This window comes from Actinosynnema sp. NPDC037264 (genome assembly GCF_055603705.1).
The window spans coordinates 243,867-357,560 of the sequence record NZ_JBVJVK010000001.1 but is presented as its reverse complement, the minus strand read 5'-3'; the positions used below and the strand labels follow the sequence as shown (position 1 = coordinate 357,560).

The following is a 113,694-nucleotide window of genomic DNA, read 5'->3' as shown; positions in this document are numbered from 1 at the left end:
CCCGCTGCTACGTTCCCCGCGAGCCCGGGCGGGGCGGACGAAGGGGGAGCACACCGTGGCAGAGGTGGCACTGCGGCCGATCGAGGACGCCGACCTCGACGCGCTGTTCGACCAGATGCGCGACCCCGAGTCGGTCCGGATGGCCGCCTTCACCGCGAAGGACCCCGACGACCGCGCGGCGTTCGACGCCCACATGGCGAAGCTGAGGGCCGCCCACGACATCACGCTGCGCGCGGTGACGCTCGACGGGCGCTTCGTCGGCACCATCTCCAGCTTCGTCATGGACGGCGACACCGAGATCACCTACTGGATCGACCGCTCGGCCTGGGGTCGGGGAGTCGCGAGCCGCGCCCTGGCCCTGTTGCTCGACCTGGTCCCGGTCCGGCCCTTGCACGCCCGCGCCGCCAGTGACAACCACGGCTCGCTCCGGGTCCTGCAGAAGGCGGGCTTCACGATCACCGGCACCGAGACCGGCTACGCACCGGCCCGGAACGCCGACATCGAGGAAACCGTCCTGCGCCTCGACTAGTCACCCGACCTGATGAGCGACATGGTGTACGTGCGGTTCCAGGGGACGGTCCGGCACGAACGCGGGTTCTTCCCCGGGGTGTTCTGGCTGATCAACCGGCTCGCCCGGGACGGGGTGCTGACGGCCGCGCAGGAACGGTTCCGGCGGGAGAACAACGACTGGTTCGACGCGGCCTACGTGACGCCGTCCGACGTCGACCCGACCGTGTACGACCGGGAGGTCAACCCCGCCGCGGTGGCGTGGTTCAAGGCTTCGGCCCGGCACCTGATCGAACGGGTCGACGGGTACCTGGAGATCCTCGCCGCGCACGGGGTGGTGTGCGAGCGGGTCGAGTCGGGGGACCCCGGTCGGATCGTCTACGAGGACGAGCACCAGGTGGTCGTGGTGCCGCACGCCTAGCGCAGGCGGGTGGTCCAGTCGTCCAGGCGGGTCAGGGAGGTGCGCAGGTCGGTGAGCAGTTCCAGGGCGTGGGTGTGCGCCGCCGCACGTTCGGCCGGTGTCACCGGGCGGTGGCCCAGCGCCCGCCACACCATCCACGCCGCGCCGCCCAGGTAGACGCGCAGCAGGCCCGCGAACGACGTCGGCGACGCCGGGGGACGCCGCCCGCCCGCCTCCTCGTACGACGTGATCACCCGGTCGAACGCGGCCCGGTCCTCACCCAGTCGGCTGAAGTAGACCGCCGCACGGGTCAGCTCCCACTCCGCGTGCTCCGGGCCCGCGCCGTCCCAGTCCAGCAGCAACGGGCCGGCGGCGGTCTCCAGGACGTTGTCCGGCTTCACGTCGCGGTGCGTGCCGACCGGCGTGAAGTCGGCCGGGGCCGTGGCGATCGACCGGGCCTCGGCGATGTCGGGCAGGTAGGCGCGGACGGCGGCGGTGAAGTCGTTCGGCGCCTCGTCCAGCCACTCCCGCCACTCCTCGACCGGGTGCGGCGACCGGTCCGGGGGCGGGTCGGAGGCGGCTCGACGGTGCAGCGACGCCAAGGTGGCGCCGACCCACGCCGACACGTCCTCGGTCAACGGCCCGCCGTCGTGCCACTCGTGCACCAGGTAGCTGAAGACCTCCTCGCCCACCCGCACGTCCGCCAACAGCGGCGCGACCGGTTCCAGCGGGTGCACCGGGCGCGGCATGGGGAAACCGCGGGAGTAGGCGTCGAGCTGGACCTCGGCGGCCACGAGGTAGTCGCGCATCCACCAGTCCTCACGCGACCGGTTCAGGCGCTTGACCGCCCACGTGCCCCGCGTCGTGCGCAGCCGCCACACCAGGTGCGACCGCCCACCCTTCACCGGCGTCCACGGTTCGAGCACGTCACCCAGTCCGAACGCCGCCGCCACCAGTCGTTCCACGCCACCGGACGTCAGGGCACCGGGCGGCGGGGTCAGGACCCGTTTTCCGACGAACGCCACACCCGCTCGTAACGCTCCTGGTCCCGCGCCGTCCGCTCCTTGCGCACCGCCGCCGCCGCGCCCGCCGGGTAGCCGTACTTCGTCATCCGGTGGTCCGTGCTCTCGATCGCGTACGACACGCCGAAGTACACGCCGACCACCAGCCCCAGCGACCCGCACGCGATCGCGAGCGGCAACGGCGAGCCCAGGCCCAGCACCAACGCCAGCGCGATCACCACCGTCAACGGCAGGACCTGCAGGAACATCCGGGCGGTGAACCACACCAGCCACGTCGGCTTGGTCGCCTGCCGGAACACCCACTCCCGGTGCCGCAGGGGCAGCCGGCCGCCGAGCAGGTACCAGACCCGCAGCGGCCACGCCGGCTTCACGTCCGCTCCGTCGCGGCGATCACCCTGGTCAGCACGGCGTGCAGGTCGCGCAGCTCGTCCGGCGACATGCCGAGCCGCTCCACCACCGCGGGCGGGATCGCCAACGCGCGCTCGCGCAGCGCCGCGCCCTCCTCGGTCAGCGCCACGGCGAGCTGCCGCTCGTCCGCCGCCGCCCGCGACCGCGTCACGTACCCGATCGCCTCCAGCCGCTTGAGCAGCGGCGACAGCGTCGCGGGCTCCAGCGCCAGCAACCGGCTCAGCTCCTTCACCGACAACGGCGCGCGACCCCACAGCGCCAGCATCACGAGGTACTGCGGGTGGGTCAGCCCCATGGGCTCCAGCAGCGGCCGGTAGACGGCGACCACGTTCCTGGACGCGATGGACAGCGCGAAGCAGACCTGCCGTTCCAGGTCCAGCGGGTCCTCGACGCTTTGTGGACTAATCATTAGCGCCCACACTATGTCCGCGCGGCCGGTTCCCGCACCGCGACGAGGGCCACAGTCAGCGCCGTGCCTCGGTGATCAGGTGCGACGACGCGCCCGGCACGGGCACCCCGTTCACCGGGCTTCCAGCTCCGCCCAACCGCCGCCGCGCGCCAGCACCGCGCGCACCTCCGCGACGTGCTCGACCACGCCCGCGAGGTCGCCGTGCAGCAACGCGGCCCGGTCCACGTCCACCGGCAGCACGTCCTCGCGCCACAGCTCCAGCGGCAGGCTCACCACGAACACCACGGAGTCGACCAGCCGCAGCACCGCCGCCGACGGATCACCGGCGTACGCGGCGCGGATCCCGTCGCACTCCGCCAGCACCGCGCGCAGCCCGGCCACCGCCGAGGCCGGTGTGCCGTCCCACTCGCCCGACGGCCACAGCCGTCCGCTCAGCGCGAGCCACAGCCGCCACCCGGCGGCCGACTCGGCCTCGTCCCGCGGTCGCCAACCCTCCATCACCCCACTGTGCGGGCGCACCGGAGCGCCCGCACAGCGGAGATGACCCATCACACACGGCGACGCGGCGCACTCAGGCGCGCGTGGGCACCTTCTCGTCGTCGGCGTCGGACTGCAGCGAGTCGACCAGCGCCGACCGCTCCTCCGACGGCTCCGGCTTGATGAGCAGGCCGACCACCAGGTACAGCACGAGCGACACCAGCAGCGGCCAGGACACGATCACCGCCTGGGTGACGAACTCGACCTTGTTCTGCTGCATCACGTACAGCACGGCCCACGTGCCGAGACCGCCGATCACCGACGAGGTCGCCGCGGTCGGTCCGACCTTCTTGAACCACGGCAGCATGCCCAGCATCAACGGGATCGCGATCGGGCCCATCGTGGCCGCCACCAAGGCGATCACGACCTTGAGCACGAACCCCTTGGTGTCCGCGGTGAGCGCGATCGTCATGCTCAGCCCGATGAACGCGAACGTGGTGATCCGCGCCAGCTGCAGCTGCGCCGGCTCGCTGAGCCGCTTCGCGCCCTTCCACAGCCTGGGCAGCATGTCCCGGGTGATGACCGCCGAGATCACGTTGGCGTCCGAGGACACCATCGCCATGGTGTGCGAGAAGAAGCCGGCCAGCACCAGGCCGACCATGCCCGCGGGCAGCATGAGCTTGCCCATCTCGACGTACGCCTGCTCGGCGTTGGCCTCCATGCCCGGCACGATCAGCGGCGCGGCCCACATCGGGAAGAACAGCACCAGCGGCCACACCAGCCACAGCACGCTGGACAGCAGCGCGGACCGCTTGGCCGCGGCGCCGGACGGCGCGGCCATGTAGCGCTGCGCCAGGTTCCACATGCCGCCGTTGTACTCCAGCGTCTTGATCAGGAACAGCGCCATGAAGAAGATCAGCGTGTAGTTGCCCGACAGCGGCTCGGAGTGCGACTCGGGCAGCTCGTCCCAGATCGTCCACATGAAGTCGATGCCGCCGAAGTGCGCGGCCACCGCGACGAACATCGCGATGCCCGCCGCGCCCTGGATGATGAACTGGCCGAAGTCGGTCAGCGCGTCGGCCCACAGGCCGCCCAGCACCGAGTAGACCATCGTGACGAGGCCGACGATCGTGATGCCGAGCCAGATCGGCACGCCCGCGAAGCCCTGGAGCAGCAGCGAGACCGCGACCCACTTGGCCGCGATGTCCACGACCTTCAGCGCCGCGCCCGCCCACGCCATGATCTGCTGGGTCGGCACGTTGTAGCGGCGGGCCAGGTACTCCAGCGGCGACTTGACGCCGTGCTTGGAGCGCAGCCGGTTCCACGTGCCCGCCCACAGGAACGCGCCGATGCCGACACCGACGCCGATCGTCAGCGCCCACCAGATGTAGACGGTCAGGCCGAGGCGGTAGGCCTCGGCCGCGAAGGCCACGAACATGACCGCGCTGTAACCGGACATGTGGTGCGAGATGCCGGACAGCCACCAGGGCATCTTGCCGCCCGCGGTGAAGAAGTCGGCGATGTTCTTGATGCGCCCGCGTGACCAGTAGCCGATCGCCACCATCACGAAGAAGTACCCACCGACGACGACCCAGTCGAGGGTGTCCATGAGGCCTCCACGAGTGTTCGGCCCATGGGTGGCAGCGCGTGGTCCAGCGGCGGCGGTGCGCGGCGTCCCACATGGGTGTGTGACGTACGTCTTACGAGCCCGTTGCGCGCGGCGGAAGGCCACGGAGGGTCATTGAGTCACATTCGTGACTGTTGTTCACATATCTGACCGGCGAAGGACCGCGGAGGTACGGAAAGTAGTTGCCGAAAACCGCGTCATGGCTGGTCGCCGACGTGGTCGCACCCGTATGCGAACCGGTGTCAACGTGCGTCCGCTCGTACCAGGCGGGGACCGGCGCGCCCCCGCACCAGCCCCCGGGCCGGGGGTCGCCCTCGTGGACCCCGTGCCCCTCTTCCGCGAAGGGCTCGCGGCCGTGGTCCGGCGCACGCCCTCCATGCACTGGTTGGGCGCCACGGGCCACCTGCACACGGCCGTGCGGCTGCACGAGCGGCTGCGGCCCGACGTGCTCGTGGTGGACTCCGCCCTCGACCCGCAGGGCCACCTGGCCACGCTGCTGACCGGCAACGACTCGTCGCTGGTGGTGGTCTCCCTGGTGCGCGAGCCGCACCGGACGGCGAAGTTCGTGCGCTCGGCGTTGACCGCGGGCGTGCGCGGGATGGTGCCGCGCGAGGGCGGCATCAACGACGTGTTGCAGGCCATCGGCCGCACGCACGCCGAGCGCACGTACCTCGACCCGACGCTGGCGCCCCTGGCGGCCGGTTTCACGCCGACCGCCGAGGCCGGCACGCGCCGGTCCCTGTCCCGCCGCGAGTACGAGGTGCTCCAGCTCATCGCGAACGGCATGGAGAACCAGGCGGTCGCGAACGAGCTGTACGTCTCGGTGGAGACCGTGCGCACGCACGTGAAGAACATCCTGCGCAAGCTCCGCGCCCGCGACCGAACACACGCCGTGTCCCTCGCCTACCAGGCCGGCCTGCTCTCCAGCAGCGCCGTCCGACTGGTTTGACCGGACCGCCGCGGAACACCGCAGCTCAGGCGCGTCTGATTCGCCACAACCCGATGGTCGGCCTTGCCGGGGTTACTGACAGGTAATACCCTGTTGTTACCGGTCAGTAGGGGACCGCCCCGACCACGCATGGAGTGAGCGACGAGATGGGTCACTACAAGAGCAACGTCCGGGACCTCGAGTTCAACCTGTTCGAGGTCTTCAACGTGCAGGACCACCTCGGCACGGGGCCGTTCGAGCAGTCCGACGAGGACACCGCGCGCGGCGTGCTTGCCGAGCTCAACAACCTGGCGGTCGGCCCGCTGGCGGAGTCCTTCGCCGACGCCGACCGCAACCCCCCGGTCTTCGACCCGAAGACCCACTCGGCCACGCTGCCGGAATCGTTCAAGAAGTCCTACCAGGCCGTGTGGGACGGCGAGTGGTACCGCCTGTCGCTGCCGAACGAGCTGGGCGGCTTCGGCATCCCGCCGTCGGTCCAGTGGGCGGCCTCCGAGCTGATCCTCGGCGCCAACCCGGCCGTCTACATGTACCTGGCCGGCCCGAACTTCGCCTCGGTCGTCCACAAGAACGGCACCGAGCAGCAGAAGCGCTGGGCCGAGATCATGATCGAGCGCGGCTGGGGCGCCACGATGGTGCTGACCGAGCCGGACGCCGGCTCCGACGTCGGCGCGGGCCGCACGAAGGCCACGCTCCAGGACGACGGCACCTGGCACATCGACGGCGTGAAGCGGTTCATCACCTCCGCCGACCAGGACATGACCGAGAACATCATGCACCTGGTGCTGGCCCGTCCCGAGGGCCCCGGCATCGAGGCGAAGCCCGGCACCAAGGGCCTGTCGCTGTTCCTCGTGCCGAAGTGGCACTTCGACCCGGAGACCGGTGAGTCGACCGGCGAGCGCAACGGCGCCTTCGTCACCAACGTCGAGCACAAGATGGGCCTCAAGGTCTCGACCACGTGCGAGCTGACGTTCGGCCAGCACGGCGTGCCCGCCAAGGGCTGGCTGCTCGGCGAGGTGCACGACGGCATCGCGCAGATGTTCCAGGTCATCGAGTACGCCCGGATGATGGTCGGCACGAAGGCCATCGGCACCCTGTCGACCGGCTACCTCAACGCCCTGGCCTACGCCAAGGAGCGGGTGCAGAGCGCCGACCTGACCCGGATGACGGACAAGACCGCGCCGCGCGTCACCATCACCAACCACCCGGACGTGCGGCGCAGCCTGATGCTGCAGAAGGCGTACGCGGAGGGCCTGCGCGCGGTCTACCTGTACACCGCGACGCAGCAGGACAAGATCGCCCTGGGCGGCCCGGACAAGGAGCTGGCGGAGAAGGTCAACGACCTGCTGCTGCCGATCGTCAAGGGCGTCGGCTCGGAGCGCGCGTACGAGCAGCTGGCGCAGTCGCTGCAGACGCTCGGCGGGTCCGGCTTCCTGCAGGAGTACCCGATCGAGCAGTACATCCGCGACTCGAAGATCGACTCGCTGTACGAGGGCACCACCGCCATCCAGTCGCTGGACTTCTTCTTCCGCAAGATCATCCGCGACAAGGGCCAGGCGCTGGGCTTCCTCAACGGCGAGATCCAGCAGTTCCTGGACAACGAGGGCGGCAACGGGCGGCTGAAGGAGGAGCGGGCGCTGCTCAAGCGGGCGCTCGAAGACCTCCAGGGCATGCTCGGCGCGATGGTCGGCTTCCTGACCAGCTCGCAGGAGGACGTCCGCAACCTGTACAAGGTCGGCCAGAACACCGTGCGGCTGCTCATGACCGCGGGTGACGTGCTTGTCGGCTGGCTGCTGCTGCGCCAGGCCGACGTGGCGCTGGCCAAGCTGGACGGTCAGGTGTCGGCCAAGGACAAGGCGTTCTACGAGGGCAAGGTCGCCGTGGCGTCGTTCTTCGCCAAGTCCGTGCTGCCGGAGCTCACCGCCCGCCGCAAGATCGCCGAGGCCACCGACAACGCCCTGATGGACGTGGACGAGGCGTCGTTCTGAGCTGAGCGAGCCAACGGAGGGCGGCACCCGCGCGGGTGCCGCCCTCCGGCGTTCGCAGCCGTCCGGATCAGCCCTTGTGCGCCTTGGCGGCGGCGAAGCAGTACGCGCCGAAGCCCAGGAAGCCGACCGCGATCACGGCCAGGGCGAACACCCCGTAAGGCTGCGCGGCCAGGGTGTGCAGCGCCTTGTCCATCCCGCCCGACTCGGACGGGTCGGCGTTGACCGCGGCGAACGCGACCAGCACGCCGATCAGGAAGTACGCCGCGCCCTTGCCGATCCAGCCGATCCGGCCCAGCCGCTCCACCCACACCCGCGTGCCCGCGGGCAGGTCGGACATGTTCAGGTCGTCCTCGAACGACTTCTTCACGCCCTTGCGCGCCACCATCACGCCCAGCCCCAGCACGAACAACGCCACCGCGCCCACCAGGACCTGCCCGAACGGCAGGGCCAGCACGCGCGCCGTCCACGTCTGGGACTGCTCGGTGCCGCTCTTCTGCGACGTGCCGGTCGCGTAGTTGATCGCGGCGATGCCGATGACCGTGCCGGTGATGGCGCGGCCGACCGAGCCGCACTTGCGGTACACGCGCTTGCGCTTCTTCGACACCCAGCCGTAGCCGGACACGGCCATGGCGAGCTGCCACACCGCGAACGCGAACAGGCCGAGCGCCAGGACCCACAACAGGACCGGGCCGAAGGACGTCTGCGCCAGGGTGGCGACCGCGCCCTTCTGGTCGGTCTTCTCCCCGGTGTCACCGAGGACCACTTGCGCCGTCAACGCCGCCAGGAGCACGTGGACGAGCCCGTAACAGACCATCCCGGCACGCCCGAACGCCTGCACGGCCGGATGTCTTCGCACTTCTTGCCCGGTGGTAGCCACGATCGGGTGATTACCCCGCCGTGGCCACCACGAACCCCGGGCGCGGTCAGCCGCCGGGCTTCGGCGGTTCGCAGACGATCTTGAACTGCGGGTCGTACCGGACCGTCCGGCTCTCCTGGCGCGACTGGCCGGTGCGGCGGTCGGTGATGGTGCGCGTGTCTGTCACCGAGAAGCCCGGCGAGCCGGGGCTCGCCTGGCAGTCCGGCTTGTCGACCTTGCGCTCCTGCGGCTGGGTGTGGTTGAACTCGGCGCTGGTCGAGCCCGTGACGTCGTAGTTCTTGGTGCCCCAGAGCACGATCTTGATCGACGACGGGGTCCAGATCGTCTGGATCGCCACCCCGGTCTCGTCCGGGTTGGTGAACTTGATGTCGATCAGGCTGTTGCCCGCGCCGTCCATGAACACCGTGGCCTCGCGCCCCTTCGGGTACCGCGAGATCCAGTAGCTGTGCTCCTTGTGGCCCGCGTCCTTCATGCCCGCGTGGTAGGCCGCGTTGTAGAGCGTGGTGGCGAACTGCGAGATGCCGCCGCCGACCGCCTTGCCGGGCACGCCGTTCTCGATGATGCCCGCCTCGACGTAGCCCTGGGCGGTGCCGCGCGGACCGGTGTAGCCGTTGAGGCTGAACGTCTCGCCCGGCTTCACGATCGCGCCGTTGACCTTCTCGGCCACGACGCGGATGTTGGTGCCGGACGCGGCCACGAAGCCACCGGTCTGGAACTCGCCGATGACCTCCTTGATGCCCATCTTGTTCGCCTGCTCGGTGGTCACCTTCGCGGGCGTGTGCTTGTACTCGGCCTTGATCGCGCGCTCGTTGTCGCGCTTGAGCACGTCGAGCGCCGTGGCCAGGGACTTGTCCCAGTCGATGCCGCGGCCGTCGACCGACTCCTTCACCACGGGCCGGCCGCCCTCGAACACGATCTGGGCGTCCTTGCCCTCCTTCTCCGTGTCCTTCAGCTGCGGACCGGCGTGCTCGACGACCTTGCCGTTGTCGACCTTCGCGGTCAGGCCGCCGTCGTCGGCGGGCTCGAACACCAGCACGGTGGCCAGCTGCTCGGGCGTGAGCGTCGCGTCCTTGCCCTCGCCCTGGATGATCAGCGGCAGGGCGGTGGCGGGCTTGGCGACCTCGGCCAACGCCTTCGCCACGCCTTCCTTGGTGGTCTTGACCGGGGTGGTGGCCACCGGCAGCTCGACCGTGCCGCCGTCGGCCCAGCCGGCGAGCAGCCGCTCCGACGCGCCGGCCACGTCCAGCTTCTGGCCCTGCTTCGGGTCGACCGCGATCGGGGTGGCGCCCTCGAAGCGGATGCCGCCCTCGGCCGGCTCGTGGTCGGTCTCGGCGCGCAGCGCCTCCAGCGCGGCGGACAGCTTGCCCGCGTCGCTGCGCGTGTCGAAGCCGACCTCGCGGGAGGTGAAGAACGAGGTGACGCGGGTGATCGGGGACAGCGGCTGGCTGCCCGCGCGCTCCAGCGTGGCGGTCCAGTCGAGCTCCAGGCCGGCGGCCTTGGGGTCGACCGTGGTCTCGACGTCGCCCGCGCGCGCCTTCACCGGCGCGGCCAGGCGGGGGCCGATCTCGTCGCGCAGCTTCTGCTCGGCCTCGGGGTGGCTCATGCCGCCGACGTCCACGCCCGCCACGGTCACGCCGCGCGGCACGTTGCCGCCCGAGACGACCAGGTCCAGGCCGTAGAGCACGACCAGCACGCCGAGCACGGCGGCGGCGATCAGGCCGCCCTTGCGCAGGCGCTTGCGGCGGGCCTCGGCCTCGTCCGCCGCGGGGTCGCCGTCGACCATCACGGGGCCGTAGACGGTGGCCTCCGGCTCCGGGTCGGGCGGCGGCACGGGCGCGGAGAACACCGTGGTGGCCTCCGAGGGCGACGGCTGCGACGGCCGGCCGAAGCCACCGGGCGGGGTGTTGATCATCTGGGTCCGCTCGGCGGAGGCCGGCGGGTTCAGGGCGCGCGTCGGGTCACCGGACGGCGTGATGGCCTGGGTGGCGTCCGCGCCCCGGGGCGGGGTGGGCTGCGCGTTGCGCGTCGGGTGCTGCTGCGTCACGTTGTGAGAGACGCTCGACGGGCCCGTCGCGTTGTCGTGGCCGTTCGACGGAGGCGTCACGTTGCGGACGGTGGCCGAGGCGTCCGGTTCCGTGTCCGGCTCCTCCTGCGGCCACACCGCCTCCGGGGGCGCGCCCCCGGTGATCTTGGCGGTCCGCTCCGAGGCGGTGCCCGACGGGCGGACCGGCTCCATGGCCCTGGTCCGCTCAGCGTCGTACTCCGGTCGCTGGTTCTCCGGCACCGCTCCCCCTCTTGCCTCTCGCAAGGTCCTGGGACTGCTTACCCGAACGCCGTCACGCGTCGATCACGTTTCAGGTGGCTCACAGGTTTCACCGCACTGGTCACAGGTAAAGCCCGGTCCCGTGGTCCGTCCGCTCGGTCGCGGTCGCGTGCACGTCCCGTTCCCTCATGACGAGGTAGGTGCTGCCCTGCACCTCGACCTCGAACTGGTCCTCCGGGTTGAACAGCACCCGGTCGCCGACCTTGACGTGCCGCACGTTCGTGCCGACCCCGAGCACGTCTCCCCAGGCCAGGCGCTTGGCCATCTGGGCGGTCGCCGGGATCACGATGCCGCCGCTGCTGCGGCGTTCGCCGTCCTCCGGCGAGATCCGCACCATCACGCGGTCGTGCAGCATCTGGATCTCGAGCTTGACATCGGGCACCGGCAGAGTCTAGATGCCTTCGTCGAGGCCACCCATCATCAGGGGTAGCCGCCGGGGCCCGTCCTTTACCACGCGGATCGGGACGCCCCAGTCCTGGCGGGCCAGTTTGCACACGGGGTGCTCGACGGCCGGGTCGTCCGTGCAGCTCGCGGCCTGGGCGACGACGTGCAGGACGCCTTCGGCGAACCCCTCCGCCACGCGCAGCGAGCGGACCAGGTCCGTGCCGACGCCCGCGCCCTCCACCAGCAGCCCGGGGGGCGAGCTGGTGATCTCCAGGCGGGTGGACGGGCCGAACCGGTCGTCCAGCTTCTGGCCGGTCGGCGGGGTGAACACGACGGCGACCTCGACCTCGCCCGACGCGATCACCGACGGCGGCCTGCGCACCTGGTGCGCCTCGCCGCTGACCAGCTTCGCGCCGGGCGCGACCGGGCGCTCCAGGCGGTGGGCGGCGGAGGCGACGACGACCAGCTCACCGTCGACCAGGACCGCGTCGGACGGCTCGGCGACGTCCGTGGCCAGGGTGGACACCTCGCCGGTCGACGGGTCGTAGCGGCGGATGGCGCCGTTGTAGGTGTCGGCGATGGCGACCTGGCCGCCGGGCAGCAGGGTGACGCCGAGCGGGTGCTGGAGCAGCGCCTGGTCGGCCGGGCCGTCGCGGTGGCCGAAGTCGAACAGGCCCTTGCCGATGACCGTGTGCACGGTGCGGTCGGCGTCCAGCCGGCGCAGCGCGGAGGTCTCCGAGTCGACCAGCCAGAGCCGGTCGCCGTCGGCGGCCAGGCCCGAGGTCTGGGCGAAGAACGCCTCCGCCGCCGGGCCGTCGTGCAGGCCTTCCACGGTGGTGCCGGCGAGGCGTTCGACGCGGCGCTCCCGCGGCTCGAACAGGCCGAGCGTGTGGTTGCCCGCCATGGCTACGACCACCCCGCCCGCGGGCTCCCACCAGGCGACGTCCCACGGGCTGGTGAGGTCGATCGCGTCGGCCGGGCCGTCGGTGTCGCCGTCGCGCCACTGCTCGCCGGTGCCCGCGACGGTGGTGACCTCGCCGGTGACGAGGTCGACGCCGCGCAGCAGGTGGTTGACCGTGTCGGCGACGACCGCGTGGTAGCCGACCTCGGCGGCGACGTCGTCGGGCAGCAGCGCGATGCCCGCCGGTTCGGAGAAGGTGGGTTCGAGGCCGTCGCGGCGACCGCGCTCACCGGTGCCGATGCGCCTGATCACGGTCTCGCCGTCGAGTTCGAGCTCGACCAGGCCGTGGTGCGCGGAGTCGCTGACCAGGAGGGTGTCGTTCGGGGTCAGGACGGCTTTCGCGGGGAAGCGGAGCTCGGTCCCGCGGGGCGGCGGCGCGACGTACGGGCCGTCGCCGCGGTGCAGGGTGCCCTTGGCGTCGTGCTCGGCGACGAGCTCGGACACGATCTGGCGCAGCGCGTCGAGGTGGCCCTCGCCGGAGGCGACGTGCACGACGTAGCCCTCGGGGTCCACCAGCACGAGCGTGGGCCACGCCTTCACGGCGTAGTTCTGCCAGGTCGTGAGCTCGGGGTCGTCCAGCACGGGGTGCTCCACCCCGTACCGCTCGACGGCCGCCTCGAGCGCGGCGGGCTCCGCCTCGTGGACGAACTTGGGCGAGTGCACGCCGACGGTGACCAGGACGTCGGCGAACTCGGCTTCGAGCGGGCGCAGCTCGTCGAGGACGTGCAGGCAGTTGATGCAGCAGAACGACCAGAAGTCGAGCAGCACCACCTTGCCGCGCAGGTCGGCCAGCCGGATGTCCCGCCCACCCGTGTTGAGCCAACCGCGGCCCACCAGTTCGGGGGCGCGGACACGGGCGCGGCGTCGTTGTGCGGTCGTCACGCCCGAAGTGAACACGAGTACCACGCGCCTGTATTTCGCCGCCCACGATGTGAGAGCCCGCACGTGAGGGGGCAAGCCCGCAACAGACCCGGCCCGCACATCGCCCAGCAGATCCCCGTTTTGTACAAACCTTACCGTCTGTACAATTCGGGGTATGCGCGAGGTGCCGATCAGTGAAGCGCGGGATCACCTGGGTGACCTCGTCTCCCGGGTTGAGCACGCCGCCGAACGAGCCGTGCTGACGCGGCACGGCAAGCCCGTGGCCGCAGTGATCTCGATGGATGATCTCCACCGGCTCGAAGCCGCCGAGGACGAGGCCGACCTCGCCGCCGCACGAGCGGCGCTGGCCTCCGCCGGACCACGCGTCCCGCACCACGAGGTGCTCGCCGAGTTCGATCTCGCCTGAACCGTGGCGTACGAAATCGAGTGGACCACCGCTGCCCTCAGGGAACTCCGCAAGCTCGACCGGCAGACGGGCCGCAAGGTGGTTCTGTCGGTGACCGCGCTGGCCGATGACCCACGCCCGCCCGGGTCTCGCGCGCTGGTCGGCCAACCCGCCGGTGTCATGCGGATCAGGATCGGCGCCTACCGGGTCGTCTACCAGGTCGAAGACGTGAAGGTACTGGTGACGGTCGTGCGGGTGGCACATCGCCGCGAGGTCTACCGCAAGCCCTGACCGCGGCTTGGAAAGTCGACCTCACTGGCAGCAGAAACGACCGGAAGTCGAGCCGTACCACCAGTGGGACGGCCCTGGTGGGATCAGGGCTGCGCTAGCCGGGTCGGCGGACCGTGCGGGGGCCGAGGACGGTGGCACCCAGGGCCGTTACGCGGTGGCGGAGGGCGCGGTCGGCGGTGATCACCGTGCACGGGCGGTCGGGTGGGTTGGCGCGGACCAGGTCCACGATCGCGTCGTCACCGGAGCCGGGGGCGGAGACGACGCGGACCCCGGGCACCGGCTCGACGTGCCGCGCCTTGCCCTCGACCACGAGGACGACGTCCAGCGGACCGGGCAGCTCCGGCAGGCCCTGCCCGGCCACGTCGACGAGGTCGTCGCGCAGGCGGGCGGCGGCGCCGGCGCGGTCGCGCCACCAGCCGTCCGGGACGGAGCCGACGACGTTGGCCGCGTCCACGACCAGGAGCGGGTGCGTCATCGACCCATGCTCTCAGCAAACCCTCATGAAACTGTCGTACCCCGATGGCACCATGGAGTGGTCCATTGGGGGACAGACATGAACACGCAGGGGGACATTGTGATGATCAGGCGCGCCCGCAGGACGACGGACGACACCTGGAACGGCTCGGCCACGGCCAAGTAGCCGGGCATGGGAAACCCCGCGGTGCTGCCAGGTCGGGGGTCCGACAGCACCGCGGGGTCATCTGGAACATCGATACACGATCGTGGTCCGTTACATCCCCTATCGGGTGTGACAGGGATCACATTGTTACAGGACGAAGCCCTGCCGCGCGGGAGGTGCGGCAGGGCTTCGTCATTCCCCCTTCACCAGCACGCGGACGACGGGGCGGCACACCCGGTGTCGATCGGGTGGTCGTCACGCGCGCCGGAGGAAGGTCCCTCCTAGCGGAGGGTCGTCACCTGAGCCTGAGCGATCGCCATCAGCTCGTGACGCATGGCCGGAGTGGGCGCCATGTCGATCGCACGGGCGACGGCCTTGCGGTTGCGAGCCTCGACACGACGAGCGCGGAGCTTCGCAGTGAAGTTCATCGGGGGTTCATCCCTCTCAAAGGTTCTCTCTCGGTGTGTGCCTCAAGTATGCACCCTCGGGCGCGCGAAAGCACCCGATTATCCGGTGAGGTGCCGCACATACCGACGAATCATCGGCCGTAACGCCGTGACCCCCGACGATTCGCCTGGAGTACACCTGCTGGACCGGATATGGGTCGACCCACTCTCTAGCGTGCGCGCCAGATCACCCAATGCGACCGAAGCCAACGAATAACCCCAGGTCAGGGGCGAGTCAGTCCTCGCGGCCGAGCAGGAACCGGCCGAAGTGGGGCACGGTGAACGCGATCTGCCCGCGTTCGGCCGAGTACACGAGCCCCTTCTTGATCAGGCTGTCCCGGGCGGGCGACAGCGACGACGGCTTGCGGCCCAGGTGGTCGGCCACCTGCGCGGTGTTCACGCCCGCGTCCTTGCCGTCGGTCAGCTCCGCCATCGCCCGCAGGTACTCCCGCTCGGCCGGCGTCGCCCGCTCGTAGCGCGACCCGAAGAACCCGACCGCCAGCTCGGCGTCCGCCTCCGGCGCGGCCACCGAGACGTCCACCGCGGTGATCGGGTCGGCCGGCGCCGCGTCCCACGCCGCCTTGCCGTAGGCCTGGATGAAGTACGGGTAGCCGCCCGAGGCGTCGAACAGCGCGTCCAGCGCCTCCGGCTCGATGCCCGCCTCCTCGCGGTCCACCGGCGCGAGCACGGCGCGGTCGGCGTCCTCGCGGCTGAGCCGGTCGATCCGCACGTACCGGAACAGGCGCTCCGAGTACGACTTCGACGCCGACAGCACGGCGGGCAGGTGCGGCAGCCCGGCGCCGACCACGACCAGCGGCGCGCCCGACTGCGACAGCTCGTGGCACGCCGCGCACAGCGCCGAGATGTCGTCCGCCGGCACGTCCTGCATCTCGTCGATCAGCAGGGCGACGCCCGTGCCCACGTCCTGCGCCAGCTCCGCGACCTCGGTGAACAGCTCGACCAGGTCGATCTCGATGTCACCGGAGTCCGCCCGGCCGACCGCCGCGGGCACGTCGATGCCCGGCTGCCACCGGTCGCGCAGCTTCGCGTCCTCGGGGTTGGACCGCAGCGCGAACGCCTTGAGCACCCCGAGCACCGACTCCACCCGGTCCGGCGCGCGGTGCCGCACGGCCAGGTCGCGGATCGCCCGGTGCAACGCGGCCGACAGGGGGCGGCGCAGCCCGGCCTCGGGCCGTGCCTCGATCTTCCCGGCGCCCCAGCCGCGCTTGAGCGCCATCGACCGCAGCTCGCCCAGCAGCACGGTCTTGCCGACGCCGCGCAGACCGGTGAGCACGAGGCTGCGTTCCGGCCGGCCGCGCGCGACCCGTTCGAGCACGACCTCGAACGCGCCCAGCTCCTTGTCGCGCCCCGCCAGCTCGGGCGGCCGCTGGCCCGCGCCGGGGGCGAACGGGTTGCGCACCGGGTCCATCCTCGGAAGGTATCGAGGTGTCTAGAGCCGATCCAATACTCAAGCCGTGTCGTCTGGTATTCGTGAATCTAGTGTTTGAGCTATATAGCGCTATCGAACGGGATGGACGGTAGCGTCGTGCCATGGCTGAGGTGGTGACGAAGGGCGTCGGCAAGGTCGAGCGGACCGCCGACCGCGCCGAGGTGCACGCGAGCTTCGAGACGCAGGGGTCGACGCGCAACGAGGCGGTGGAGCTGCTGACCGCGCGGATCGCCGGGGTGGAGCCCGCGCTCGGACGGCCGGGCGTCGAGGTGCGGTCGCGGCAGCTCAACGTGCACGACAACTGGGACGGCAAGCGCCGTTCGGGCAGCCGTGCCACGCAGAACTACGTGGTGCGGATCGACGACGTGGCCGGGCTCGACGGTCTGCTCGGCGCGCTCGTGACCGCCGAGCCGACGTGGTTGCACGGGCCGACGTGGCAGCTCAAGGACGACGTGGACGCCGTCCGCGAGGCGCAGCGCGAGGCCGTGCGCGACGCGCGCCGGCGTGCCGAGGGCTATGCCGAGGCCCTCGGCGCGCGGCTGGGGCCGCTGCACCGGCTGACCGACGGCGACGCCGAGACGTGGGCCGCCGAGTCGCACCGGATGATGGCGGCCGGTTACGGCGGCGCGCCGGGCGTGCCGCCGCAGATGGACCAGCTCAACCTCGAGGCGCAGCAGATCGTGGTCACGGTCCGCTGCACGGCCGCGTGGACGCTCCTCGACTGACGCCCGACGTGCCCCGAGCGTTCGACCCGGGGGCCCGAACGTGGGACACGCGGGTCAGCTGCTCGATTTCGGTTGGGACAGCTCGACCACGACCGAGCGGTTGCGGGCGGCGGCGTCGGGGATCAGGTCGCCCGCGTTGTCGAGGTCGACGGCCAGCGGCGAGGTGAAGCCCGCGCCGAGCACCTCCGTGAACGCCGCCCGGCTCACGCCGAGCTCCACCAGCGCCGACACCACCCGCTGGGCACGTCGCCGGGTCAGGTCGGCCGCCGCCTCGGCCGACGCCGAGCTGGCCGTGCGGGCGATGACCCGCGCGGTGGTGCGGCCGTCGAACTTCTTCGCCACCTCGGCCAACGCCTCGCGCGCGCCCGGCGCGAGCTCGTCGCTCCCGGCCTTGAACAGCACGGAGCTCGGCAGGTGCACCAACGCGTCCTGGTGCACGACCTGGCCGAGGTCCACGACCGGCACCTCGGCCCGGCCGATCGACGCGCCGCCGGGCACCGGCTCGGTGTCGTGCGTGCAGCTGTTCGCGCCGAACTTCGCGCAGACCCCGAGCCACAGCTGGACCAGCGCCTCCTTCGCGCCCGGCGGCAGCTGCGGCTGGTCGCCGACCACCTGGCCGAGCCCGGAGAAGATCACGTCCTTGCCGGTCAGCTCGGGCAGGGCGTCGTCCGGCACCGACGCCACCACGGCCGCGACGTCGAAGTCCAGCCCGAGCCGCGTCAGGTCGAGCGGGTCGGTGGTCTGCAACCCGCTGCTGTGCAGCACGAGCACCGCCGGCCCGTCCGCCGACGCCATGTCCGCCAGCACGGACAGCGGGTCGAGGTCGGTGCTGGTGCCGCCGAGGCCGCTGAGCTGACCGGCCAGCCGGGTCATGTTCTGCTCGAAGCCGAGCTCGCGCAGCGACGCGTCGCTCTCGATGTCGTTGCCGTCTCGGATGGTGAAGTCCTCGTCCGAGTACGCGCTGCCCGAACTGTCGCCCTGCCGGTACACGACGACCCTGGTCGCGCCCTGGTCGACGGCCTCCGACAGCCGGTCGACGACCGTCCTGGTGAGCTGGACGCGGGGCTCGTTGGCCGACGCGGTCACCCCGATGCGCAAGGTGGTGGCTTCGCGGGAGCTCTCCCCGCAGGCAGCACAAGACGCCGCCACCAGCACGACTGCGGCGAAGAGCCGTGAGTGGTTCATGCATTGGAAACGGAACGAGAACGCGTTGTGTTACCAATAACACCCGTTCGGCCTAATATCGGGCCTACCGCTCCACGATCGCCGTAACGCCCTGACCACCCGCCGCGCAGATCGAGATCAGCCCGCGACCCGAGCCTCGCTCCGCCAAGAGCTTCGCCAGCGTGGCCACGATCCGCGCGCCGGTGGCGGCGAACGGGTGCCCGGCGGCCAGCGACGAGCCGTTGACGTTCAGCTTCGACCGGTCGATCGGGCCGAGCGGCGCGTCCAGCCCGAGCCTGCCCTTGGCGAAGTCCGCGTCCTCCCACGCCTTCAACGTCGCCAGCACCTGCGACGCGAACGCCTCGTGGATCTCGTAGAAGTCGAAGTCCTGCAACGACAGCCCGGCCCGCGCCAGCATCCGCGGCACCGCGTACGCGGGCGCCATCAGCAGGCCCTCCCCGCCGTGCACGTAGTCGACCGCCGCCGTCTCGGTGAACGTCAGGTAGGCGAGCACCGGCAGGTTCCGCGCCGCCGCCCACTCCTCCGACGCCAGCAGCACGGCCGACGCGCCGTCGCTGAGCGGCGTGGAGTTGCCCGCCGTCATGGTCGCGCCCTCGCCGCGGCCGAACACCGGCTTGAGCTTCGCCAGCTTCTCCACCGACGAGTCCGGCCGCAGGTTCTGGTCCCTGGTCAGGCCGAGGTGCGGCGTGACCAGGTCGTCGAAGAACCCGCGGTCGTAGGCGGCGGCGAGGTTGCGGTGGCTGGCGGCGGCCAGTTCGTCCTGCTCCTCGCGCGCGATGCCCCACTCGCGGGCGGTGATCGCCGCGTGCTCGCCCATGGACAGACCGGTGCGCGGCTCGCCGTTGCGCGGCACGTCCGGCACCACGTGCCTGGGCCGCAGCTTCAGCGCCGCCTTGAGCTTCGCGCCGGCGCTCCGCGCCCGGTTGAACTCCAGCAGTACGCCCCGAAGGTCCTCGTTCACGCCGATCGGCGCGTCGCTGGTGGTGTCCACGCCGCCGGCCACGCCGACCTCGATCTGCCCGAGCGCGATCTTGTTCGCCACCGCGATCACGGCCTGCAACCCGGTCCCGCACGCCTGCTGCACGTCGTAGGCGGGCGTCTCGGCGGACAGCCTGCTGCCCAGCACGGCCTCGCGGACCAGGTTGAAGTCGCGGCTGTGCTTGAGCACCGCGCCCGCGACCACCTCGCCGAGCCGTTCGCCCTGCAGCCCGAACCTGCTGACCAGGCCGTCCAGGGTGGCGGTGAGCATGTCCTGGTTCGACGCCGTGGCGTAGGGGCCGTTGGACCGGGCGAACGGGATGCGGTTGCCGCCGAGGATGGCTACGCGGGCCATGGCGTCCTCCAGAGTGGTGGGCGTGGGCACTTCGTGGGCAATGTTACCTACTCATCAGTAGACTTACTAGCGAGTAGGGAGTGTGATGTCCCCATGGATCGTTACCAGTCGTTCGCCAGGTCCGGCCTCGGGCGGTTCGTCGTGGGCAAGCTCGGCCTGCCCGATCCCCACCCGCTGCGCCGCCACTCGCCCGACGAGCCACCGCTGGCCGGGCCCGTGCTGATCGGCGGTGGCGGTCGGCTGGCCGACGCCGTGCGCGCGGCGGTGAAGTCCGCGGGCCTCGACCTCGACGACCCGGGGCACGACGGGCGGTACGGCGCGCTGGTGTTCGACGCGTCCGGCATCGACTCGGTCGAGCGGCTGCGCGAGCTGCACGAGTTCTTCCACCCGGTGATCCGGTCCCTCGGCCCGTGCGGCCGGGTGGTCGTCTTCGGCACGCCGCCGGAGCGGGCCGAGTCCCCGATCGCGCAGCGCGCGCTGGAAGGCTTCACGCGCAGCGTCGGCAAGGAGCTCAAGCGCGGCGGCACGGCCCAGCTGGTGTACGTCGAGCCCGGCGGCGAGGGCGCGATCGAGTCGACCGTGCGGTTCCTGCTGTCGGGCCGGTCGGCGTACGTGTCCGGGCAGGTGGTGCGGATCGGGCCGGCCGACGTCGAGGTCCCCGCCGACTGGGACCGGCCGCTGGCCGGGAAGGTCGCGCTGGTCACGGGCGCGGCACGCGGTATCGGCGCGGCGATCGCCGAGGTGCTGGGCCGGGACGGCGCGACCGTGGTGTGCCTGGACGTGCCCGCGCAGGGCGACGAGCTGTCCGCGGTGGCCAACCGGGTCGGCGGCACCACGCTCCAGCTCGACATCACCGCGCCGGACGCGCCCGCGCGGATCGTCGAGCACCTCGTGCGGCGGCACGGCGGCGTGGACGTCGTCGTGCACAACGCGGGCATCACGCGTGACCGCACGCTCGGGCGGATGGACGCGGGCCGGTGGGACTCGGTGGTCGCGGTGAACCTGGCGTCGCAGGTGCGGGTCAACGAGGCGCTGCTCGCCGCCGACGCGGTGCGACCCAACGGGCGGATCGTCGGCGTGTCGTCCATCGCGGGCATCGCCGGCAACGTCGGCCAGACCAACTACGCCACCACCAAGGCGGGGGTGATCGGCATGGTCGACTCCCTGTCGCGGCAGGTCGCGGGCCGGGCCACGGTGAACGCGGTCGCGCCCGGCTTCATCGAGACCAGGATGACGGCCGCGGTGCCGCTGGTCATCCGCGAGGCGGGCCGGCGGATGAACAGCCTGTCGCAGGGCGGCCTGCCGGTGGACGTCGCCGAGGCCATCGCGTGGTTCGCGCACCCGGCGTCGGCCGGGGTGAACGGCAACGTCGTGCGCGTGTGCGGGCAGAGCCTGCTGGGGGCGTGATGGCGAACCTGACCCTGCTCTACGCCAAGGCCGCGCTGACCGGGTTCACCCGGCGGGGCGACGAGCTGCCGCGGTCGTCCCTGGACGTCGAGGTGACCGTCGACCCCGAGCACCTGGCCCGGTACGCCAAGGTGTGCGGGTTCGGCGTGCGCGACGAGCTGCCGATCACCTACCCGCACGTGCTCGGCTTCGAGTCTCAGATCAGGCTGATGACCGGGCCCGGCTTCCCGTTCCCGCTGCCCGGCCTGGTGCACGTGGCCAACCGGATCCGGCAGCACCGGCCGTTGCGGGTGTCCGAGCCGCTGTCGCTGCACGTGGCGTTGGCGGACCTGCGGCCGCACGAGCGCGGGCGGCAGTTCGACGTGGTGACCACGGTGTCGGTGGACGGCGAAGAGGTGTGGGTCGACGTGTCGACCTACCTGCGGCGGGAGGGCGGCGCGGCGAAGGAGCAGGCGTCGCGCGCCGAACCGCCCGCGCCGACGGCCCGGTGGCGGCTGCCGGGCGACCTCGGCCGGCGGTACGCGGACGCGTCCGGCGACCGCAACCCGATCCACCTGCACCCGGTGACCGCCAAGGCGTTCGGCTTCCCCCGGGCCATCGCGCACGGGATGTGGTCGAAGGCGCGGTGCGTGGCCGCGTTCGAAGGACGGCTGCCCGACGCGTACGAGGTCGACGTGCGGTTCAAGGCGCCGGTCCTGCTGCCGGGCGAGGTCGACTTCTCCTCCGCGCCCACCGGTGACGGGTGGCGGTTCGCGCTGTGGTCGAGTCGGCCGCACCTGGAAGGCGCGATCAGCGGCTGACGTTGTCGGCCAGCGTGCGCAGGAGGACGCGCAGCCGGGCGGTGTCCTCCTCGCCCAGGTTCATCGCCTCGCCCATCGCGGGCGGCACGTCCTTGGCGCGTTCACGCAGCTCGTCGCCCTCCTCGGTGAGCACGAGCCGGACCGAGCGCTCGTCGTCCGGGCGGCGTTCGCGGCGGATCAGGCCCGCCGCCTCCAAGCGCTTGAGCAGCGGGGACAGCGTGCCGTAGTCGAGCTGGAGCGCGGCGGCGACGTCCTTGACCGGCACCGGACCGCGTTCCCACAGCACCAGCAGCACCAGGTACTGCGGGTAGGTCAGGCCGAGGTCGTCCAGCAGCGGCCGGTACCGCGCGGTGACGGCCCGCGAAGCCGCGTAGAGCGCGAAGCAGAGCTGGTCGTCCAGCTCCAGGCTGAAGTCCCGCATGTCCGTCGTCCCTCCACTTGTGATCGAGACCACGATACACCTGCACCCATTTAGATTGTGCACGATGTAATCGCGGGCTATGTTTCGTGTTGTCAGGTTCGACCGCACGACATCGAGGAGCCCGAGATGACCGTCCTGGAGCCGGCCGCCGCCGAGTTCGCCGCCGCGACCGCCAACCCGCCGTACCTGTTCGACCTCGGCCCGGTGGAGGGCCGGCAGGCCGTGGACGGCGTGCAGGCCGGCGAGGTGTTCAAGCCCGAGGTGGACGAGGAGTGGGTGACCGTCGGCGAGGTGCCCGTCCGGATCGTCCGGCCGGCGGGCGCCACCGGCACGCTGCCCGTCGTCCTCTACGTCCACGGCGCCGGCTGGGTGTTCGGCAACGCGAAGACGCACGACCGGCTGGTGCGCGAGCTGGCCGTCGGCGCGGGCGCGGCCGTGGTGTTCCCCGACTACAGCCTCTCGCCCGAGGCGCACTACCCCGTGGCGCTGGAGGAGAGCTACGCGGTCGCGCGGTGGATCGTCGCCGAAGGCGCGGCGCGCGGGCTCGACGCGTCGCGCCTGGCCGTGGCAGGCGACTCGGTCGGCGGGAACATGTCGGCGGCGCTGACGCTGCTGGCCAAGGAGCGCGGTGACGTGGCGTTCAAGCAGCAGGTGCTGTTCTACCCGGTGACGGACGCGTCGTTCGACACGCCGTCGTACCGCGAGTTCGCCGAGGGCTACTTCCTGCGCCGGGACGCGATGCAGTGGTTCTGGGACCAGTACACGACGTCCGAGGCGCAGCGCGCGGAGATCACCGCGTCACCGCTGCGGGCCACGGTCGAGCAGCTCACCGGCCTGCCGCCGGCGCTGGTGATCACCGCCGAGGCCGACGTGCTGCGCGACGAGGGCGAGGCGTACGCGAACAAGCTGCGCGAAGCGGGCGTGCCGGTGACCGCGGTGCGCTACCAGGGCGTGATCCACGACTTCGTGATGCTCAACGCGCTGCGCGAGACCCACGCCGCCGAAGCCGCGATCAGCCAGGCGGTGGCCGTGCTCAAGGGCGCGCTGGCCTAGGCGTCGCCCTCCGGTCCCGGGCCGGACCGCCGTGACGGCGGGTGCCACACGTCGCCCGCCACCAGGTCCCCGAAACCCATCCACACCAGGTTCATGAGCCGGGCGGCGACGACGCCGGCCGGCTCCTCGGGGTTGTCGAGCCACCAGTCGGCCAGCGACTCGCCCGCGCCGACCAGTGCCGCGGCCAGCGACTCGGCCTCCTTGTCGCCCGCCCGCGGCACGTTGGTGAAGTCCGACGAGTGCACCAGCAGCGCCGCCACCAGGCTGATCGCCCGGCCGCGCATGTCGGCCAGCTCCTCGGCGAACGGACCGCCCTGCGAGGACGCCTGCCGGTGCAGGACCTGCCAGCTCGCGCGGTTCTCGCCGACGAACCCGAAGAACGCCCGCAACCCGCTCCACAGCTGGACGTCCGGCGGCTCCTCGGCCTCGACGCCGTTCGCGATCGCCTCCATCATCCGGGTCGCCTCACGGCGGATGCACGTGGCGAACAGCTCCTCCTTGGACCCCAAGTAGGCGTACAGCATCGGTTTGGAGATGCCCGCGACCTCGGAGATCTCGTCCATGGACGCGGCGTGGAACCCCAAGCGCGAGAAGACGTCCACCGCCGCGTCCATGATCTGCCGCTCGCGCACCGCGCGTGGCAGTCTCTTGGCCCGGCCCGGGCGAACCGGTTGCTCTGCGTGCATCGCACCCCCTGGATGGCTGGGACAAGATTACTCCGCGCCCCTTGCCGCCTTACCTACTCGCCAGTAGGCTTACCTGCCAGTAGGTAGCGGAGGTGTCACACATGACCATCGACCTCACCACCGAGGCGATCGCGAAGCTCAGCCCGCAGGAGCTGATCTCAACGCTCAAGCAGGTCGACCCGGGCGACCCGGCGCTCAAGGACGTCGACATCGACGTCATCGCGCGCGGCATCGACCCGAAGAAGCTCGGCCGGGACGAGTTCGCGGACCTGCTCGACGCGCTGGGCGCGCTGGCCGACGGCGGGGCCGACCTCGACCTGGCCAAGATGGACCCGCAGAACTTCGCGCGGATCATCTCGCGCGCGTCCAAGGACCAGATCGAGGCCGTGACGTCGCGGCCGGGCCTGCGCGAACGCGTGCTGGACGAGGTGTTCCGCCGCATGGAGGCGCACTTCCGCAGCGAACGCGCGGGCGCCACGCGCGCCGTCGTGCACTTCCGGCTGACCGGCGGGTCCGACGGCGACGACGTGTACGAGGTGATCATCGAGAACGCCGAGTGCACGATCAACAAGGAGCAGACCCGTGACCCCAGGGCCGTTGTCACGTTGGGACCGGTGGAGTTCCTGAAGCTCGCGACCGGCAACGCGTCGGCCCCGGTGCTGTTCATGACCGGCAAGCTGAAGGTCAAGGGCGACCTGGGCTTCGCGGCCGGGTTCATGAGCTTGTTCAACATTCCGAAGGCGTGAGGGGACCATGGGCGGTTTTTCGCTGGAGCTCAACGAAGACCAGGTTGACCTGCGCGAGTGGGTCCACGGCTTCGCGAAGGACGTGATCCGGCCCGCGGCGTCGGAGTGGGACGAGCGCGAGGAGACGCCGTGGCCGGTGATCCAGGAGGCGGCGAAGATCGGCCTGTACGGGTTCGAGTCGCTGGCCACCTGGTTCGCCGACCCCATCGGCTTGTCGCTGCCGATCGCGACCGAGGAGCTGTTCTGGGGTGACGCCGGCATCGCGTTGGCGTTGATGGGCACCGGGTTGGCGGCGGCGGGGATCTTCGCGTCCGGCGAGCCCGAGCAGCTGGCCGAGTGGGTGCCCGAGTGCTTCGGCACGGAGGACGACCCGAAGCTGGCGGCGTTCTGCGCGTCCGAGCCGCAGGCGGGCTCCGACGTGGCCGGGTACCGGACGCGGGCCGTGTACGACGAGGCCACCGACGAGTGGGTGCTCAACGGGCAGAAGGCGTGGGCGACCAACGGCGGGATCGCCAACGTGCACGTCGTGACCGCGGTCGTGGACCCGGCTCTGGGAGCGCGCGGCCAAGCGGGCTTCGTCGTGCCGCCGGGCACGCGCGGGCTGTCGTCGCCGGGGAAGATCCGCAAGCACGGGATGCGGGCGTCGCACACGGCGGACGTGTTCCTGGACGACGTCCGCGTGCCCGGCCGGTGCCTGCTGGGCGGCAAGGAGAAGCTGGACGCTCGGCTGGCGCGTGCCCGTGAGGGGCAGAAGGCCGGTGGTCAGGCGGCGATGGCGACGTTCGAGACGACCCGGCCGACCGTGGGCGCGATGGCGGTGGGCGTCGCGCGTGCGGCTTACGAGTACTCGCTGGAGTACGCGAAGGACCGGTCGGCGTTCGGCCGGAAGATCATCGAGAACCAGTCCATCGCGTTCGACCTGGCGAACATGAAGATGGAGATCGACGCCGCGCGGCTGCTGGTGTGGCGGGCGGCCTGGATGGGTCGCAACAACGTCCCGTTCACGGCGGGCGAGGGGTCGATGTCGAAGCTCAAGGCGGGCGAGGTGTCCGTGTGGGCGACGGAACGTGCGATCCACATCCTGGGCGGGGCCGGTTACACGCGCGAGCACCCGGTCGAGCGGATGCACCGTGACGCCAAGATCTTCACCATCTTCGAGGGGACGTCGGAGATCCAGCGACTGGTGGTGGCCAGGGCCATTTCCGGCATGCACATCAAGTGAGTTGATCTCCCCAGGCCGTCATCAGGCCGTCTGGGAGGTGGACGGGGTCTTCGGGACGCGGAAGACCCCGTCCACTGCTTTCCGGGCGCGCTCGTGGCTGGACGGCATCAGGTGCGTGTAAGTGCGGAGCGTGAAGCCGGGGTCCGCGTGGCCCAGGTACTCGGCCAACTCCTTGATGGAGACGCCCTGTGCCAGGAGGACGGACGCGTACAGGTGCCGCATGGCGTGCATCCCGTCCTGTCGCTTGGCGTAGGTCAGTCCGGCCTGCTTGAACGCGGGCACCCACACGACCTTGTTGAACAGGTCGCCGTTCCACGGCTTGCCGTCGTCACGGACCATGAGCAGGTCGACCGTCACCGGGTCACCGTTGGGCCGGTCCCAGGGCAGCGTCACCGACGTTGGCGGGAACATCTCCAGGTAGGCGTCAACGGCCGCCAGGACGCCTCTCGACAAGGGCACCTGGCGCGTCTTGTTCCGCTTGGGAAGCGAGAACACCAACGCGCGATTGATCATCCTGACCTGTCGCTGGACGTTGATCACCATGGCGTCCCGGTCGATGTCGTCCGGCGAGAACGCCAGGATCTCGCCCTGCCGCAGACCACAGCCAGCGCCGAGCGGAGCCGTGATCTTGAAGCGCGGGTCCAGGACCATCTGAAGCTTGTGGACCCGCGATTCCGCCCAGGGCACGACCTTGCGTGACGACCGCTGAGGCCGCTTGATGCTGTTGACCTTGCACGGGTTGCGGTGGATGCGCCTGTCGTCCACGGCCGAGTTCATGATCGAGGACAGCGTCTCGAACAGCACGGCCTGATAGGTCGACCCAAGGCCCTTCTCCTGCATGTCGCCCAGCCAGTCCCGGACGAGCTGGGGAGTGATCGCGCCGACCTGGCGGTGCCCGAAGAACGGGTACACCTGACTGCGGAGCCGACTCTCGATCGTCTGCCTGGTGGCCGCGTCCGCCGAATAACCCTTCAGCCAGCTCTCCGCCTGCGCTTTGAACGGCACCTTTCCCGCGTTGGGGTCGATGTACTTCCCCTCGCGCTTGTCCGACTCCATTTCGATCAGGAAGTCTTCGGCTTTCTTCTTCTGGCGGTCCGGAAAGCTCTTGGACCGCTCGACGCCGTCCGGGTCGACGTACCGCACCTTGTACCGCAGGCCGACGCCGTACAGCGAGGTCTTGATCCTGGTGACCTGCTCCGTCACCGGGTCCTTGACCTCCTTCCACCAGCGATCTTGGACATGCCCCATGGCACACCTCTCCCGTGTGTCGAATTGCCGAAACTTCTAGGCCGCGTCGAGGTCCAGGCCCTCGAACCACTCGCGGACCTTGGCCGGGTCCCACCGCAGGTGTTTGCCGACCTTCCGAGCCGGAGGCCCGTAGTTCTTGCTGCGCCAGCCACGAATGGTGTGCACCGGCACGCCGAGGAAGGCTGAGAGATCGTCAACGCCCCACAGCCGGTCGAATTCGTTCCCGCTCATTGCCGTCCCCCTCCCCACGTCTCAGGCCGCTTGTGGAACTGCCGAAAGATCGGGCGGTGCACCGCTGGCAGCCAGCAAGGCCCGGTCGTACTCGGCCTTCCAGGTCACGCGCTGGGCGATGGCGTGCATGAGCAGGTGCGCCCGTGGTGGCACGTTGGGGTCACCGGGCCGGACCTTGTGCCAGACGAGCTGGGACGTGTCGGGTTCCGGCTTCTCGATGCCCACGGCCTTCAGGGCCTCGATGACGAACCGCTTCCGGTCGGCCCGGTGGTCGGTCAGCGTCTTGCCCGACCACTTCCGCGACACCAGCACCCGCCGACCCGGCAGGCCGAGCGTGGTCCGCCGATGTGCCCGCCCCTTGCAGTGCCCTGGAGTGGTCCGGGAGCCGACGCCGCGCGGCTGGACGCCGTAGAGCAGCCACACCGGGCAGCGGTCAGAGCAAGGCGTCACGGCCAGCTCGTCCGCCAGACGGTCGGCGTGCCTGCGCTGCCGGTCGGTGGACTGCTCGACCACCTCACCGATGGACTTCGTGAGGTACTTGGTCAGGTAGCCGATGTGGCGTCCGGCCTCTTCCGAGCCGCCGAGGATGCCCTTGGAGTGCACCTGCCGGCCGAAGGTCACCACGTGCGCCGGTTCCTCCACGGCCTCGACCGCATCGGCCCAAGCCGTCAGCGGCTCACGCGTGTCCGGGTCGACGAACGCTTCCGCCCGTGCATCCCAGACCGGCAGGTGGTCACCGCCGTAGAGCCGTTCGTCGTGGTTGGGCCACCACACCTGGTGGTAGGTGGCCGCCGTGACGAGCCGGATGGTCTCGTGCGGGATCGAACCGCGGACTGCCGCATGAAGGTGCGGCGCCGCTCGCTTCTGCGGTTCGACAGTGGCGAAGTACTGCACATCCCAGCCGACGACCCGGCGCAGGTTCTGCCACCACCGGTCGACCAGCGAGGCGAAGTGCACCGCGTCCCTCGCCGCCCGCCGGTAGTCGTAGGCGTCCGGGTCGACCGGTGTGCCGTCGTCGCGCACCCGCCCGTAGGTGTCGAGGGTGAGCGTGACGAACATCGAGGGCCGGAATCCTCCCGCGTACTCCCGGCCCACCGTGCGCTTCTCGACCCGCCGCCGAGGCAGGTTCGGCGCGTCCTGCCGCCGCTTGGTCGACCGCTTCACGGGTCGCTTGGCGGGTGCGTCGGGTGAGGGGAAGCGGCCCCGGACGCCGAGTTGCCGAAGTTCCGCGTCGACCGAGTGGATCTCCTCCCGCAACTCGTCAGCGTCACCGGCCGCCCCAACCTCAACCGCCTCCCGGTACGCCTTGACCAGGTCGGCCCGGAACGTCAACAGCTCCTTCTGGTCCTCAGTCGGCGCGGTCGGCGTGAAGTCGGGTTCCTCGCCCATGTGCCAGCCCTCACGGCACTGAGCCATCCGCAACGCCTTGGCCTTCTTCGCACAGGGCGCACAGACGCTCTCGACCGTCGCCCCACATGGCACCGCGACGTAGCGGACTTCGTAAGTGGTCCGGTCCTCGACTTCCATCGTGAACGGACGCACGCACACGCCGTGCTGCTCCGCTGCCGCCTTGACCACGTCCAGCGCCATCGGCTGGCGCATCCGTTCAGCCCGCGTCCCGCTCGTCACGCCGCCACCCCCTCGGCACCGTCCGGCTTGGTCGGGAACGGCCGCACCTCGGCAGGCCGGAAGTAGTCGCGCAGCGTCGCCAGGTCCGCATCGGTGACGTGGAAGGCCCGTGCCCGGTCCGGCTCCCGCTGCCCGTCCTGCTTGACCCAGGCGACACCGGGTGTGTTCTCGCTGATCTCGTGAGCCGCCGCCCCACGCTGGCGAACACCGTCACCAAGCACCATGTCCACCTGCTGTGGCTCATCGAGTCGCAGGGCAACCCGGGTGCTGAACAGGTGCCGGAAGGAGACGACCTCCTTACGCGGGTCCTGGACCAAGCCGACGAGCACGTACCCCGGAGCCCGCCCCTGAGAGGCGATCGTCTGCACAGCTCGCGCCGCACGCTCCCGGAGCTGCTTGTCCGTCTGATAGGCGATCACGTCCGCCAGCTCGTCCACGATGAGCACGGTCAACGGCTCACCGGTGTCGCGAGCCCACAGCCGCCGAATGCCCCGGTACCGCGCCGCCCGCTCCTTCACCTCAGCGGCAATCTCCTCCAGCAGCTCGACCGCATCAGTGCCGTTGCCGAAAACCAGGCGGTCGAAGGCGTCGGGTACCTGGCCCAGCTCCATCCCGCCCTTCGGGTCGATCCCGACCAGGCGAACCAGGCCCGCCCGAACCGCCGGCGCGAGCTGCCACACGATCGACCACAACACCGAGCCCTTACCGGCACCGGGCACGCCGACGACGAGGAGCTGAGACCCGAGCAGTCGCAGCCGCCATGGCTTGCCGGTCTCCGTCCGCCCGACGACCACCCGCTTGAAGTCGACGTCGGCCGAGCCCTCCAACACGGGGACGGACACCGGTCGCACCAGCGGGTCAGCGTGCACGAAGTCCAGTTCGAGCAGCCGAGGCCGCAGCACCCGAACCCGGCACGAGCGAGCGCCGAACGAGTGCGCCAGGTTGTCCCGCCGCAGCTCCCACGCCTCTGGCGACTGGGCCGGGATCATCCGCACCCGAACGCGGTCCCGCCACCCCTCCGACCGGACCCGCCGCAGCTTGGGCCGGTACTCACGGCCACGGTCGCGCTTGGCCAGGTCCGACAGCCGCATCACCGACCGCCACTTCGGGACGTACACCGTCGCCCGCCGCCATTCGGTCACCAGCCGGTACCAGCCGTGCCGCAGGAACGACCCACGATCCAGACCGGCCCAGAGCACCAGAGCCGCGACCAGCGACAACAGCGCCAGCACCAACGGTGACAGCCCGAACCGCCACCAGCACCAGGCCGCCGACGCGGGCACCAGCGTGACGACCGGATAGCGCACGACAACGAGCACCAGGCGCACGACGCCGACCAACATCAGCCACACCAGCGCCACCAAGGCCGCGACCCACTTGGCCTTGCCCGGCACCAACACCCACCACGGCACCCGAGGCCGCACACCCTCGAACGGAGCCGGGTCGACCCACTTGCCGCCGTTCACAGCGCACCGCCCACAGCAACGGCGAAGATCAGCGGCAGCCACCCCAGGCAGGCACAGCAGTCGAGTTGGTTCGGGGCGTAGACACCGAACCGCTTGCACGACTGGCAGCGCCGACCGTTGGGCAACTTCCACAGACCGGCGGGGCGTCGACTTGACGTACGTCCCCCACGTACCGATACCCTCGACATGACTGGAATCCCTTGTGTGTCAACAAAAACGCATGGCAAAGCCAGTCAGGTGAGTCGCAGGGAGACAGCCGAGCCCGCCAAGACCTGGACCGTCTCCCCGCGACCGCACCCACCAGCCGCAGACTGTTCAGTTGTCATCAAGGCGTGCGCCATCACCACGCGACCGCATCGGTCACGCGTTCCAGAGCAGCGCTACAGCGTCCTACCGACGAGGCGTGAGCGACTCGGCCTTATCCGGCCGCCGCCTCAGACGAGCGTCCGAGCGGAAGTCGCCCCATGCCTGCGCGCCCACCGGCGTCAGCCGGTACAGGTAGGGCCCAGGGGACGATGAGACAGCGCCCGGTATCCGTGCCGCGTGGCCGGCCGCGACTACATCCCGCACGACCATGCGGACGGTGTGCACGTTCAGACCCGACGCGGCGGACAGATCCCTGACCGACCAGATCCGTAGCCGCTGCTCGACCCATGCGGCCATCACCTCGGCCAGCGCACCCGCCGAGTAGCCGACGTTCCCGGCCGTACGCGCGACGCCCTCCGGGAGGTGCGCTCCCATCACCACCCGGTCAGGCCGCACCCCACTCATGACGTCGGCCAGTTCGACTCGACCTCGAACAGGTCCTCGAACCGCACCTCGATCGGCGCGAACGCCGCCAGCGCACCGGCGATGAACGCCGCACCAGGCCGCAGCTCACCCGTCAGCACCCGAGAGATGGTCGAGCGATTGACACCCATCGCAGGTGCCAACGCGTAGTCAGACGTCAGCGCCGACCGCCGCGCCGCCCGCTGGAACTCCGCCACCCGCAGCCGCACCGTGTACTGACTGCCCCGACCGGACGGCCCAGGAGCACCCATCACCTTGGGCTTGGGACCCGCCGTCATTCGCCGCTCCCGTCAGACCCCAGGGCACCAGGAGCCAGCGCCTTCGCGATCTCCTCGCCCTTCTCCCGCTCCCGCTTGGCCCAGTACAACGCCTCGTGGTGGTGCCCACGGTCGATCTCCGCGACCCGCCCGTACACCTCGGCCGACCCCAGGTAGAAGTCACGCCACCGCTTCCGATCCGCCGCCGGCGCAGGCATCACCTTCACCAGTGCCTCATGCGCACCCTGCAACGTCATGGCAGCTCGCGCCCTGCGCCACAGCTCGTCTTCCGAAACGCGCTGGTCCTTGCTCATGTCCCGTCCTCGTCCGGGTTGACACGGGCACGCTCGATCCGCGCCCGACGATCGAACTCCTCAGCAGCGACCGCGCAGGCGTGACGAGCCCACAAGGGCACGCCCAGATCAGCGGCCAAGACCCGCCACGCCCACGCCACCGCCGCGTAGCTGTCAGCCAGCCGAAGCACCGGTAACCGACCGTCCGAACCGGACGCCGCGAACAGGGCTTCGGTCTGCTCCGCGTACGCGAGGTTCCACCGGGCGACCGCCTCAGGAGACGGCCGCGCCACCTCAAGCCGCCTTCTGCTCGCCCTGGGGCTTCTCCGCACGCTTCGGGGCAGCGCCCACCTGCGGCGACACGATGCCCGTAGCCCGGATCGTGAACCCCTGGTACTTGTACCGATCCCCCATCACCCGCGGCTCGACCGTCAGCCCCTCGAACGCCACCGGCCGCACCTCGACACCGGGCATCACCTGCACAGCCTGCGGCGGCACCGGCTGCACGTCGGCCAGGATCGTCACCGTCACCGACGCGTCCCGCTCCTTCTCGGCGGACGGGTCCGTGACCACGACCTTCCACTGCCGCTTGCCCGTGCGCTCGTCCACACGCTGCTTGGCCTGCCGACCGCGCCCTTTGTCCTCCGCGCTCATGTACTCCATGTCCGGCGCGACCTCACCGACCATCAACGCCCCTTGGGGGAAGACCTGGTCGAACGTCGCCTCGAACCGAGTCCCATACGGAACTGCCACCAGCCACCTCCGTCACCTTGCCAGCCTGCCTATGCGGGCTAGCCATGTCACGAGGGTAAGACAGCTTGGCTAGCCAAGTCAAGCAAGTGGGTTGGCGTCAGCCGATCGAGCTAGCTCTCTAGGCGGTCTAGCCAAGTGCGAACCGAGGCTGCGAATATGTGCGGACTGACAACTTGCGACCAGCTTTGCGGCGCTTCACGTCCCGCTTTGCACTGGACGACACCAGACGAGGAGTCATGGCACTCGACCCGGATGACCCGCGACCGCCGTACGTGCAGGTCGCGAACGCTCTGCGCGCCGCCATCCTGACCAAGGTCTTCAAGGCAGGTGACAAGCTGCCGTCACGCGCGGAGCTGGCGAAGAAGTACGACGTCGCACCAATGACCGTGCAGAGCGCGCTACGCGAGCTGCGCGACGAGGGCTTGATCGTCTCCCGACAGGGCAGCGGCGTGTTCGTGCGAGAGCGCACCGAGCGCCCGGTCGGCCTGCGCCCGCACATCGAGCAAGCGTTCACGTCCGACCGCGTGACGATCGACTTCGCCGGCTTCTCCGGCGAGACGCTTCACGGCATCCTCCAGGAGCCACTGGACAAGATCCGCATCGGCCGACTGACGCCCGAGACGATCCACGTCCGCATCCTCGTCCCGGACCCCACCGTCCCGTGGTCAGTCCCCTGCACCGTCGAGGACCGATCCGACAGCCCGGCCTTCCGCGATCGCGCCGCCGAGATCATGCGCCGCCACACCCTCGCCATCGTGGACAACGTGACCGAGCTGGGCGAACTCGGCCTGGTCAAGGACGCCACCGCAGAAGTCCGCGTCCACCCAGCCGCACCACTCTTCAAGCTCTACCTGATCAACAACAATGAAGCCTTCTTCGGCTTCTACCCCGTCCGCGAACACGTCCTATCCCTAGACGGCCAACCCCAAGCCATCTACGACCTCATGGGCAAAGACGCCATCCTCTTCCACCACAGCACCACCGACGATGACACCAGCACCGGCAGCCAATACGTCGATCAAGCCCACACCTGGTTCAACAGTCTTTGGGAAACCATCGCAACGGATTATAAGCGTTGAACTCAAATCAAGTCGCGATTGACGAGCCAGAGAGTCTTGATCGTCTCTTGTCGATGACGGACACGTTGCTCCTGGACTTTGATGGACCAGTCTGCTCCGTCTTTGCAGGCATTTCAGCCGTTGACATCGCGAACAAACTTCGCAGAGACCTGGAAGTAAACCATGAAATCGGACTTCCAATGGAGATCGAGGCGAGCGCGGACCCGTTCGATGTACTTCGTTATGCAGCTAGAATGAATAGTTCAAGTGCACGATGCATAGAGAATCTCCTAGCAAGGTGCGAAATTGAAGCTGTTAAGCTGGCGAAACCCACCGATGGCGCACATGATCTGATTCGTGCGTGGCATCGGGCCGGGCGTCGGATAGCAATTGTCAGCAACAACTCGCGTACAGCAATCCAAAGCTACTGCGAAGCATACGCTCTCACCCCATACATTAGCTTCATCGCAGCTCGATCCTCACCGGACCCTGGACTTCTCAAGCCGAGTCCCTATCTCATCGACCGAGCGATCAGGCAACTAAGGGCAGCCAATGACAAAGCGTGCATGGTCGGCGACTCTCCCACGGATGCCGTAGCAGCACGGAACGCAGGAGTGCCTTGCATCGGATATGCCAATCGGACGAGCAAGGTCGAGACACTAGCCGAGGCTGGGGCAGCTATCATTGTTACTAACCTTGCGGACATCCTGGAAATCGTCACAGGGTGGTAGACAGATGCCAGCTTAAGTCATGCCGTTGACAATACGAACGTAGCTGCGCATACGTGGGTCTTCAAACCGATACATCCCTCTACCCGTGCGACGTAGGATTCTCGACCCATCTTCAGCCATAAGCCTCTGGAAGTAGTTGTTCAACGAGCCTTGCGATATCGGCTCGCCGATCCTTTCTTCAATAGCCGTACGCAACTCCGCTGACGTAAACTCGTCATCCTCCAGTGACGCTGCTGCTGCAAGAATGGTGCGGTACATGTCACTTTCGGAGCGTGTACTGTCATCGTAGATTCGCGTAAGGGTCCCCTCAGCGTCCGCTACCGCACGCTTCATCGCCACCACAAGATGCTCTTTGTGAATGAAGGTTCGACCATCGCTTATTGCATCTTCAGCGCATTTCAGAGCCAACAAGTGCGTGAAGTGAGGGTATCCGGCGCTCAACCGAACGATAGCTGCAACGGCCTGCTTACTGAAGGTCAGGCCGACCGCTTCAGCACCAGCAACGACAATTTCTTCTAGTTCATCATCTTTCATCCTTCGCAGCTTCGTTTCACGTAGGCATCGCTGCACAGACGGGTGCGCCGCGGTAAGCTGATCGCCGGTCTCAGCGATACCTACAACCATAATCTTGAAGGTTGAACCTGAATCGCTAAGCTGTTTGATCAACTCGGCGATTTTCTTTCTCTCTTCCGGCTCAACTACAGCATCAAATTCATCAATTACCAGCAAGCCTTCAAGATGCTCGAGCGCTTCGGCCGCACTCGAGGGTGATATGGCTTTATATGCCTGATAAGTTCTTGCAATATCACGCTTCCTCTCTCCGCCTGCATTCAGTATCCCGAGATCCAATTCACCTTTGCCGCCAGTGGAGCTAAGGTCGGTTATCTGGGTCAACGCGAGGTGGGCTCCAACCTCATTGAGCGGGCCTTGCAGGATAGTTTCGAAGACGTCCGACCTGTCGCACCTTTTGAGGAAAATCTTGGGTTGGACAACCTGAAATAAAACCTCCTTGACAACATTCGCGAGGGAACTTTTCCCGACACCCCGCTCGCCATACAGCAACACGTGCTGACCAGGAGTGTTGAGCGTCTCAACCAGCATCTGAACTTCTGTTTGCCGACCGAATAGAAGGTTGAAAGTGCTAATAGGTTTATGGGGAGTGAAAACGTGTCGAACCTTCGACTCTTCGATGCGCTCCTCTCGCCTCAAGCCGAACAAGTCTCCACTTTTCAGTGTTGGACGAGATCGTCCAACACGCCGGGACATCTGATCTGCCTGCTTCTTGCGACGCCTCGCCCTACTCATGTGGAGAGCATACGTACAGCCAAGGTCGATGGAGAAGCGCGACCTGCCGTGTCGATGTACTTATCTAGGCAGATTGCATACCGATGTACCGACTGCTGCCGAACTTGGCTCTATGGGATCAAGGCGCGCCGCCTGCGGCGGCGCGCGGTGCGAGCGACGCACGTTGGCACCGACTCCCCGCATCCCGGCACGCCGGGCTCCCGCTTCGCTTCGCCCGTCGGCCGTGCGCGGAGTCGGTGCACGTGGTCGGGTGGCGGCGCGCGCCAGCGACGAAGGCCGCCAGGACGAGAGCTGCCAGCGGCGCCGGTAGGGACGATCGCGCGGTCACGCGGCTTGGTCGGGCTGGGCACGGCGATCGACGCCCGCCGACGCTCCGCGCCTGCGGCCAACGGGGAGTGGCCGGGCATGGCTACGGGCACCACCTCGGCACGGGAGACGTCGCGGTTGGCGACGGTGTGCCGGGGTGGTGCCCGTAGTGAGTGATCGACTCTCAGGCCGTCTCCAGGCCGTGAGAGGTCGAGAAAGGTTGGTCAACGACGATGAACGTTGACCAGGTATGCGCAGGTTAGACGACCATTCCAGGTGATGTGGGCAGGTCAGGGCCACCCCGGCGCAAAATCTTCACCATCTTCGAGGGGACGTCGGAGATCCAGCGGTTGGTGGTGGCCAGGGCCATTTCCGGGATGTACATCAAGTGACGTGACGTCGCAGGTTCGCCTGGGTCCGGGCGGGGTCTTCGGGACGCGGAAGACCCCGTCCACTGCTTTCCGGGCGCGCTCGTGCTCCGCGCGAGTCGTGGCACTCATTCGGCCGCCTTCACCCAGTCGGAGATGTGACCATGTGCGGCATGTCCCCAGAGCCGTTCTTCAACGTCGTCCGTGACGGCGAGTCCGGCCCGCACGCCTGCCCTTGCTGCGGCTTCCTCACCCTCGGCGAACGGGGTGGCTACGAGATCTGCGACGTCTGCTTCTGGGAGGACGACGGCCAGGACGAGCACGATGCCGACCACGTACGAGGAGGCCCGAACCGAGGTCTCAGCCTGACCCGGGCCCGCGAGAACTACGGCCGGGTCGGCGCCGCCGGCCCGACGGACCTCAAGCACGTCCGACCGCCGACACCCGACGAGTACCCGCCTTCCTGGCTGCCAAGCCAGTCGGGGTGACGGGCCCTCAGCGCGTCACGTTCGTCGGTGGTCGGCAGCAGCACGTCCGCGCCGCCGTCGTAGGGGTGGTGGATGCGGCGCAGGTCCAGGTCGGTGATCATCACGTTGGCCTCGGCGTCGTCCGCCACCTCGCGCAGCAGGGTGTCGATGGCGCCGTTCGTCCACGGGATCCGCTTGGCGTACAAGTGCCAGTACGACGGGTAGTCCAGGTCCGGGTCCACGCAGATCGTCGTCCAGTGACCGGTCCCCGGCTCCGGATCCTCGCGCCACCGCATGGTGATCACGTAGACCTCCCCGCCGGCGAACAGCTCGTCCAGCACCGCGTTGTAGCGGTGCGGGGCGATGGCGTACTCGTCCTCGGTCCCGGGGTACCGCTTCGACTCCGGCAGGCTGTGGAAACGCACCCAGCGCTCGGGGTACGCGTGCTTGAGCCGGTGCGCCTCCGGGCCGCACCGATCCCACTGCCGGTCCCACCGGCGCGACAGGTCGGACACCGGTGGCACGGATTCCCGCAGCCAGTCGTCCAGGTGCCCGCGCACGTCCTCGGCGGCGAGGTCGGGGCGCAGTTCGGTCCTGGCACGCCAAGCGGGGCCCGTCAGCTCGACGACCAGCGCCGTCCCGGTCGTGGCGGAGTGCAGGGCGGGCACGATCGCCTGCCTCAGCCACCGGTCCTGGTGCTCCTGCACCCACTGGCACGCGGCGTCGGCCCACGGGCGCTCGTTCATCGGTCCACTCCGTGATCCTCGACGGCCGGGTCGGCTTGGGCGCCTCGTCGGGTGCGTCGGGCTCGATCGTCCTGAGGCCGAGGTGCCGGCCGAGTTCTACCAGGGCGTCTTCGGCCGCCGGTGGACGCGGGGTGAAGGACCTCGGCGTGGCCAAGGCCGAGGTCCTTCGCAGATGAGCGTCAGCGACCGGCTTCCGCCAGCCACGCCCGTTCGGCCGTGGTGTCGGGGACCTGGGTCTCCCAGCCGTTGACCGTGGCGATCAGCTGCCAGTAGCGCTCGGCCCTGGGGTCGCCGAACTCCTCCAACCGGCGGGACAGTTCCGGGCCGACCGGGAGGTCCAAGGCGGACGCCCACCTCTCGTTGATCTCGGCGACGATCGCCGCCGCCTCCGGCGAACGCGGGTCGATGCCCGCGTCCACCGCCTCGCGCGCCCGGGCGAACGCGTGCTGGAACGCCTCCATCTGCGCCGGCGAGTACGGCGCCAGGTCGGCGCCCTCCGCCCGCATCTCCTGGTGCCGCTGCGACATCCGCCGGATCGACGCCCGGAAGTCCGGGTCGCGCACCAGGTTCACCAGCTCGATCCACGCCTCCAACTGCTCCGGCGACGGGTCGTCCGGCAGGTCGACCCGGACCGACCGCATGCGCTCCAGGAACGCCTGGTCCATGTCGAACCCGCCGAACACCTCGTCGAAGAAGTCGTCCAGGATCGCCTGCCGCTCCTCCGCCGACAGCCGCGCGAACTCGTGCACCATCTCCACCTCCCCGTTCCGAGCCACGACCCGCAGCACGGCCCGGCGCAGCCGGAGCGTGCGCATCTGCGCGTCGATGGCTTCCGCGTGCGTCCGGGCCACCTCGGCCACGGACACCTCCCGTGCCAGGACCCGTTGCGCGGTGGGCAGGTCGACGCCCAGTTCACGCAGGGTCCGCACGAGCTTCAGCCGCGCCAGCCCGTCGACGTCGTAGGTGCGGAACCCGCCCACCGTGCGCCCCGCGACGGGGATCACACCGGAGTCGGAGTAGAACCGGATCGTCCGCGTGGACAACCCGGTCAACCGCGCCAGTTCGCCGATCGAGTAGTGCGTCACGGGGACCACCTTGAATTCTCCAGTCACTGGAACTTCAACCGATTAACGCGCTCGTCCGGCACGATTGCACCTCGTGCTCGACCACTTCGCCCCCTACTTGCCCGCCGGTGTCGCGTTCGCCGTGCTCATCGTCCTGTGGCTGGTGCTGCGGCTCGCCCGGCCCTCGCGCGGGACGACGCCGACGCCCCCGGTGGTGCTCCGCGAGAAACAGGTGGTCGCCGACGTCAAGGGGTCGATGGGTCGGTCGCTGGTCAAGTGGCTGGTGCTGGCCCTGCTGCTGGCCGCGGCCACCGGGTACGGGCTCTACCGGCTGCTCGGCCGACCGGCGCTGCCGTCGTCCACCAGCTTCACCACCGCCGAGCTGCTCGACCTGCTCAAGATCGGCCTCGCCGTGGTCGGCGGGCTGGGCGCGGTCGTCGCGCTGGCCGTCGGGTACCGCAAGCAGCAGGTGTCGGAAGCCGCGCACGTCATCGCCACCCGGCAGGAGCAGCGGGAGCGCACGAAGTTCTTCAACGAGCGCTACGGCAAGGCCGCCGAGCAGCTCGGCCACGAGAGCTTCGCGGTGCGCCTCGCGGGCGTGTACGCGATGGTCGGCCTGGCCGACGACTGGCCGGAGCAGCGCCAGACCTGCGTGGACGTGCTGTGCGGCTACCTGCGCACGCCCTACCCCGAGGAGGACCGCACGGAGCGCGAGGTGCGCCAGGAGATCATCAACACCCTGCTCGACCACACCTGGAAGGACTCGTGGACCGTCGGCGGCGTCGAGATGGACTTCCACGGCGTCGAGTTCGAGGACCTGGACCTGTCGGAACGCCGGTTCGTCGGCACCTTCAAGTTCGACGACGCCGTCTTCCGCGGCGCGCGCACCGACTTCGCCCGTTGCCGGGTCACGGGCACGCTCAGCTTCCGCCGGGCGCGGTTCACCGCCGCGGTCACGTCGTTCGAGGACCTCTCCGCCCGGTCCGCCACCCTCGACTTCGGCGAGGCCGAGTTCACCGGCGAGGTCGCCGACTTCTCCGCGACGGACCTCACCGCCGGCACCGTCGACCTGACCGGCGCGGCCCTGCGCGGCACGACCCTCACGTTCGCCGGGCTCGTCGGCACGAGCGCGACCATCGCCCTCGACGGCGCGGAGCTCAGCCGCTCGACCGTGGACCTGTCGATGGTGAACCTGCTCTCGGGCAGGGCCGACTCGGTGATCGGGCTGCGTGGAGTGGAGGCGCGGGAGTGCGCGTTCCGGTTCGACGGCAGCCACTTCCGGCAGACCCGGGTCAAGCTGCTCGACGCCGGGTTCACCCGCTGCGCGGTCACCGCGGAGGGCACCGAACCGGAGCACGTGGCGGAGGTGCTGAGAGGGATCGGTGACGCGGAAGGGCCGACGCCCGCGGTGGACGCCGGCCCTTCCGGTTCAGCCGATCGGTAGGTCGGTACTTCAGTAGGTCATCGCCACGCCGGGGTCGGCGAGCAGCGCGCCCACGTCGGCCAGGAACTGCGAGCCCTGCTGGCCGTCGACCACGCGGTGGTCGAAGCTGAGCGCCAGCTGGCACACCTTGCGCGGGACGACCTGGCCGTCCACCACCCACGGCATGTCCCGGATCGCGCCGAAGGCGAGGATCGCCGACTCGCCCGGGTTGATGATCGGGGTGCCCGTGTCGACGCCGAAGACGCCGACGTTGGTGATGGTGATCGTGCCGCCCATCATGTCCGCGGGCGTCGTCTTGCCGTCACGGGCGGTCGTGGCCAGGGCGTCCAGGGACACGGCCAGCTCGCGCAGCGACATGCGGTCGGCGTCGCGGACCTTCGGCACCACGAGACCGCGCGGCGTCGCGGCGGCGATGCCCAGGTGCACGTAGTCCTTGTAGACGATCTCCTGCGCCGCCTCGTCCCACGTCGCGTTGACGTCGGGCGTGCGGCGGACGGCCAGCACGACCGCCTTGGCGGCGAACGCCAGCGGCGTGAGCTTGACGTCGCGGAACTGCGGGGCGCTCTTCAGCCGCGCCCGCAGCTCCATCATCGGCGTCACGTCGACGGTCAGGAACTCGGTGACGTGCGGCGCGGTGAACGCGCTGTCCACCATCGCCTGCGCGGTCGCCTTGCGGACGCCCTTGATCGGCACGCGCCGCTCGCGCGACCCGGTCTCGACCGGCGCCGCGGCGGCGGCCGGGGTCGGGCCCGCGACGGCCTGCTCGACGTCTTCCCGCGTGATCACGCCACCCGGGCCGGAGCCCGCCAGCGCGCGCAGGTCGACGCCCAGGTCCTTGGCCAGCTTGCGCACCGGCGGCTTGGCCAGCGGCACGTAACCGCCCGGGGTCGCCGGTTCCGCGACCACCGGGGCGGGCGCGGGAGCGGAAACCGGAGCCGGAGCAGGCGCGGGAGCAGGCGCAGGCGCGGGAGCCGCGGCGACGGGAGCCGGCGCGTCCTTGCGCGGACGACGCTTCGCCGCACCGGCCCGCGGGCCGTAGCCGACCAGCGTGGCGATCCGGCCGCCCGGCATCTCCTCGCCGATCTTGCCGTTCGACGCGGGCGTGGACGCCGACGCGGGCGTCGGCGCGGAGGCCGGCGCCGAGCCGGACGGGTCCACGTCGATCGTGATGATCGGGACGCCGACCTCGACCGTCTGGCCGACCTCGACCAGCAACTCGGTCACCACGCCGTCCCACGGGCACGGCAGCTCGACGGCCGCCTTGGCGGTCTCGATCTCGACGATGACCTGGTTGACCTTCACCGCGTCACCCGGCTTGACGTGCCAGGTGAGGATCTCGGCCTCGGTCAGCCCCTCCGCCGTGTCGGGCAGGGGGAACTGCTTGAACTGCGGCACAGCTATCCCCCTACCAGGCCAGCGAGCGGTCGACGGCGTGCAGCACCCGGTCGAGGTCGGGGAGGAACTCCTCCTCCAACTTCGACGGCGGGTACGGGGTGTCGAACCCGGTCACCCGCAGCACGGGGGCCTGCAGGGAGTAGAAGCACTCCTGCTGCACCTTGGCCGCGATCTCGCTGGAGATGGAGGACTCGCTGGGCGCCTCGGTCACCACGACCAGCCGGCCGGTGCGCCGCACCGACTCGTACACGGGCGCGAGGTCCAGCGGCGAGAGCGAGCGCAGGTCGACGACCTCCAGCGAGCGCCCCTCCTCCTCGGCCGCCGCGGCGGCTTCCAGCGACGTGCGCACCATCGGCCCGTACGTCACCAGCGTGACGTCCGAGCCGGTGCGCAGCGTGCGCGAGGCGAACAGCGGTCCGGGCGCGGCGGTCGTGTCGACCTCGCCCTTCTCGTAGTAGCGCCGCTTGGGCTCGAAGAACAGCACCGGGTCGTCGCAGTCGATCGCCTGCTGGATCATCCAGTAGGCGTCGGCCGGGTTCGAGCACGCGACGACCTTGAGGCCGGCGGTGTGCGCGAAGTACGACTCGGGCGACTCGGAGTGGTGCTCGACCGCGCCGATGCCGCCGCCGAACGGCACCCGGATCACCATGGGCACCTTGAGCCGGCCCTGGGTGCGGAAGTGCAGCTTGGCGACCTGCGACACGATCTGGTCGAAGCCGGGGAAGATGAAGCCGTCGAACTGGATCTCGCACACCGGCCGGTAGCCGCGGATCGCGAGGCCGACGGCGGTGCCGATGATGCCCGACTCGGCCAGCGGGGTGTCCAGCACGCGCTGCTCGCCGAAGTCCTTCTGCAGGCCGTCGGTGATCCGGAAGACGCCGCCGAGCTTGCCGACGTCCTCGCCCATCACGATGACCTTGGGGTCGGCCTCCATCGACGCGCGCAGGCCGTTGTTCAACGCCTTCGCGATGGTCAGCGTCTGCACCGCGGGCGCGCCCGTGGCGTCAGCGGTGGGGCGGTCCATGGTCGGAGCGGCCATCAGTGCTCACCTCCCGCGAACCCGGCGTGGTAGGCCAGGAACTCGTCGCGTTGCGCCTCCAGGACGTGGTTGCCCTCGGCGTAGACCTCGCTGAAGATCCGCCCGGCGGGCGGGTCGGGCAGGTTGACGCAGTAGTCGCGCAGCTCGATCGCGATCCGCTCGGCCTCGGCCTCGACCGACTCGAAGTACGCCTGGTCGGCCCACTGCTGCTTGACCAGGTGCACCTTGACGCGCTCGATCGGGTCCTTCAGCTTCCACAGCTCCAGCTCGTCGGACAGCCGGTAGCGCGAGGGGTCGTCGGAGGTGGTGTGCGCGTCCATCCGGTAGGTGAACGCCTCGATCAGGATCGGGCCGTTGCCCTGGCGGCACTCCTCCAGCGCCCAGCGGGTGACCGCGAGGGTGGCCAGCACGTCGTTGCCGTCGACCCGGATGCCGGGGAAGCCGTAGCCGCGCGCCCGCTGGTAGAGCGGGAGGCGGGACTGGCGCTCGGTCGGCTCGGAGATGGCCCACTGGTTGTTCTGGCAGAAGAACACCAGCGGCGCGTCGTAGACCGCGGCCCACACGAAGCCCTCGTGCACGTCGCCCTGGCTGGTCGCGCCGTCGCCGAAGAAGCAGATGGTGGCCTCGCCGTCGGCGTCGCCCACCTTGCCGTCGAACTTCTGGCCCATGGCGTAGCCGGTGGCGTTGAGCACCTGGTTGCCGATGACGATCGTGTACGGGTGGAACCGGGTCGCCACCGGGTCCCACGTGCCGTTGTCGGTGCCCCGGAAGATGCCGAGCAGGTCGGTCGGCTTGACGCCGCGCGTCCACGCGATGCCGTGCTCGCGGTAGCTGGGGAACGCCATGTCCTCCGGGCGCATGGCCCGGCCGGCGCCGATCTGCGCGGCCTCCTGGCCGAGCAGCGGCACCCAGATGCCCAGCTCGCCCTTGCGCTGCAGCGCGTTGGCCTCGCGGTCGACCCGGCGGACCAGGACCATGTCGCGGTAGAGCCCGCGCAGCTCCTCGGCCGTGATGTCGATGTCGAAATCCGGGTGCTGGACGCGCTCGCCCTCGGGGGTGAGCAGCTGCACCAGGTCGGCGCCGCCCTCGTCTGTCGCTCGCAAGCCTGCGATCACCTGTTCCGCTGTCGGTTTGGCAGCAGTGGCCGGCGCGGCATCCGGCCCTGGGTGCGTCCATTTCTCGGGGGACGACATGCGCCTTGTCTCCTCGTCTACGAGGCCGCCCGGTCGCTTGTGGCGAGCCTGCGCGGCTGCACCGCCAGTCGCCGTCGTCCCCGGGGTGTGGGGGTCGGGCAACCGTCGGCGCTGACGGTGTTCTCATCCACATCCTGACATGGCGTCACACGACATGGTGAGCCCCGTCCCAGTTCGTGACCTCCGACGCAGCGGTCTGACGTGCGGTAACGGTTGGACGGCCAATCTTCGGCAGTCCGAGTAGAGCGTCCGACTACCGAACAGCCGCGTCCCGGTTACCGATCGTTAACCACCTTCCGTAGGGTTTCGGACACGCCGGGTCGACGGCAACGGCCCACGTCGGCACGGTCGCGTTGGATGGACTACCGACCATCGGCCGGACAGACCATTTCCACCACGCGAAACCCGCTCGGGTCCCGTTTCCGGGGGTCGCCGACCGACCGGGCCGTGACAGGATCGGGGCGTGGACCGTTCAGCGCTGACCCGTACCGTTCGCGGGCTCTGGGACGACGACATCCTCCCGAGCCTGTCCGCCTTGGTCGCGGTACCCGCGATCTCCCCAGCCTTCGACCCCGAGTGGGCCTCGCACGGCCACCTGGCCGCCGCGGTGGAGCACGTGCGCGCCTGGCTCGCCGACCGCGACCTGCCCGGCGCGACCGTCGAGGTCGTCGAGCTGCCCGACCGCACGCCCGTGCTGCTGGTCGACGTGCCCGGCACCGCGCCGACGTCCGACACCGTGCTGCTGTACGGCCACCTCGACAAGCAGCCGCCGGTCGGCGGCTGGGGCGAGGGCCTCGGCCCGTGGACGCCGGTCGTGCGCGACGGGCGGCTCTACGGCCGCGGCGCGGCGGACGACGGCTACTCCGGTTACGCCGCGATCGCCGCGATCGAGGGCGTCCGGCGCTCCGGCGGCACGCACTCGCGGTGCGTCGTGCTGCTGGAGACCGGCGAGGAGTCCGGCAGCCCGGACCTGCCCGCGTACCTCGAGCACCTCAAGCCGCGGCTCGGCGACGTGTCGCTGGTGGTGTGCCTCGACTCGGGCGGCAACGACTACGACCGGATGTGGCTGACCACGTCGTTGCGCGGGTTGGCGCAGGTCACGATGACGGTGCGGGTGCTGGAGAGCGGGCTGCACTCGGGCATGGCGAGCGGGATCGTGCCGTCGTCGTTCCGGATCGCCCGGCAGCTCCTCGACCGGCTGGAGGACTCCGCGACCGGCGAGGTGCTGGTGCGCGAGATGCACGTCGACATCCCGGAGAACCGGGTGGACGAGGTGCGCGACGCGGTGGCCAGCACGCCGGGCGTGCTGGTCGGGAGCGTGCCGTGGGCGGCGGGGACGCAGCCGATGGGCGCCGACGAGGTCGAGCTGGCGCTCAACTCCGGGTGGCGGCCGACGCTGTCGGTCACCGGCGCGTCCGGGCTGCCCGAGCCGGACGACGCGGGCAACGTGCTGCGGCCGTTCACCACCTTGGTGCTGAGCTTCCGGCTGCCGCCGACGGCCGACGCCGGTGCGTCGGTCGAGGCGGTGCGGCGGGCGTTGACGACCGACGTGCCGTACGGGGCGGTGGTGGAGCTGACCCGGGTGGAGTCCGCGGACGGGTGGAACGCGCCCGAGCTCGCGCCGTGGCTGCGGGAGACGTTGGACCGGATCGGCAAGGAGGTGTTCGACGCGCCCTGGCGGACGGTGGCGCTCGGCGGCTCGATCCCGTTCATGGGGCTGCTGCACGAGGCGTACCCGCAAGCGCAGTTCCTGGTCACGGGCGCGGTCGGGCCGGACTCCAACTGCCACGTGCCGGACGAGTGGCTGCACCTCGGGCACGCGGCCCGGATCACCGAGGCCGTGGCCGTGGTGCTGGACGCGCACGCGAAGCGCTGACGCGCGGGTGGACCGGGTGGCTCGCTGCCCGGTCCGCCGTCCAGCCCCGGCGCGGGCCGGCTCGTGAGCCCGGTCAGGCGGCCCACTTGCGGTTGAGGTCGCGGAGCAGGGCGAGGCCGGCGTCGGGGTTGGTGCCCGCGTACCGGCGGGCGCGGGCCAGTTCGTCGAAGCCCAGGGCGGCCATGCGGGCCTCGGTGAGGTCCGCGGTGAAGGTCCGGGTGACCGTGGCGAGGAACTGGACGCGGGCGGCCACCGCGTCCTTGAGTTGGCGGACCCGTTCGGACCGGCCCGTGTAGGCGGCGCGGACGGCGTCGCCGTAGGTCTTGAGGTCGGTGGCCGGGCGTTCGTCGAGCAGGCGCAGCAGCCCGGTGACGCCCTCGCGGTCGTCCACGGCGGTCAGGGCGTCGGCGGTGGCCTGGCAGGCACGGGTGAGCTCGGCCTCGACGAGGGCGCGCACGACGTCGACGATGTCGCGTCCCGGCCGCTCGCGGCCGAGGTCCACGATCGACCGCGCGGTGCGCACGAGGTGGCGGGCCAGGCCGCCGGAGAACACGTACGCCAGGGCGTGGAACTGCTCCGACAGGTCGAGCACGTAGCGGCGGAGCAGCTTGCGCGCGTACGCGAAGTCCAGGTAGTCGACCCGCACCACCTCGTCGAACGAGCTGTCGAAGACGCTGCGCAGCCCGATGCCGGACAGCTCGAAGTCGTGCTGCGCCTCGGTGGAGACCGACACCAGGTAGTAGCAGCCCTGGACGTCGAAGATCGCCTTGATCTCGTTGAGCAGCCGCCGCGCGGGCTCCCCCGTGCCGATGCGGTCGAGCTCGTCGACGCCGATGATCACCCGGCCGGGTTCGCGCTCACGCTCGGTGGCCTGCTCGGCGGCGATCCGGCCGAGGAACACCCGGAAGCGCTTGACCACCTCGGGGTACGTCGGCGCGCGGCCGGTCAGCGTCACCGTGCGCTTGCCGGCCAGCTCGAAGCCCTTGAACCCGCCCTTGCCGCTGATCTCGTCGGCGTTCATCCGCACGTAGTTCAGCGAGGTCAGGTGCTCCCGCGCGGCCGACGCCAGCGGGTCGCGCGGCCCGAACCGGGCGAGCACCGCCTCGCAGACCTCGGCGAACAGGTGCACGACGAACTCCTGCGGCACGTAGTCCACCGGCGCGGACACCAGGACGGCCAGGTCGGGCGCACGGCCCGCCGCCGCGTACCGGCCGCCGCAGAACGCCCGGAGCAGGTTCGTCTTGCCCGCGCCGCGCGGTCCGGCGACGGCGAAGCTGCCGCCGTCGAGCCGGTCGACCAGCCCGGCCAGCACCGCGCCCGCCGGTGTCGGGACGTGCATCCGCAGCGGGTCGGCCCGGACGACCGCGAACGCCTCGCGCGCCGTGAGGGTGGTGGAGTGCACGGGCGGCGACGCCTCGTTCAGCCGGCTGTAGAGCACCGGCAGCACGCCGTCGACCACGACGCTGTCCTCCCAGGCCTTGAGCGCGGCACGCGCCACCTCGCTCCGGCCCGCGTGCGTGAAGCCGTCGAACAGCGTGCGGACGGTCCAGACAGCCGACAGCAGGACCGCGAACAGGCCGAGCAGCCCCGCCAACCGCCAACCACCGGGCAGCGATCCGAACAGCGGCTCCCAACCGAGCACGGGCAGCAACGCCCCGCACCACAGCCAGGCGATCACGAACCGGCGACTGAAGCCGTCGTCCGCGACGGACCACTTCAGCATCATGACCAGGTCGGCCAGGACCGCGAACGCCGCACCGCCCGCGGCGGCCGTGAGCACCCAGAGCCAGTGCAGGTGGAGCAGGGAGGTGACGAACGCGCCGAGGGCCGCGAAGCCGAGCACCGGCGTGACGAGCAGCACCCACCGCCCGATCGGGGCGGTCACCTCGAACCACGCCCACCAGCCCGGGCGCTCGGTCCGGTACCGCTGCTCGGCCTGGCCGGCCGCCGCCAGGACGGCGGTTCCCGTGCCGTCCAACGCGGTGAGCAGGTCTGCCCGCGTCACGTGCCCCGCGTCGACCGCCCGCCTCACCTCCGGCCGCTCCAGCGCCGCGGCCACCGCGCGTTCCAGCACCCGCTCCGGCACGTCCGCGCCGCTGTGCCAGGGAGGTAAGTCGTAGTCCACGGAGCGTGACGATGACACCGCCTGACGGGGTTGGCAAACACCGCTCAGGACTGTGACCTAACCCGTCGGTAACCGGTTTACTGAACCGATGCCGCACACTGGCCGAGTGAACGAGCACAGCCGGCAAGCCGAGCGGACGCGGTTGGCGGAGTCCGACTCCCCGACCGCACCCTGGCGTCTCTGGGGCCCCTACCTGGCCGGACGGCAGTGGGGGACGGTCCGCGAGGACTACTCGGCGAGCGGCGACGCGTGGACGTCCTTCCCGTTCGACCACGCCCGCTCACGCGCCTACCGCTGGGGCGAGGACGGCATCGCCGGCATCTGCGACGTGCACGGCTTCCTCAACCTGGCCGTCGCGCTCTGGAACGGCCGCGACCCGATCCTCAAGGAGCGCTACTTCGGGCTCACCAACAACGAGGGCAACCACGGCGAGGACGTCAAGGAGCACTGGTGGGTGACCGACGGCACGCCGACGCACTCCTGGATGCAGGTCGTCTACCGGTACCCGCAGCGTGAGTTCCCCTACGCCGAGCTGCGCGAGATGGCCAAGCGCGCCGGCCGCAACGAGCGCGAGCCGGAGCTGTCCGACACCGGCGTGCTGGACGAGAACCGGTTCTTCGACGTCCGGGTGACCTACGCCAAGGCGGGCCCGAAGGACATCTGCGTCGAGCTGACCGCCACCAACCACGGCCCGGACCCGGCGCCGGTGCACCTGCTGCCGCAACTCTGGTTCCGCAACACGTGGGCGTGGGGCCGCGACGACCGCAAGCCGAGCCTGCGCGCCTGCACGCGGGACGGCTGGCGCCGGATCACCGCCGAGCACGCCGCGCTCGGCCGGTACACGCTGCACGTCGAGGGCACGCCGACGCTGCTGGTCACCGACAACGAGACCAACGAGGTCGAGCTGTTCGGCACCGGGCACAACGCGACCGGCCGCACCAAGGACGGCATCGACCGGTACGTCGTCGGCCGGGACGCCGGGGCGTGCCAGGTCGTCGGGCCGGACGACACCGGCGACCCCGGCACGAAGGTCGCCGCCTGGTACTCGTTCGACCCGGTCGAGCCGGGCGAGTCGGTCACCGTGCGGCTGCGCCTGGTGGACGGCGACGGGCACCTCGACGCGTTCGGGCCGAGCTTCCAGGACACGCTGGACCAGCGCCGGGCCGAGGCCGACGAGTTCCACCACACCGACCTCGACCTGGACCCCAAGCGCGCCGCCGTGGTCAGGCGGGCGCTGGCGGGCCTGATGTGGACCAAGCAGCACTACCGCTTCCGCACCCGCGAGTGGCTCGACGGCGACCCGGCGCAGCCCGCCGCGCCGACCTCGCGCAAGAACATGCACGCCCGCAACGCGCACTGGCGGCACTTCGACGTGGCCGACGTGATCTCCATGCCGGACGAGTGGGAGTACCCCTGGTTCGCCGCGTGGGACCTCGCGTTCCACACCGTGCCGTTCGCGAAGGTCGACCCGGCGTTCGCCAAGGAGCAGCTGCTCCTGCTGTGCCGCGAGTGGCTGATGCACCCCAACGGCCAGCTGCCCGCCTACGAGTGGGAGTTCGGCGACGTCAACCCGCCCGTGCACGCGTGGGCGGCGTTGCAGGTCTACCGGTCCGAGGAGGTCAAGGACCGCAAGTTCCTGGCCAAGGTCTTCCACAAGCTGCTGCTGAACTTCTCCTGGTGGGTCAACCGCAAGGACGCCGACGGCAGCTACCTGTTCGAGGGCGGCTTCCTCGGCATGGACAACATCGGACCGGTGAACCGGTCGGAGCCGATGCTGGGCCAGTGGCGGCTGGAGCAGTCGGACGCCACGTCGTGGATGGCGGCCTACAGCCTGCACCTGATGCAGATCGCGCTGGAGCTGGCGCGGCACGACGAGTCGTACGAGGACGTGGCCACGAAGTTCGTGGAGCACTTCCTGAGCATCGCCGAGGCGTCCACGCAGTTCGGTTCCGGCGGGCGCGGCATCTGGGACGAGACCGACGGCTTCTGCTACGACGTGGTGTCGCGGCGGCTGCCGGACGGGCACGTCGAGTCGCAGCCGGTGCGGGTGCGGTCGATGGTCGGCCTGATCCCCGTGCTGGCGTGCGCGGTGCTGGAGCCGTGGGTGTTCGAGGAGCTGCCCGACTTCGCGCGGCGGCTGGAGCACCTGCTGGCGAAGCGGCCCGAGCTGCAGCAGTTCCTCAGCCGCAGCGGCGGCGGCGCGCTGCTCAGCCTGCTGGACGAGCGCAAGCTGCGGCGCGTGCTGAGCCGGATGCTGGACGAGGGCGAGTTCCTCTCGCCGCACGGCATCCGCAGCCTGTCCGCGGCGCACCGCGAGGGCCTGGAGGTGCAGGTCGCCGACCAGGAGCACCGGATGGGCTACGAGCCCGGCGAGTCGCGCACGCCGATGTTCGGCGGCAACTCCAACTGGCGCGGCCCGGTCTGGTTCCCGACCAACGCCCTGCTCGTGGAGGCCCTGCGCACGATCGAGGAGTTCCACGGCGGAAGGTTCCACGTGGAACTTCCCACTCGCAGCACGCGGCACGTGACGGCCGGGCAGGCGGCGGACGAGCTGGTCAGACGCCTGGTGTCGCTGTTCCTGCCCGACCACGACGGCCGGCGGCCCGCGGACGGCAAGCGGATCGAGTCGACCGACTCACCCTTGTGGCGGGAGCACGTCACCTTCAGCGAGTACTTCGACGGCGACACGGGCGAAGGGCTGGGCGCCACCCACCAGACGGGGTGGACCGCACTGGTCGCGAGCCTGTTGACGGATCGTCGTCAAACCGGCGCTCTGGGTGAATCAATTGTGTGATTAATGCCAACCGGCTGAATGATTTGCGGCCATCTGCGCCCTGTGACGCAAGATTCATGCACACCGAAGTTCTGTAACACGCACGTGCTGTGCACCCAGTCACCCAAGTGGCAGTATGCCGAACACTCGACCGACACAGTTACGAGGAGTGACGCCGTGGCCCGTCGTACCAGGCACGCTGCGCTCGCCCTGTTCCCCGTGCTCGCCTTGGCGGCCACGATGACGGCGTGCGCGACCAAGGTCAACACCGGCTCGCAGGACAGCGGGTCGGGCATCTCCCTGGTCCAGAGCGGCAAGCTGGTCACCTGCACCCACCTTTCCTACAAGCCCTTCCAGTTCTCCGAGGGCGACAAGACCGTCGGCTTCGACGTCGACCTGGTCGATCTGGTGGCCAAGGAACTGGGCGTCACCCAGGAAATCTTCGACACCCCGTTCGAGACCATCACCTCCGGCGAGGTCTTCAACACCGGCAAGTGCGACCTGGCCGCGGCCGGCATGACCATCAAGCCGGACCGCGCCGAGGTCATCGACTTCTCCGAGCCGTACTTCGACGCCTCGCAGGCGCTGCTGGTCAAGAAGGACTCGCCGGTCAAGACCCTCGACGACCTCAAGGGCAAGAAGATCGGCGTCCAGCTGGAGACCACCGGCGAGATCTACGCCAACGAGAACGCGGCGAAGCACGGCTACACGGTCGTGCAGTTCGAGGACCTGCCGCTGATGGAGACCGCCGTGCGCACCGGCGCGGTGGACGCGGCCATCAACGACAACGGCGTGCTGCTGGACTACGTCAAGGAGTTCCCGGACACCGCCGTGGTCGCGGAGTTCGACACGCAGGAGAAGTACGGCGTCGGCTTCAAGAAGGGCAACACCGCCCTGAAGGCGAAGTTCGACGAGGTCCTGAAGAAGGCCAAGGACAGCGGCAAGTACGACGAGATCTACGAGAAGTGGTTCGGCAAGAAGCCGGAGTCGAAGTAACCGGCTGACGACGGGGCCGGTGCGACCGCACCGGCCCCGCGCCTTGTCCACCCCAGCCCACGAGGTAAACCCACATGGCACTCTCCAAGCGCCAACGCGCGAAGGCGTTCCGCGCCGGCCAGTACGCGTTGCTGGTCGTGGTGGCCGCCGTCCTGGCGGTCGTCGCCGACTGGGGCGAGATCCAGCGCAGCTTCTTCAACCTCGAGATCGCCGCGGAGATGTTCCCGAACGCCATCACCGTGGCGTTGAAGAACACGCTCGTCTACACGGCCCTCGGCTTCGCGTTCGGCCTGGCGCTCGGCCTGGTGCTGGCGCTGATGAAGCTCTCGCCGGTCGCGCCGTACCGGTGGCTGGCCACGATCTACATCGAGTTCTTCCGCGGTGTGCCGGCGCTGCTGGTGTTCATCGCGCTGAGCTTCGGCGTGCCGCTGGCGTTCGGGCTCCAGTTCGACATCTACTCGACCGTGATGCTGGCGCTGGGCATCGTCGGCGCCGCGTACATGGCCGAGACGATCCGCGCGGGCATCCAGGCGGTGCCGAAGGGCCAGATCGAGGCCGCCCGCTCGCTCGGCATGTCGCAGGGCCGCACGCTGCTGACCGTGGTGATCCCGCAGGCGTTCCGGATCATCCTGCCGCCGCTGACCAACGAGCTGATCCTGCTCACCAAGGACTCGTCGCTGATCTACATCATCGGCCTGGCCCGCGACCAGTACGAGCTGACCAAGTTCGGCCGCGAGACGCTGAGCCGGTCGCCGTCGCTGACCCCGATCCTGGTGGTCGGCCTGTGCTACCTGCTGATCACGCTGCCGCTGGGCCACCTGTCGCGGTACCTGGAGCGGCGCACGGGCGGCAAGAAGATCAGCACGCCGGAATCGACGGGGTTGGGGGTGTCCGCGTGAGCGAGGCGGCGGTCGAGATCACCGGCCTGAAGAAGTCGTTCGGCTCGCTGGACGTGCTCAAGGGCATCGACGTCCGGGTCGAGCGCGGTGACGTCGTGTGCATCATCGGGCCGTCCGGCTCGGGCAAGTCCACGCTGCTGCGCTGCGTGAACCTGCTGGAGGAGCCGACCGGCGGCAAGATCGTGGTCAACGGCACCGAGCTGACCGACCCGGACGTGGACATCGACGCGGCGCGCACCCGCATCGGCATGGTGTTCCAGTCGTTCAACCTGTTCTCGCACCTGAGCGTGCTGAACAACCTCATGGTGGCGCAGCGCAAGGTGCTCAAGCGGGACGCGAAGCAGGCGCAGGAAGTCGCGTTGCGCAACCTGGAGCGGGTCGGGCTGTCGGACAAGGTCAACGCCATGCCCAACCAGCTCTCCGGCGGCCAGCAGCAGCGCGTGGCGATCGCGCGGGCGCTGTCGATGGACCCCGACGTGATGCTGTTCGACGAGCCGACCTCGGCGCTGGACCCGGAGCTCGTCGGCGACGTGCTCGGGGTGATGCGGCAGCTCGCCGACGAGGGCATGACGATGCTCGTGGTGACGCACGAGATGCAGTTCGCCCGCGAGGTGGCCGACCGGGTGCTGTTCATGGACGGCGGGTACGTCGTCGAGGAAGGCCCGGCCGAGCAGGTCATCGGCGCGCCGCAGCACGAGCGCACGCAGTCGTTCCTGGCCCGCGTGCTCGACCCGACGCACCAGGGGCCGACCGGCGCCTGACCCCCGGGTGCGCCGATCCCGCCACGGGTGTCGGTCGGTGCCCCTATTGTGCTTTCCCATGGCTGAGTCGGGGGCGCGCGGGCTGGACGTGTTCGACCCCAGCCCGCCCCGCTCCGCCCGGCTGGCCGCCGCCGAGGTGCTGCGCGGCGTCGGCGAGCCGGACGGCACGTGGCGGTTACCCCGGCGGCGGGCCGGGATGCCGCCGGTGGTGCGGGTGGCGGACAAGTTCCTGACCGGCGCGCTGGACCTGCGCGCGGTGGAGTTCCCGTACCTGCTGGAGTTCGTGCGGTGCCGGTTCGAGGAACCGCCGGACCTGCGGCAGGGCAAGCTGGCCGGCATCGAGTTCGCCGACTGCTGGCTGCCCGGCCTCTCGGCGCGGAACCTGAGCAGCGCCAACGAGGTCTCGCTGGCCGGCAGCACGGTCGAGGGCCTGGTCGACCTGGTCGACGCGGACGTGGCCGGTTCGCTGTCGTTGCGGGACAGCGCCCTGGTCCTGCCCGACGGGATCGCCCTGCACGCCGACCGGTTGAAGGTCGCCGGCGGCCTGCTGGCGCAGCGGGTGCGGGTGACCGGCGAGCTGCGGATGGCGGGCGCGCACGTCGGCGGGTACTGCAACTTCAGCGGCGGGCGGCTGACCAACCCGCTCGGCCACTCGGTCAACGGCACGGGGCTGCACGTGGGCGGCAACCTGCTGATGAACGGCTGCACGTTGCGCGGCACCGTGCTGCTCGCGGGCGCGCGGGTCGACTCGGCGCTGACGCTGCGCGGCTCGACCGCCGCCGAGGGCCGGGCCGACGACGACGCGCTGGACCCGCACTCCGACCCGAACGCCACGCTCGTGTTCGACCGCATCGCGGTGGACGGCGACGTGCAGCTGGACCGGGGCTTCCGCAGCGCCGGCACCGTGCGCATGGTCAACGCCTCGCTCGGCGGCACGCTGTCGCTGTCCGGCGGCGAGTTCGACGCGATGGGCGAGGCGGACAGCGAGCCGACCGGCTACGGTCGCGCGTTGGCCACGGACACCGCGGAGCCCACGGGGTTCGGGCGCGCGCTGCACCTGGACGGCACGACGGTCGGCGGTGACATCATCGGCCGCCAGGCGACCGTGCGCGGCCAGCTGCGCATGGTCGACCTCCAGGCCAAGGGCAGCCTCATCCTCGACGGGTCCACCTTGGACAACCCGAGGGCGGACGCCGTGCTGGGCAACCGGTCGCGCATCGGCAGCAACTTCGCCGCGCGCGAGGTCGAGGTGGCCGGCGGGTTGGAGCTGCGCGCGGTGCACGTCGGCGCGAACCTCGACCTGCGCGGCAGCCGGATCACCCAGCCGGGCCGGTACCGGCACCAGCCGGCGGGCAAGCCGTCGCTCGACGTCGGCGGCGCGATCATCGGGCGCGACCTCATCTGCGCGCGTGGTGCGAAGGAGTTCGTCGCGCACGGCGGCGTGCGGGCCAGGCGGGCGCAGGTGGGCCGGATGGCCACGTTCGCGGGCGCCGTGCTGGGCGACAAGCTCGACGCGCACGCGTTGAACCTGCTCGGGATGGCGGTGCAGGAGCTGGAGCTGACGCCGATCAGCCCGCCGCGCGGCGACGTGACGCTGCGGCAGGTGCGCTGCACGGTGTTGGACGACAACGAGGTCTTCTGGGGCGCGACCGGGCGGATCGACCTGGAGGAGTTCCGCTACGACTCGCTGCGGCACCCGATCGACCTGCGTGACGACGGCGAGGTCGACCGGCGGCTGCGCTGGCTGCGGCAGGCGATGCGGCGCACGTACCGGCCGGGTCCGTACGACCAGTTCGCCGAGATGCTGCGCGCGGGCGGCAACGACGAGCACGCGGCCACCGTGCTGGTGGAGAAGCAGCGGCTGCGGTACCGGGCGGTCGCCGAGGGCCGCCGCCGGCTGCGACCGCTCGTGCTGCTGTGGAGCTGGCTGCAGCGCGCGATGGTCGGCTACGGCTACCGCCCGGCCCGCGCGCTGGCCTGGCTGGTGGTGGCGTGGCTGCTGGGCAGCATCTGGTTCGCCACCGGGCCGGAGCTGGAGGAGATCAACGCCGACGACGAGCTGTCGTGGAACGCGTGGCTGTACACCATCGACCTGGTGGTGCCGATCGTCGACTTCGGCAACAAGAACCGGTGGAACCCGCCGGGCCTGTCGCAGTGGATCGCGTCCGGGCTGATCGTGACGGGGTGGGTGCTGGCCACGACGGTGGCGGCGGGCGTGACCCGGCTGCTGAAGCGCTGACCCCGCTCATTCGCGTACGTGGCCTGGCCGGTCGACGGCGTGACCTAGGGTGGCGGCCGTGACGGATCTGGTGCTGGCACTGGACGTCGGCGGCACGAAGATCGCCGGTGCGCTGGTGGACCGGGATGGCGCGGTGCGGCGGGCGGTCCGGGTGGCGACGCCCCTCGGCGCGGCGGAGGAGACCTGGGGCGCGGTGGCGTCCGTGGTCGAGGAGGTCCTGCGGGGCGAGGGCGTGGCGGGGGTCGGCATCGCGTCGGCCGGGCCCGTGGACGCCGACGAGGGGACGGTCAGCCCCATCAACGTGCGAGGGTGGCGTGGTTTCCCGTTGCGCGACCGCGTGTCCGCGTTGCTGCCCGGTGTGCCGGTGGAGCTCGCGGGCGACGGGCCGTGCATGGCGCTCGGCGAGCACTGGCTCGGCGCGGGCCGGGACAGCCGGTTCATGCTCGGGCTCGTGGTGAGCACGGGTGTCGGCGGTGGGCTGGTGCTCGGTGGCCGGGCGTTCGGCGGGCGCACGGGGAACGCCGGGCACATCGGGCACGTGGTGGTCGAGCCGGACGGCGAGCCGTGCACGTGCGGTGGGCGCGGGTGCGCGGAGACGGTGGCCGGTGGGCCGCGGATGGTGGCCTGGGCGCGCCGGCAGGGCTGGGCGGCGCCGGACGAGGCGGACGCGGCGCACCTGGCGGCGGCCGCCGGCGCGGGCGAGGAGATCCCGAAGGCCGCGTTCGAGCGGGCCGGGCGGGCGGTCGGGCTGGCGATCGCGGCCACGGCCGCGGTGGTCGACCTGGACCTCGCCGTGGTCGGCGGCGGCGTGGCGCAGGCCGGTGACCTGCTGTTCGACCCGATCCGCCGGGCCGTCGCCGACCACTGTGGACTGTCCTACCTGGACTCCCTGCGCGTCGAGCCCGCCCGGCTCGGTGGCCAGGCGGGACTCGTCGGCGCGGCGAGGTTGGTGCTCGGCTAGTGCGGTGACCGGCGTCCTTCGCCGGTCACCGAGCCGGCTAGTGGACGGCGATGGGCTTGACCCGGTCGCTGTCCTCGTCCACGTGGTAGTCGTCGCCCTGCGTCTCGTCGGTCCCGTTGAACCACCGGGCCTTCTTGGCGATCAGCGTGACGATGACGGCGACCAGCAGGTTCGCCACGACGGCGAGCGCGCCGACGTAGATCTGCACGACCGACCCGGCGAACGGGTGCCAGCCGAACAGCGACAGCTGGCCCAGCGGCAGCGCGGAACCGGCGAAGTGCGACTTGCCGACGGCCGGGTTGCCGATGTTGTACAGCAGCCACATGCCCCAGCCCATGCCGACGACCCAGCCCGCGATGAGGCCCCACACGTGGAACCACCGCGTGTAGAGCGCGATCGCCACGGCCGGCAGCGTCTGCAGGATCATCACACCGCCGATGAGCTGCAGGTCGATGGAGAACTGCGGGTCGATGAACACGATGAACGCGACCGCGCCGAACTTCACCACCAGCGACGCCAGCTTGGCCTGCTTGGCCTCCTGCGCCGGCGAGGCGTCCTTCTTCAGGTACTCCTTGTAGATGTTGCGCGTCCACAGGTTCGCCGCCGCGATCGACATGATCGCCGCGGGCACCAGTGCGCCGATCGCGATGGCCGCGAACGCCACGCCCGCGAACCAGCTCGGGAACTCCTGGCCGAACAGCACCGGGATGATCGTGTTGGTGTCCGGGCGGCCGGTGGCCTGGTTGGTGATCGGCTTGGCGCCCGCGGAGATGGCGACGAAGCCGAGCATCGCCAGCAGGCCCAGCAGCAGCGAGTACGCGGGCAGCGCGACCATGTTGCGCTTGATCACGTTGCGGCCGCGCGAGGCCAGGATGCCGGTCAGCGAGTGCGGGTACAGGAACAGCGCCAGCGCCGACCCCAGCGCCAGCGTGGCGTACTGGAGCTGGTTGGTGCCGGTCAGGACGATCCCGTCGGCCTTGCTCTCGGTCGCGGCGTACTTCGCCTGCGCGGTGTCGAAGATCGCGCCCCAGCCGCCGAACTTCGACGGCAGGTAGATCACCGCGACCAGGATCACGATGTAGATCAACGTGTCCTTGACGAACGCGATCAGCGCGGGCGCGCGCAGGCCCGACTGGTAGGTGTAGAGCGCGAGGATCACGAACGCGATGAACAGCGGCAGGTGGCCGAGGATGCCGGAGCCGTTGAGGCCCATCGTGCGCAGCACGGCCTCCAGGCCGACGAGCTGCAGCGCGATGTACGGCATGGTGGCCACGATGCCGGTGATGGCGACCAGCAGCGCGAGCCAGTGCGAGCCGTACCGGCCGCGGACGAAGTCGGCCGGCGTCACGTAGCCGTGCACGCGGGACACCGACCACATGCGGACCAGCGGCAGGAACACGATCGGGTACAGGATCACCGTGTACGGCAGCGCGAAGAAGCCCATGGCGCCGGCGCCGAAGACCAGCGCGGGCACGGCCACGAACGTGTAAGCCGTGTACAGGTCACCGCCGACCAGGAACCAGGTGATCCACGAGCCGAACTTGCGACCGCCCAGGCCCCACTCGTCCAGGTGATCGAGGGTGTCGCCCGCCTTCCACCTGGCCGCGACGAAGCCCAGGACGGTGACCAGCAGGAACAGCGCGCTGAACACCACCAACTCGGTCCACTGCATTACTTGGCCCCCTCGTCCAGGTCGTCCACGCCCAGCCGGTCCGGCTTGCCCTTGACGACGGGTTCGTCCTTGGTCTTGACGTAGACCAAGCCCACGCAGAGCACGCCGACCGGGACCCAGGCGAACTGGTACCAGTAGAAGAACGGCAGCCCGAGCACCCTCGGCTCATCGAAGTTGAACCAGGGCGTGACGAGCATGAGCAGCGGGACCACCAACAACAGGTTCCAGTTGCTCCAGCGGAGGCTGGATTTTCGAGCAGACGGCATGTGCCCCTCCGTACGGCGGCCCGGTGACGCGGTGTCGCGCATGGTAGGTCGGAGGAGGGACAGTAGTCACCATGTCGGGTGCATTACCGACTCATGAAGTAGCTGGATCGTGACCAACTACCGCTCCGCGCGCAGCCCGGTGACCAAGTGCTTCTCGGCGCGGTCGAAGTAGGTGAGCAGCGCTTCTTCGGCCTGCCGAACCTCGCCCGCGTCGAGGCGGTCCACGATGGACTGGTTCAACGGCAGGTAGTCGCGGTGGAACTCCTCGGGGTCGCCCATCACGTGGAACGCGAGCCGCACCTCGGCCAGCAGCCGCTCCATCTCCTCGTCCAGCCGGGCGCTGCCGGCCAGCGCGGTGATGGCCTGGTGGAACTTGACGTTCGCGGTGCCGACGCCGGTCCAGTCGCCCTGGTCGCGGAAGGTCGAGCCGAGGGCGACGGCGTCGCGGACGGCCCGCCTCGCGTCCTCCGCCACGTGCGGCCAGCGGCGGACCGCGCCGCACTCGATGACCCGGCGCGCGGCGTAGAGGTCCACGATGTCGGGCACGTCGGGGCGGCGGACGAACACGCCCTTGCTGTACTCGTGCACGAGCAGGCGTTCGTGGGTGAGCAGGCGGAACGCCTCGCGCAGCGTGTTGCGGGAGACGCGGAGGGCTTCGCCGAGGGCCTTCTCGTTGAGCTGCTGCCCGGGCTTGATGTCGCCGTCGAGCACCCTGGTGCGCAGCTTGTCCGCCACGCGCTCGGCGGTGCTGGAGCGGTCGAGGTCGCCGCGGTCCTTCGCGAGGGCGGTCAGCCACCCGTCCGCCTGAGCTGTGGTCATGGTGACCGAGTCTAGTGCCCCACAAGTCAAATGGAGTATTGAAGGATCGTTGAACAATCCCTACATTGAACGACAGGTGAGGGGAGGGTTCATGGACCTCAACGCGGACCTGGGCGAGGGCTTCGGCCGCTGGGCCCTGGGTGACGACCGGGCCCTGCTCGACGTCGTGACCAGCGCGAACGTCGCCTGCGGCTTCCACGCCGGTGATCCGGAGACGATGCGGCGGACGTGCGAGCTGGCGGCGGCGCGGGGCGTGGCGGTGGGCGCGCACGTCGGGTACCGGGACCTGAACGGCTTCGGCAGGCGGTTCGTCGACGTGGCGCCGGAGACCCTGACCGCCGAGGTGCTCTACCAGTTGGGCGGGCTGGACGCGTGTGCCCGTTCGGCGGGGACGCGGGTGGGGTACGTCAAGCCGCACGGCGCGCTCTACAACGCGCTGGTCGCGCACGAGGCGCAGGCCGACGCGGTGGTGGACGCGGTGCGCGCGTTCGACCCGGCGCTGCCGGTGCTCGGGCTGCCGGGCGCGGTGTGGTTGAAGCGGGCGGAGGTGGCCGGGCTGCCGGTCCGCTACGAGGCGTTCGCGGACCGGGCCTACACGGCGCTCGGCACACTGGTGGACCGGCGGCGGCCCGGCGCCGTGCTGCACGACGTGGGCGCGATCGCGGCGCGGTGCGTCGTGCTGGCGACCGAGGGGCGGGTGCGTGCGGTGGACGGGCAGGTGCTGCGGATGCCGGTGGACTCGATCTGCGTGCACGGCGACAGCCCCGGCGCGGTGGCGGTCGCGCGGGCGGTGCGGTCGGCGTTGACCGACGCGGGTGTGGTGCTGGGCCCGTTCTCCGGCGGGTTGGACCGGTTGAGCGCGTGATCCTCAGGCCGTGACGGGCGGGTGGGCCGGGGCGATGCCCATCCGGTCGAGCAGGCCCAGGATCGCGTCGACCTTGGCCAGGACCTGGTCCGGGTCGATCCGCTGGGGCGAGGTGGTGAAGACGAGACCCGCTTCGAAGGTCAGCAGGAGGGGCATCGCGCTCACGAACGGGTTGGCGCCCGCCTGGCCGAGCATCCACTCGACGACCTGGGGGGTGAACGCGCGGGTGGCGGCGGACGGGTCCGAGGTGAACACGGTGAACTCCCGGCCCAGCGGTTCCGGCAGGCCGGCGGGCAGCCACTGGCGCTGCTCCCGCACCACGGTCACCGGCGCCTCGGCGGCCGGTCCGGCGGCCTGGGCGCGGTCCGGGGCCAGCGGCCGGCCCAGGAAGTCCACGAGGACCCGGCGGCCGATCTTCATCGGCGGCACGATCGCGGTGGCCACCTCGATCCGGTGCTCGTGAGCCGTGGCGGAGCTGGTCGAGTTGGCCTTCTCCATCGACGCCTCGCCGACGCGCACGGCCCAGTTGCCGCGCCGGAAGTCCAGCGCGGTCTCGAAGCGGGGTGCGCGGACCGTGCCCAGCCGGCCGGCGACGCCGTCGGTGGAGCTCTTCATCGGTGGCAGGAGGTCGGCCGACCACGCGCGGACGTCCGCGGGGTCGGCCACCCGGCCGCCGAGGCCGTTCGCGAGCACGGCCAGGGCGTCGGCCTGGGCCTGGTCCTCCTTCCGGGCGCCGCGCGACTGGAACCAGCGCAGCAGGGCGAAGAGCACCACCAGGGCGGCGACGACGTAGAGCAGTTCCATGATCAGATGTCCAGGTATCCCGTGGTCTGCTGCTTGGACTGGTCCTCGCCGATGCCCGCGTACTGGTCCGCCTTCTCCTGGGCGGACTGGTTGCGCAGGGGCTTGTCGATGCCGGCGTTCGCGCCCGTGCCGATGCCCAGCTGGGAAGCCGCCGCGTCGGTCACCGCGCCCACCATCGACTTGCCGAAGCCCTCCTGCAACCGCTCGCCGAGCATGCCGTCCTTGCTCCACAGCTTGACCAGCGCCGACTTGTCGCCGCCCGCCTTGAGGGCGTCCGCGGCCAGGCTGCCGGCGTGCTTGTTGGCCATGGAGCGCTGGAAGGCGGTCTTCACGTTGCCGACCCGCTTGGCCAGGTTGCGCAGGAAGTCGAGGATCTTGGTCAGGAACTGCTTCAGCTTGGCCACGATCCGGGCCACCTTGCTGCCGGTCGTCGCCACCCGCACGCCCGTCGCGGCGCCCGCCGCCGCGGTCGACGCGCCGAAGCTCGGCACCGCCGCCGCCAGCGCGGGGATCCAGATCATGACCAGCCAGGTGATCAGCTCGGTGAGGATCGCCTTGATGAAGTCCTCGACGATCGTCATGATCATGCTGGAGGTCTGGAGCATCTGCGCCAGCTCACCGGCCTGGCCCGCGACGCCGTCGATGCCGTTGGCGAACTCGCCCAGCTTGGTGCTGGCCACCTCCGACGCGGGGCCGCCCCAGCTCGTCACCGAGCTCTGCAGGTCCTGGTCGAACTGCTCGCGCAGCTTGGCCACGCCCTCGCCGATGGCGCTGAAGTTCTCCGCCGCCTGCGCCAGCGCGGGACCGTCGCCGCTGACGAAGTGGATCGCGTCCTCCAGCGGCTGCACCACGCTGATCAGGAAGTTCAGCCCCTGCCCGACCAACCAGCCGATCGGGTCGGTCGCGATGCCCAGGGCGGAGGTGCCGAGCGAGCCGATGAGCGCGGAGCCCTCGGACATCAGGCCGGTGACCTCGGCGCCGCCCTTCTCCTCCGCCTTGCCCGCCGCTTCCTTGATCTTGAGGTAGTTGCCGTAGAAGGGGGCGGCCTCCGCCATCTTCTGGCTGGTGTCCTTCTCGCCGACGGTGATCTCGACGCCGCCGGCCTCGGTCTTTACTTCAGCCATCCCGGATTCCCCCGCCCCTACTGGTTGTCGAGCTCGACTTGCAGGCCGTTCAGCAGCTGCTTGACGGCTTCTTCCTGCGCGTCGTAGTCCTGAGCCGCGCCGTTGAACTTGTCCGCGCCGGACTGCAAGCCGTCCTGCAGGGCCTGGAACAGGTCGTTGAGGTCGCCGAGCATCCGGGTGTAGTCGTCCTTGACGAACAGGCCGACCACGCCCCACGACTTGTCGCCCACGTCCGCCTTGGCGACGAGGCCCGCGATCTCGGACGCCGTGCCGCGGTGGCCGTCGAGCTTGCCGGCGAACGCCCGCAGCTCCTGGGGGTTGACGTCGAAGCCACTCATCGCGTGCTCACCGGTCCTCGTCGTCGAAGAGGTTCAAGAAACGGCCGTCCTGGTTCTGCGCGGGCCCCGAGCGGGGCGGGGGCGGCGGCTGGTCGTCGTCGCGCAGGAACCGACGCTGCGAGAAGTCGTCCGGTTCCTCGGGTGGCGTCGGCCGGCGCGGCGGGGCCGGGCGGGCGGCCGGCCCGGGCGGCGGCATCCGGTTCGGTCCCGGGCCCGCCATGGGCGGCGGCGGTGCGGCGTAGGGCGGTGCGGCGGGCAGCGGCGCCTGCGGCGGCGGGGCCTGTTCGGTCATGGTGCGCAGCTCCTGCGGCGTGACGCCGAACAGCTGGGCCTGCGTCTCCAGCACCTGGTCGGTGAGGTGCAGGTCGTCGCCGAGCGCGTTCTCCACGATGCCCGCCTGGCGACGTGCGGCCTCGGCGACGGCTTGGCGCAGCGTCGCCATGATCGCGCCGGCCAGCGCGTGCGGCGGTCGGCGCATGGCGGTGTCCGACAGCCGGATGTCCTTGATCGCGCCGGACGGGCCGGCCACGACGGTCACCGCGCGGTCGGGCGAGGTGGCCACCACCTCCATCGCGGCGAGTTCCTGCTGCATCTGGTCGATGCCGGCGACCTGCTGGTCGACCCGGTGCAGCTTGGACTGGAACTGTTCGAACTGGGCGACGAGCTGGTCGAACTCGGCCGACACGACAGGACCTCCGGGGAGCTTTCGACTGCGGCGGCACGCACGGCGCCGGTGAGCGGGACTCATAGTGGCAAGCGGATGACCAGCTTTGTGCCCGAACGGGTGAAAAGACTCTCCGTTCAACCCAGCGGGCCGTTCGGCGGGTTCCTTGACCCGGTCGTGGTTGGGCAGCATCGCGCGGGTGATCAGACGACTCCAGGCAGTGATGACACTCACACTCGGTCTGTCCCTCCTCTCCGTCCCCGGCGTCGCGCACGCCCAACCCGCGCCGTGCTTCGACCCGAACGCGCCCATCACCGTCGAAGAGCAGCGGTTGGACGACCGCCTCACGCCGACGGGGCCCGAGGTCGGCCCCGAGCTGGTGCGTCTCGCCGGCTTCGAGGACGACGTCAGCCGCTTCACCGCCCGGCTGTGCGAGCCGATCTCCTACTCGCAGGTCATGTACCACGCGCTCGCCGGCGGGACGCAGCTGTGGCAGGCCGCGGTGGGGCGGGCGCAGTCGGCCCAGGCCTTGGACTCCTACGACGACCGGCCGCTGTACTGGGCGCGGCTGCTCGCGACCAAGGCGCTGCGGCAGTGGCAGCCGCGGGACTGGCGGCTCGACGCGGCCGGGCGGGCGAGGCTGGTCGAGGCGTTCGACCGCACCTCCCGGGGCGTGGAGCACGTGCGGTTCGGCGCCGGCGTCCGGCGGATCGCGGTGACCGGGTTCGACCCGTTCCAGCTCTTCGGGACGTCCGTGCGCCGCAGCAACCCGTCGGGCGCGTCGGCGTTGCAGCTGGACGGGAAGGTGATCAGCACGCCGTCCGGGCCGGTGGTGGTCGAGGCCGCCGTGCTGCCGGTGCTGTGGGGCGCGTTCGACCAGGGGGTCGTGGAGCGGTTCTACGGCGCCGCGCTCGGTTCCCGGGCCGACGCCCTGGTCACGATCAGCCAGGGCCGCGACGGGCAGTTCGACGTCGAGCGGTGGGCCGGGCGGTTCCGGGGCATCTACCCGGACAACGACAACGTGTCGGCACCCGGTGTGGTGCCGGACGCGGCGGGGTGGCCGCAGCCGGCGCACGAGTTCATCGAGACCACGCTGCCGCACCAGCGCATGATCGACGCCGGGACCACGCCGTTCCCCGTGTACTACAACCGGTCCTTCTGCGAGTGGCCGCTGGGGACGGTCCCCGCACCCGGCACGGGCACGGCGGACTGCCGCTCCGACGAGCCGACGCCCGGCGCGGCGGCGGCCGAGGGCAGCGGCGGCGACTACCTGTCCAACGAGTCGATGTACCGGGCCAACCGGCTGCGGCTGGGCTTGAACGCCACCGCGGTCGCGGGCGGTCACCTGCACACCCCCGTGCTCGGCCAGCCCGCCGACCCGGCCGCGCTGACCGACGCGGCGTTCGAGCGCGACCGCCGGGCGATCGCCGACCAGGTGGTGGCGCTGGTGTCAGTAATCTGACCCCTGTGAAGGGCTGGCGGGCGGCGGTCGCGGCACTGGCCGCGCTGTCGCTCGCCGCCTGCACGGCGCCGGTGGAGGGCCTGCCGGACGGCGAGGTCGTCCGCCCCTCCCTCACGCCGACCGCCGACCAGCTGCCGAAAGCCGGTCAGTGCACGGACACCGGCCTCGAAGTGCTCGACTGCAAGGCCCAGCACGAGGCCGAGGTGACCGAGGTCGGCCTCCTGGACGGCCTCGGTGCCGAGTACCCGAACGACCGCGACCTGCGCCGGGCCGCCCTGCCCGCGTGCCGCGCCGCGCTCACCGCGTACCTCGGCAGCCCCGACCACGATGCCACCCGCTTGCAGGCCCACGCCCTGTGGCCGAGCCGCGACGGCTGGGCGAAGGGCGACCGCTGGCGCGTGTGCACGGTGGTCGAGCTCAAGCCCGACGGCACGCGCGTGCGGCGCAAGACCAGCGCCAAGGACCTCCTCAAGGCGGCCGGGTTCGGCACGGTGCAGCTGTGCGCGACCGCGTCACCGGGCGAGGCGAAGGACGCCGGGATCACCGCCTGCGACCAGCCGCACAAGGCGGAAGCCGTGCCGGGCGTGCTCGCGCTGGGTAATCCCCAAGACCCGACGCCGTCCCTCGACCAGGTGAACGCCAAGGCGGCCGAGCACTGCGCGAGGGCCGTGACGAACTACGTCGGCGCGGCGCGGGAGGACGTCTTCGCGTCCTGGCGGTCGTTCGGCAGCCAGGCGTGGTCCGAGGGCTACACGTCGGTGGTCTGCTACGCCGAGGCGACGCGCCCGTTCACCGGCCGGCTGTGGGGCCTGGGGAAGAACGCCCTGCCCGGCTGACCCCGGTCGTCCCCACCTGTCCCCACTGACCCACAGGCTGTGCACAGTTCCATCCACAACCTGTGGACAACTAGCGCCGGCACCAGGACAGCACCACCAGCAGCACGCCCACCAGAACCGGCGCGCCGCTCTCGAACACCGGCCTGAGCACGGGCAAGAAGGGGTACGCGCCCAGTTCGAACAGCACCGAGGCGGTCAACGCGGCCAGTCCGGCGGCCAGCGGCGCGGCTGGGGACAGCTTCCCCAACGACACCAGACCCACCAGCAGTCCCGCGAGTCCCAACGCCACCAGCCCGCGCAGCCGCACCTCGTCGAACTGGTCCAGCGCGTGGCCCCACGCGAAGGCGCCGACCGCGGCGGCGAGGGCGCCGAGCACGAAGCCGGCCACGTGCCACCACGCCGACACCCGCGTGCGCTCGCGCTTCGCGGCCACCCCGGCCGGGTGATACCGCACGACGCCCGGAGCCGGCCCGACCTCCGCCTCCGGCAGGCGGTCGTAGTGCAGTCCGCCCAGGAAATCGTCCTGCTGGGTCACTCCTCCTTGGTACCTCCGGACGAGCCGAAAATCACCCGGAGCAACCAAAAAGAGACCCGGTGGACGCCGTTGGCCACCGGGTCTCACGCCGAGGGGTCTCGGGTGGGAGAGGCTCAGCCGAGCCGGAGCTTCAGCGCCTCCAGCTCGTCGCGCAGCGAGGTCGGCACCTTCTCGCCGATCTTGGCGAACCACTCCTCGATCATCGGGATCTCGGCGCGCCACTCGTCGGCGTCGAAGTCCAGCGCGGCCTCGACGTCCTCGCGCGGCGCGCCCAGCCCGTCCAGGTCCAGCGCGTCGGCGGTCGGCACGTGCCCGATCGGCGTCTCGACCGCGGCGGCCCTGCCCTCGATGCGCTCGACGGCCCACTTCAGCACCCGCGAGTTCTCGCCGAACCCGGGCCACAGGAACCGCTTGTCCTCGCCGCGGCGGAACCAGTTCACGTAGAAGATCTTCGGCAGCTTGTCCGCGTCGGCCGACTTGCCGGTGTCGATCCAGTGCTGGAAGTAGTCACCCGCGTGGTAGCCGATGAACGGCAGCATCGCCATCGGGTCGCGCCGCACGACGCCGGTCTTGCCGACGGCCGCCGCGGTCGTCTCGCTGGACAGGGTGGCGCCCATGAACACGCCGTGCTGCCAGTCGCGCGACTCGGTGATCAGCGGGACCGTGGTGGCGCGGCGACCGCCGAAGAAGATCGCCGAGATGGGCACGCCCTTCGGGTCCTCCCACTCGGGCGCCTTGATGTCGCACTGGGCGATCGGCGTGCAGTAACGGGAGTTCGGGTGCGACGACAGCTCCTCGCCGCCGGGCGTCCAGTCCTGCTTCTTCCACGAGGTCAGGTGCGCGGGCGGCTCGCCCATGCCCTCCCACCACACGTCGCCGTCGTCGGTCAGCGCGACGTTCGTGAACAGCGAGTTCCCCTTCTCGATGGTGCGCATCGCGTTGGGGTTGGTGTGGTAGTCGGTGCCGGGCGCGACGCCGAAGAAGCCGTTCTCCGGGTTCACCGCGTACAGCCGGCCGTCCTCGCCGAAGCGCATCCACGCGATGTCGTCGCCGAGGGTCTCGACCTTCCAGCCCGGGATGGTCGGCTCCAGCATGGCGAGGTTGGTCTTGCCGCAGGCGCTGGGGAAGGCCGCCGCGATGTAGTAGGACTTCCGCTCCGGCGACGTGAGCTTGAGGATCAGCATGTGCTCGGCCAGCCAGCCCTCGTCGCGCGCCATCACCGAGGCGATGCGCAGCGAGTAGCACTTCTTGCCCAGCAGCGCGTTGCCGCCGTAACCCGAGCCGAACGACCAGATCATCCGCTCTTCGGGGAACTGCGTGATGTACTTCGTGTCGTTGCACGGCCACGGGACGTCGGCCTGGCCCGGCTCCAACGGCGCGCCGATCGAGTGCAGCGCCTGGACGAAGTCGGCGTCCTCGCCGAATCGCGCGAGCGCCTTCGCACCCATGCGGGTCATGATGTGCATCGAGACGACGACGTACTCCGAGTCGGTGATCTCCACGCCCAGCATCGGCTTCTCGGCGTCGAGCGGGCCCATGCAGAACGGGATCACGTACATCGTCCGACCGCGCATGCTGCCGCGGTACAGCTCGGTCATCGTCGCCTTCATCTCGGCGGGGTCCATCCAGTTGTTCGTGGGGCCCGCGTCCTGCGGGTCCACCGAACAGATGAAGGTGCGCTCCTCGACCCGCGCCACATCGGTGGGATCCGACGCCGCCCAGAACGAGTTGGGTTTCTTCTTCAGCGGAACGAAGGTGCCCGCGGCCACGAGCTTGGCGGTGAGCCGGTTCCACTCGTCCTGGGAGCCGTCGGCCCACACCACTTCATCGGGGCAGGTCAGCTCTGCGACCTCGCGCACCCAGGACACCAGGCGCGCGTGGTTGGTCGGTGCGTGGTCGAGACCGGGAATGGTCACTGCCGTCATCTCGTCTCGTCTCCTAGCTGAGCGCCAGCCCACGGTGGACGCCGTTGTCCGGGTGGGACGTCCTCGCGAATGGCTCCGCCCGCCCGGTGGAGGGCGTGCCGTTTAAGGGGATAGACGGAGGTTAGCCGGGTTAATCGCGGGTAACGCACATCTGACCTGTCGGCTGGCTCACAAAACCGATTCTGGAATCGATTCAGCACCCGATCACCACAAATCCGGCTGTGACCTGGGCTTTAGTCGGCGGAATGCAAGACCGGCCCGGTGCGTCGATCGCCACACGTTCAGGTGTCTGAACAGTAACGCTATGAGAGCGCTCTCACAGTTGGGCGCAAAAATTGCTGCTCCGAAATGCCCGGATTTCTCGACCGTTTCAGGAACGGCGGACGGGCGGCCCGAGCAACGCGATCAACGGCTCTTCCACTTGCGCCACAAGGGATTCACCGAACACGCACAGCGTGTGTTCCCAGGGGTGCCCGAACGTGCCGAGGCGGAGATCGCGGGTGACGTACAGGAAGTAGTCGCCGTCCGGGTACGCGTGGCCGGGCCACGGCGGTTGCCCCGGTCGGCCGACGCGGTCCGGCTCGAACCGGTAGCCGACGTGCTGCCAGTCGAGCCAGTACAACTCCTCGTCCCCGGCCTCCCGCAGCCCGGCGACGATCACGCTCTGCAGTTCGTCCAGGCCGTCCTCGTCGACGTTCAGGTGCCACGTCACCGAACCGGGTGGTTCCGTGATGCCGGGAAAGGCCCTCGTGCTCGGCCGGAAGTCGAGCAGGCGGTCGACCAGGCGCCAGACCTCGTCGTGCACCGCCTGGTCGAACAGCACGGCGACCGGACGTGTCGCGGCGGGCGGGCGCGGCGGGGTCCAGTGGTAGGAGCGGGCGGTGGCGACCTCGCGGAAGCCCGCCTCCAGCAGCACGGCGCGCAGCTCGCCGTCCGCTTCGGCGAAGAACGTCGACCCCGGCCCGGCCCACCGCGACCACTCGGCCACCACCTGCGGCCACGGGCCGGTGAGCCCACCGATCACCACGGCGCCACCTCCCGCGGGCTCCGCCCACCCCGCGCCCACGACCCGGCCGCGTTCGAGCACGACCTGGACGTTCGCGTCGAAGTGCCGGGCCGGGCCGTCGACCTCGAGGTCGGCGAACGGCGTGCGGTGGCGGCCCCGGGCCAGCCGTCGCACCTGCGGCAGGTCTTCGGCCCGCGGTTCGCGCACGTCACGGCTCGGCGAGGCGGTGATCTCGTGCGCGACCAGGACGGCACGCTCCCAGCCCGGCGTGAAGCCGGCCGCGAGCAGGTGCGAGGGGAGGTCGGGCGCCTCGTGCGCGTAGGTCTTCCACTCGACCGGCTCGCCGCGCTCGGCGAAGTGGCGCAGTTGCCGATCGACGAGGGCGGCGAGGTCGACCCCGGGCAGGTCGGGGTGCTCGACCGTGCCGTGCGTGCCGTAGTGGACGCGGGTGACCGGACCGTCCTGCTCGACCACCGCGCCGATCGGCGTGCTCCACGGTCGGCGCGGCCACGCGTCGTCGGCGGGTCGGGTCGTGCGCCGCGGCGGGCGTGGGCGGACCGGGGTGGCGTCGAGGAAACCGCTGATCGCGGCGACGACCTGGGGTGAGGCGAAGTCCGGCACGGTGAGGTTCAGGCCGCCCGCCACCGGGCCGTCCGGGCCGGGCGTCGTGAGGACGAGCGTCGACGCGCGGACCCGGCCGAGCTCTTCCCGGGACGCGGCGTCGGCGCCCAGGCCGGCCACGATCACGCGGTCCGGCGTCGCGCCGGCGAGGACCATCCGCACCACCAGCAGCGCGCCGACGCCGTGACCGCCGAGGTCGTAGCCGGCGAGGTCGTCGGTGGCCAGGTGGTCGAGCAGGGCGAGCCCGGCGGCGGTCGGCGCCCCGTCCGGCACGTCGACCAGGACCACCCGGTGGCCTCGGGCGACGAGGGGGTCGACGTGCGGCAGCCACAGGTCGGCGGTGTCGTCCGAGCCGCCGGCGAACAGGACCAGCGGACGGCCGGCGCCGAAGTCGCGGTAGGCGAGCGGGGTGCCGTCCGGAGCCCGGAGGTGCTCGGTCATCCGTCGAGCCGCTTGTAGTACTGGACCTGGGGGAACGCGGTGAAGCCCGCGCGTTCGTAGGTGCGGCGCGCCGGGGCGTGGCCGGGGTCGCCGCCCGTGCCGACGACGGCCGGCGTGACGCCCGCTTCGCGGAGGCGTTCGACGGCGAAGTCGGTCAAGGCGGACCCGATGCCCTGCCGCTGGTGGTCCGGGTCGACGGCCAGCATGTGGATCTCGCCGTCCGCCACCCGGATCGCGACGAACCCGACGGCGCGGTCCTGCCGGTCGGCCACCCACACGGTCGTCGCGCCGTCCCGGCAGACGTCCTCGACGGCCCGGGCCTGCGTCGACTCCCAGTCCGGGAACAGCGCGGCGTAGATCGGACCGCCCAGCGCGGCGCGGAACGACGCGAACACCGGGGCCCACGAGCGCAGCGAGAACTCCACGACGGCGCCGATGTCGTCGGTCGTCAGCGGGCGGATGACCATGCGGCCATCATCGCGACAGGCCCACGACCCCCGCACTCGAATTCGCCGGTCGGGCCCGCCCCGATCCGGGAGCGGTCAGTTCGGGCTGATCCACTGGCCGGTGACGGAGTCGATGCGGACCACGCCCGACACGGTGACCTTGTCCTCCGAGCCGTCCGACCAGGCCTCGTCGCTGTCCGGCGTGTACTTGCCGTCCTCGCCGATGCGGCCGTGCTCGACCTCGGTCCACTCCTCGTCGCCGGTGTGCCGGGACACCGTGACCTCGCCGTCCTGGGTGATCTCGGTGGCCAGGTCGGCGCTGCCGTCGCCGTCGGCGTCGGTGAAGAGCCAGGTGTCGCCGTCCTCGTCCTTCACCACCGCGGTGTCGGCGCGGCCGTCGCCGTCGGTGTCCTCGGTGGCCGGCCCGACGTTCTGGTCGGCGCCGCCCTCCATGTCGACCACGATGGCCTTGCCGGCGTTCGTGTTGGTCTGCTCGGTCCGGTCGTCCGACGGGTCGACGGCGACCCACTCGCCGGAGTCCTCGTCGAACTCGGCCTGGGCGGTGAGCTCGCCGTCCGCGTCGAAGGAGCTCATCAGGTCGGCGTCGCCGTCGCCGTCGGTGTCGCTGAACGCGAGGTGCCCACCGTCGTCGGTCTCCACGACCGCGCTCTCCTCGACACCGTCCTGGTCGAGGTCGTAGGTCGCCTCGGCGGTGTACTCCTCGTCACCGACGGTGACCTTCAGCTCGCCGTCAGCCGCGCCTGTCTCGTCGATGTACACCGTGTCCCACCCTCCTGCGTTCCTGTACGGGTTGGACTCACGCTATGCCTGTTCGGTTCCGCTGGGGAAGGTCCGACAGAGGTCACACCCGGTCGCGGACGGCTCGGATGCGGGCCAGCAGCTCGTCGGCCTTGGTCCGGCCGGCGGTCAGCTCGGCCAGCCGGCGCGTCACGGTCTGCAAGGCCTTGGCGCGCTCGCCGGCCTCCATGCGCAGCGCCTTGTCGACCTCGCGCAGCTCCGCCTCGATCGCGTCGACCCGCTTGCCCAGCGCGTCGTCCAACGCCAGCGACAGCTGCTGCTCGGCCTCGATCAGCTGCTCGGCCACCAGCTGGTCCACAGTGGACCGGGCGTCCGCGATGGCGTCCGACAGCCACTGCTTGAGGTGCTGCTTGTCGGCCGAGTGCTTCCTGGTCCGGGCCATCCACCAGCCCGCGCCGAGCCCCAGCGCGATGGTCACCGGCAGCACGATCGGGTTCAGCGCCGCCACCCCGAGCCCGGCCAGCGGCAACGCGGCCAGCCGGCCCGCGCCCAACCCGCCGGACACGCCCATGAACACCAGCAGCTTGTCCTCGGCGGTCGGCGCGCGCTTCTCCGGTGGCCGCAGCACGACCGGCGGCGTCGCGCCGCGCGCGAACTGACCCCGGATCACGGCCAGCTCCTCGGCCGAGAACAGGTCGGCCAACGCCGCGTCGGCGACCCGGGACAGCCGCACGCCCAACCCGGCGCTGATCCGACCCGACACCACCTGCAACGCCGTGTCGACCTCCTGCGGCAACGCCGCCAGCCGCTCGCGGTCGGCCGAGTCGATGGCCGTGCGGAACCACGTCTGCACGTCCCGCATCTGGCGGCTGACCTCGTGCGCACCCTCGACCCGCGCCCGCTGCACCTCGCCGCGCAGCCGCACCTGCCAGCTGCGCGTCGACGAACGGCGTTGCGCGTTCAGCTCGTCGCGCCGCCCGCGCAGCGTCTCCGCTTCCTCCTCGCCGGACGACAGCGCGCGCTTGTCCGCCTCGTTGCGCGCGATCAGCTCGTCCAGCACGGTGGCCAGCGCGCGCAGCCCGTTGGCCTCGCCGAGCATCGCCGCCCGGCCGACCACCAGCTCCTGCAACGCCTCCTGCAACGCGCCGATCCCGGACCGCTCGCGCAGCATCGCACCCGCGTCCGGGTTCGGGGCCTTGGCCGCCAGCTCGAACATCCGCGACGACACCGGGTGGAACACCGCGCCGCGGAACCTCGGCGCGTGCTCGGCCAGCAGCGCCTGGTCGGCCTCCAGCACCTGCCGCCAGCCCCGGTACTGGTCGACCTTGGTCAACGCGAACACCACGGTCTCGACGCGTTCGCCGACCGTGCGCAGGAAGTCCAGCTCACCGCGCGTGAACGGGGCCGAGGCGTCGACCACGAACAGCAGCGCGGTCGCGGTCGCGGCGGCTTCGGCGGCCAGCTCGCCGTGCACGGAGTCGAGCCCGCCGACACCCGGCGTGTCCACCACGGAGAGGCGTTCCAGCAGCGGGATGGGCGCCTCGACCTCGACGTACCGCGGCGGCAGCATGCCCTCCGGCAGCTCGTGCGCCGCCGACACCCAGTTCACGATCTCCGACCGCTCGAACGGCACCGGCGACATCGACCCGGCGTAGCAGGCGCGGGCCGACCACTCCTCGCCGTGCCGGAACACCAGGTAGGTCGCGGTGGCCACCTCGGCGTCCACCGGTGACAGGTTCGGCGTCGCCAGCAGGGCGTTCACCAGCGAGCTCTTGCCCCGGTTCGTCTCGCCGACGACCACGACCGACGCCGGGCCCGCCCGCCGCGCCTCCACGAACGACGCGGCCGACGGGTCGAGCGCGCGGACCAGGTTGGTCAGCTTCTCCCTGGTCTGCCGGACGACCTGCGGCAGGCTGCTCATCGCGCGGTGTAGACGGTGACGACGGGCGCACGCAGCGTCCGGCCCCGATCGGCGAAGCCGACCACCTCGGTCTCGGCCACCACGCCGTCCAACGACGCGTCGTTCGTCGGCACGGTGCCGCCCGCCTCGTGCCGCGACGGGTCGAACCGCTCGCCGTCGGGCCGCAACGGGGTCACGCCGATCGCCGCCAGGCCCTCTTCGAGCCGTTCCACCACCCCGGCGCTGCGGGCGCGGTCCAGCGCGTACAGGCACAGCTGCACGAGGGCGCGCCGTTCGGCCAACGCCTGGTCCAGCAGCTCGTCGGCGATGGTCGTCTCCAGCGTCGCCGCTCCCGGGTGCGTCTCCACAGCGTGGTCGGACGCCGTGCCGCCCTGTTCCGTTCCGCTCATCGCCGTCCCCGCAGTTGTTGCCAGATCAGGAAATACGCCCGGTGCACCACGTGCGCCACCCGGCTCTGCGCCGGCGTGGCCCCGAACGACGCGAAGGAGCGCCACCAGCCCGCCCGTTCCAGGGCGTAGGCGATGAGCTCCTGCGGCGGTCGGCCGCGCAGGCCGAGCTGCTCGGCGAGGTCCGGCGAGCTGCCGAACCGCAGCACCTCTTCCACCAGGTCGTTCGGCATCGCCACGGCGCCGGACGCGACCAGCGTCAACGCCTCCAGCAGCCGCAGCTGGTGCGCCTCGGGCTTGGCCAGCAGCACCTCGATCGCGTCGTGCACGCGCTGCCGCTCGTTCGGGTCGCCGGAGGCGGCGGCCAGCGAGGTCACCGACGCCAGCGCGGCGGCGGCCTTGATGCCGTCGGCGCGGGACCGGAACACCGCGTTGAGCTTGGCCCGCACGCCGTCCAGCCCGGAGGCGTCGAGGAGCTTGCGGCGCAGCGCGCCCGCGGTGATGCCCGGCTCCGCGTCGATGGCCTCGAGCGCCTTGCCGACGCCGTAGAGGTCGAGCTTCTCCAGCAGCCGGGTGCGGGTGCCGACCGGCACGTCGCACTCCCAGCTCACGAACAGGTCGGCCGAGATCAGCATGGTCTCGCGGGTCGCGTCGTCCAGCTCGGCCAGCCGGCGCAGCGCGTCCGCGTCGGCCGAGGTGAAGCCGCCGGTCTCGGTGGACTCGGCGACCAGGCCGATCACCGGCAGCACGTCGGCGACGCGCGGCTTGAGGGTGAGCGCCTGCCGCTCGGCGAGCAGCACGGCCGCCTGCCACGTGTCGCCGTTCGCGCCCTCCACGGTCTCGGCGGCGATCGTGTCGGCCTTGTTCAGCACCGCGATCGCGTTGACCGGTCCCGCCTCGCGGCTCGCGGTCGCGGCGGTGAACGCGGCGAGCGCCTGCTGGTCGTCCGCCCGCACGCCCTGCGTGACCACGTACAACACCGCCTCCGCGCCGGCCACCGCGTTGCGCGACACCGGGTCGAGCTCGCCGCCGAGCAACGCCTCGGTGCGCGCCACGGACGCCGCGTCGAGCGAGCCGAGGCCGGGTGTGTCGATCACGGTCAGGTCCCGCAGCACCGCGTTGGTGAGGTAGGCCTCGATGTGCGACACCCGCTCGACGTCGACGCCCAGGTCGGGCGGGATCGAGCCGTTCGCCTCGAACGGCAGCACCTGCTTGCGGCCGTCGGCGAAGACCACCTCGATCCGGTCCACCGTGCCGTACTGGAAGCGGGTCACCAGCCGGGTGCACTCGCCGACGTCCGTCGGCGCGACCCGGCGCCCGATCAGCGCGTTGACCAAGGTCGACTTGCCGGACTTGATCCGGCCCGCGACGGCCACCTGCAACGGCGCGGACAACCGCCGCAGCACCTCGCCCAACCCCGCCGCGGTCGCGGGCGAGACCTGGGGGCGCAGGCCGACGCAGAGGTTCGCGACCGCCGCCGAGAGCGGACCGGCGAGCTGCTTGGCCTGCGTCGTCACGCCGGAGATCGTGCCACGTGCGGGTGGCGCGCGGTTTGCGAACGGGGCGACCGGGGTATTTCCGCGACCGACGAGGGAGGTCACCCATGGAACAGGGATATGCGGTGTTCCTGCTGCTCGGGGTGGTGCTGGTGATGATCGACGGCCAACTCATCTACCGCAGCGGCAAGGGCTACATGAGCCGGGCGTACGGCGACCCGGAAGCGGCCAGGTCCATGACCCGGCTGGCGACCGTGCTGTTCCACCTCGTGGTGCTCGGGCTGCTCGCCATCGTGTCGATCATCTCGGTCGACACCGGCGACCCGGTCAAGGACGTCGTGGTGAAGCTCGGCGTCATGCTCCTGGTCCTGGCGCTGGTGCACGCGGTGACGATGATGATCCTCGGCCGCATCCGCGACCGGCAGCTCCAGCAGCAGCTGGCCGACGAGATGTCCGAGGAGCACCGCCAGTACGAGCAGCAGCGGTCCGTGCCGCCGCAGACGCGCGTCGAGCCCGTGCACGGCGCGCCCGCGCCGCGGGTCGAGGCCCGGCTCGATCCCACGCAGATCGACCCCACGCAGATCAAGACCACCAGGTAGGACCCCGGGGTTTCATCCGCCTGGAGGACTAGGCGCGGTCAACCCGTGGCGCGACGCGCGGCGTCGCGACCCCTACCTAACCTGGTCACGTGCGGCGGCTGAGCCTGTGGATGCGAGCGCACCCGGTCTTCGGGGACTCCCTGATGGCCGGGTTGCTGCTCGTGTTCGAGCTCGGCGTGCTGGCCGCGAACCAAGCGGCCGTGGCGGGCTCCACGCTGCTGTTCGTCGGCGCGATGATGATCGTGCCGGTGGTGTTCCGCCGGCAGTACCCGCTCGGCTCGTCCTACGTGATCCTGTTCGGCGGGGCGATCCAGCTGCTCACCCACGGCGACCTCGACACGGGGCTGCCGGTCCGGTTCGCCGACTTCTCGCTGGCGATCGCGCTGTACACGATCGTCGCGTACGTCGGCAGGCGGCAGGGCCTGCTGTACGCGATCTGGCTGGCCGTCGGCACGTTCGTGTGGGCGTTGTGGCCCATGGGTGCGGGCGTCGAGGCCGCGTTCATGGTGTTCGTGATCGCGGTGGTGTTCGGCTTCAGCTGGGCGATGGGGGAGTTCGTCGGCGCCCGCCGGGCCTACAACCGGGAGCTGGAGCAGCGGCTCAAGCTGCTGGAGACCGAGCGCGACCAGCAGGCGCGGATCGCGGTCGGCGAGGAGCGGTCCCGGATCGCGCGCGAGCTGCACGACGTGGTCGCGCACGCGGTGAGCGTGATGGTGGTGCAGGCCGACGGCGCGAGCTACGCGATCAGGTCGAACCCGGACCTGGCCGAGGCCGCCGTGCGGACCATCGCCGACACCGGGCGGCAGGCGTTGACCGAGCTGCGGCGGCTGCTGGGCGTGCTGCGGTCGGAGGACCAGTCCGGCACGCAGTGGGTGCCGCAGCCCGACGCGGGCGACCTGCACGAGCTGGCCGAGAACTGCCGGGCCGCCGGGCTGCCCGTCCGGCTGGAGACGCTCGGCGACCTCTCCGCGCTGCCCGCGGGCCTGGGGCTCGGCGTCTACCGGATCGTGCAGGAGGCGTTGACGAACACGTTGAAGCACGCGGGCGCGGGCGCCTCGGCGGTCGTCCGCGTCACCCAGGCGGGAGATCGGGTGGAGGTGGAGGTGGCCGACGACGGGTTCGGCACGCCGCACGACCTGGTGGCGGTGTCCGGGGGCAACGGGCTGATCGGGATGCGCGAGCGCGCCGGCGTGCTCGGCGGCACGCTGGAGGCGGGTCCCAACCCGGGCGGCGGGTGGCGGGTCCGCGCCGTGCTGCCGCTGGTCCCGTCGTAGGGTGCCGTGCCGGCTGGGAAAGGTGACTTCGTGATCCGGGTACTGCTCGTGGACGACCAGGAGCTCATGCGCATGGGCTTCCGGATGGTGCTCGGCGCGCAAGAGGACGTCGACGTGGTCGGCGAGGCGGCCAACGGGCTCGACGCCGTGCAGCTGGCCGAACGGCTGCGGCCGGACGTGGTGCTGATGGACGTGCGCATGCCCGTGCTCGACGGGGTCGAGGCGACCAAGCGGATCGCCGAGGCGGGCACCGCGAAGGTGCTCGTGATGACCACGTTCGACCTGGACGAGTACGCGTTGTCGGCGCTGCGCAACGGCGCGTCCGGGTTCCTGCTCAAGGACACGCCGCCGGGTGACCTGGTGTCGGCGCTGCGCGCGGTGGCCAGCGGCGACGCGGTGGTGTCGCCCTCGGTGACCAAGCGGCTGCTGAGCCGGTTCCTCGGCGAGGGCGGCGGCGAGCTGCGCGACGCGGCGGTGCTGGAGGCGCTGACCGAGCGGGAGCGCGAGGTGCTCGTGCTGATCGCCAAGGGGCTGTCGAACACCGAGATCGCGCGGAAGCTGTTCCTGTCCGAGGCCACGGTGAAGACGCACGTGGGGCGCATCCTGGCGAAGCTCGAACTGCGCGACCGCGTGCAGGCCGTGGTGCTGGCCTACGAGACGGGACTCGTCCGACCCGGCGACGTCTGACCGGGCCGGACGCGTCCCGCGAGGCTCACCGGTACTTCGACGCGTCCGCCGTCGTCGGGTCGACGCCCGCCTTGAAGACCTCCTCGTACCAGCGGCCCCAGTCCGGCTGCGAGCCGTCCAGGTCGGTGAAGCCGTACTCCCGCATGAGCGTCCACGAGGCGAGCGCCTTGCCGGTGAAGCGGTGGCGGTCCGGGTCGGCGGCCAGCGCCGCCACGCCTCGGCCCACGTAGTGCGGCGTCTCCGACATCGCGTAGTGCGGCTCCTTCGCGATCGCGTCACGCCAGTTCGCCTCGGTCACGCCGAAGTGCTCCAGCATCTGCTCCGACCGCAGGAAACCGGGCGTGACGGCGACCGACGTGCCGCCGAACGCCGCCAGCTCCTTCGCCATCACCGTGCCGATCCGCCGGATCGCGACCTTCACCGAGTCGTACGCGAGCGACTCGCTGTAGAAGTCGTCGCTGTCGCCGTCGGTCACCTCGACCAGCAACCCGCCCGGCCGGCGGACCAGCAGCGGCAGCAGGCGGTGCAGCGTGACGAAGTGCGCCTCCATGCTGTTGCGCCACATCCGCAGCTGGCGGTCGAGGTCCTGCTCCCAGAACACCTTGAACTCGGTGTCCGCCTCGCCGCCCCACACGTCGTCGACCAGGACGTCCAGCTGCCCGTCCACTTCGGACTCGATGCGGGCCCGGAACGCGTCCACGTCCGCGGGCGCGGTGAAGTCGCACCGCACCGGGACGCCGCGCCCGCCCGCCGCCGTGACGAGCTCCGCCGTCTCCTCGATCGTCTCGTCCCGGCCGATCGGCGACTTGTGCCCGCGCGTCGACCGCCCGCCGACGAACACCGTCGCACCGGCCGCACCCAGCTCCACCGCGATGGCACGTCCGGCGCCCCGCGTCGCCCCGGTGACCGCCGCGACCTTGCCCTCCAACGCCGACATCATCTCCCCTTCCACGCGTCCAGCACCGCGTCCACGTCCTGCGCCAGCCGGTCGGCCAGCTCGCCGCGCGGTCGGACGGACCAGTCCATCGACACGCCGTAGAGCAACCCGGTGAGCACCCGCGCCGCGCGTTCCGGCGACGGGCCGTGCGGAAGATCCACCGGTCGGGTGAGTTCCACCACGGTCCGCTCGGTCGCCGCGTACAGCTCGGCGAGCAGCGCCCGCAGCTGCGGGTCGATCAGGTCGACACCGAGCTGGGCCAGGTGGTGCTGCGCCTCGGCCGGGTCCACCACGTCCTCGAACCAGGTCAGCAGCGCCGCCCGCAGCCCGTCCGCCGGGTCCTGCGCCGCGGCCGCCGCCGCGTGCATCCGCCGCACGTTCTCGTCCATGGTCTGCCTGGTCAGGGCCTGGAGCAGGCCGCTCTTCGAGCCGAACCGGCCGGCCACCGTGCCCACCGAGACGCCCGCCCGCTCGGCCACGTCGGCGATGGTGAACCCCGGCCCCTTGCGGCCGATCACCTCCGCCGCGGCGGCCAGCAGCCGTTCGTCCGTGATCGTCTTCGGTCGTGCCACGGCATTATTGAACCACGGTTCATTAATGGTCGCCCAGTAGGGTGACACCAGTGACCTGGAGACCACGCCTCATCGCCCTGGACATCGACGGCACGATCACCCCCGTGGGCCGCGAGGACGTCGCACCGGCCGTGCGCGCGGCCATCGGCCGGGCCGTGGACCACGGCGCGCACGTCGTCCTCTCCACCGGCCGCAGCCTCGTCGGCACCCGGCCGATCATCGACGACCTAGGCCTGCGCGACACCACCGCGATCTGCTCCAACGGCGCCGTCTGGTGGGACACGAGCACCCGCGAGGTGATCCGGAAGGTCGAGCTCGACCCCGGGCCGTCGGTCGAGCGCCTGCGGGCCCTGCTGCCCGACTCGGTGTTCGCGGTCGAGCTGACCGGGGTGGGGAACCTCGCGTTCGGCCGGTTCCCGGACGGCGACCTGTGGGGCGAGGTGCGCGAGGTGTCCTACGGGGAGCTGGCGGCGACGGCGACGTCCCGGCTGGTCATGCGCTGGGTCGGCCGCACGCCGGAGGAGCTGGCGCTGCGGATGCTCGACGTCGAGCTGCCCGGCGTGACGGCGTCGTGCGACCACAACGAGCCGTGGCTGACGCTGTCGCCTCCCGGCGTGACCAAGGGCGCGGCGCTGGAGGACCTGCGGGCCAAGCTCGGCGTGTCCGAGGAGGACACGCTGGCCATCGGCGACGGCTCCAACGACGTGGAGATGCTGCGGTGGGCCGCGCACGGCGTCGCGATGGGACAGGCGCCGGTCGCCGTCCGGGAGGTCGCGGACGCGGTCACCGGCACGATCCTCGACGACGGCGCGGCGGCCGTGCTGGACCGGTACTTCGCCGCCTAGTGGTGTCCGACGCCGCGACCGGGCCCGGTTGGTCGCGCCGACGTACCGGCACGGCCCCGGCGCAGCCGTCCTGGACGTGGGACACGCGCGATCAGTCGGTTATGCCCGATTTGGCGATGACGTCGGCGTCGCGGACGCGAACGACCACCTCGCCCGGCCCGCCGTTGAGCTCGGCGAACTCGTTCGCCCGGTCCGCGCCCATGTACCGGGCGCCGATGCGGCCCGCCCAGTAGCGCACCTGCTCGGGGTCGTCCTCGACCTCGGCGCGGCCGGACACGGTGACGAAGGCGAACGGCGGCCGTTCGTCGTCCAGGCAGACCGACACCCGGCCGTCGCGCCGGATCGCCCTGCCCTTGATCGACCCCAGGTTCGTGGTGAACACGAGCGTGCCGGCGTCGAGGTCCACCCAGACGGGTGTGACGTGCGGCGACCCGTCCCCGCGGACGATCGCGAGCTTGCCGGTCCGGGCGGGCGCGGCCGACACGAACTCGCGCCACCAGCCCTCGGGTGCGTCGGTGTGAGCCATGACCGCACACCGTAGAGGCATCCCATCCCTGAGAACGACCCGGTGAACGCCTAGGGGACAACTCAGGGTGAACACGGATTACTACGACCGAGGTAGCTACCACGATAAGACTGAAGTCGCACGGACGAGTCAACTACAGACCGATGTGCGCGACCCGGTGGACCGGGCAAGGTTCAGCCTAGTCCGGGGGATGTGTCGTCCAGGGGAGAAATCATGATCGAGGCTGTCGGCCTCACCAAGCGCTACGGGAAGACGGTGGCGGTGGACAACCTGTCGTTCACCGTCGCGCCCGGCCGGGTCACCGGGTTCCTCGGCCCGAACGGCGCGGGCAAGTCCACCACCATGCGCATGATCCTCGGCCTCGACCGGCCGACCGCCGGTCAGGTGCTGATCGACGGCAAGCCGTACGCGCGGCTCGACCGCCCGCTGCGGACCGTCGGCGCGCTGCTGGACGCCAAGTGGGTGCACCCCAACCGCTCCGCGCGGGCCCACCTGCAGTGGCTGGCGAAGTCCAACGGCCTGCCCGACCGCCGCGTCGACGAGGTGCTGGACATGGTCGGCCTGACCAAGGTCGCCAAGCGCCGCGCGGGCGGGTTCTCCCTCGGCATGTCCCAGCGCCTCGGCATCGCGGGCGCCCTGCTCGGCGACCCGAAGGTGCTGCTGTTCGACGAGCCGGTCAACGGCCTCGACCCGGAGGGCATCCTCTGGATCCGCCAGTTCATGCAGGGCCTGGCCGCCGAGGGCCGCACCGTGCTGGTGTCGAGCCACCTGCTGTCGGAGATGGCGCTGACCGCCCAGGACCTCGTGGTCATCGGGCGCGGCAAGCTCATCTCGCAGTCCAGCACCACCGAGTTCGTCGAGCGGTCGACCGAGAACACCGTCCGGGTGCGCAGCCCGCACGCGGACAAGCTGGGTGCGATGCTCGTCGACAAGGGCTTCACCGTGCGTGAGGACTCCGACGGCTCGCTCACCGTGTCGGGCGCCCTCAGCGACGAGATCGGTGACATCGCGGCGGGCAGCGGCGTGGTGCTGCACGAGCTGAGCCCGCAACGAGGTTCGCTCGAACAAGCGTTCATGCAGCTCACGGGCGATTCTGTCGAGTACCACGCCGAACTCGCCGAGACGGGGAAGTGACCACCGATGACTCTGCTCGCCGTTGAACGGATCAAGCTCTTCTCCACCCGCTCGCCCTGGTGGTGCATGCTGCTGGCAGTCGGCCTGACCGTCGGCCTCGGCGCGATCTTCGCGCTCAACTGGGGCGGTCCGATGCCCGTGATGGGCACGGTGGTCGTCTACAACTTCGGGCTGTACGTGGTCATGGTGATGGCCGCGCTGGCGGTGACCACCGAGTACCGCTTCGGCACGATCAAGGCCACGTTCCAGGCGGTGCCCGACCGCATCTCGCCGATGATCGCCAAGGCGGTCGTCGTGATGCTGCTCTCGGGCGTGGTCGGCCTGGTCGCCGCGTTCGGCTCGTGGGGCCTGAGCCGGGTCATCGCCGACGACTCCTCCGGCCTGGCGCTGGACTCCGCCGCCGACTGGCGGCACCTCGTGGGCGTGGGCCTGGTGTTCGCGATGGGCGCGCTGCTCGCGCTGGGCGTGGGCGCGATGGTCCGGCACACCGCGGGCGCGGTGTCGATCATCCTGGTGTACGCGCTGGTGGTGGAGAGCCTCGTCGGGCTCATCCCGAACATCGGTGACGACATCCAGAAGTGGCTGCCGTTCCTGATGGCCCAGAAGTTCATCCTGGGCGACCCGGACACGGGCGGCATCCCGGCCGGCGAGGGTCCGCCCGTGGTCGGCGACCTGAGCCCGTGGGGTTCGTTCGGGTACTTCGCCGCCATCGCGCTGGCGATCTACGTCATCTCGCTCGTCGTGGTGAAGCGGCGGGACGCGTAACGGGCAGGCCCGCGCCGCCGGCATTCGGGGGCCGGCGCGCGGGCAGCCGGGGGAAAGGGGGAGCTCGGGTCACCTTCGGGGGGTGGCCCGGGCTCTTCTGCTTCAGGTTCCGCCACCAGCGGTTGATCGGACGGGAGATGTCATGATCGAAGCGACCGGCCTCACCAAGCACTACGGCAGGACCGTGGCCGTGGACGACTTGTCGTTCACCGTGCAGCCGGGCCGGGTCACCGGGTTCCTCGGCCCGAACGGCGCGGGCAAGTCCACCACCATGCGGATGATCCTGGGCCTCGACAGCCCCACCCGCGGCAAGGTCACCGTGAAGGGCCGCGACTACCGCTCGCTGCACGAGCCGCTGCGCGTGGTCGGCGCGCTGCTGGACGCGAAGTGGGTGCACCCCAACCGCTCGGCGCGGGCCCACCTGCAGTGGCTGGCCCGGTCGAACCGGATCCCGGACCGGCGTGTGGACGAGGTGCTGGACATCGTCGGCCTCACCCAGGTCGCCAAGCGCCGGGCGGGCGGCTTCTCGCTGGGCATGTCCCAGCGGCTGGGCATCGCGGGCGCGCTGCTCGGCGACCCCGAGGTGCTGATGTTCGACGAGCCGGTCAACGGCCTGGACCCGGAGGGCATCCTCTGGATCCGCCAGTTCATGCACCGGCTCGCCGACGACGGCCGCACCGTGTTCGTGTCGAGCCACCTGCTGTCGGAGATGGCCCAGACCGCGCAGGACCTGATCGTGATCGGGCGCGGCAAGCTGATCTCGCAGACCAGCACCGAGCAGTTCATCAAAGACGCCACCGAGGACACCGTCCGCGTCCGCTCGCCGCAGCTCGACCGGCTGCGCGAGCTGCTCGACGGCCGGGCCCGCGTCGCCGAGGCCGCGGCCTCCGACGGCGCGCTCGTCGTGCACGGGGTGGAGCCCGCGTTCATCGGCGAGCTGGCCGCCTCGAACGGCATCACGCTGCACGAGCTGAGCCCGCAACTCGGTTCGCTCGAAGAGGCCTTCATGCAACTCACGAAGGAATCCGTGGAATACCACGCGAACGAGTGACCGGCGCTCCACCGGGTGCCGGAAAGCGATTCGCCGACCGCGCCCGCGGGTCAGAACCGGTCGTTGCGCCAGAAGTCGTCGGACGGCGGCGGGATTTCGGTGACGACCGGCGCCGGCGCGCGCCGGATCCGACTGCGCCGGGCCAGCAGCAGGCTCACCGCCGCCACCACGATCCCGACCGCGGTCAGCCCGCCGAACGCCACCAGCAGCCGCCCGCTCCCGTCCACCCCGGACGACGGCGCGGCCACGTTCCCGTCCGACGTGGGCGGAGCGTCGGCGGAGGTCGTGCGCGGCGGCGGCGCCAAGGGGTTGCGCTCCACCCGCGGCACGTCGGCGGTCAGCGCGGCGACCGGGTTGACCTGGCCGAACCCGGTCACGTTGTCCCGGCCGGGCGCGAGGAGGTCGGTGGCGGTGGCGATGAGCCGGTTCACCACGTTGCCCGCGTCCAGGTCCGGGTAGCGGGCCCGCACCAGCGCCGCCGCGCCCGAGACCAGCGCCGTGGCCGCGCTCGTGCCGTCCACCTCGGCGTAGCCGGTGTCCACCACCGACACCGGCACGGCGGTCACGATGCGCTGCGCGGGCGCGGCCAGCACGGTCTCCGGGCCGGTGTTGGACTCCGGCCACGGCCCGTTGCCCTCGATCGTGCCGGAGACCGCGATGACGCCCTTGATGTTGGCGGGCGCGCCCACGTGCTCGTCGCCGTCGTTCCCGGTGCCGGCGACCACCACGGCGTCGTTGTCGAACGCGTAGTTGACCGCGCGCAGCAGGTCCGGGGTGAGCGTGGCGAGCGAGGTCAGGGACAGGTTGATGACGTCGGCGCCCTGGTCGACGGCCCAGGTCACGCCCTCGGCGACGGACGCGGTGGTGAACTTGTCGCCGTCCGCGCCGACCGAGATCGGCATGATCATCGCGCCGGGCGCGACGCCGAGCGCGCCGCCGTCCACCGCCCGGCCGGCGATCAACGTCGCCATCGCGGTGCCGTGGCCGTCGTTGTCCTCGGTGCCGTCCGTGCCGGCGGCCGAGCCGAACCCGGTGCCGGGCAGCAGCGCGCCCGCGAGGTCCGGGCGGGTGTCGTCCACGCCCGAGTCGACCACCGCGACGACCACGCCGTCACCCCGCGTGGTGGCGTGCGCGGCGGACACCCCCAAGGCGGCCAGGTGCCACTGCTGCTCCTCGATCGTCTGCGCCCAGGCCACGCCCGGGACCACCATCGCGATCAGGACCGCGGCCGCCACCGCTCTCCCCGTCACCAATTCCCCCTGTGTTCGGGATCACAGATATTCCAAGTCAATCATGTTTCACAGTTCTCGATTCGGGCAAGCGGAGTAAGCCGTTCGTTAAGACGTCGTGAACTCCGGCACAGCCCCATGACAAGCGCATCTGAACCCGGTCAGATGGAAAGCGCGAATCGTGAGGCAGGCGCCTGCCCGCACACGAATTCGGATACCCCCCGTCAAGGAACCCCCCGGAGGTGAACCCGTGACGGTGCTCGATCCGAACCTGAACGCCGAGAACTCGGCGACCGGGTCCAAGGAGCCGCCCAGGAAGGTGCTGCCCCGTCAACGCGACCACGCCCTTCGCGTCGAACCGATGTTGGCGTTGGAATGGTCGCACGCGATCGAAGCCGCGGGAGGGGTCGGCGTCGCCGACTCACCCGCACAGACGCGTCGAGCCTGGATCCACAAGGCCGACGAACAGCAAGTGCTCGCCATGTTCCGCGCAGTGGGCCCCGACGCACCCGCACCTTGGTGGCTCAGGGCCCTGGACCGGGGCCGCATCGCCTCGCGCGCGGCGGCGTTCGCCCTGGAGGACGAGGTGACCCGGTTGCTGGGCAGCCGACCGGGTTGGGTGTTCGTCCCGTGGGCGACCGAGGGCGAGGTCGGCTACTGGGAGTTCGTGCCGTCCGAGAGCGGCGTCTACGGCCCCGCCGAGCCGACCACCGTGCAGTTCACCGACCGGCACCCCGGTTTCGTGGACCTGCTCCCCGCGCACCGGGGCCCCGGTCAGCGCCAACCCATCGAGTTCACCCCCGCCGAGCTGCGCGAGCAGATCGAGGACCTGGAGAACATCGCTTAGCGCACCACCTAGGCTGTACGCCCGTGACGTCCAGCCGCCAGCGACCGCCGCACCACCGATCCGTCGTCAGCTACGTCCAACGCGGCGAACGGATGACCGTGGGGCAGCAGCGCGCATGGGACCGCCACTGGGAGCGCTTGGGCCACGAGGTCAAGGCGCTCCCGGCCGGTCCCGTGCACTTCGACGAGTGGTTCGGGCGCGAGGCGCCCGTCGTGCTGGAGATCGGTTCCGGGATGGGCGAGACCACGTCGCAGCTGGTCGCCGCCGCGCCCGAGGTGAACTACGTGGCCGTCGAGGTCTACAAGCCCGGCCTGGCGCAGCTGCTGCTGCGCGCCGAGGCGCTCGACGTGACCAACCTGCGGGTCCTGCGCGGTGACGCGGTCGACCTGCTCACCGAGCACGTGGAGCCCGGGACCCTGGCCGAGGTGCGGATCTACTTCCCCGACCCGTGGCCGAAGAAGAAGCACCACAAGCGCAGGCTCGTGCAGCCGGAGTTCGTGGGGCTCGTGGCCTCGCGCCTGCGGCCCGGCGGCACGCTGCACCTGGCGACGGACTGGGAGGAGTACGCCGAGCAGATGCTGCGGGTGTGCTCCGCCGAGCCGCTGCTGCGCAACCGGTTCGACGGGTGGGCGCCCAGGCCGCAGTGGCGGCCCGTGACGAAGTTCGAGCAGCGCGCGGTCGAGGAGGACCGGATCAGCCACGACCTGATGTTCGAGCGGATCGAACTCACCTGACCGTGGCATGAAGTCGCGGTCGCCGGCGACCGATGCGGCGACTGCGCGTGGATTCGTCACCGGATCGGGTGGGTTTTATCGATCACCCGATGTGCCCCGTCTGGCAGTGACGTGTGACACCGGTCCGCAACTACGGTTGCCGCCCGTGACCGTAGTAGACAACGAACCGATAACGTTCGACGTGGACGCGGCGGAGGGCTTCCTCCGCATGTTCCACATCGCCCACCCCGAGGCCGGGCCCGTCGGACCGCGCCTGGCCCGGGTCCGCGACGAGATCGCCGAGACCGGCACGTACCGGCACACCGCCCACGAGCTCGCCTACGGCGCGCGGATCGCCCTGCGCGACTCGGGCTGGTGCACCAGCGGCGTGCCGTGGCGCCGGCTCAAGGTCCGCGACCTGCGCGGTCTCCGCAACGCCGCCGCCGTGGCGGCCGAGTGCGTCGAGCACCTGCGCCAGGCGACCAACGGCGGCGAGATCCGACCGCTGGTCACCGTGTTCGCGCCGGACACGCCGACCGCGCCGGGGCCGTGCATCTGGAACGAGCAGCTGGTCCGGTACGCGGGCCACGGCGACGGCTCGGGGGACCTCCGCTACCGCGGGTTCACCGACGCCGTGCGCGCGATGGGCTGGCAGCCGCCCGTGCCGCCCGGCCGCTTCGACCTGCTGCCGCTGGTGGTCGAGACCGCGCACGAGGGGGCGCGGCTGTTCACCGTGCCGCCGGACGTGGTGCACGAGGTGGCCCTCGAACACCCCGACCTGCCCTGGTTCGGGCAGCTCGGCCTGCGCTGGCACGCGGTGCCCGTGATCAGCAACATGCGGCTGGCCATCGGCGGCGTCACCTACCCCGCCGCGCCGTTCAACTCGTGGTTCGTCGGCTCCGAGATCGGCGCCAGGAGCCTGGCCGACGAGAACGCCTGCGGCGCCGCGCGGTCCGTCGCCGAGGCGCTCGGCCTGGACACGTCCACCGAGCGCTCGCTGTGGCGCGACCGCGCCGTGGTCGAGCTGAACCGGGCCGTGCTGCACTCCTTCGACCGCGCCGCCGTGACCATCACCGACCACCACGCCGAGTCGCGGCACCGGCTGTCGTGGCTGCGCTCGCGACAACGCCACTCCGGCAACCGGCCCGCGTTCCGACTCGATCCCGCGGCGGCCGGCCGGGCCCGTGCCGGCGGACCCGCCCGCTTCTCCCCCGCCCCCGCGGAAACGACCCAGCCGCACTCACCCGGACGCCTCGCCGAACTGCTCCGCCGGCGCGTCGAGGGTTTCGGCGACTGAGCGGCCGGCCACCCCCGGCTCAGCGCTGGGAATCGATCAACACGCCGGCCAGCGCCATCAGGACCAGCACCAGCAGGCCGAGCACCGCGCCCGCCCAAGTTGCGACCACTCCGAACATGGTGTACCTCCCGTTCCCCGACTCACCGCTCAAGAGTCACCCCGGGATTCGTCATCCGACATCGGCCACTGGTGTGTTTAACCGGGCGTTCGGGTCAGCCTCGCGGTTGACGGCCCACCCGACCGGGGTCGGACGCGTCACGCGCCGCGACCACCTACCGTGAGGTCCCGTGGAGAGCACTCAGCTCGGGTGGCGGGCCCTGCTCCGCCGCCAGTGGCCGCTGGCGTGGGCCCTGCTCTTCCTCGTCGGCGGCGAGTTCCTCGGCGAGGTCGGCTGGTGGCACCTGCCCGGTGCGGTCGTGGTCTGCGCGCTGGCCGTGCTCGCGCCACGGCGCCCGTTCGACGCCGCGCTGAGCGCCGCGACGGCGGTGGTGGCGAGTTCGGTCCTGCTGCGCGTGGCGGGCGTCGCGCCCGTGACGCCGATGATCGGCGGCCTGGTGGTGGCCGAGGTCGCGGCGCTGATGGCGATCCTCGCGGTGGTGGTGCGGCACGTGCCGCCGGCGCGCGCGGTGGCCGGGGTGGTGCTGCTCGTCGCGGTGTCGGCGTCGGCCGCCGTCGTGCGACCGGAGTACCGGTCGCCGTACTGGTCCGACGACTACAGCGGTCCCGGGTTCTGGGCCCAGGCGGTGTTCGGCGGCGTGCTGCTGGCCCTGTCGGTGGGCACCGGGCTGTACTTCCGCGCCCGCGACCGGGAACGCGCGACCGCCGTGCGGGCCGAGGTCGCGGCGGCGCAGCACACCGAGCGGATGGCGCTGGCCCGCGAGCTGCACGACGTGATCGCGCACTACGTGACCGGGATGGTGGTGCACGCGCAGGCGGCGCAGGCCGTGCCGGCGGCGGCGCAGGAGGCGTTGCCGATCATCGTGCGCAGCGGCAACGAGGCGTTGGCCGAGATGCGCCGCCTGGTCGGCACGTTGCGCGACACCGAGGCCGACGCGCCGACCGCGTCCAGCGACCTGGCCGACGACGTGCGCGGTGTGGTGGAGCGGTCCGGTCAGCACGTGCGGCTGCACGTCGACCTGCCGGTGCCCGTGCCGCCGTCGTTGGGGCGCTCGGTGCTGCGGTTGGTGCAGGAGTCCTTGACCAACGCGCGCAAGCACGCCGAGGAAGCGTCCTCTGTGGACGTCTCGGTGTCCGTTTCGGACGGTGTGGTGCACGTGCTGGTGGCCGACGACGGGCGGGCGCGGAAGACGCCGCCGGTCGGCGGGTCGGGCGGCTACGGGTTGGTGGGCATGCGGGAGCGCGTCGAGCTGCTCGGCGGGCGGTTCAGCGCGGGCACGCGGGCCGGCGGCGGCTGGGAGGTGCGCGCCGCCCTGCCCGTGGTGCGGTGACCGGTTCCCCGACCGCACCACCGGCAGTCCCGCGCGGCCCGCGCGTCCTGGGCGCACGACCGTGACCGGTCAGCCGGCGGTCGGGTGCGACGCGGGCAGTTCGGCGGGCAGCGGGTAGGTGAAGGACCGCGCCGGTTCCTCCGGCGCGAGGTGCCGGTCGACGACGGGACGGCGGCGGGCTCCGCGGTCCTGGTCGGGGATCGTCGGCCGGTAGTCGCCCAGCCACGTGGTGACGTCGCCGGAGAGCCGGGCGTTCTCCTCGTGCAGCTCTCGCACCTGGTGCTCCAGCTCGGCGATCCGCGCCTCCGCGTCGCGGTGCACCCGGACCACCGTCCACAACATCTCGTACGCGCTCGACTCCGGCTTCGGGGAGGTCTCCCCGTCGGCCGGGGTGTCGTCGGACGCCGCGTCGTCGGCCGGGGTGTCGTCAGGTGCGGCGAGGCCGTGGTTGCGCGCCCATTCCAGGCCGCCGATCATCGTCGTGGTGATGTCGTCGACCTCCGGGTCCAGCCAGCGCGGACGCGGGTCGTCGGTCTCCCGGCCGGTGACGAGGCCGTGCAGGTAGCGGGCCGTGGCCAGCACCTCCGGCGCGAGCGTCGGGTGCACGGCGGCGTGGACCAGGCTCGCGACCCGGTCCCACGGCGGCACGCAGTCGGGCCGCGCCTGCGCGCCGATCCAGCGCGTCACCTCGGCCCGGACCGCGCCGAGCGACCGGCCGTGGGCCCAGTGCCCGGGTGTTCGCGCCGCCCGCCGGAGCACCCGCCGGTACGCGGTGCTCATCCGACCGTTGTCGTCCACGAGGTGCACCAACAGGAACAGCGCGAGCCATCGACGTTCCCGGGACAGGTCCGGTTCGGAGAAATCGGCCTCCGATCGCAGGACCGCCGCCGCGGGTTCCCCCCTGCCGCGACGCTCGCCGGGTTGAGCACTTCCACCGTTACGAGCCACTGTCACTCCTTCGCCGGATCAGCGGGACCACCACCTCTCCCAACGTTTCGGAGATTACGTCCATCCGGCGGGTGAACACCGCCCGAGAAGGTCAAACCCACTGTTCGGGTTACGGGTTGAGGCGTGGGCCGCCACGTTGTGTGTCGCTCGTTCGAGTGCGGCAGGATCGGGGTATGTCGCTGCGCCTGCACGCCCCCGTGGTCCTGCCCTGCGATCCCGCCTGCACCGTCCTGCGCGACGCCGTCGTCGACGTCGTCGACGGCCGGGTCGCGCACGTCGGCCCGGCGGCCGACGCCCCGGAGTTCGCGGGCGAGGTCCGCCGGCTGAGCGGGATCCTGTTGCCCGGCCTGGTGAACGCGCACGCGCACAGCCCGATGGTGCTGCTGCGCGGCATGGGCGGCGACCTGCCGCTGCTGCGCTGGCTGCGCGAGGCGATGTGGCCGGCCGAGGCGAAGATGAAGCCGTCGGACATCCGGGTCGGCATGCTGCTCGGCGCGGTGGAGATGCTGCGCAACGGCGTGACCACGAGCGCCGAGATGTACTTCCACGGCGAGCAGCTCGCGGACGCGGTGCTCGCGGCCGGGTCGCGCGTGCTGTTCGGTGCGGCGATCATGGACCTGCCGGGGATGCCGTGGCGGCCGATGACCGACGAGATCACCCGGTGGATCGACGCCGACGGGCTGCGGTTCGGGCCGGACGAGCGGGTCGAGCTGAGCTACGGGCCGCACTCGGCGTACATCCTGTCGCCGGAGGCGCTCGGCGAGATCGCGGGCGAGGCGCGTCACCGCGGCGCGCTGGTGCAGGTGCACGTGGCCGAGTCGCCGGAGGAGGACCTGGAGCAGCGGGCGTCGCACGGGTCCGTGCCGCGGTTGTTGGAGCAGGCGGGCGTGCTGGGCGGGCGGGTGCTGTCGGCGCACTCCGTGCACCTGTCGCCGGAGGACGTGGCGATCTACGCCCGGCACGGGGTCGGCATCGCGCACTGCCCCGGCTCGAACACCAAGCTGGCGTCGGGCATCGCGCCGTTGCGGTCGTACCTGGACGCGGGCGTCGCGGTCGGGTTGGGCACCGACGGGCCGGCGTCCAACGACGACCTGGACCTGTTCGAGGAGGCCAGGTTGGCGGCGCTGCTGGCGCGCGTGACGTCGGGGGACGCGACCGCGATGCGGGCGGCGGACGCGTTGCTGCTCGCCACGCGCGGTGGTGCGGCGGCGTTGGGGCGTGACGACCTGGGCGCGCTCGAGCCCGGTCGGTGGGGCGACGTGGTGCACGTGGACGTGGACGACCCGGCGTTCGCCACGGGGTTGGACGCGCCGGACGAGCAGGTGCTGGCGAACCTGGTGTGGGCTTCGGGCACGCGGCGGGTCAAGGACGTGTGGGTGGCGGGCAAGCAGGTCGTGGCCGACGGCGAGACCACGAACGTGGACCGGCGTGAGGCGCAGGCGGGCGTGCGCGAGGTGGCGGCCCGGCTGCGGTAGTTCAGCGGGGGCGGGGGCGGAGGACGATCTCGGTGAAGTGGGCGTCCTCGCCCGCGTTCACGGCGGTGGCGACGGCCCGGGCCACGGAGTCCGCGTGCAGGTAGAGGTGCGGCTGGTAGTCGCCGTTCTCCTGCTCGCGGACACCGCGCTGCATGTCGGTGTCGACGCGTCCGGGGTGGACGGACGTGACGCGGAGGTCTTCTTCTTCGGCGCGCAGTGCGTCGCCGAAGGCGCGCAGGGCGAACTTGCTGGCGGCGTAGACGCCCCAGTCGGGGTTGGCGCGCAGCCCCGCGCCGGAGTTGATCAGCACGACGTGGCCGCGGGCGGCGCGCAGGAGCGGCAGCGCCAGCCGGGTGAGCTCCGCGACCGCGACCACGTTGACGTCGAGGGTGCGGCGCCAGACGTCGGCGGTCGCGTCGGCGAGCGGGCCGAGTTCGGCGACGCCCGCGCTGTGCACCAGGACGTCCAGGCGCGTGAGGCCGGCGGTGGCCGCGGCCAGGGCGTCGGTGTCGGTGAGCTCGACCGGCCAGGGGCGGGCGGACTCCAGCGTCGCGGCCAGGTCCGCCAACGCGTTCTCGTCGCGTCCGCCGAGCAGCAGGTCGTGCGACGGGGCGAGGGCGCGCGCCACCGCCGCACCGATCCCACGCGACGCACCGGTCACCAGCGCAACGGGTCGACTCATGCCAGGACCCTAACCAACCACCGCCCGCGGCGTGCCCACCGGCGACGCTTCGCAGGCGTCCCCGGCGAGCGCGTGTCAAAGGTGGGCTGCCGGCGACGTGTCGGTGGCCGGAACGCGGCGAGGTCTCCGTGAGTGGTTCAGCGACCAAGCGAAACCGCAGTACCGGAGACCGGGCGCGGGTCGGTGCCGCCGGGTCGATCGTGTGGGACGTGTCGGTGGACTCCACGGTCATCCGGGCGCACCAGCACGCCGCCGGCGACGTGCCGCCGGCGACGGCGACGCTTCGCAGGCGTCCCCGGCAAGGGGACCCCTGCTTTCACCCTGCCACGCAGGACCGACGAATCGGCGGCGTCGGGCGTCACCTGTGGACAACTCGCTCGCCTGTGGACAAGTCGGTGGAGGGCTCGGGCGTGGTGGCGCGAGCCCTCCACCCCGGGTCAGCCGCAGATGCGGCCCTTGTCCTTCTTCCACACCGCGACCACGGACGGGCGCGGCTGGGAGTTGCCGCCGTCCGGCCAGTGCGACAGCGGGTTGGCGGCCGAGGCGCCGTCGATCTCACCGGGGTGCTGCACGGCGACGAGCACGAAGTCGTCCTCGACCACCGGGCCGCACGTCTCGGCGCCCCTCGGCACGGTCAGGAACTGCTTCACCCGGCCGCGGTACGGGCCCTCGACCGGCACCGCGAACAGGCCGTCGTTGGACTTCAGGGCGTTGCCGTCGGTGGAGATCCACAGGTTGCCCCGCGCGTCGAACGCCAGGTTGTCCGGGCACGAGATCGGCGAGACCTGGGTCTTGTCGTAGCCGCCGAAGTACGTGTCGGCCGACGTCGGGTCGCCGCACACCAGCAGCAGCTTCCACGAGAACGACGTGGCGGTGTTGTCGCCGCGGCGCTCCTCCAGCTCCAGCACGTGACCGTGGCGGTTGTTCGGGCGCGGGTTCGGCTCGGTCGCGCCTTCCTTGCCCGCCTTGCCGCGGTCGCTGTTGTTGGTCAGCGCCGCGTACACCCGGCGGTTGCGCGGGTTCGGCTCGACGTCCTCGGGGCGGTCCATCTTGGTCGGGCCGACGGCGTCCGCCGCGAGCCGCGTGAAGACGTAGACCTCCTCGGCGGTGAAGCCGGGCACGAACGAGCGGTCGCCCGCGGCCAGCGGGATCCACTCGCCGGAGCCGTCGAACTCACCGTCGGCGGGCAGCTTGCCGGAACCGTCGATCTCGGCGACCGGGCTGTCGCCGGTGAGCTTGGCGACGTACAGCGTGCCCTTGTCCAGCAGCTTCTTGTTGTGCTCGCGCGCGTGCTTGCTGTTGCCCGGCTTGACCTTCTCGTCGGACACGAACTTGTACATGTAGTCGAAGCGCTCGTCGTCGCCCATGTACGCGACCACGCGGCCGTCCCGGGCGACGATCACGTTCGCGCCCTCGTGCTTGAAGCGGCCCAGCGCGGTGTGCTTGACCGGGGTCGAGTCCGGGTCGAGCGGGTCGATCTCGACGACCCAGCCGAACCGGTTGACCTCGTTGGGCTCCTGCGCCACGTCGAAGCGCTTGTCGAACCGCTCCCACTTGCGGGTGGACGCCGCGCCGGACAGGCCGTAGCGGGCCAGCCGCGCCTTGGCGACCGGGTCGGTGACCGAGCCCGCGTTGGCGAAGTACTGGTTGAAGTTCTCCTCGCCGGACAGGATCGTGCCCCACGGCGTCACGCCGCCGGCGCAGTTGTTGAGCGTGCCCAACACCTTCGTGCCGGTCGGGTCGGCGGAGGTCTTGAGGTACTTCGAGCCCGCCGCCGGCCCGGTGACCGCGAACTCCGAGGTCGCGGTCAGCCGCCGGTTGTAGCGCCGGTCCAGCTTGGGCACGAGCTTCCCGCTGCGCCGGTCGCGCTCGACCAGCACCACCGACGCGCCGTGCGCGGCCCAGGCGATCTCGGTCTGCTCACGGGTCGGGTTGGCCGCGTCCCAGTCCTTGAACAGGAACTCCTCGGAGGTGTACTCGTGGTTGGCCACGAGCACCCACCGGTCGTGCCCGCCGACCGGCACCAGGCCGAGGAAGTCGCAGTTGTAGCCGAACTGCTTCGCCTGCGCGGCCGGGGTCTGGCGGTCGAAGTCGAACGCGGGCGCGCCGGGCACCACCGGGTCGCCCCAGCGCAGCACGACGCCCTGCTCGTAGCCCTCGGGCGCGACGACGCGGTCCTCGGTGTTGGGCGCGACGGCGGTGAAGTTCAGGCCGTCACGTCGACGACCGCCGCCGAGGTCGGCGTCGGGGGCGACCTCGGGCTTCGCGGCGGCGCTGCCGGCACCGACCAGCCCGACACCCGCGCCCGCGACGGCGAGCACCGCGCCCGCCTTGAGCAGGCCGCGCCGACGCACGACCTCGCCGACGACGTCACCGAAGTAGGCGTTGTCGGACGTGTTGGGCGCCTCGTGCGCGCACGCGTCGCCGCAGCGGTACTTGCAGGTGATCGCCGAACGCCCGAGGGGGTGGTTGGGCAGCAGGGGCAGCAGACGCCGCCCCCGATCGGTGGATGAGGACACGCGGACCTCCGAGATCGCTCAGTGGGAACCGGGCGACCGTAAGAGGGCAAGTCCACCTGCAGCGGACTTCGAAGTGAACGCGAGGCGAACACCTCGGGCGTCGACGAGCCGGAACCGCCAGCTCACACGGGGTGTCGCCGGGCGGTCACTCACCGATGCGGTGGTGGTCGCGCCAGACCGCGACGACCGCGGAGCGCGGTTGCGAGTCGCCGCCGTCCGGCCAGTGCGAGACCGGGTTGTCCGCACTGGCGCCGTCCACCTCGCCGGGGTGCTGCACGCACACCGTGACCACGCGTTCGCCGATCACCGGCCCGCACGTCTCCGCGCCGCGCGGGACGGTGAGGAACGCCTGGAGCCGCCCGCGGTGCGGCCCGGACACCGGCACGGCGTACAGGCCGTCGTTGTAGCCGTTGAGCGCGCCGCCCGAGTCGCTGGAGATCCACAGGTTGCCGTGCCGGTCGAACGCCACGTTGTCGGGGCTGGAGACCGGGGAGACCCGGGTCTTGTCGTAGCCCGCGAAGTAGGTGTCGGGCGAGGCCGGGTCGCCGCACACCAGCATCAGGTTCCACGTGAAGGTGAGCGCGAGGGCGTCGCCGCCGCGCTCGGCGAGTTCCAGCACCTGGCCGTGCTTGTTGGCCACGCGCGGGTTCGGCTCGGTCGCGCCCTCCTTGCCCTCCTTGCCGCGGTCGACGTTGTTGCTCAGGGCGAGGTAGACGACGCCGGTGCGCGGGTGGGTCTGGATGTCCTCGGGACGGTCCATCCTGGTCGCGCCGACCTTGTCCGCGGCGAGCCGGGTGAAGACGTAGACCTCTTCGGCGGTCATGCCCGGCACGAACGACCGCGTGCCGCTGACCAGCGGGATCCACTCGCCGCGGCCGTCGAACCGGCCGTCGGAGGGCAGCCTGCCGGAGCCGTCGATCTCGGCGGGCGGGCTGTCGCCGGTGAAGCGGGCGACGTAGAGCGTGCCGTCGTCGAGGAGGGTCATGTTGTGCCGGCGGGCGGCTTTGCCGTCGCCGCGGCGCACCTTGCCGGTGGAGACGAACTTGTAGACGTACTCGAACCGCTCGTCGTCGCCGGAGTAGGCGACCACCCGGCCGTCGCCCGCGATGCGGACGTTCGCGCACTCGTGCTTGAAGCGGCCGAGCGCGGTGTGCTTGACCGGCGTGGAGTCGGGGTCGAGCGGGTCGATCTCGACGACGTAGCCGAACCGGTTGGCCTCGTTGGGCTCCCGCGCCAGGTCGAAGCGCCGGTCGAACCGCTCCCACTTGCGGGTGGTGGCCGTGCCGGTGATGCCGTAGCGGGTCAGGCGCGGGTCGGCCAGCGCGTCGGCGTTGCCGAAGTACTGGTTGAAGTTCTCCTCACCGGACAGGATCGTGCCCCACGGCGTGACGCCGCCGGCGCAGTTGTTCAGCGTGCCGAGCACCAGCGTGCCGGTCGGGTCGGCGGAGGTCTTGAGGTACTCCGAGCCCGCCGCCGGACCGGTGAGCCGGAACGGCGTCGTGGCCGTGATGCGGCGGTTGTAGCGGGAGAACCGCGTGCTCAGCCGGCCGTCGCGGGACTGGTGGACCTGCACGACGGACAGGCCGTGCGCCGCCCACGCGATCTCGACCTGCTCGCGGGTGGGGTTCTCGGCGTCGTAGCCGCGGAACATGAACGGCTCGCCGGTGTACTCGTGGTTGGTGACGAGCAGGTTCGCCCGTCCCGTCGGGTCCAGCGGCAGCAGCGCGGCGAAGTCGCAGTTGAACCCGAACTGGCGGGCCTGCGCGGCGGCGGTCTGGCGGTCGAAGTCGAACTCCGGCGCGTCGGGGAAGAGCGGGTCGCCCCAGCGGATCACGACTTCCTGGCGGTAGCCCTCGGGGACGACGACGGCGTCCAGCGCGTTCGGCGCGACGGGTTCGAAGTCCAGGCCGAGCGGACGCGATCCGGCCGCCGCGCTGTCCGTGCCGGCCGCCGCTGTGCCCGTCCCGGCCGCCGCGCCACCGCCGACCGCGGCGACGACCAGCGCCGCTTTGATGGCCGTGCGGCGGTCGACCAGGTCGTCGAAGGACGGGTTGCCCGAGGTGTTCGGCACGTCGTGGAAGCACGCGTCGCCGCAGCGGTACTCGCAGGTGACGGCCGCGCGGCCGGCGGAGTGGTTGGCCAGCAGGGGAAGGTGTCGCACCACGACGCGCCTCCTACGGTCAGTACGGGACCAACTGACAGTAGGCCGGCGTTCACCTGTTGTTAACCCACCAAGTCCTCACCGACGAGAATCGCTTCGGTCGGCACGGCGCGCTCGGACGTGCGACCGAGGGCGAGCAGGCCGGCCGCGAGGGCGCAGCACGCGGCGGCGACCACGAACGGGTGGGCGAGGTGGCCGACGAACGTCGCGGCCAGCGCGCCGCCGAACCAGCGCAGGAAGTTGTAGCCCGCGCTCGCCACCTGGCGCGGCGCCGGGCTGACGCTCATCGCCGTGCTCGTGAACAGGGTGTTGAGCACGCCCGAGACCACGCCGCTGACGATCACCGCGACCACCAGGAGCGGCTTGCTCGGCACGGCCATGACCAGCATCAGCACCGCGAACGCGAGCACCGCGGCGACGGTCGTGCGGCGGTCGCCGAAGCGGTCGGCCAGGCGTGGCGCGAGCCAGACCCCCGCCACCGCGACGCACGCGCCCCAGCCGAAGAACACCAGCCCGATCCGCACCGCGCCCCAGCCCAGGACGAACGGCGACCAGGCCAGCACGGCGAAGAACGCGGCCGTGTAGAGGGCGGAGCCGAGCGCCGTGCGCAGCAGGTCGGGGTGGCGCAGGGCGCGCAGCGGGTCGAGGAGCCGGATCGGTTGCCGCGACTCGTCGTCGGCGAGGAAGACCGCGCACAGCACGAGGGCGACGGCCATCAGCACGGCGGTGCCGATGAACGGGCCGCGCCACGAGAAGCTGCCGAGCAGGGCGCCGAGCAGCGGCCCGACGGACAGGCCGAGGCCGAGCGCGGCTTCGTAGAGCAGGATCGCGCCCTTCCGGCCGCCGGTGGCCGCGCCGACGATCACCGACAGCGCGGTGGCGATGAAGAACGCGTTGCCCAGGCCCCAGACGGCGCGCAGGCCGACGAGCTGGCCGATGTCGCCCGCGAGTGCGCACAGCGTCGTGGCCGCCACGATCAGGGCGAGGCCGCCGACGAGCGTGCGCTTCGCGCCGAAGCGGGCCGACGCGACGCCGGTGAAGAGCATGGCGACGACCTGGACGCCCAGGTAGGAGGAGAAGAGCAGGGTGACCTGCGACGGTGTGGCGCGCAGGCCCTCGGCGATCGACAGCAGGATCGGGTCGACGAGCCCGATGCCCATGAACGCGATCACCGCGGCGAACGCCGTGACCCACACCTGACGGGGTTGGTCGAGGAATTTCACTTAGCTAGTCTAACCAATTATGGTTAGGCTAGCTAAGTAAGTGTGCTCACACTACGGTCATGGGTGTGGATGCGGTGGTGTTCGACCTCGACGGCGTGCTGGTGGACTCCGAGCGGATGTGGGACGAGGTGCGCCAGGCCTTCGCCGCCCGGCACGGTGGCACGTGGCAACCGGCGGCGACCAGGGCGATGCAGGGCATGAGCACGCCCGAGTGGGCGACCTACCTGGTGACCGAGGTCGGCGTGCGGCTGACACCGGCCGAGGCGGCGGCGGGCGTGATCGGCGAGATGGCCGAGCGCTACGCCGAGGGCCCGCCCGTGCTGCCGGGCGCGGTGGACGTCGTGCGCGAGGTGGCGTCGCGCTACCCGGTCGCCATCGCCAGCTCGTCGCCGCCGGTGCTGATCAAGTCGTTCCTCGCCGCGACCGACCTGACCGACGTCGTCCCGGTGGCCCTCTCCAGCGAGCAGGCGGGCGCGGGCAAGCCGGCGCCGGACGTCTACCTCCTGGCCACGTCGAAGCTGGGCGTCGACCCGACCCGCAGCGCGGCGGTGGAGGACTCGACCAACGGCCTGCGCGCGGCCCTGTCCGCCGGCATGACCGTCTACGCCGTCCCGAACGAGCACTTCCCGCCCGATCCGGCGGTGTTGGCGCAGGTCACCGTGCTGCGGCGGCTGTCGGACCTGCCCGGCGCCCTGTCGACGCCCTAGCGTGCCCACCATGGAGCGACGAGTTGCGGTGGTCACCGGGGCGGCGCAGGGGATCGGGCTGCGGGTGGCCGAGGTGCTGCGCGAGGACGGGTACGAGGTGGTCGGGTTCGACCTCACCGAGACCGACGGCGGCGTGGTGGGCGACGTGTCGTCGCCGGCCGACGTGGCCAGGGTGGTCGAGCGGGTCGGCGACCGGGTCGACGTGCTGGTCAACAACGCCGGGATCGCGGGGATCGTGCCGTTCGAGGACACGTCCCTGGAGCTGTGGGAGCGGATGGTGGCGGTCAACCTGACCGGGCCGTTCCTGCTGACGCAGGCGTTGGGCCGGGTGATGCTGGCGCGCGGGCGGGGCGCGGTGGTGAACATCGCGTCCGTGGCCGGGTTGCGCGGCGTCGCCGACCGGGCCGCCTACAACACCACCAAGCACGGGCTGATCGGCATGACGCGCACGCTCGCCGTGGAGTGGGGCGGGCGCGGTGTCCGGGTCAACGCGGTGTGCCCGGGCTGGGTGAAGACCGAGATGGACGTCGAGTCGCAGGCCGGCGGGCACTACGACGACGCCGACATCACCGACCACGTGCCGATGGGCCGGTTCGCGGCGCCCGACGACATCGCGCAGGCCGTCGCCTTCCTGGCCGACCCGGGCCGGAGCGGTTTCATCAACGGCGTCGCGCTGCCCGTGGACGGCGGTTGGACGGCCGACGGGTCGTGGCAGTCGTTGCGGTTGTCCAAGCGCTGACGTGCGAGAAGACCCCCTGCACCCGGTGCAGGGGGTCCGTCGCGAGAGGACTCAGCGCTCGACGTCGCCGCGGATGAACGCCTCGACCGCCTCGTGCGCCTCGGAGTCCGAGTACTGCACGGGCGGGGACTTCATGAAGTAGGACGACGCCGACAGGATCGGGCCGCCGATCCCCCGGTCCAACGCGATCTTGGCGGCGCGCACCGCGTCGATGATGATGCCCGCCGAGTTCGGCGAGTCCCACACCTCGAGCTTGTACTCCAGGTTCAGCGGCACGTCGCCGAACGCCCGGCCCTCCAGCCGCACGTAGGCCCACTTGCGGTCGTCCAGCCACGCCACGTAGTCCGACGGGCCGATGTGGACGTTGCGCTTGCCCAGGTCGCGGTCGACCTGCGAGGTCACCGCCTGCGTCTTGGAGACCTTCTTTGACTCCAGCCGCTCCAGCTCCTTCATGTTCAGGAAGTCCATGTTCCCGCCCACGTTGAGCTGCATCGTCCGGTCGAGCTGGACGCCGCGGTCCTCGAACAGCTTGGCCAGCACGCGGTGCGTGATGGTGGCGCCGACCTGCGACTTGATGTCGTCGCCGACGATCGGCACGCCGGCCGCGCGGAACTTCTCCGCCCACTCCGGGTCGGAGGCGATGAACACCGGCAGCGCGTTGACGAACGCCACGCCGGCGTCGATGGCGGCCTGCGCGTAGAAGCGGTCCGCCTCCTCCGAGCCCACCGGCAGGTAGGACACGAGCACGTCCACCGATGCGTCGCGCAGCGCCTGCGCCACGTCGACCGGCTGCTCGTCGGACTCCTCGATGGTCTCCCGGTAGAACCGGCCGAGCCCGTCGAGGGTGTGACCGCGCTGCACGGTGACGCCCAGCGGCGGCACGTCGGCGATCTTGATCGTGTTGTTCTCGCTCGCCCCGATGGCCTCGGACAGGTCCGAGCCGACCTTCTTGGCGTCCACGTCGAACGCGGCGACGAACTCGATGTCGCGCACGTGGTAGTCGCCGAACCGGACGTGCATCAGACCGGGCACGCGGGTGCTCGGGTCGGCATCGCGGTAGTAGTGGACGCCCTGCACCAGCGACGCCGCGCAGTTGCCGACCCCGACAATGGCCACTCGAACGGTGCGGCGGTTGTCGCCCATGCCGAGTCCTCCTTAGTTCTTCCGTGCTCGTATTCGGGGGGTTATTGGTCCCGCTCGCGCTGTTCGGCCTGTTCATGGGCGATCAGCTCGTTCAACCACCGCACTTCGCGCTCGGTGCTCTCCAGCCCGAGCCGGTGCAGCTCCCGGGTGTACCGGTCGATGCGCTCGCTGGTAGCCGATAACGAGGTGCGCAGCCCCTCGCGGCGTTCCTCGACGCGACGCCGGCGGCCTTCGAGGATGCGCATCCTGATCTCGGCCGGGGTCCGGGAGAAGAAGGCCAGGTGCACGCCGAACGAGTCGTCGTCCCACGTCTGGGGTCCGGCGTTGACCAGCAGTTCGGCGAACCTCTCCTTGCCCTCCGCGGTGAGCTTGTAGACCTTGCGCGCCCGACGGCCCCAGCGGGCCGAGTCCTCCTCGGGCACTTCCTCGACGATGAGGCCGCCGCGTTGCAGCTTTCGCAACGTGGGGTACAGCGTCCCGTAGGAGAACGCGCGGAACGCACCCAGCAGCTCGTGGAGCCGTTTGCGCAGCTCGTAGCCGTGCATGGGCGCCTCGTGCAGCAGGCCGAGCACCGCGAACTCCAGCACGCGCACCTCCTCGCTCGGGTGAGCGCCGATGGGTGTGCTCAGTATATCGGTTCGATACATCCGCGCACGCCGACGCGGTGTCACGTGGCACACAGCGACCCCTGCCTTCGGCCCACTGCCCTGAACGGCCCATCGACGCGGTTGGGGCGGCACGTACTCTGGTCGTCGTGTCGACCCAACGCCAGGTCGTGGACTACGCCTTGCAGCGCCGCGCGCTGCTGGCGGAGGTCTACGCGGGCCGAGTGGGCACGATGGAGGTCTGCGACGCCAGCCCGTACCTGCTGCGAGCTGCGAAGTTCCACGGCCGACCGAGCGATGTGACCTGCCCGGTGTGCCGCAAGGAACCGCTCACCCACGTGTCCTGGGTCTACGGCGACGAGCTCAAGCACGCGGCCGGATCCGCGCGCACCACCGACGAGCTGGCCCGCATGGCGACCCTCTTCGAGGAGTTCACCGTGTACGTGGTCGAAGTTTGCCGCACATGTAGTTGGAACCACCTGGTGCAGTCATACGTCCTGGGAACGCGTGGCTTGAACTCAGGCAAGCCGCGCAGGAGGACCGCGGCGGAGTGAACCTGCTCCGACCGCGGGCGCCGCTCCGGCGAGGAGCAGCGGCGTACGACCACCGAACCGCGTGCAACGGCACGCCGGTCTGGGAGGCCATTTCGTGAACGACCAGCATGACGACAGGCATCGTGGCGCGGAGCCGCAGTGGCCGACCGGGGAGGACCCGGACGGCGGCGGGCACGCACCGCGCCACGGCGCCGGGGATCAGCCGGAGCGTCCGAACACCCCGCCAGGTGGTTTCGCGCGCGCTCCGATGGACGGCCCCGGCCCTCGGCACGGCACCCCGCCGGGCGGGTTCTCCCGCCCCGGCCCGCCGCCCGGCGCGGGCGTCCCGCCGGCGGGAGGGACGCCGCCCGGCGGGATTCCCCGCGGCGGCCCGCCGCCACGGCGACCGGCCGGTCCCGGCGCACCCGGCCCCGGCGGCAGGCCCGGCGGCCCCCCGACCGGTCCCGGCGTGGCGGGCAGCGGCCCCGGCGGCCCCGGCCAGCGCCCGAACACGCCTCCCGGCGGCCTGCGCGGACCCGTGCCGCCCGGCGGCCGGCCACCGGTCGGCGGTCCGGGCGGTCCGCGCAGACCCGGCGGTCCCGCCGGTCCGGGCGGTCCGCCGCGGCGTCCCGGCGAGGAGCCGACGGACCTGCTGCCGCCGGTGTACCAGACCACGCCGCGCGAACCTGAGCTCCTCACGCACCGCGAGGACGAGGTCGAGCTCGAGCCGTTCTACGACGACGAGTACGACGAGGAGCTGACCGAGGAGGAGGCCCGCGCCGTGCGTCGCAAGAAGGTCTGGCGCCGCGTGCGCCGCACCGCCTACGTGGCCTTCGGGCTGATGCTGCTGGCGCCCGTCGTGGCGTTCGCCATCGCCTACCAGGTGGTCGAGGTCCCGAACCCGGAGGCCCTCGCGGCCGAACAGGGCAAGGCGATCACGATCCTCTACGCCGACGGCTCCGTGATGACGAAGTACGCCCCCGGCGAGGCGAACCGCACCATGGTCAAGTACGAGGACCTGCCGGATTCGATCAAGCACGCCCTGTTCGCGGCGGAGGACCCGACGTTCGAGACGAACGTCGGCTTCGACCTGAAGGCCATCGCCCGCGCGGCCTACTACCAGCTCAAGGGCGAGCAGAGCGGTGGCTCCGGCCTCACGCAGCAGTACGTCAAGGAAGCCACCGACCAGAGCGACATGACGCTGAGCCGCAAGTTCACCGAGGCGGTCACCGCGTACAAGATGTCGCAGCAGCAGGACAAGAAAGACATCCTGACCGCGTACTTGAACACGATCTACTTCGGCAAGGGCGCCTACGGCATCAAGACGGCGGCGAAGGCGTACTTCGGTCACGACGACCTGAAGAACCTCACCTACTCGCAGGCCGCCCTGCTGGCCGGCATGGTCCAGAACCCGAGCCGGTCCGAGCAGCCCGCGTACGCGCTGGAGCGCTGGAACTACGTGATGGACCAGCTGCTCGAGTACAAGTGGATCGAGCCGTCCTACCGCCAGTCCGAGCCGTTCCCGGAGCCGGTGCCGCAGACCGACGACTCCGGCCTGGCGGGCCCGCGCCTGCACATCCGCAACCAGGTCATCGAGGAGATGGACAAGGTCGGGTGGGACGTCAAGAAGTCCCAGTCGGTCGGCGTCACCGTGCACACCACCATCGACCCGCCGAAGCAGTTGGCGGCCGAGGAGGCGGTGCGCGACATCATGGGCCCGCAGCCGAAGGAGCTGAGGTCCTCCCTCACCGCGATCGACCCGCAGACGGGCGCGGTGAGGGCGTACTACGCGGGCGAGGACGGCGTCGGCCAGGACTTCGCACGCGGCACGATCCAGGAGGCGGGCTCCTCGTTCAAGCCGTTCGACCTGGTGGCGGCGCTGAAGGCGGGCAAGGGCCTCGGCTCGACCTATGACGGCCGCTCGCCGAAGACCTTCAACCTCGGCGGCGACCCCATCGTGATCCGCAACGCGTCGGACCGGAACAACAGCTGCGGCGAGAAGTGCCCCATCCGCAAGGCGATGGAGCTGTCGCTCAACACGGTGTTCTACGAGATGGTGCTGGAGATCGGCACCCAGCCGGTCGCCGACGCGGCGTACGCCGCAGGCATTCCCAGGGTCGTGGACGTCGGCAACGGCGAGGAGAAGCTGCTGGTCAACAAGGAGACCGGCGGCGCGCCGAACGCGGGTATCGCGCTCGGTGGCGGCGAGGCGCAGGTCCGGCCGTTCGACATGGCGTCGGCGTACGCCACGTTCGCCGCGCGCGGCACGTACCACGAGCCGTTCTTCATCTCGAAGATCGCCAACACCGAGGGCAAGGCCGTCTACCAGCACGTCGACGAGTCCCGGCTGGCGTTCGACCCGGACCCGCAGAAGAACCAGGACATCGCCGACAACGTCACCGAGGCGCTCAAGCCCGTCGTGAAGCCGTCGACCGGTCTCGCGTGCGCGGGCCGTGAGTGCGCCGGCAAGACCGGCACGCACGAGCTCCCCAACGACGCCACGCAGAACTCGAAGGCGTGGATGGTCGGCTACACGCCGACGCTGTCGGCGTCGGTGTGGATCGGCAACCCCGCGGGCAGCGTGGCGTTGAAGGACGCGCAGAACCGGCCGATCTTCGGTAGTGGCCTGCCCGGTCAGATCTGGAAGAGGTTCATGGACCGGGCCTTGGAGGGGACGCCGGCGGAGCCGTTCCCGAAGCCGAGGAAGTTGAACCAGTTCGACGACCCGAAGCCGACCACCACGACGACCACCACGACGACCACGCAGAAGCGGGACGAGGACAACCGGTCGACGACGACCGACCCGACCTCGACCAAGCCGACGACCACCAAGCCGACGACCTCGACCCGTCCGTGCGTGGGCCTGGCCTGCCCGCCCACCACCTCCACGACGACGCCGGAGAACGGACCCGATCCGATCGGCGGCGGTGTTCGACCAACGGGTTGACCTGCATATCCGCAGGCCAGGAGGGGTTCGGCCGGACGGCCGAACCCCTCCTTTGCATTCCGCTCTATTTCACCCGATCAGACCACGTGGCCGGCTTATCGGACATTCTCGCCGTCACACAAATGGACGCATGTGATCTGCGCCATGTTCCGATGCATTGACCGTGCATTGATCTGTGTAGTTTGCTCGTGCCGGGCATTCAGTACGCCAGGGGGCACCGTGATCGGGATCGACGGCCATTCTCGGCCTATTCGCCACATCGACCGGTAGAACGCAAAACCACTGAGCCGGCACCGCGGACCGAAATCAGGCGGCCTCGATCGAGGTCGCCTGCGCAGCGCGGCGATCCCCGCCAATACACCACGCCATGCGGATGTGCACTCGGCACATCCGCATGGCGAGTGCGCCCGAATTAATTCCCCACGTTCAGAAAGATCAGGCACTGATCGAACGGAGCGATGGACACGTGCGAAGAAAATTGGCACCGCTGTGCGCGACGACAATCGCGATCGCCGCGTTGGCAACGGCCCCACCGGGCGCCGCCGCGCCGGCGACCGACCCCGACTGGAACGCGGTGCGAGAAGTCGCGGTGATCGAACCCCCGGTGGTCGCCGCCGAGAAGCGCGGCGAGCTGCTGGGCAACGACTGGCAGTCGTCCGGCGACCGGCTGTGGACGACCACCGGCGACGGAACCGGCTTCCACGTGCTGGTGGCCGACGCCAAGACCGGCTACTCGTGGCGCACGGCGGCCACGCTGGTCAAGCCCGCGGTGGACGCCGACACCTGGATCGGCAACGCGTGCGTCACCGGCTCCGGCACCAAGGCCGTCGTGGTCTACGCGCCGCGGACGTTCACCAACGACGAGAAGCTGTCCGCCCGCGGCGGCTTCACCGCCGTCGTCGACCTGGTCACGGGCGCGGTCACCGACCTGCCGGTCCGCACCACGTTGGCGTACTACAACCCCGGCTGCGGCCTCGGGGAGGAGGTCGCGCTCACCCAGGCCGCCGACCTCGACCTCGGCAAGACCGGTCTGCGCACCGTCGACGCGACCACCGGGAAGGTGAGCGACCGCACCGAGGTCACCGGTCAGTTCACCTCGGCCGTCCCGCTGCGGGACGGCTTCGCCGTCGCCGGTGGCACCGGCGTGCTGAAGATCGAACGCGACGGCACGAAGGAACGGATCGCCAAGACCGCCGGCGTGCCGTTCCACCTCAAGGCCGACGCCGACGGCGGCGTCGTGTTCATGGCAGCGGAGAGCGAAGAGGCGGTCAACGTCCAGCGCTCGACCGGCGTGCGCGGCAAGACGTCCCTGCTCGCCAGGGGTGCGACCGGTGAGGTCGACCTGACCGCGACCGGCGGCAGGGTGTTCATCACCGGTGACGCGAAGCTCGAAGCGCTGCCGGCGGTCGTGACCAAGCTCGACCTCCCCGCGGGCTCGGCGGTGTCCACCAACGCAGAGGCAGCGGTCACCGGGGTGGCCCCGACCAAGTCGCCGGTGCAGGTCGAGTCGCAGCCTTGGAGCATCCGGGCCAAGAGCCTCAAGACCGGCCGCGACCTGGCCTTCGGGGTCAACCCCGCCGACGTGCTCAAACCCCGCGAGGTCGAGGCCGACCGCACCTGCGCGGTGCCTCGCAACGACGGGCAGACGCAGGTGATCCAGCCCAAGCCCAAACAGGTCGAGTGGGCGGTGGACATGGCGGTGAAGAACCACTTGGACGTCCTCCGGCCCGCGGGCTGGGGCGGTCACCAGGGCAACTACCGGCCGCAGGTGATGTTCCCGCAGCGCGCCATGACCAACGCCAACGGCGGCCAGGTGCCGGCCCAGGTCATGCTCGGCATCATCGGCCAGGAGTCGAACATGTGGCAGGCCAGCCGGCACACGCTGCCCGGCGAGACCGGCAACCCCCTGATCGGCAACTACTACGGGGTGGACGTCTACAACGGCGACGAGTCCGACGACTGGAACGTGGACTTCACGGAGGCCGACTGCGGCTACGGCGTCACCCAGATGACCGACGGCATGCGCACGGCCGGGCGCACCCGTCCCGGCGAGGTCGCGCTGTCCTACGACAAGCAGCTCGCCATCGGCACCGACTACGCGGCGAACGTCGCGGCGGGCCTGGCCCTGCTGCAGGACAAGTGGAACCAGCTCCAGGCAGCCGGCATGAGGGTGAACAACAACGACGTCACCAGCATCGAGAACTGGTTCTTCGCCGCGTGGGCCTACAACTCCGGTTACCACCCGCCGGGTGAGCCGAACACGAACGGCGCGCACGGCCTCGGCTGGGGCAACAACCCCGCCAACCCGCAGTACGACCCCAACCGACAGCCCTTCGGCGAGGACCCGCACGACTTCGCGCGCCCGCAGTTCTGGCCCTACCCGGAGAAGGTGATGGGTTTCGCGGCCAACCCGCCGTGGGGTCTTGAGGACGAGAACACCGAAGTGCCCTTCTTCAGGCCGGCGAACTGGGACGGCGGCGACGGCCCGGTGAGCACGCCCGGCACCGGCGCGTACAACCGGCACAAGGTCAAGCCCGACCGGTTCCTGTTCTGCACCAGCGCCAACCAGTGCGTGCCCGGCGGTCTGTTCACGCCGACGGATCCCGACGTGGACGACGACCCGCTGCGGGACACCGGGCCGTGCGCGCACCAGAACGCCGCCGGGCAGTACGACCTGCGCTGCTGGTGGCACGACGCGGCCACGTGGAAGACCGACTGCGCGACGACGTGCGGCTACGAGTTCATCCGGTACGACTGGCCGGACTACTCGCAGGAGCCCGCGAACGGCGTCAGCTACGTGCCCCAGTGCGACGCGCAGGGCCCGGTCAGCACGCGCACGCTGGTGGTCGACCACGGCGCCCCGACCAGGCGTCCGGCCTGCACGCAGATGACGTCGACGGGCACCATGGCGTTCCGCTACGACAAGCCGGCGGCGTGGGTGGACCTGCACCAGCTCGGCAGCGGGTTCGGCGGGCACACGTGGATCAGCCACACCAAGCAGAACACGCCCACCGAGTTGAAGGCCGTGACGACGGCCGACTGGACGCTGAGCCAGAAGATGCGCACCAGGGCCGGTGTGTGGGCCTACATCCCACCGCACGGCTCCACGAAGACCACGGCGGCGGTCTACGAGATCGAGACGGCGCTGGGCAAGCAGACCGTCACGAAGAGCCAGCACGACTACCGCGGCCAGTGGATGCCGCTGGGCAAGTTCGACTTCGACAACATCCCGAAGGTCACGCTGAGCACGCTCACCGGTGACGGGACGACCGGTCGCATCGTGGCGTTCGACGCGATCGCGTTCAGTCCCGAGGACGGGTTCCAGCAGAGCACGGACTACATCTCGCGGTTCGTGCACCTGATCACCCAGAACTGCCTCACGGCCACGACGACGGCATACCCGGCGCCGGTCGTGCACCGGCAGTGCACCGGCAACTTCAGCGACGACTGGCTGGTCCGCTACGTCCCGAACACCAACGCGGAGAACCGCAAGGAGTACCGGATCATCCAGCGGGCCACCGGGCTGTGCCTGGCGCCGAAGTTCGACGCGCCGAACAACCGGTACCTCGCCGAGACCAGGCAGTGCGGCCCCAACCCGTTCACCGACCTGGAATCGCTGTGGGCCAACGGCAAGGACATGAACATGCCGCAGACGTCGGGCGTGTGCAGCCACTACGTCGAGCCGTCGTGCCTCTTCCCGGAAGGTCTCAACGCGGGCGAGGGCACGCCGGTCGTGCTGACCAAGGTCAGGAACGGCATCGAGGAGGCGTACAGCTGGTGACCTGGTCGGGAGTGAGGTAACCGTGGTCGCCGTCCTGGTGGCGGTGGTGGCGTTCTGGGTCGGTCAGCTCGGCTTGGCAGAAGCCTGGACGACCTCTCGCGGTGACGGGGCGACGGTCGCCGTCATCGACACAGGAGTCGACGACGACCACCCGGACCTCACCGGGCGGGTGCTGCCCGGTGCCGAGTTCCCCGATCTCGGCACCGGGGGCCGCGACCTCGTCGGCCACGGCACGGAGGTGGCGGCGCTGGTCGCGGGCCGCCACGGCGTCGCACCGGAGGCCGAGGTGCTTCCGGTGAAGCTCACCGGCAACAGCGCGGACGCCGACGCGGCCGTCCGGTGGGCGGTGGACCGCGGTGCGCAGGTGATCAACATGTCGCTCGGCGGCTCGTACGGCTCGTACGGCGAAGCGCTGCGGTACGCGGCCGAGCGGGACGTGCTGGTGGTCGTCGCGGCGGGCAACACCGGTGTTGACCAAGGCGTCACCGCCTTGGCCCGCACCGCCGGTGCGCTCGCCGTGTCGGCGGTGGACCGCAACGGCCTGTTCCGCCCGGAGGTCAGCGTGTCCGGACCGGAGATCGCGCTGGCCGCGCCGGGTGTGGACATCGCGACCTCACGGGGGGAGCGCAGCGGCACCAGCTACGCCGCCGCGATCGTCTCGGGCACGGCGGCGCTGGTCCGGGCGAGGTACCCGGAACTGACCGCGCCGGAAGTGGCGGAACTGCTCGAAACGACGGCTCGGGAAGCCGGACCGCCGGGCCGCGATCCTCAGTACGGGTTCGGCGTCGTCGATCCGGTTCGCGCGCTGGCCGGCCCACCACCTCGGTCACCGGCCGCGTCCGGCACCTCGCTGGGTGCGCCGGCCGGGGTCTGCGCGGCACTGCTCGTCGGATCGGTCCTGATCCGACGAAGAGCGAAGAGGATGCGGGACCGCAGCACGCGGTCGGCACGCCGACCGAGCACCACACCAATCGGAAGGAATCGAAAGTGAAACCAGCCGGCAAGATCATGGGCACTATTTCTGCCGCACTCTTCGGGATAGCGGCGCTCAGCGGTCCGGCACAAGCCGAACCGGTTGAGGAACACTGCGTCGCGGTGACCGGGAGGACGCCGAAGGACCCGGTTCGGACCGCTTGCTCGACCGACCCGGAAGCCCAGGAGCTGAAAGCCCTTTCAGCGGCCGCGGTACCGCTCATGACGTGGTACGACAATTGGCACTGGGACGGCAGCAACGGCGAGTTCACCTGGTACGGGTACGCCGGGACCTGCGACGCGGAAGGCTACCTCCTCTACTTCGACGAGAACAACTTCCCCGCCTGGAAGGACCGCATCTCGTCTTTCACCGTGCACGGCGGTTGTTGGACCACGGTGGCGTTCGCCGTGGCCTACGACCCCTTCGAAGGACATGCCCGGTACGACGGCGACACCTACTACGTCGGCGATCTCATGAACGATCACACCGAAGGATTCTGGGTCACCTCGCCGCGCTGACCGATCGGCGCACCGGATTCGAAACGGAAAACCATGCCGAAGAGACGTGCACGACGCATGTTAGGCACATCGTTGATATCCCTGGCACTGCTGGCTTCGGGTGCCCCGATCGGCGCCACCGCCCAACCGGTGTCCCGACCGCAGGCGCCCGCGACACCGGTTGAGCCGCGGGCGCAGCACACGACCGATCCGGGTGAACGCGACCACCTGCTCGGACGGGGTTGGCAGCAGTCGACCGACCGGGCGTGGACGACCAGCGGTGACGCGGACGGCTTCCACCTCCTGGTCGCCGACGCCGCCACGGGCTACACGTGGCGCACGGCGGCGACCCTGTCCGAACCGGGCTTCGACTCCGACCAGTGGATCGGCAACGCCTGCGTGACGGAGTCGGGAAAGCGCGCGGTAGTGGTGTACGCACCGCGCATCTTCACGAACAAGGACAAGCTGGCCGGCCGCGGCGGGTTCAGCGCGACGGTCGACCTGGACACCGGTGTGGTGACCAAGCTGCCGGTCCGGTCGAGCCTGGCCTACTTCAACCCCGGCTGCGGCACAGGTGAGGCCGCCGTGCTCACCGAGGAGGGCGACGACCTGGGCCGGACCCGGTTGACCAGGCTCGAGGCGGGCACGTCCACGGCGGCCGCGCCGGTCGAGGTCGAAGGACAGGTGACCTCCGCGGTGCCGACTGCGGCGGGCGTCGTCGCGGCGGCCGGATCGACGTTGGTGAAGGTCGACGACAAGGGTCGCGCCCACCGCCTGGCGGTCACGACCGGGTCGCCCTTCATGCTGCAGCCGGACGCCGACGGCGGCGTGGTGTTCCTGGAACGCCTCGGTGACCGGGTACGGGCACGGCGGGCGCTGCCCTCCGACCCGCGGGCGAAGGTGTCCACCCTGGCCACCGGCGGTCTCAAGGACCTCGGAGTCACGTCCGGCAAGGCCGGTGCGGTATTCCTGACGGGCAAGGCCGACACCGTCGGCGCGCTGCCGCCATCGGTGGTCAAGCTCGACGTGTCCCGGGACGCCGCGGTGTCGACCGCGGGCCGGGTGGCCGTGGAGAGGTCCGAGTACGCCGAGCCGCCCGGCAAGGACCTGGCGGCCGCCCGTCGCGCGAAGATCGACCTGAAGGTCCTCGCCACGGGTGCGCGCGTCGGCTTCACCGTCAACCCGCGGGGAGCGGTCGGCTCACACGCCGCGACCGGGCGCGAGCCGAACCCGAAGTCCGGCCGATCCGCGGGAGAGCTGTCGGCGACCACCGACCTGACCAACCCCGTGGACGCCGAGCGCACCTGCGCCATCCCCCGCGGCGACGCGTCGGCGATGGCTACGCAGCCCACGCCCGCGCAGGCGGAGTGGGCGGCCGACCGAGCCGTGCTCGGCACGTTGGAGAACACCGACGGCGCGCAGGCGATGTTCCCGTCCAAGGCGTTGATCGGCGGGGAGAAGGTGCCGCCGCAGATCCTGCTCGGCATCATGGCGCAGGAGTCGAACCTGTGGCAGGCGGCCCGGTTCGCGCTGCCCGGCGTGCCCGCGAACCCGCTGATCGGCAACTACTTCGGCCTCGCCATCTACAACAAAGAGGACGACGACGACTGGGCCATCAACTGGGACGACGCCGACTGCGGGTACGGCATCACCCAGGTCACCGACGGCATGCGCATGGCAGGCCGCGAGGGCACGTTCGCGCCGGCGCTCCCGGCGGCCCAGCAGCGGGCCATCGCGCTGGACCACAAGACGAACATCGCACGCGGCCTGCAGATCCTGCAGGAGAAGTGGAACCAGACCCGGGCGGCGGGGATGGTGGTCAACAACGGCAGCCCGCGCAAGATCGAGAACTGGTTCCTCGCGGTGTGGGCCTACAACTCCGGTTTCAACGCGGACAAGGGTGACGGCTCCCCGTGGGGCGTCGGCTGGACGAACAACCCGATCAACCCCCGCTACCCGGCGAACCGGTTGCCGTTCCTGGAGTTCACCCAGGCCGACGCCAAGTACCCGAACCGGTGGCCGTACCCGGAGAAGGTCATGGGTTGGGCGGCCCACTCGATCGCCACGCCGACCGGGCCGGGCTTCGCACCCGCCTGGTGGAACGCGGCCGGCAGCAACGGCAACCTCAACCGGGAGAACGTGAAGCCCCCGGTCGAGTTGTTCTGCACACCGCAGAACGACTGCTACCGCGGCCAGGCGTGGGTGCCCGACGACCCGTCGGTGCTGCCCGGTCCCGGTGACGACCCGGAACCGCCGGGGCCGTGCGACCACAAGAACCCGGAGACCGGCAAGCGCGACCTGAAGTGCTGGTGGCACCTGCCCGCCACCTGGAAGGCCGACTGCGACCAGACCTGCGGTGTCTGGAACTTCACTTACGACGTGGAGCCCGCGCCCGCGTGGGGCGCCAACTACCCGCCGCGGTGCGCGCAGGACACCCTGCCCGCGAACGCGCTGATCATCGATGACCTGCCCGCCACCGCGGCCGCCCTGCCCGCGAAGTGGGCCGACCCGAACCGGCGCTGCACCAGGGACTGGACCAGCCAGGGCAGCTTCCAGCTCCAGTTCTCCACGCCCTCGGCGAAGATCGACTTCCATCAGCTAGGCGCGGCCTTCGACAACCACTTCTACTTCGGTCACACCCGCAGGGACGATCCGGCCGGCAACATGAGCAAGGTGACCGGCACGTGGACGTTGAACAGGCCGCTCACCGGGTGGGCTCGGGTCCTCGTGCACATCCCGGACCACGGCGCGCACACCAGGCAGGCCAAGTACGAGGTCGAGACCGGCTCCGCCACCAAGACCCGGGTCGTCCTGCAGCGCACCGAGGCCAACAAGTGGGTGTCGCTGGGCGTCATGCAGTTCTCCGGCACGCCGAAGGTGAGGCTGTCCACCACCACCCTCGACGGCGAGGGCACGGAGGACGTGGCTTGGGACGCGGTCGCATTCCAGCCGATGGCGCAGAAGCCGGCGAACGTCGTCGTCGCGCTGGGCGACTCCTACTCGTCGGGTGAGGGCGCGGGTGGCAACGCCGCGTACTACCGGGAGACCAACGTCTACGGCGACGACGAGAACCTGCGCAACGCCTGCCACCGCTCGCCGCACACGTGGTCGCGGCAGGGCAAGCTCGCCCAGTACGCGGGCAACACCATCGGGCAGATAGCGGACTTCTACAACGACCCGACGATGGACTACCAACTGCTGGCGTGCAGCGGGGCGCGCACGCACCACGTGCTGCCGTTCGAGACGGTGCCCGCCGGTGAGCCCAAGCCCGTCGACGCCTGGGGCAACACCGGGCGGTCCTTCTACCACGAGGTGTCGCAGATGGACCGCGGCTTCCTGGACGAGTCCACCACGCTGGTGACGATGTCCGTCGGCGGGAACGACGCGCGGTTCACCCAGATCATGAAGTCGTGCCTCACCTACCTGTTCGACTGCCCTGACGAGGTGCTGGACGAGGACAACGGGGTGCCGCTGAAGGACGCGGAGCCCGCCCTGATCCGGAACAAGGTGATCCCGTCGGTGGCGACCACCATCCGCGAGATCCACAAGCGGGCGCCGAACGCCAAGATCGTGCTGATGGGCTACCCGAAGTTCCTGGAGCACGACGTGCTCTGCGACGCGCTGTTCTCGGGTCGCACGATCGACTGGTTCAAGGAGATCGGGGACGTGCTGACCGTGGCCTACACGAGCATGACCATCGACCTGCGCAACGAGGGCATCGAGATGGTGTTCGCCGACCCGTACACCGCCTTCGACGGCAAGGGCGCGTGCGGCGCACCGGCGCGGATCAACGCGATCGTGGAGACCAAGACGGACTCGGACCCGCTGCTGGCCATTCCCTCCGAGAGCTTCCACCCGACCAGGGAGGGCTTCCAGTTGTACGGCGAGGTGTTCACCTCCGCGCTGCGGAAGCTCGGGTTGTGATCCGCGGCCTGCTGGTGGTGGGCGCCGTCGCGGCCACCACCCCCCGCCGTGTCTCCCAAGCCGACCAAGAGTTCTACCCCCCCCCCCCCCCCGCCCGCCACGAAGGGGAACGCGGTTGGGAGGGGGGTGAGGGGA

The 113,694-nt window shown here is 70.9% G+C and carries 101 protein-coding genes; 46 read left to right on the top strand and 55 right to left on the bottom strand.

The genetic code is table 11. The features are described 5' to 3' along the window. The first annotated feature begins 4 nt into the window (after positions 1-4). Together ACZ7GX_RS01700 and ACZ7GX_RS01695 are read left to right on the top strand one after the other, a co-directional pair. The gene (locus ACZ7GX_RS01700) at positions 5-529 is read left to right on the top strand and encodes a GNAT family N-acetyltransferase (protein WP_498771974.1); all 525 of its coding nucleotides are present in this window, start codon (positions 5-7) and stop codon (positions 527-529) included. Positions 530-541: 12 nt separating this feature from the next. Next, on the top strand, positions 542-928 hold the full coding sequence (locus tag ACZ7GX_RS01695; protein WP_498771663.1) for a hypothetical protein: 387 nt from the start codon (positions 542-544) through the stop codon (positions 926-928). Here ACZ7GX_RS01695 and ACZ7GX_RS01690 read toward each other — a convergent pair. The 5 genes from ACZ7GX_RS01690 to ACZ7GX_RS01670 all read right to left on the bottom strand — a co-directional run bounded on the left by ACZ7GX_RS01690 (position 925) and on the right by ACZ7GX_RS01670 (position 4,832). Then, positions 925-1,872: a phosphotransferase family protein gene (locus ACZ7GX_RS01690; protein WP_498771661.1), complete on the bottom strand. Its 948-nt coding sequence runs from the start codon at positions 1,870-1,872 to the stop codon at positions 925-927. The genes ACZ7GX_RS01695 and ACZ7GX_RS01690 overlap by 4 nt on opposite strands. Before the next feature lie 32 nt (positions 1,873-1,904). Continuing rightward, a complete protein-coding gene (locus ACZ7GX_RS01685; protein ID WP_498771659.1) occupies positions 1,905-2,300 on the bottom strand; it encodes a DUF5313 family protein in 396 nt (131 codons plus the stop codon). Beyond that, positions 2,297-2,746 carry a MarR family winged helix-turn-helix transcriptional regulator gene (locus tag ACZ7GX_RS01680; protein ID WP_498771657.1) on the bottom strand — a complete coding sequence of 150 codons (450 nt, stop codon included), beginning with the start codon at positions 2,744-2,746 and terminating at the stop codon, positions 2,297-2,299. Before ACZ7GX_RS01680 ends, ACZ7GX_RS01685 begins: the two co-directional genes overlap by 4 nt. A 111-nt stretch (positions 2,747-2,857) precedes the next feature. Beyond that, complete coding sequence (locus ACZ7GX_RS01675) at positions 2,858-3,244, bottom strand: hypothetical protein (protein ID WP_498771655.1); 387 nt, start codon at positions 3,242-3,244, stop codon at positions 2,858-2,860. A gap of 73 nt (positions 3,245-3,317) precedes the next feature. Then, on the bottom strand, positions 3,318-4,832 hold the full coding sequence (locus ACZ7GX_RS01670; RefSeq protein ID WP_498771653.1) for a sodium:solute symporter family protein: 1,515 nt from the start codon (positions 4,830-4,832) through the stop codon (positions 3,318-3,320). A gap of 334 nt (positions 4,833-5,166) precedes the next feature. On the opposite strand from ACZ7GX_RS01670, the gene ACZ7GX_RS01665 reads away from it, so the two are divergent. After that, positions 5,167-5,799 carry a response regulator transcription factor gene (locus ACZ7GX_RS01665; protein ID WP_498771651.1) on the top strand — a complete coding sequence of 211 codons (633 nt, stop codon included), beginning with the start codon at positions 5,167-5,169 and terminating at the stop codon, positions 5,797-5,799. 146 nt (positions 5,800-5,945) lie between these two features. Continuing rightward, positions 5,946-7,784 carry an acyl-CoA dehydrogenase gene (locus tag ACZ7GX_RS01660; RefSeq protein WP_498771972.1) on the top strand — a complete coding sequence of 613 codons (1,839 nt, stop codon included), beginning with the start codon at positions 5,946-5,948 and terminating at the stop codon, positions 7,782-7,784. Positions 7,785-7,851: 67 nt separating this feature from the next. On the opposite strand, the gene ACZ7GX_RS01655 is transcribed toward ACZ7GX_RS01660, so the two are convergent. The 4 genes from ACZ7GX_RS01655 to ACZ7GX_RS01640 form a co-directional block, all read right to left on the bottom strand. Continuing rightward, positions 7,852-8,640: a DUF1206 domain-containing protein gene (locus ACZ7GX_RS01655; protein ID WP_498771649.1), complete on the bottom strand. Its 789-nt coding sequence runs from the start codon at positions 8,638-8,640 to the stop codon at positions 7,852-7,854. A gap of 67 nt (positions 8,641-8,707) precedes the next feature. Then, entirely contained in the window at positions 8,708-10,945 is a 2,238-nt protein-coding gene (locus ACZ7GX_RS01650) for a VanW family protein (protein WP_498771647.1), read from the bottom strand. A gap of 100 nt (positions 10,946-11,045) precedes the next feature. Beyond that, positions 11,046-11,339 (bottom strand): GroES family chaperonin, encoded by a 294-nt coding sequence (locus ACZ7GX_RS01645; protein WP_230570863.1) that lies wholly within the window; start codon positions 11,337-11,339, stop codon positions 11,046-11,048. Between the two features lie 36 nt (positions 11,340-11,375). Further along, the gene (locus tag ACZ7GX_RS01640; protein ID WP_498771645.1) at positions 11,376-13,211 is read right to left on the bottom strand and encodes an NHL domain-containing thioredoxin family protein; all 1,836 of its coding nucleotides are present in this window, start codon (positions 13,209-13,211) and stop codon (positions 11,376-11,378) included. Between the two features lie 154 nt (positions 13,212-13,365). On the opposite strand from ACZ7GX_RS01640, the gene ACZ7GX_RS01635 reads away from it, so the two are divergent. After that, entirely contained in the window at positions 13,366-13,617 is a 252-nt protein-coding gene (locus ACZ7GX_RS01635; RefSeq protein WP_498771643.1) for a type II toxin-antitoxin system Phd/YefM family antitoxin, read from the top strand. A gap of 3 nt (positions 13,618-13,620) precedes the next feature. Beyond that, on the top strand, positions 13,621-13,887 hold the full coding sequence (locus tag ACZ7GX_RS01630) for a type II toxin-antitoxin system RelE family toxin (RefSeq protein WP_498771641.1): 267 nt from the start codon (positions 13,621-13,623) through the stop codon (positions 13,885-13,887). A gap of 94 nt (positions 13,888-13,981) precedes the next feature. Here the strand turns inward: ACZ7GX_RS01630 and ACZ7GX_RS01625 are convergent, their stop codons facing one another. Both ACZ7GX_RS01625 and ACZ7GX_RS01620 read right to left on the bottom strand, forming a co-directional pair. After that, entirely contained in the window at positions 13,982-14,362 is a 381-nt protein-coding gene (locus tag ACZ7GX_RS01625) for a PIN domain-containing protein (RefSeq protein WP_498771639.1), read from the bottom strand. Between the two features lie 825 nt (positions 14,363-15,187). Further along, a complete protein-coding gene (locus ACZ7GX_RS01620) occupies positions 15,188-16,381 on the bottom strand; it encodes a DUF8462 domain-containing protein (RefSeq protein ID WP_498771637.1) in 1,194 nt (397 codons plus the stop codon). Positions 16,382-16,503: 122 nt separating this feature from the next. On the opposite strand from ACZ7GX_RS01620, the gene ACZ7GX_RS01615 reads away from it, so the two are divergent. Continuing rightward, positions 16,504-17,127 carry an SIMPL domain-containing protein gene (locus tag ACZ7GX_RS01615; protein WP_498771635.1) on the top strand — a complete coding sequence of 208 codons (624 nt, stop codon included), beginning with the start codon at positions 16,504-16,506 and terminating at the stop codon, positions 17,125-17,127. A gap of 54 nt (positions 17,128-17,181) precedes the next feature. Here ACZ7GX_RS01615 and ACZ7GX_RS01610 read toward each other — a convergent pair whose 3' ends face one another. Both ACZ7GX_RS01610 and ACZ7GX_RS01605 read right to left on the bottom strand, forming a co-directional pair. Continuing rightward, positions 17,182-18,312, bottom strand: coding sequence for an OmpA family protein (locus tag ACZ7GX_RS01610; RefSeq protein ID WP_498771633.1), 1,131 nt, complete (start codon positions 18,310-18,312; stop codon positions 17,182-17,184). A 64-nt stretch (positions 18,313-18,376) separates the two neighbouring features. After that, a complete protein-coding gene (locus tag ACZ7GX_RS01605; RefSeq protein WP_498771631.1) occupies positions 18,377-19,645 on the bottom strand; it encodes an acetyl-CoA C-acetyltransferase in 1,269 nt (422 codons plus the stop codon). A gap of 93 nt (positions 19,646-19,738) precedes the next feature. On the opposite strand from ACZ7GX_RS01605, the gene ACZ7GX_RS01600 reads away from it, so the two are divergent. Both ACZ7GX_RS01600 and ACZ7GX_RS01595 read left to right on the top strand, forming a co-directional pair. Continuing rightward, on the top strand, positions 19,739-21,052 hold the full coding sequence (locus ACZ7GX_RS01600) for a 3-oxoacyl-ACP reductase (protein ID WP_498771629.1): 1,314 nt from the start codon (positions 19,739-19,741) through the stop codon (positions 21,050-21,052). Next, complete coding sequence (locus tag ACZ7GX_RS01595) at positions 21,052-21,852, top strand: MaoC/PaaZ C-terminal domain-containing protein (protein WP_498771627.1); 801 nt, start codon at positions 21,052-21,054, stop codon at positions 21,850-21,852. The genes ACZ7GX_RS01600 and ACZ7GX_RS01595 overlap by 1 nt, the downstream gene beginning before the upstream one ends. Here ACZ7GX_RS01595 and ACZ7GX_RS01590 read toward each other — a convergent pair. Continuing rightward, entirely contained in the window at positions 21,842-22,273 is a 432-nt protein-coding gene (locus ACZ7GX_RS01590) for a MarR family winged helix-turn-helix transcriptional regulator (protein ID WP_498771625.1), read from the bottom strand. The two genes, ACZ7GX_RS01595 and ACZ7GX_RS01590, sit on opposite strands and share 11 nt — an antisense overlap. Before the next feature lie 126 nt (positions 22,274-22,399). On the opposite strand from ACZ7GX_RS01590, the gene ACZ7GX_RS01585 reads away from it, so the two are divergent. After that, complete coding sequence (locus tag ACZ7GX_RS01585; RefSeq protein WP_498771623.1) at positions 22,400-23,326, top strand: alpha/beta hydrolase; 927 nt, start codon at positions 22,400-22,402, stop codon at positions 23,324-23,326. Here ACZ7GX_RS01585 and ACZ7GX_RS01580 read toward each other — a convergent pair. After that, the gene (locus ACZ7GX_RS01580; protein ID WP_498771621.1) at positions 23,323-24,012 is read right to left on the bottom strand and encodes a TetR/AcrR family transcriptional regulator; all 690 of its coding nucleotides are present in this window, start codon (positions 24,010-24,012) and stop codon (positions 23,323-23,325) included. The two genes, ACZ7GX_RS01585 and ACZ7GX_RS01580, sit on opposite strands and share 4 nt — an antisense overlap. Positions 24,013-24,113: 101 nt before the next feature. Here ACZ7GX_RS01580 and ACZ7GX_RS01575 point away from each other — a divergent pair, with 101 nt between their 5' ends. After that, a complete protein-coding gene (locus ACZ7GX_RS01575) occupies positions 24,114-24,758 on the top strand; it encodes an SCP2 sterol-binding domain-containing protein (protein ID WP_498771619.1) in 645 nt (214 codons plus the stop codon). 7 nt (positions 24,759-24,765) lie between these two features. After that, the gene (locus tag ACZ7GX_RS01570; protein WP_498771617.1) at positions 24,766-25,980 is read left to right on the top strand and encodes an acyl-CoA dehydrogenase family protein; all 1,215 of its coding nucleotides are present in this window, start codon (positions 24,766-24,768) and stop codon (positions 25,978-25,980) included. Positions 25,981-26,001: 21 nt separating this feature from the next. Here the strand turns inward: ACZ7GX_RS01570 and ACZ7GX_RS01565 are convergent, their stop codons facing one another. The 7 genes from ACZ7GX_RS01565 to ACZ7GX_RS01535 form a co-directional block, all read right to left on the bottom strand. Continuing rightward, positions 26,002-27,228: a tyrosine-type recombinase/integrase gene (locus ACZ7GX_RS01565; protein ID WP_498771615.1), complete on the bottom strand. Its 1,227-nt coding sequence runs from the start codon at positions 27,226-27,228 to the stop codon at positions 26,002-26,004. A 36-nt stretch (positions 27,229-27,264) separates the two neighbouring features. Further along, complete coding sequence (locus tag ACZ7GX_RS01560; RefSeq protein WP_184926377.1) at positions 27,265-27,459, bottom strand: helix-turn-helix transcriptional regulator; 195 nt, start codon at positions 27,457-27,459, stop codon at positions 27,265-27,267. A gap of 21 nt (positions 27,460-27,480) precedes the next feature. Then, the gene (locus tag ACZ7GX_RS01555) at positions 27,481-29,061 is read right to left on the bottom strand and encodes a replication initiator (protein WP_498771970.1); all 1,581 of its coding nucleotides are present in this window, start codon (positions 29,059-29,061) and stop codon (positions 27,481-27,483) included. Between the two features lie 23 nt (positions 29,062-29,084). After that, entirely contained in the window at positions 29,085-30,554 is a 1,470-nt protein-coding gene (locus ACZ7GX_RS01550; protein WP_498771613.1) for an FtsK/SpoIIIE domain-containing protein, read from the bottom strand. A gap of 767 nt (positions 30,555-31,321) precedes the next feature. Beyond that, positions 31,322-31,621, bottom strand: coding sequence for a transcriptional regulator (locus tag ACZ7GX_RS01545; protein WP_498771611.1), 300 nt, complete (start codon positions 31,619-31,621; stop codon positions 31,322-31,324). Beyond that, complete coding sequence (locus ACZ7GX_RS01540) at positions 31,618-31,914, bottom strand: AMED_5909 family protein (protein WP_498771609.1); 297 nt, start codon at positions 31,912-31,914, stop codon at positions 31,618-31,620. Before ACZ7GX_RS01540 ends, ACZ7GX_RS01545 begins: the two co-directional genes overlap by 4 nt. Before the next feature lie 273 nt (positions 31,915-32,187). Next, on the bottom strand, positions 32,188-32,646 hold the full coding sequence (locus tag ACZ7GX_RS01535; RefSeq protein ID WP_366195807.1) for a hypothetical protein: 459 nt from the start codon (positions 32,644-32,646) through the stop codon (positions 32,188-32,190). Between the two features lie 236 nt (positions 32,647-32,882). Between ACZ7GX_RS01535 and ACZ7GX_RS01530 the strand changes: the two genes are divergently transcribed. Further along, positions 32,883-33,725: a GntR family transcriptional regulator gene (locus ACZ7GX_RS01530; protein WP_498771606.1), complete on the top strand. Its 843-nt coding sequence runs from the start codon at positions 32,883-32,885 to the stop codon at positions 33,723-33,725. 53 nt (positions 33,726-33,778) lie between these two features. Next, complete coding sequence (locus ACZ7GX_RS01525) at positions 33,779-34,435, top strand: HAD family hydrolase (RefSeq protein ID WP_498771604.1); 657 nt, start codon at positions 33,779-33,781, stop codon at positions 34,433-34,435. A 12-nt stretch (positions 34,436-34,447) separates the two neighbouring features. On the opposite strand, the gene ACZ7GX_RS01520 is transcribed toward ACZ7GX_RS01525, so the two are convergent. Beyond that, a complete protein-coding gene (locus ACZ7GX_RS01520; RefSeq protein ID WP_498771968.1) occupies positions 34,448-35,701 on the bottom strand; it encodes an nSTAND1 domain-containing NTPase in 1,254 nt (417 codons plus the stop codon). An 877-nt stretch (positions 35,702-36,578) separates the two neighbouring features. Between ACZ7GX_RS01520 and ACZ7GX_RS01515 the strand changes: the two genes are divergently transcribed. After that, positions 36,579-36,902 carry a CPCC family cysteine-rich protein gene (locus ACZ7GX_RS01515; protein ID WP_498771602.1) on the top strand — a complete coding sequence of 108 codons (324 nt, stop codon included), beginning with the start codon at positions 36,579-36,581 and terminating at the stop codon, positions 36,900-36,902. Here ACZ7GX_RS01515 and ACZ7GX_RS01510 read toward each other — a convergent pair. Together ACZ7GX_RS01510 and ACZ7GX_RS01505 are read right to left on the bottom strand one after the other, a co-directional pair. After that, positions 36,800-37,627: a DUF3885 domain-containing protein gene (locus tag ACZ7GX_RS01510; RefSeq protein ID WP_498771600.1), complete on the bottom strand. Its 828-nt coding sequence runs from the start codon at positions 37,625-37,627 to the stop codon at positions 36,800-36,802. The two genes, ACZ7GX_RS01515 and ACZ7GX_RS01510, sit on opposite strands and share 103 nt — an antisense overlap. A gap of 179 nt (positions 37,628-37,806) precedes the next feature. Next, positions 37,807-38,712 (bottom strand): helix-turn-helix domain-containing protein, encoded by a 906-nt coding sequence (locus ACZ7GX_RS01505; protein WP_498771598.1) that lies wholly within the window; start codon positions 38,710-38,712, stop codon positions 37,807-37,809. A gap of 73 nt (positions 38,713-38,785) precedes the next feature. Here ACZ7GX_RS01505 and ACZ7GX_RS01500 point away from each other — a divergent pair, with 73 nt between their 5' ends. Next, positions 38,786-40,135: a pentapeptide repeat-containing protein gene (locus tag ACZ7GX_RS01500; protein ID WP_498771596.1), complete on the top strand. Its 1,350-nt coding sequence runs from the start codon at positions 38,786-38,788 to the stop codon at positions 40,133-40,135. Positions 40,136-40,144: 9 nt separating this feature from the next. On the opposite strand, the gene ACZ7GX_RS01495 is transcribed toward ACZ7GX_RS01500, so the two are convergent. The 3 genes from ACZ7GX_RS01495 to pdhA are packed head-to-tail and all read right to left on the bottom strand — an operon-like array spanning position 40,145 to position 43,762. After that, complete coding sequence (locus tag ACZ7GX_RS01495; protein WP_498771594.1) at positions 40,145-41,530, bottom strand: dihydrolipoamide acetyltransferase family protein; 1,386 nt, start codon at positions 41,528-41,530, stop codon at positions 40,145-40,147. Positions 41,531-41,540: 10 nt separating this feature from the next. Further along, positions 41,541-42,569 carry an alpha-ketoacid dehydrogenase subunit beta gene (locus tag ACZ7GX_RS01490; RefSeq protein WP_498771592.1) on the bottom strand — a complete coding sequence of 343 codons (1,029 nt, stop codon included), beginning with the start codon at positions 42,567-42,569 and terminating at the stop codon, positions 41,541-41,543. Continuing rightward, the gene (gene pdhA, locus ACZ7GX_RS01485; RefSeq protein ID WP_498771590.1) at positions 42,569-43,762 is read right to left on the bottom strand and encodes a pyruvate dehydrogenase (acetyl-transferring) E1 component subunit alpha; all 1,194 of its coding nucleotides are present in this window, start codon (positions 43,760-43,762) and stop codon (positions 42,569-42,571) included. The genes ACZ7GX_RS01490 and pdhA overlap by 1 nt, the downstream gene beginning before the upstream one ends. A gap of 463 nt (positions 43,763-44,225) precedes the next feature. Here pdhA and ACZ7GX_RS01480 point away from each other — a divergent pair, with 463 nt between their 5' ends. Next, entirely contained in the window at positions 44,226-45,638 is a 1,413-nt protein-coding gene (locus tag ACZ7GX_RS01480) for a M20/M25/M40 family metallo-hydrolase (protein WP_498771588.1), read from the top strand. A gap of 73 nt (positions 45,639-45,711) precedes the next feature. On the opposite strand, the gene ACZ7GX_RS01475 is transcribed toward ACZ7GX_RS01480, so the two are convergent. Beyond that, complete coding sequence (locus ACZ7GX_RS01475) at positions 45,712-47,763, bottom strand: hypothetical protein (protein ID WP_498771585.1); 2,052 nt, start codon at positions 47,761-47,763, stop codon at positions 45,712-45,714. A gap of 106 nt (positions 47,764-47,869) precedes the next feature. On the opposite strand from ACZ7GX_RS01475, the gene ACZ7GX_RS01470 reads away from it, so the two are divergent. The 6 genes from ACZ7GX_RS01470 (at position 47,870) to ACZ7GX_RS01445 (ending at position 56,392) form a co-directional block, all read left to right on the top strand. Next, positions 47,870-50,557: an MGH1-like glycoside hydrolase domain-containing protein gene (locus ACZ7GX_RS01470; protein WP_498771583.1), complete on the top strand. Its 2,688-nt coding sequence runs from the start codon at positions 47,870-47,872 to the stop codon at positions 50,555-50,557. A gap of 156 nt (positions 50,558-50,713) precedes the next feature. Beyond that, positions 50,714-51,532, top strand: a complete 819-nt coding sequence (locus ACZ7GX_RS01465; RefSeq protein ID WP_498771581.1) for a transporter substrate-binding domain-containing protein — start codon at positions 50,714-50,716, stop codon at positions 51,530-51,532. Positions 51,533-51,606: 74 nt separating this feature from the next. Then, positions 51,607-52,431 (top strand): amino acid ABC transporter permease, encoded by an 825-nt coding sequence (locus ACZ7GX_RS01460; RefSeq protein ID WP_498771579.1) that lies wholly within the window; start codon positions 51,607-51,609, stop codon positions 52,429-52,431. Continuing rightward, on the top strand, positions 52,428-53,192 hold the full coding sequence (locus tag ACZ7GX_RS01455) for an amino acid ABC transporter ATP-binding protein (protein WP_498771577.1): 765 nt from the start codon (positions 52,428-52,430) through the stop codon (positions 53,190-53,192). Before ACZ7GX_RS01460 ends, ACZ7GX_RS01455 begins: the two co-directional genes overlap by 4 nt. 58 nt (positions 53,193-53,250) lie before the next feature. Continuing rightward, a complete protein-coding gene (locus ACZ7GX_RS01450) occupies positions 53,251-55,431 on the top strand; it encodes a hypothetical protein (RefSeq protein ID WP_498771575.1) in 2,181 nt (726 codons plus the stop codon). A 58-nt stretch (positions 55,432-55,489) separates the two neighbouring features. Next, entirely contained in the window at positions 55,490-56,392 is a 903-nt protein-coding gene (locus ACZ7GX_RS01445; protein WP_498771573.1) for an ROK family protein, read from the top strand. 37 nt (positions 56,393-56,429) lie between these two features. Here the strand turns inward: ACZ7GX_RS01445 and mctP are convergent, their stop codons facing one another. The 3 genes from mctP to ACZ7GX_RS01430 form a co-directional block, all read right to left on the bottom strand. Beyond that, positions 56,430-58,064, bottom strand: a complete 1,635-nt coding sequence (mctP, locus tag ACZ7GX_RS01440; RefSeq protein ID WP_498771571.1) for a monocarboxylate uptake permease MctP — start codon at positions 58,062-58,064, stop codon at positions 56,430-56,432. Continuing rightward, positions 58,064-58,330, bottom strand: a complete 267-nt coding sequence (locus tag ACZ7GX_RS01435; RefSeq protein WP_498771569.1) for a DUF3311 domain-containing protein — start codon at positions 58,328-58,330, stop codon at positions 58,064-58,066. Before ACZ7GX_RS01435 ends, mctP begins: the two co-directional genes overlap by 1 nt. Positions 58,331-58,447: 117 nt before the next feature. Then, positions 58,448-59,149, bottom strand: coding sequence for a GntR family transcriptional regulator (locus tag ACZ7GX_RS01430; RefSeq protein WP_498771567.1), 702 nt, complete (start codon positions 59,147-59,149; stop codon positions 58,448-58,450). A 91-nt stretch (positions 59,150-59,240) separates the two neighbouring features. Here ACZ7GX_RS01430 and ACZ7GX_RS01425 point away from each other — a divergent pair, with 91 nt between their 5' ends. After that, positions 59,241-60,014: a LamB/YcsF family protein gene (locus tag ACZ7GX_RS01425; RefSeq protein WP_498771565.1), complete on the top strand. Its 774-nt coding sequence runs from the start codon at positions 59,241-59,243 to the stop codon at positions 60,012-60,014. Positions 60,015-60,017: 3 nt separating this feature from the next. Here the strand turns inward: ACZ7GX_RS01425 and ACZ7GX_RS01420 are convergent, their stop codons facing one another. From ACZ7GX_RS01420 to ACZ7GX_RS01405, 4 genes are read right to left on the bottom strand one after another with little or no spacing between them, the layout of a single operon-like run. Continuing rightward, positions 60,018-60,818, bottom strand: a complete 801-nt coding sequence (locus ACZ7GX_RS01420; RefSeq protein WP_498771563.1) for a hypothetical protein — start codon at positions 60,816-60,818, stop codon at positions 60,018-60,020. Between the two features lie 2 nt (positions 60,819-60,820). Next, positions 60,821-61,942 (bottom strand): hypothetical protein, encoded by a 1,122-nt coding sequence (locus tag ACZ7GX_RS01415; protein WP_498771561.1) that lies wholly within the window; start codon positions 61,940-61,942, stop codon positions 60,821-60,823. A gap of 17 nt (positions 61,943-61,959) precedes the next feature. Next, entirely contained in the window at positions 61,960-62,280 is a 321-nt protein-coding gene (locus tag ACZ7GX_RS01410) for an ESX-1 secretion-associated protein (protein WP_498771559.1), read from the bottom strand. A 7-nt stretch (positions 62,281-62,287) separates the two neighbouring features. Next, a complete protein-coding gene (locus tag ACZ7GX_RS01405) occupies positions 62,288-62,965 on the bottom strand; it encodes a YbaB/EbfC family nucleoid-associated protein (protein ID WP_498771556.1) in 678 nt (225 codons plus the stop codon). A 202-nt stretch (positions 62,966-63,167) separates the two neighbouring features. Here ACZ7GX_RS01405 and ACZ7GX_RS01400 point away from each other — a divergent pair, with 202 nt between their 5' ends. Together ACZ7GX_RS01400 and ACZ7GX_RS01395 are read left to right on the top strand one after the other, a co-directional pair. Then, the gene (locus ACZ7GX_RS01400) at positions 63,168-64,406 is read left to right on the top strand and encodes a PA0049 family protein (protein WP_498771554.1); all 1,239 of its coding nucleotides are present in this window, start codon (positions 63,168-63,170) and stop codon (positions 64,404-64,406) included. A 5-nt stretch (positions 64,407-64,411) separates the two neighbouring features. Next, positions 64,412-65,242, top strand: a complete 831-nt coding sequence (locus ACZ7GX_RS01395; protein ID WP_498771552.1) for a septum formation family protein — start codon at positions 64,412-64,414, stop codon at positions 65,240-65,242. 70 nt (positions 65,243-65,312) lie between these two features. Here ACZ7GX_RS01395 and ACZ7GX_RS01390 read toward each other — a convergent pair whose 3' ends face one another. From ACZ7GX_RS01390 to ACZ7GX_RS01355, 8 genes are all read right to left on the bottom strand, one after another. Then, a complete protein-coding gene (locus tag ACZ7GX_RS01390) occupies positions 65,313-65,777 on the bottom strand; it encodes a hypothetical protein (RefSeq protein ID WP_498771550.1) in 465 nt (154 codons plus the stop codon). Between the two features lie 113 nt (positions 65,778-65,890). Further along, positions 65,891-67,702, bottom strand: coding sequence for a phosphoenolpyruvate carboxykinase (GTP) (locus ACZ7GX_RS01385; RefSeq protein WP_498771548.1), 1,812 nt, complete (start codon positions 67,700-67,702; stop codon positions 65,891-65,893). Between the two features lie 370 nt (positions 67,703-68,072). After that, positions 68,073-69,770: a DUF2716 domain-containing protein gene (locus ACZ7GX_RS01380; protein ID WP_498771546.1), complete on the bottom strand. Its 1,698-nt coding sequence runs from the start codon at positions 69,768-69,770 to the stop codon at positions 68,073-68,075. Next, the gene (locus ACZ7GX_RS01375; RefSeq protein WP_498771544.1) at positions 69,767-70,237 is read right to left on the bottom strand and encodes a GNAT family N-acetyltransferase; all 471 of its coding nucleotides are present in this window, start codon (positions 70,235-70,237) and stop codon (positions 69,767-69,769) included. The genes ACZ7GX_RS01380 and ACZ7GX_RS01375 overlap by 4 nt, the downstream gene beginning before the upstream one ends. Before the next feature lie 75 nt (positions 70,238-70,312). Next, positions 70,313-70,996, bottom strand: a complete 684-nt coding sequence (locus ACZ7GX_RS01370; protein WP_498771542.1) for a hypothetical protein — start codon at positions 70,994-70,996, stop codon at positions 70,313-70,315. Between the two features lie 82 nt (positions 70,997-71,078). Then, positions 71,079-72,896, bottom strand: a complete 1,818-nt coding sequence (locus ACZ7GX_RS01365; protein WP_498771540.1) for a dynamin family protein — start codon at positions 72,894-72,896, stop codon at positions 71,079-71,081. Further along, a complete protein-coding gene (locus ACZ7GX_RS01360) occupies positions 72,893-73,285 on the bottom strand; it encodes a nucleotide exchange factor GrpE (RefSeq protein ID WP_498771538.1) in 393 nt (130 codons plus the stop codon). The genes ACZ7GX_RS01365 and ACZ7GX_RS01360 overlap by 4 nt, the downstream gene beginning before the upstream one ends. Then, positions 73,282-74,799, bottom strand: coding sequence for a dynamin family protein (locus tag ACZ7GX_RS01355; RefSeq protein ID WP_498771536.1), 1,518 nt, complete (start codon positions 74,797-74,799; stop codon positions 73,282-73,284). Before ACZ7GX_RS01355 ends, ACZ7GX_RS01360 begins: the two co-directional genes overlap by 4 nt. An 86-nt stretch (positions 74,800-74,885) precedes the next feature. On the opposite strand from ACZ7GX_RS01355, the gene ACZ7GX_RS01350 reads away from it, so the two are divergent. From ACZ7GX_RS01350 to ACZ7GX_RS01340, 3 genes are all read left to right on the top strand, one after another. Next, entirely contained in the window at positions 74,886-75,377 is a 492-nt protein-coding gene (locus ACZ7GX_RS01350) for a hypothetical protein (protein WP_498771534.1), read from the top strand. A gap of 89 nt (positions 75,378-75,466) precedes the next feature. Then, on the top strand, positions 75,467-76,651 hold the full coding sequence (locus ACZ7GX_RS01345) for a sensor histidine kinase (protein WP_498771532.1): 1,185 nt from the start codon (positions 75,467-75,469) through the stop codon (positions 76,649-76,651). A gap of 30 nt (positions 76,652-76,681) precedes the next feature. Further along, the gene (locus ACZ7GX_RS01340; protein ID WP_053714464.1) at positions 76,682-77,338 is read left to right on the top strand and encodes a response regulator; all 657 of its coding nucleotides are present in this window, start codon (positions 76,682-76,684) and stop codon (positions 77,336-77,338) included. 25 nt (positions 77,339-77,363) lie between these two features. Here ACZ7GX_RS01340 and ACZ7GX_RS01335 read toward each other — a convergent pair whose 3' ends face one another. Then, positions 77,364-78,278 carry an SDR family oxidoreductase gene (locus ACZ7GX_RS01335; protein WP_498771966.1) on the bottom strand — a complete coding sequence of 305 codons (915 nt, stop codon included), beginning with the start codon at positions 78,276-78,278 and terminating at the stop codon, positions 77,364-77,366. After that, positions 78,275-78,847 carry a TetR/AcrR family transcriptional regulator gene (locus ACZ7GX_RS01330; protein ID WP_498771530.1) on the bottom strand — a complete coding sequence of 191 codons (573 nt, stop codon included), beginning with the start codon at positions 78,845-78,847 and terminating at the stop codon, positions 78,275-78,277. The genes ACZ7GX_RS01335 and ACZ7GX_RS01330 overlap by 4 nt, the downstream gene beginning before the upstream one ends. A 50-nt stretch (positions 78,848-78,897) precedes the next feature. On the opposite strand from ACZ7GX_RS01330, the gene ACZ7GX_RS01325 reads away from it, so the two are divergent. Beyond that, complete coding sequence (locus tag ACZ7GX_RS01325) at positions 78,898-79,692, top strand: HAD family hydrolase (RefSeq protein ID WP_498771528.1); 795 nt, start codon at positions 78,898-78,900, stop codon at positions 79,690-79,692. A gap of 91 nt (positions 79,693-79,783) precedes the next feature. On the opposite strand, the gene ACZ7GX_RS01320 is transcribed toward ACZ7GX_RS01325, so the two are convergent. Next, positions 79,784-80,218 (bottom strand): PPOX class F420-dependent oxidoreductase, encoded by a 435-nt coding sequence (locus ACZ7GX_RS01320; protein ID WP_498771526.1) that lies wholly within the window; start codon positions 80,216-80,218, stop codon positions 79,784-79,786. Between the two features lie 213 nt (positions 80,219-80,431). Here ACZ7GX_RS01320 and ACZ7GX_RS01315 point away from each other — a divergent pair, with 213 nt between their 5' ends. From ACZ7GX_RS01315 to ACZ7GX_RS01305, 3 genes are all read left to right on the top strand, one after another. Further along, positions 80,432-81,352, top strand: coding sequence for an ABC transporter ATP-binding protein (locus tag ACZ7GX_RS01315; RefSeq protein ID WP_498771524.1), 921 nt, complete (start codon positions 80,432-80,434; stop codon positions 81,350-81,352). A 6-nt stretch (positions 81,353-81,358) separates the two neighbouring features. Next, positions 81,359-82,117: a hypothetical protein gene (locus tag ACZ7GX_RS01310; RefSeq protein ID WP_498771522.1), complete on the top strand. Its 759-nt coding sequence runs from the start codon at positions 81,359-81,361 to the stop codon at positions 82,115-82,117. Between the two features lie 142 nt (positions 82,118-82,259). Then, positions 82,260-83,168 (top strand): ABC transporter ATP-binding protein, encoded by a 909-nt coding sequence (locus ACZ7GX_RS01305; protein ID WP_498771521.1) that lies wholly within the window; start codon positions 82,260-82,262, stop codon positions 83,166-83,168. Between the two features lie 50 nt (positions 83,169-83,218). Here the strand turns inward: ACZ7GX_RS01305 and ACZ7GX_RS01300 are convergent, their stop codons facing one another. Continuing rightward, positions 83,219-84,418, bottom strand: a complete 1,200-nt coding sequence (locus ACZ7GX_RS01300; RefSeq protein WP_498771518.1) for a S8 family serine peptidase — start codon at positions 84,416-84,418, stop codon at positions 83,219-83,221. Positions 84,419-84,647: 229 nt separating this feature from the next. Here ACZ7GX_RS01300 and ACZ7GX_RS01295 point away from each other — a divergent pair, with 229 nt between their 5' ends. The 4 genes from ACZ7GX_RS01295 to ACZ7GX_RS01280 all read left to right on the top strand — a co-directional run bounded on the left by ACZ7GX_RS01295 (position 84,648) and on the right by ACZ7GX_RS01280 (position 88,702). Then, positions 84,648-85,244: a hypothetical protein gene (locus ACZ7GX_RS01295; RefSeq protein ID WP_498771516.1), complete on the top strand. Its 597-nt coding sequence runs from the start codon at positions 84,648-84,650 to the stop codon at positions 85,242-85,244. Positions 85,245-85,336: 92 nt separating this feature from the next. Continuing rightward, positions 85,337-85,978: a tRNA (guanosine(46)-N7)-methyltransferase TrmB gene (gene trmB, locus ACZ7GX_RS01290; protein ID WP_498771964.1), complete on the top strand. Its 642-nt coding sequence runs from the start codon at positions 85,337-85,339 to the stop codon at positions 85,976-85,978. A 145-nt stretch (positions 85,979-86,123) separates the two neighbouring features. Further along, positions 86,124-87,254 (top strand): nitric oxide synthase oxygenase, encoded by a 1,131-nt coding sequence (locus ACZ7GX_RS01285; RefSeq protein ID WP_498771514.1) that lies wholly within the window; start codon positions 86,124-86,126, stop codon positions 87,252-87,254. 287 nt (positions 87,255-87,541) lie between these two features. Beyond that, positions 87,542-88,702 (top strand): sensor histidine kinase, encoded by a 1,161-nt coding sequence (locus tag ACZ7GX_RS01280; protein WP_498771512.1) that lies wholly within the window; start codon positions 87,542-87,544, stop codon positions 88,700-88,702. A 69-nt stretch (positions 88,703-88,771) separates the two neighbouring features. On the opposite strand, the gene ACZ7GX_RS01275 is transcribed toward ACZ7GX_RS01280, so the two are convergent. After that, a complete protein-coding gene (locus tag ACZ7GX_RS01275) occupies positions 88,772-89,500 on the bottom strand; it encodes a hypothetical protein (protein ID WP_498771510.1) in 729 nt (242 codons plus the stop codon). A gap of 323 nt (positions 89,501-89,823) precedes the next feature. On the opposite strand from ACZ7GX_RS01275, the gene ACZ7GX_RS01270 reads away from it, so the two are divergent. Then, on the top strand, positions 89,824-91,125 hold the full coding sequence (locus ACZ7GX_RS01270) for an amidohydrolase family protein (RefSeq protein ID WP_498771508.1): 1,302 nt from the start codon (positions 89,824-89,826) through the stop codon (positions 91,123-91,125). Between the two features lies 1 nt (position 91,126). Here ACZ7GX_RS01270 and ACZ7GX_RS01265 read toward each other — a convergent pair whose 3' ends face one another. The 4 genes from ACZ7GX_RS01265 to ACZ7GX_RS01250 all read right to left on the bottom strand — a co-directional run bounded on the left by ACZ7GX_RS01265 (position 91,127) and on the right by ACZ7GX_RS01250 (position 97,710). Next, positions 91,127-91,807 carry an SDR family oxidoreductase gene (locus ACZ7GX_RS01265; protein WP_498771506.1) on the bottom strand — a complete coding sequence of 227 codons (681 nt, stop codon included), beginning with the start codon at positions 91,805-91,807 and terminating at the stop codon, positions 91,127-91,129. 437 nt (positions 91,808-92,244) lie between these two features. After that, the gene (locus ACZ7GX_RS01260) at positions 92,245-94,326 is read right to left on the bottom strand and encodes a PhoX family protein (RefSeq protein ID WP_498771504.1); all 2,082 of its coding nucleotides are present in this window, start codon (positions 94,324-94,326) and stop codon (positions 92,245-92,247) included. A 145-nt stretch (positions 94,327-94,471) separates the two neighbouring features. Then, complete coding sequence (locus tag ACZ7GX_RS01255) at positions 94,472-96,487, bottom strand: PhoX family protein (protein ID WP_498771502.1); 2,016 nt, start codon at positions 96,485-96,487, stop codon at positions 94,472-94,474. A 62-nt stretch (positions 96,488-96,549) separates the two neighbouring features. Further along, positions 96,550-97,710 (bottom strand): MFS transporter, encoded by a 1,161-nt coding sequence (locus tag ACZ7GX_RS01250; RefSeq protein ID WP_498771500.1) that lies wholly within the window; start codon positions 97,708-97,710, stop codon positions 96,550-96,552. Between the two features lie 65 nt (positions 97,711-97,775). On the opposite strand from ACZ7GX_RS01250, the gene ACZ7GX_RS01245 reads away from it, so the two are divergent. Both ACZ7GX_RS01245 and ACZ7GX_RS01240 read left to right on the top strand, forming a co-directional pair. Continuing rightward, positions 97,776-98,417, top strand: a complete 642-nt coding sequence (locus ACZ7GX_RS01245; protein ID WP_498771962.1) for an HAD family hydrolase — start codon at positions 97,776-97,778, stop codon at positions 98,415-98,417. Between the two features lie 10 nt (positions 98,418-98,427). Then, positions 98,428-99,156: an SDR family NAD(P)-dependent oxidoreductase gene (locus tag ACZ7GX_RS01240; protein ID WP_498771498.1), complete on the top strand. Its 729-nt coding sequence runs from the start codon at positions 98,428-98,430 to the stop codon at positions 99,154-99,156. Between the two features lie 51 nt (positions 99,157-99,207). Here ACZ7GX_RS01240 and ACZ7GX_RS01235 read toward each other — a convergent pair whose 3' ends face one another. Both ACZ7GX_RS01235 and ACZ7GX_RS01230 read right to left on the bottom strand, forming a co-directional pair. After that, positions 99,208-100,299: an inositol-3-phosphate synthase gene (locus tag ACZ7GX_RS01235; protein ID WP_498771496.1), complete on the bottom strand. Its 1,092-nt coding sequence runs from the start codon at positions 100,297-100,299 to the stop codon at positions 99,208-99,210. A gap of 41 nt (positions 100,300-100,340) precedes the next feature. Continuing rightward, positions 100,341-100,886, bottom strand: coding sequence for a PadR family transcriptional regulator (locus ACZ7GX_RS01230; protein ID WP_498771494.1), 546 nt, complete (start codon positions 100,884-100,886; stop codon positions 100,341-100,343). A 167-nt stretch (positions 100,887-101,053) separates the two neighbouring features. Here ACZ7GX_RS01230 and ACZ7GX_RS01225 point away from each other — a divergent pair, with 167 nt between their 5' ends. The 6 genes from ACZ7GX_RS01225 (at position 101,054) to ACZ7GX_RS01200 (ending at position 113,559) form a co-directional block, all read left to right on the top strand. Then, entirely contained in the window at positions 101,054-101,458 is a 405-nt protein-coding gene (locus tag ACZ7GX_RS01225) for a DUF5318 domain-containing protein (protein WP_498771492.1), read from the top strand. 94 nt (positions 101,459-101,552) lie between these two features. Then, on the top strand, positions 101,553-104,384 hold the full coding sequence (locus ACZ7GX_RS01220; protein WP_498771490.1) for a transglycosylase domain-containing protein: 2,832 nt from the start codon (positions 101,553-101,555) through the stop codon (positions 104,382-104,384). Between the two features lie 466 nt (positions 104,385-104,850). Then, on the top strand, positions 104,851-108,165 hold the full coding sequence (locus ACZ7GX_RS01215) for a carbohydrate-binding protein (protein ID WP_498771488.1): 3,315 nt from the start codon (positions 104,851-104,853) through the stop codon (positions 108,163-108,165). A gap of 22 nt (positions 108,166-108,187) precedes the next feature. Then, positions 108,188-109,156, top strand: coding sequence for a S8 family serine peptidase (locus tag ACZ7GX_RS01210; RefSeq protein WP_498771486.1), 969 nt, complete (start codon positions 108,188-108,190; stop codon positions 109,154-109,156). After that, complete coding sequence (locus ACZ7GX_RS01205; protein ID WP_498771484.1) at positions 109,153-109,656, top strand: hypothetical protein; 504 nt, start codon at positions 109,153-109,155, stop codon at positions 109,654-109,656. Before ACZ7GX_RS01210 ends, ACZ7GX_RS01205 begins: the two co-directional genes overlap by 4 nt. Before the next feature lie 129 nt (positions 109,657-109,785). Continuing rightward, a complete protein-coding gene (locus ACZ7GX_RS01200) occupies positions 109,786-113,559 on the top strand; it encodes a golvesin C-terminal-like domain-containing protein (RefSeq protein ID WP_498771482.1) in 3,774 nt (1,257 codons plus the stop codon). Positions 113,560-113,694: the final 135 nt, after the last annotated feature.

Bases quoted from the DNA above. Each gene is read 5' to 3' on its own strand.
- ACZ7GX_RS01680 (WP_498771657.1), bottom strand. From the start codon at position 2,746: ATGATTAGTCCACAAAGCGTCGAGGACCCGCTGGACCTGGAACGGCAG.
- ACZ7GX_RS01415 (WP_498771561.1), bottom strand. From the start codon at position 61,942: ATGGCTGAAGTAAAGACCGAGGCCGGCGGCGTCGAGATCACCGTCGGC.
- ACZ7GX_RS01235 (WP_498771496.1), bottom strand. From the start codon at position 100,299: ATGGGCGACAACCGCCGCACCGTTCGAGTGGCCATTGTCGGGGTCGGC.
- ACZ7GX_RS01335 (WP_498771966.1), bottom strand. From the start codon at position 78,278: ATGATGTCGGCGTTGGAGGGCAAGGTCGCGGCGGTCACCGGGGCGACG.
- ACZ7GX_RS01315 (WP_498771524.1), top strand. From the start codon at position 80,432: ATGATCGAGGCTGTCGGCCTCACCAAGCGCTACGGGAAGACGGTGGCG.
- ACZ7GX_RS01360 (WP_498771538.1), bottom strand. From the start codon at position 73,285: ATGAGCGGAACGGAACAGGGCGGCACGGCGTCCGACCACGCTGTGGAG.
- ACZ7GX_RS01585 (WP_498771623.1), top strand. From the start codon at position 22,400: ATGACCGTCCTGGAGCCGGCCGCCGCCGAGTTCGCCGCCGCGACCGCC.
- pdhA (WP_498771590.1), bottom strand. From the start codon at position 43,762: ATGTCGTCCCCCGAGAAATGGACGCACCCAGGGCCGGATGCCGCGCCG.
- ACZ7GX_RS01645 (WP_230570863.1), bottom strand. From the start codon at position 11,339: ATGCTGCACGACCGCGTGATGGTGCGGATCTCGCCGGAGGACGGCGAA.
- ACZ7GX_RS01270 (WP_498771508.1), top strand. From the start codon at position 89,824: ATGTCGCTGCGCCTGCACGCCCCCGTGGTCCTGCCCTGCGATCCCGCC.
- ACZ7GX_RS01530 (WP_498771606.1), top strand. From the start codon at position 32,883: ATGGCACTCGACCCGGATGACCCGCGACCGCCGTACGTGCAGGTCGCG.
- ACZ7GX_RS01425 (WP_498771565.1), top strand. From the start codon at position 59,241: ATGGACCTCAACGCGGACCTGGGCGAGGGCTTCGGCCGCTGGGCCCTG.
- ACZ7GX_RS01545 (WP_498771611.1), bottom strand. From the start codon at position 31,621: ATGACGGCGGGTCCCAAGCCCAAGGTGATGGGTGCTCCTGGGCCGTCC.
- ACZ7GX_RS01520 (WP_498771968.1), bottom strand. From the start codon at position 35,701: ATGTCCCGGCGTGTTGGACGATCTCGTCCAACACTGAAAAGTGGAGAC.
- ACZ7GX_RS01265 (WP_498771506.1), bottom strand. From the start codon at position 91,807: ATGAGTCGACCCGTTGCGCTGGTGACCGGTGCGTCGCGTGGGATCGGT.
- ACZ7GX_RS01580 (WP_498771621.1), bottom strand. From the start codon at position 24,012: ATGCACGCAGAGCAACCGGTTCGCCCGGGCCGGGCCAAGAGACTGCCA.
- ACZ7GX_RS01420 (WP_498771563.1), bottom strand. From the start codon at position 60,818: ATGGAACTGCTCTACGTCGTCGCCGCCCTGGTGGTGCTCTTCGCCCTG.
- ACZ7GX_RS01575 (WP_498771619.1), top strand. From the start codon at position 24,114: ATGACCATCGACCTCACCACCGAGGCGATCGCGAAGCTCAGCCCGCAG.
- ACZ7GX_RS01410 (WP_498771559.1), bottom strand. From the start codon at position 62,280: ATGAGTGGCTTCGACGTCAACCCCCAGGAGCTGCGGGCGTTCGCCGGC.
- trmB (WP_498771964.1), top strand. From the start codon at position 85,337: ATGACCGTGGGGCAGCAGCGCGCATGGGACCGCCACTGGGAGCGCTTG.
- ACZ7GX_RS01400 (WP_498771554.1), top strand. From the start codon at position 63,168: ATGACACTCACACTCGGTCTGTCCCTCCTCTCCGTCCCCGGCGTCGCG.
- ACZ7GX_RS01375 (WP_498771544.1), bottom strand. From the start codon at position 70,237: ATGGTCATCCGCCCGCTGACGACCGACGACATCGGCGCCGTCGTGGAG.
- ACZ7GX_RS01570 (WP_498771617.1), top strand. From the start codon at position 24,766: ATGGGCGGTTTTTCGCTGGAGCTCAACGAAGACCAGGTTGACCTGCGC.
- ACZ7GX_RS01555 (WP_498771970.1), bottom strand. From the start codon at position 29,061: ATGCGCCAGCCGATGGCGCTGGACGTGGTCAAGGCGGCAGCGGAGCAG.
- ACZ7GX_RS01610 (WP_498771633.1), bottom strand. From the start codon at position 18,312: ATGAACCACTCACGGCTCTTCGCCGCAGTCGTGCTGGTGGCGGCGTCT.
- ACZ7GX_RS01660 (WP_498771972.1), top strand. From the start codon at position 5,946: ATGGGTCACTACAAGAGCAACGTCCGGGACCTCGAGTTCAACCTGTTC.
- ACZ7GX_RS01510 (WP_498771600.1), bottom strand. From the start codon at position 37,627: ATGAACGAGCGCCCGTGGGCCGACGCCGCGTGCCAGTGGGTGCAGGAG.
- ACZ7GX_RS01560 (WP_184926377.1), bottom strand. From the start codon at position 27,459: ATGAGCGGGAACGAATTCGACCGGCTGTGGGGCGTTGACGATCTCTCA.
- ACZ7GX_RS01590 (WP_498771625.1), bottom strand. From the start codon at position 22,273: ATGCGGGACTTCAGCCTGGAGCTGGACGACCAGCTCTGCTTCGCGCTC.
- ACZ7GX_RS01365 (WP_498771540.1), bottom strand. From the start codon at position 72,896: ATGAGCAGCCTGCCGCAGGTCGTCCGGCAGACCAGGGAGAAGCTGACC.
- ACZ7GX_RS01695 (WP_498771663.1), top strand. From the start codon at position 542: ATGAGCGACATGGTGTACGTGCGGTTCCAGGGGACGGTCCGGCACGAA.
- ACZ7GX_RS01670 (WP_498771653.1), bottom strand. From the start codon at position 4,832: ATGGACACCCTCGACTGGGTCGTCGTCGGTGGGTACTTCTTCGTGATG.
- ACZ7GX_RS01305 (WP_498771521.1), top strand. From the start codon at position 82,260: ATGATCGAAGCGACCGGCCTCACCAAGCACTACGGCAGGACCGTGGCC.
- ACZ7GX_RS01525 (WP_498771604.1), top strand. From the start codon at position 33,779: ATGACGGACACGTTGCTCCTGGACTTTGATGGACCAGTCTGCTCCGTC.
- ACZ7GX_RS01350 (WP_498771534.1), top strand. From the start codon at position 74,886: ATGGAACAGGGATATGCGGTGTTCCTGCTGCTCGGGGTGGTGCTGGTG.
- ACZ7GX_RS01490 (WP_498771592.1), bottom strand. From the start codon at position 42,569: ATGGCCGCTCCGACCATGGACCGCCCCACCGCTGACGCCACGGGCGCG.
- ACZ7GX_RS01320 (WP_498771526.1), bottom strand. From the start codon at position 80,218: ATGGCTCACACCGACGCACCCGAGGGCTGGTGGCGCGAGTTCGTGTCG.
- ACZ7GX_RS01450 (WP_498771575.1), top strand. From the start codon at position 53,251: ATGGCTGAGTCGGGGGCGCGCGGGCTGGACGTGTTCGACCCCAGCCCG.
- ACZ7GX_RS01615 (WP_498771635.1), top strand. From the start codon at position 16,504: ATGGCTGAGGTGGTGACGAAGGGCGTCGGCAAGGTCGAGCGGACCGCC.
- ACZ7GX_RS01515 (WP_498771602.1), top strand. From the start codon at position 36,579: ATGTGCGGCATGTCCCCAGAGCCGTTCTTCAACGTCGTCCGTGACGGC.
- ACZ7GX_RS01310 (WP_498771522.1), top strand. From the start codon at position 81,359: ATGACTCTGCTCGCCGTTGAACGGATCAAGCTCTTCTCCACCCGCTCG.
- ACZ7GX_RS01240 (WP_498771498.1), top strand. From the start codon at position 98,428: ATGGAGCGACGAGTTGCGGTGGTCACCGGGGCGGCGCAGGGGATCGGG.
- ACZ7GX_RS01460 (WP_498771579.1), top strand. From the start codon at position 51,607: ATGGCACTCTCCAAGCGCCAACGCGCGAAGGCGTTCCGCGCCGGCCAG.
- ACZ7GX_RS01600 (WP_498771629.1), top strand. From the start codon at position 19,739: ATGGATCGTTACCAGTCGTTCGCCAGGTCCGGCCTCGGGCGGTTCGTC.
- ACZ7GX_RS01565 (WP_498771615.1), bottom strand. From the start codon at position 27,228: ATGGGGCATGTCCAAGATCGCTGGTGGAAGGAGGTCAAGGACCCGGTG.
- ACZ7GX_RS01595 (WP_498771627.1), top strand. From the start codon at position 21,052: ATGGCGAACCTGACCCTGCTCTACGCCAAGGCCGCGCTGACCGGGTTC.
- ACZ7GX_RS01620 (WP_498771637.1), bottom strand. From the start codon at position 16,381: ATGGACCCGGTGCGCAACCCGTTCGCCCCCGGCGCGGGCCAGCGGCCG.
- mctP (WP_498771571.1), bottom strand. From the start codon at position 58,064: ATGCAGTGGACCGAGTTGGTGGTGTTCAGCGCGCTGTTCCTGCTGGTC.
- ACZ7GX_RS01635 (WP_498771643.1), top strand. From the start codon at position 13,366: ATGCGCGAGGTGCCGATCAGTGAAGCGCGGGATCACCTGGGTGACCTC.
- ACZ7GX_RS01380 (WP_498771546.1), bottom strand. From the start codon at position 69,770: ATGACCGAGCACCTCCGGGCTCCGGACGGCACCCCGCTCGCCTACCGC.
- ACZ7GX_RS01605 (WP_498771631.1), bottom strand. From the start codon at position 19,645: ATGGCCCGCGTAGCCATCCTCGGCGGCAACCGCATCCCGTTCGCCCGG.
- ACZ7GX_RS01385 (WP_498771548.1), bottom strand. From the start codon at position 67,702: ATGACGGCAGTGACCATTCCCGGTCTCGACCACGCACCGACCAACCAC.
- ACZ7GX_RS01430 (WP_498771567.1), bottom strand. From the start codon at position 59,149: ATGACCACAGCTCAGGCGGACGGGTGGCTGACCGCCCTCGCGAAGGAC.
- ACZ7GX_RS01675 (WP_498771655.1), bottom strand. From the start codon at position 3,244: ATGGAGGGTTGGCGACCGCGGGACGAGGCCGAGTCGGCCGCCGGGTGG.
- ACZ7GX_RS01540 (WP_498771609.1), bottom strand. From the start codon at position 31,914: ATGAGCAAGGACCAGCGCGTTTCGGAAGACGAGCTGTGGCGCAGGGCG.
- ACZ7GX_RS01435 (WP_498771569.1), bottom strand. From the start codon at position 58,330: ATGCCGTCTGCTCGAAAATCCAGCCTCCGCTGGAGCAACTGGAACCTG.
- ACZ7GX_RS01625 (WP_498771639.1), bottom strand. From the start codon at position 14,362: ATGACGCACCCGCTCCTGGTCGTGGACGCGGCCAACGTCGTCGGCTCC.